This window comes from Shewanella sp. SG44-2, from assembly GCF_014164215.1.
Classification (GTDB): Bacteria; Pseudomonadota; Gammaproteobacteria; order Enterobacterales; family Shewanellaceae; genus Shewanella; species Shewanella frigidimarina.
In genome coordinates this window covers 1-115,343 of the sequence record NZ_JACJEU010000010.1, presented here as the reverse complement: position 1 = coordinate 115,343, position 115,343 = coordinate 1, and the positions used below count along the sequence as shown (strand labels likewise).

Below are 115,343 nucleotides of genomic sequence, written 5' to 3'. Positions count from 1 at the left end.
TACTTCTCGTTACCACCTAGTGATTGATATGGCATACAAGTTATTCCAACAAGGCGTAATTGATGAATCACAACATGTGACCATCACTACCGACATGTTACAACGCTTGGTAGACCATAAAAACTATATCAAAGCGAACGGCGTCGACCCTGAAGAGATCGAAAACTGGGTGTGGACTCGTTAACAACGACCACTGATGTAAAAATACGTCCTAATTGGGCGTATTTTTTTTTAATAGCTCAAAAAAAATAACTAGCTCCGTTACTTGAGTAACTCATTAAAAATATTAAGAATATTTTCAAAATAAATCCAATCATTTATATAGCCAAACAATTAACATTACCTTCTGTTTTTATTCACATTTTTAATAGCCTCCCTGTATGCTAATGAGTTGCTATGGTGAACCATTACAAAATATTAATCCTTTTTACTATGGAAAAACATCTAATTACCGACCATAATTGCGCCGCTGACTAAAATACAAAGAAACACCACATTAAGCGTCAGTAATGCATGACAATAACAACTCCGTTACATGCATATTTGGTGGAGTAAAATAACAATGGATGTATATATGATGAAGAACACATTAAAAGTAGTATTACTCACCTCTATGTTGCCTTTTGCTGCATCAGCTGCAGAAGAACTAACACCTTGGTATATCGGTGGTGGTGTAGGCGTCAATAACTATGAACCTAGCTGCGACCAAAAAACCATGAAAGTATGTGGTGAAGATGACCCATATGCTTGGGACTTGTTCGGCGGTTATTTATTCAACGAATACATTGGTATCGAATTAGGTTATCGTGATCTAGGACGTGCTGAATGGACTAATTACGATACTAAAAGCTACGATGTCGGAGCTACCGGCGTTAGTTTAGGTGTAGTTGGTTTTTACCCACTTGCAGACAAGTGGAGCTTATCATCAGAAGTAGGTACTTATAGCTACCTATTAGAAAACCAACAAACAGTTAATGGTCAGAAATTAAGTGATTCTGGCGTAGGATTATTTGCTGGCGCTGGTGTTGGTTATAACTTTACCGACAATCTTAAGTTAGAAGCGAAATATCGTCGTTACGAAAATTTAGACGCTGACGCATTAAACAACTTAAAAATGGAAAGTAACTATTGGGGTCTAGCTCTAAGCTACCGTTTTGGTACGATTACTCCAGCTCCAGTTGCTGCTCCAGTTGTTGTTGCACCAGTTGTTGTTCCACTTGGTGATGATGATAAAGATGGCGTAACAAACAACATCGACAAATGTCCAGACACACCATCAACTCACAAAGTTGATGCTACTGGTTGTAGCGTTTATGAAAACGTTACAACTAAGTATGACTTAGGTGGTATTTTATTTGCTAATGATTCAGCTGAAATCCGTGCTGGTTCGTTTGCTGATTTAGAAAAACTTGCTGACCACTTAACTAAATACCCACAACACACTGTATCTGTTCAAGGCCATGCGTCTAACGTAGGTAAAGCAGAATACAACATGAAGCTTTCTGAGCGTCGTGCGGTAGCAGTTGCAAGTGCACTAAACAAAAAATATGGCATTAGCATCAGCCGTATCAGTTCTGTTGGTTACGGTGTAACTAAACCAGTTATGCAGGGTAGCTCAGCTGAAGCTAACCGTGTTAACCGTCGTATCGAAGCTATCGTGACGGGTACTGAAAAGCGCGTAGTATTACGTTAATTGTAATATAGATACGCTATACTTTAGAAGTCGCTGCTTGCAGCGACTTTTTTATTTTAAGAACAACGTAAAAACCAGTACACCAGTGACTAACACTGACGTTGCGGTATTAGAATTGGAAGTATGTTCCGTATAATCTGACCGATTCTGTCTATTTAGCAACAATAATGGCTTTAAATAAGCGAAAATAACGGATAATTTCGTAATTTTTTTACAAATAAAGTTGGAATAATCCCTAAAATCGCTTCTAATAAAGGCATTGATCTATATTCATTGCTTAACGAGAGGAAATTTCCATGGCCAATGCACTCGCGCAACTCAAATCATTCACGACCATCGTTGCTGATACCGGCGACATCGAAGCTATTAAACGTTACCAGCCTGAAGATGCAACAACCAACCCATCACTCATTTTAAAAGCCTCGCAGATCCCTGAATATGCTTTTCTTATCGAGAATGCTATCGAATGGGCTAAAACTCAAAGCCACAGTATTGAACAACAGATTGAAGATGCCGGTGACAAACTTGCTGTGAATATTGGCGTAGAAATTTTAAAGCTAGTGCCAGGTCGTATCTCAACAGAAGTCGATGCTCGCTTATCATTTGACAAGCAACGCTCAATCGACAAAGCGCACAAGCTAATCAAATTATATAAAGATGCCGGAATTGATAAATCACGTATTTTGATCAAATTAGCTTCTACTTGGGAAGGCATTTGCGCAGCAAAAGAACTTGAACAAGAAGGCATCAACTGTAATCTAACATTGCTATTCAGCTTTGCTCAAGCAAGAGCTTGTGCAGAAGCTGGCGTATACCTTATTTCGCCTTTTGTGGGTCGCATCTTAGATTGGTATAAAAAAGACACAGGTCAAGATTACACTGCAGAAACCGATCCTGGTGTTGTCTCTGTTACTGAGATTTACAACTACTACAAGCAGAACGGTTATAACACAGTTGTTATGGGTGCAAGTTTCAGAAATATCGGTGAGATTATCGAATTAGCCGGTTGTGATCGTCTAACGATTGGACCAGCATTGTTAGAAGAATTAGCCAATACTGATGTAGAAATTATCCAGAAATTGGTTGCAACGCCAGCAACACAGTCTGCTCCAGCTGCGTTAACTGAAGAACAATTCCGCTGGGCATTTAACGAAGACCCAATGGCAGTTGACAAGTTAGCAGAAGGCATTCGTAATTTTGCCATCGATCAAGGCAAACTAGAAGTTATGCTAAAAACAAAATTAAGCTAGTTGGAGGCTTTACTCGTGACTACACTGACACAAAGAACGACTTGGAAGGCGCTACAAACCCATTCAAGTCAACTACCTCACATGCGCGAATTATTTGCCCAAAACCCACAACGTTTTGAGCAAATGAGCGTTGCGGCTTGTGGTCTGTTTTTAGATTACTCTAAAAACCGTGTGAACGATGAAACACTTAAGCTGCTATTCTCTCTCGCTAAAGAAGCAAAACTGAGTGAAAAAATTACTGCAATGTTTAATGGTGATGTGATTAACAACACCGAACAGCGCTCAGTATTGCACACTGCATTACGCAGTAAAGCAACTCAAACGATTATTGCTGAAGGAGCGAATATCGTTCCTGAAGTGCAACAAACATTAGCTAAAATGGCTAAGTTTGTTGGCTCAGTGCAATCAGGCGAGTGGAAAGGTTATACCGGTAAAGCGATTACAGATATCGTCAGTATCGGTATTGGAGGTTCATTTCTTGGACCTAAAATTGTTTCACAAGCGCTTAGACCATATTGGCAAGAAGGACTGAATTGCCATTTTGTTGCCAACGTAGATGCGACATCTATTTGTGAAAAATTAAAAAACCTCAATGCTGAGACCACATTGTTTGTGATGTCGTCAAAATCATTCAGTACTCAAGAGACTCTAACCAACACCCTTAGCGCTAAAGATTGGTTTTTAGGCCAGGGTGCAAGCCAACAAGATGTGGCTAAACACTTTGTTGCAGTAACATCTAATGTAACAAAAGCCACTGAGTTTGGTATGGACGCAAACAACATATTCCCAATGTGGGATTGGGTTGGCGGACGCTACTCATTATGGTCAGCCATTGGTTTACCTATTGCGCTACTTGTTGGTATGGATAACTTTACGGCCTTGTTAGATGGCGCGCATCAAATGGATCAACATTTTGCTGATACGCCTATCGAACAAAACATGCCAGTCATCATGGCTATGTTGTCAGTATTGTATGGTAATTTTCATGGTGCTCAATCACATGTCATTTTAACCTACGATCATTACTTACGTGGTCTTCCAGCTTATTTCCAACAACTCGACATGGAAAGTAATGGTAAATCAGTGACTCTCGATGGTACTGACGTTGATTACAGCACCGGTCCCGTTATTTGGGGCGGTGAAGGCACTAACGGTCAACATGCATACCACCAGTTACTACATCAAGGCACTGCACTTATTCCTGCTGACTTTATTATGCCGTTGCAAAGTCATAATCCGTTGGGTGAACATCATGACCAACTTGCATCAAACTGCTTTGGACAAACCCAAGCCTTAATGCAAGGTCGTACCTACGATGAAGCACTTGCTGAGCTAAGTAATAGCAAGCTTGATGAGCAACAAAAGCCGCTTATAGCCAAACATAAAGTAATGGTTGGTAATAAGCCAAGTAATACCTTATTGATGGATAAGCTAACGCCAACAACATTAGGTGCGTTAATCGCGCTATATGAGCACAGAACCTTTGTTCAGGGTGCTATATGGCAGATAAACTCATTTGATCAATGGGGTGTAGAGCTAGGTAAGCAATTAGGCAATGATGTGCTTGAACGAATTGGTGCAGACCACGATGCTACCGATTTAGATGGATCGAGCAATGCATTAGTGAACCTATACCGTAAAGGTAAGCTATAAAACAAAAACTAGCCTTGAATAAAAACCTCAGCTTGCTGAGGTTTTTTTATGCGTTTTTGATATCGAATTCACTAAACTGTGATTTATTAGTAACGTAAATGCAACACAACTATTGCACCCTATAGCTGAAATATGGTACTTATTTGTGCAGAGACATCATAATAACAAGGGAGGTTACCATGGATCGATTAGACTATGGTGGTGCGCTAGACGAAGTTGTTGAAAGACCAACCCGTTCAAAAAGCTCGTCAAAAAAACGCAAATGGCGTGAAATTGAAGCCATTAAGGATAAGCAGCGTTTACTCAAGGAATTGCAAGATATTGATGATTCATTCGATTTCGACGTTAATACACTAGTGCTTTAATTAGATCCCATCACACTTAACCGTAAAATCGATTAAAAGAGCGCATAATGCGCTCTTTTTGTTTGCCAAGATTTATAGCTTGCCTATTCAATGCACATCATTGCCCTCTAGCCCAAGGGCAATAACATCATTTATTATCTGCATGTTCAATATAGGTCCGTAAATCTTCAAAAATCGTTTTATCATTATCATTAAATAACGGATCTTCAATTAACCGATTTTGACATAATACGGTTATTTTTTGCCAATCGTTATTATCTAATGCCTTAACAAAATTCGGAAAGACTTCTCGTTCTTCATACTGCATATGCAATTGTTGTAGTTCAATATACTCTTTAAGATCATTAATCAGCTTGTCGCGCGAGATAACCACATCCGAAAGAATCATATTCAAGCTATAAACTAAAGCACCCGATGCCTCAGCCAAACGATGATGTTCATTATAAAGTTGGCCACAATTCGCTAAACCCGTTTTATTACTGTAATAATCGAAAATAATATCTTCCAACGGGTGATGACTATGCTCAGCATAGCCTTGCATATACTCAACGATATCCCTAACCAGATTAAAATTAACTCCGTTACCTTCAGCCAATCGAGTCAATTTATTCGAAAGGATATTCAACAAAATGGCAATATGCTTATGATCGCGCATTAAACGTTGCAACATAACCTTCTCCCGTCATCTATCTACAAAACACCAATGTATAAATAATAGCCAATAATGAGTCTTTTACTAATCTACACTGGGATAAGCATAATGAGGTATGACCAAGATCATAATATTGGAATATAAAAAAACACCTAATATCAATCCAATTGATATTAGGTGTTAGATATCTGAAACTAAGAGGTTACTTTAGCACAGCAAACATATGCGCTTTAAGCTGCTCAAAGTCAGCATCTAATTCTGCTGATAAAATCGTTTTTTGTGCCACCGCAGCTAATTCAGGAGGTAACGGTAAATTAATGTTCAACTCACGGTCAACCACATCTTTAAACTTAGCAGGATGCGCTGTACCAAGAAACACCCCAGTTTCTTTACTAGTTAACCCAAGCGTTAATGCATGAGCTGCAATCGCCGCATGGGGCTCTGATTGATAACCCAACTGATAAAGTTCTGCTAAGGCGCCAGCGGTGGCATCTTCAGAAAGAGCCACGCCAGTTACCAATGATAACGGCCAGCCCATTTGCTCACAAATCGCTTCTACACGAGGCCAATTGCTTGGCTCTGACACATCCATAGCATTAGACATGGTCGCCACGGTTTTATGTGGTTGCCATTCACCACCAGTGAGATAACGCGGTACCGTGTCATTGCTATTGGTTGCAGCAATAAAACGCTTAATTGGTAACCCCATGGCTTTAGCAAATAACCCAGCGGTTAAGTTACCAAAATTACCACTGGGTACAGACATCACAAGCTCATTATGTCCAGCTTGCTTTGCTTGCGCTACCGCTTCAAAGTAATAGCATATCTGAGCTAATAAACGACTAATATTAATCGAATTAGCAGAATTTAACGCTAAGCCGTCACGAACATCACTGTCATCAAAAGCTTGTTTAACCAGATGCTGACAAGCATCAAAGTCAGATGTTACTGCCACGGTATGAATATTTTTACCTAAGGTAGTAAACATCTTTTCTTGCAGTTCACTAATTTTACCTTTTGGGTATAACACCATTACATTGACGTTATCTAGGCCGTAAAATGCATCCGCTACTGCAGCGCCAGTATCACCCGATGTTGCGGTTAAAATAGTCAGTTTTTTATTGCCGGCAAGTAAATCAACGCATTGAGCCATAAACCGCGCGCCAAAATCTTTAAACGCTAATGTCGGACCATGAAAAAGTTCTAAACAAGCACGTTTATCATCAACCTTAACGAGTGGTACATCGAAGGTAAATGCTTTATCTACAAGCTTATCAACATTCTCCTGCCCGAGTTCATCTGCTAACCAAGCACCCAAGACTTTTTTGCTTCGCTCAGCAAAGGGTAGTGCCAGTAATGCATCAATATTGGATAGTACAGGAATGGACTTTGGGAAAAACAATCCTCTATCTTTACCTAAACCCAGTTGAACCGCTTGACTGAAGTTAACTACCTGCGATGGGTGTTTTAAGTTATATAATTCCATTGCGACTGCCTTTTAAATTTCAATATCAATAATGTGAAAGAGAGCGTTACACGCAGCGCGTGCCAAGTTTATCTAATTTACAAACGTGAGCAAAACCACCTTGCTCAGATATATAATGTTGCATTAGCCAGTTTTTAGCTTTTTCTGCGGTGGCTAAATCGTCAGTGACACTAAACAATGTGGGGCCGCTGCCAGAAATACCGCTAGTCAACATGCCTAATTCAGCTAATGCTGTTCGCGCTTCGATATAACCCGGAATCGCAGACGCTCGATAAGGTTCGGCCAAAACATCTTTCAGCATTTCAATTGCCAAAGCAGCGTCTTGCTGATAACTCGCGTGAACAAATGCACTTAAATAACGACCAAAATCAATCGCTACAGACTTATCATATTGCTGCGGCAGCAACTCGCGCATTTTGGCAGTAGATAATGAAATTCCCGGATAAGCGATAACCCAATACCAGTTATCAAAACTTGGAATAGCAGCGCATGCTTTGTTACTGGCATTAAGCATTAGCTGCATGCCGCCTAAATAGCATGGCGCTACATTGTCATAATGCACGCTGCCAGATATCTTCCCTTCAAACTCGCCCATCAATGCTAATAAGGCTTGCTGGTTAAAAGGCTGTCCAAAATGTTCATTTAAGGCATATAACGCAGCGACTACAGAGCTGGCACTAGAGCCTAACCCACTGCCTACTGGAAGGTTTTTCTCTAAACAAACAGTTACACCATCTTGGCGCTGTAATTTATCTAAAAAAAACTCAGCACATTGGTAAACAATATTGTCCTTACCATCACTTGGTAATTTATGTGCCCATTCACCTGTTTGGCTATATTCAACCCCGCTGGCAGCGACGCTAATCATCACTCTATCGCCCAATAATGAGCCGTCAATCGGCGCCAATGCAGCGCCTAGCAAATCAAAGCCAACACCAACATTGCCCATAGACGCTGGAGCATAAACAGTAAGCGTGTCTTGGCTTACTTTTAACGTTTGATTCATAACCCAACCTCACGAGTCCAGTTTAAGGTTCTTAATACGTCAGCAAAGGCCCCGGCAGCAGTAACATCGGTACCAGCACCATAGCCTCTTAATACAAAAGGAATTGGTTGATAATAACGGCTATAAAATGCCAGCGCATTCTCGCCACCTTTAACACTGTATAATGGATCAGTTGCATCGACTTCAACAATTCTGACATGGCATTGCCCGTCTTCAATTTGGCCAACATAACGCAGCACTTTACCTTCGGTTTTAGCCGCCGCGACTCGAGCAGAGATAAGGTCATCTAATGAAGCAAGATTCGCCATAAATTGATTAACATCGCCTGAGTCGTCAAAATCAGCAGGCAATACAGATTCAATATTAATGTCTTCAAGCTCTAATGGCAGGCCAACTTCACGAGCAAGAATGAGTACTTTACGAGCGACATCCATACCACTTAAATCATCACGAGGATCGGGTTCAGTAAAACACTTGTCACGCGCAATCGCAGTCGCTTGCGATAAGCTCATACCGTCATCTAACATACCAAAAATGTAGGATAATGACCCAGACAAAATACCATTAAACTTATGTAGCTTATCACCGGCATACATGAGTTTTTTCAAGTTATCGATAACCGGTAAACCAGCACCTACCGTCGTTTCATACAAAAATTGTCGACGCTGAGTTAAAGCCGTTTTACGCAATGCTTGATAGTAAGCATAATCACGAGTATTCGATTTTTTGTTTGGAGTAACAACATGGAAACCGGCATTCATCACATCAAGGTAACGGTCTGACACTAACTCGCTTGATGTACAATCAACCAGTACAGGATTAAGTAATTGCTGCTCTTGCCCCCACTCAAGTAGCTTAGCTAAATCATATGCTTGGCCCTTCTCGGCCAGTAATGACTGCCACTCGCCAAGTTCAATACCTTCACTATTCAACAACATTTGGCTCGAATTAGCGATCCCACATACACGAATACTAATGTGCTGTTCTTTTAACATCGCACTCTGCTGCTTGATTTGATCGAGTAATCCAGCACCCACATTACCGCTACCGACTAAAAACACATCTAAATACTGCTGAACATCGAAAAATGCTTGATGACATGCACCAATGGCATGCTTGGTTTTTTTCTGTTGAATAACGGTAGAAATTGATCGCTCTGATGAACCCTGAGCAATAGCAATGATATTGACACTGGCTTTAGCTAGTGCTGTAAAAAATTTAGCCGCTACGCCCTTATGGGTTTTCATACCATCACCAATCAAAGACACTATCGCCAAATCTTGACGCAATTCAATCGGCTCAAGTAATTCACTTTTTAATTCAAGCTCAAATTCTTGTTCTAGTGCCCATTTGGCTTTATTTGCTTGAGAAGTAGAGACACAAAAACTGATACTGTATTCAGATGAGCTTTGGGTAATAAGAGAAACCGAGATGCCACTGCGAGAGATAACCGCTAAAGTCCTGCTTGCCATGCCGACCATGCCTTTCATTCCTGGGCCGGAGACGTTAAACATGGTTTGATTGTCTAAATTTGAAATCGCTTTAACTTGTAGACCTGTTTTATCATCATCATTAGACACCAATGTACCGGGAGCTGACGGATTAAAACTGTTTTTGATATAACAAGGGATTTGATATTGAGCAATTGGCGCAATCGTTTTAGGGTGCAATACTTTGGCGCCAAAATATGAGAGTTCCATCGCTTCTTGATAGCTTAATTGTGACAATAATTTAGCGTCGGCCACAACACGTGGATCAGTGTTATAAACTCCATCCACATCAGTCCAAATTTCACAACTTGAGGCATCTAAACATGCCGCCAGTACCGCAGCTGAATAATCAGAACCATTGCGGCCTAATGTGACGATCTTGCCCTGAGCATCTGCAGCAGTAAAACCAGGCATCACCCAGACTCGGTATTGATCAAGCGGCAATAAGGTAAAGCGAGGCTTGCTAACCGCAATATCGACTACAGACTCCAACGGCTGACCATGAGCTAAAAATAACGCGACTGGATCTAATTGTGCTGAAGTAATGTCTTTCGCCAACATTACTTGTTCCATTAATGCTGCTGATAAGCGCTCTCCGGTCACCACTAATTCAGCACGAACACTATCAGGGCATTCTCCCAATAACCTGATGCCATACAACTTATCTTTCCAAACCTGCATTTGCGCAGCTAATTTCTCGACCAATAATTTATGTTGAACGGCTGTAATAAGTGAAGTGGCATCAGAAAACAAACCACTAAATACACCATTGATATGGTCTAACACTGGCTGATAGTCTTGTTGATTAACAGCGATATCAACCATTTCTAACAGTGCATTGGTTACTGTTGCAGGAGCAGAAAGTACCGTAGCAACAGATTCTGTCGAAGCCGTATCAGCAATAATGTCTGCCGCCATCGAAAAACGAGACCAGTTCGCCAACGATGTTCCACCAAATTTCATTACTTTCATGTTGCTCTCCTTGCCACTTTAAAGTGACAACATTAAATTAAAATCAAATATCAGAATTAAAAACAAAAAAGCCCGCTTCAGGTGTTAGAAGCGGGCTTTTCATGCAAAATCTTTTAGGGTGTAATCAGCCCGCCCCCACTATGGTAATAGTGGTGGTTGTAATGGTTGTAATTACAACGAGCATGAGGGTAAACATTTGATGATTCTCTTCGTTAGGATAAATGTTAACTGCCGATAATATTTAATTAGATTAAATAGCTGATCCACGTTGGCTAACAGAATTGCTTTTTTAACCTAATGTTGTCAACCCCTCATTACAGTTTATTTACTAGTTATTTTTCAAGTAGAGTTGATTTTTTTAACAATCAAGTTGTTAAAAATCTAAAATCGGTCGCCATAACCATTATTGACTGCCCAATCTAACGTTGACGTAAACGGTGAAACAATAAGTAAAGCCAAGTAAGTTCAACAAATACAGAATGATACAAGAAGTAGTTTAATACGTACTCATAAAAAGATTACCAATAGATGTACTACCAAGATGATTTATCCGCCTTATCCATTTTCATCACTAATTAGATGATTTATTTTCAACATGAACTCAATAAAACATGCAGCATAAGACAAAATAAAAAAAGCTGTGATTCAATAACCAAAAACTGATGTTAGCCATCGCAGCCTGATATCAAAATACGGTATGATACTCACATCACAATTGGAGGCGATATGAAAATTACAAAACATGCGGCGGTCACTATTCATTACCGCTTATCTGATGAGCAAGGTCTATTAGTAGAAAGTTCATTTGAAAGTGAACCAATGGTTTACTTACATGGCACTGAAAATTTAATTCCTGGACTTGAATCAGTTTTAGAAGGTAAAACTGTTGGTGAGAATATCGAGGCAAAGATCCCTGCGGAACAAGCCTATGGCGAATATCACCCAGGTTTAAAGCAAGAAGTTCCTGTCAGTGCATTTGGTGATGTCGAAGATATCGTTCCAGGTATGCGTTTTATCGCTGAAACTGAAATGGGTCAACGCCCTGTTCAAGTCATTGAAGTGAAAGATGATGTCATCGTTGTTGATGGCAATCACCCTCTAGCGGGTCAGTCACTGCATTTTAGTGTCGAAGTTATCGCTGTAAGAGAAGCTACAGCAGAAGAACTATCTCATGGACATATCCATGCAGAAGGCGGCTGTGGTAGCCATGGACATGATCACGGACACGACCATGAATCATGTGGCACAGAAAAACCTGGCTGTGATGGAAATGGCGGCTGTGGCTGTCGTTAATTCATTATTGATTAAATAGATAAGTTACTCATTCTATCTTTAATGTCTATTTGTCAGTAAAAAGGTTGAAACATCGTAAGGCATTGTCTAGTTACTAGGCAGTGCCTTTTTGTTTAGGTTATAGTTAGCTCGTTAATCACATCAATTAGTCAGATTTATTGTATCGACCGTTAAGGATAACTTGGGGGTACAATCCTTACTAATTGACTCCCAATATAATAATTAATACCTAGCGACGGAGTGCTTATGTTAATTAAACCGCTGTATGAATTACTGCCGTTCACTTACATGCTTGTAGGTAGTGTTAGTATTTTTTTACTCGAACCAAATTATGCACTTATTGCTTCAATTGTAGTGTATTTATATGGTGCACATATTTACAACTTACGCTCCAAGAACCGTAGAACCGACCCCAAACGTAAACGCAAATCAGGATTCATTCCCGAAACAATTTATGGTTTATTACCCTTTATTTACGTGTTGGGTGCTGTGAGCCTTTATCGGTTTTACCCTAGAGATTCCAGCACACTTTTTGCACTGTGTTTAACCACCTATGGTGGATACCTATTTTTAAGACGTTTAAGTTATCGTCACCACAGATTACCGCGAGGAATTAACCAATAGTCAGATTAACTATTGCGGTGAGGATCAAAAAGATTAACTGAACAAAAAACATGAACATTTGATTAGCAGGAATTAATGCTGAAACTAATGTCATTAACATTGATGAATGCCTATTTGATTTTATGAGTAACACTTCAGGCTCGATAGGTAATAAAAACACCTATCGAGTCAGTTATATTGGCAATTTATTAGCATTGAATTATCAGCACTGAGGACTGGAATATTGTGTCGATGCACATCGATGGTTAATTGCTTAGCCTAAAATCAATTTTTTAACTAAGTCTCTTTGATGTATTGGCATATTTTTTAAATAATTTGAACACCGCGTAATCGTTGCAATACTCACTTGATGTTCTGCAGCAATTTGTCTCTGGCTCAACTCCCCTGCTAATAACGTTTGAAACACCTGTAAACGTCCAGAAACCGCACTACGTTCTTCTTCAGTTAATAACAAATGAAACAACACCGACAAATCATCTTCATTTGCATGGGTTAATATTTTTTCTACTACTAAATTCCAATTGGCACGCATTGTTTTTCTCTTTTTAGTAATGCCCAGACATTACAAGTGTACCAAGGAACGACGCCGATTAGCAAAATTGCTAGCGATAAACTTGTAATGAAAAATGAAAAATAACTGCGGTATGCTATTGATGAAAGATATCGCAAAGTGCTTATAAAATTGTGTAGAATGATGTGTAATACCCTCATAACTAAGCGCTAAAAACTCGACTAATTATTAGGCTGAACATTTAATGGTTAGCACTTTAGTTAAAATTTAGCTTAATTATGTGGATATCTGTGCTTATGGAACCAGTACCACCCACAAAAAAGTGAAGGATGACGATGAAAAAAATATTACTAACGGTTGCGGCAACCGCAATGATAATCCCTGCTGTGTTTGCGAATAATTTTGAAGAACCTGCAGATGCCATTGAATACCGCCAAGCTGCTTTCGGCTTAATTGCTTATAACTTTGGTGATATGGGCGCGATGCTAAAAGGTAAAAAACCTTTTGATGCAGCAGTATTTAGTACTCGTGCAGACAATGTTGCAGCGCTATCAAAGATACCACATGAAGGTTTTATTGCCGGTTCAGATAAAGGCGATACCGAAGCACTAGCAAAAATTTGGCAGGATAAAGCCGATTTTGATAGCAAAATGACTGCATTTCAAGATAATGCTGCGGCATTAGCTGTTGCAGCTAAATCAAGCGATCAAAATAACATTAAACAAGCTTTTGCTAACACAGGTAAAAGCTGTAAAGGTTGCCACGACGTTTACAAAAAAGACTAATCTATTTTGCTACTGAGTGAATCAGTCTCTAATTTGATTGGTTAGCTATAGCAAGTAAAAGTAGCTCTGCTCAGTAGAAAAATGAAAAAAGCCCATCTTTATGGGCTTTTTTATTGGCTTTAGTTTGCCTGAAATTATAAAAAACTGACCACAGGCTCGAGAAGTAACCACCAAATAGCCGCAAATATGGCTAGCACGATAACTAACGCCATCCAAGGCGAACGCAATGTAGGTGAAGCGACCTGTTCGGTAACTTGTTTATAACCACTGAACATGGCTTTAAGTATATTGTCGCCCTTAAACACATGCACTAATACGGCAATGATATGCACCGCAGCCAAAGCCAGAATAAGATTGAAATTGGTTTTATGCAACCAGGTTAGCCACCCAGCTGTATCTGAGGAAACTAGATATATCAGCGGGCCTTCAGTAAAAATATCATCAGTTGCAAATAAACCCGTTGTTAACTGCAACACAAGTGTTCCCAGCAACACAATCACCATATAACCACCTAATGGGTTATGCCCAAGTGATACAGGTTTAGGTTGGGCTTTCGCGTAAGCGATAACTTTATTAGGTGCAACAAAAAAATGTGTAAACTTAGCGGTGTCACTTCCTATAAAGCCCCAAATTAATCTAAATGTAATCAGTGTCATCAATAGGTACGCCAATATTTGATGCCACTGCATTTCACCTATTTCAGCTGTCCACCACAATCCGCCAACTAAACACACCATAGCCCAATGAAAAAAACGTGTTGGAAAATCCCATACCTTTATTTTTTGTTGTTCTATACTCATTAATAACCTGCTTATTACTATTGTTTACTGACAAATTATAAACTCATCAGTAGTAAATAAAACAAGAAGGTTTACAAACTAATACAAATAAACATGGTTATGTAGCTAAAAGAGACAATGAAAGAACCTTTACTTTACAAAGAGAATAAAGGGGCATGTGTAGAGTATTTGAGAATAAGACCAATCCATACAAAATCGTGTTTTAAATTGTATAAAAAAACTTCAACAAAGCTAATTAAGTATTAACTTATCCATTCAAATATGGGCCTATATTCACAGCATTACAAGCATATTTTAAGCCTTTTTTACTCAAAACGTCTAAGAGATCAAATATGCAGCACTCGACATTTACAGTCAACAAAAGTGTGATGCAGATCACTATTTTTATGGTTAACCTTGGTAATCTGAAGTTAAGCAAACAACAAGAAGGTTCTAAATATGCTGAAAATCACTAGCAAACAACTTGAAGTCACTGCCCTTATCCGTGAACGTATTGAAGGACGATTAGAAAAATTAAGTCGACATGATATTCAATTAATTAACCCGCACATCATTATTACTCAAGAAAAGCAGTTATTTAAAATAGAGGCATCAGTTGGATTACCTAGTGGAGATTTATTCGCCCAGGCAAAAAGTGAAAACCTATACGCAGCAATTACTGCAATGGGACAAAAGCTGGAAAAACAGCTAAATCGCCTGACCCATAAACCCCAGGCTCAACGCCATGTATCATTACCAAATGATACTGAAAGCGAATTTGAGTATGTCTATAAGGAGGAAAACGCCGCTTGATATTATTTCTCTCTCACCAGCGCACCTTCGGGTGCGCTTTCTTTTGTCTATAATCCAGCACTCAAGCCTTGATGAGTAAATTTACATTGACAGTCGCCTGTCAGAGCTTTAGTTTTACTTCATGAACAAAAAAATATTCAGCCTTTTTATTTTCTTTTTTATTCAGCCCACCCCTGGAGGCGGATTTTCTGTGTAAAAACGAAAATGAAAATTCTAAAGCCTCCCAACTGGGAGGCTTTTTTGTCTTATAAACTCTGCCGTATCTAGTCATGCGCCAGTATGTAGCGTCACATTGAGGTCAATATGCAAAAACCACCTGAGTTAAGTCAAACTCGCGAACAGATAACTGCACTGGATAAATCCTTATTAGCGTTACTATCTCAGCGCCGCCAATTGAGCCTAAATGTTGCACGCAGCAAAGAAGTTGATGTTAGACCTATTCGAGATACACAACGAGAGAAAGAGCTACTTGAAAGACTCGTGCAGCAAGGGCGTGACCAAGGACTTGATGCGCACTTTGTGATATCGCTTTATCAAAGCATTATTGAAGACTCAGTGTTATTTCAGCAGACGTATCTTCATGGTAGAGCAAACCCAGACACTCAAAAGCAGCAATATACTGTGGCTTATTTAGGTGCAAGGGGTTCTTACTCTTACTTAGCGGCAAGCCGTTACTGCTCACGCCGTCAGGTGGAAATGCTAGATTTTGGGTGTAAAAGTTTTGATGAAATCGTTAATGCCGTCGAATCAGGTCATGCCGATTATGGCTTTTTACCAATTGAAAATACTTCTTCAGGATCTATCAATGAAGTGTATGACGTACTTCAACATACAACGCTATCGATTGTGGGCGAAACGACTATTGAAGTGAGCCATTGCTTACTCACTAAACCTAACAGTAAACTATCTGATATCAAGACTATTTACGCTCATCCACAACCAATCAGTCAGTGCAGCCGCTATTTGAGTCAGCACCCACATATCAAACTTGAATATTGTTCTAGTAGTGCTGAAGCTATGACAAAAGTTGTCGAGGCAGACAACAACACTGTCGCAGCAATAGGCAGTGCTGAAGGCGGAGCGTTATACCAATTAATTGCAATGGAACAAGGTTTGGCAAACCAAAAAATCAACCAGAGTCGTTTTATCGTTGTCGCTCGAAAAGCTTCTGCGGTGCCTTCTCAGCTGCCAGCAAAAACCACCTTGATCATGGCAACAGGACAGAAACCTGGAGCATTAGTGGAAGCACTACTGGTACTTAAAGCTCATAATTTGAATATGAGTAAGTTAGAATCTCGTCCGATACCAGGGACACCATGGGAGGAGATGTTTTACCTCGATATTGATGGCAACTTAGCGACTACCGAAGTACAACAAGCAATTAAAGAGTTAGAGCGCCTTACACGTTTTATCAAAGTATTAGGTTGTTATCCTTGTGAAACTGTTAAACCGACACAATTATCGCAAGCTCAGTTATTGATTGAACCCGGTAGCTCTAAACAAGAGCCAATCAAGACGGTACCCCATAGCCAAGCTAAGCATTCACGCGACTATAAATCACAAGATACTCAATTGTTTTGCCAGCACTTACAAATAGGTGCAGGACAATTTAGCGCATTACAACAAATTAACTTACCGATAGATAATACCGAACTGGCTACGCAAGCAAAGCACATCAAAGAATCAGGCTTTCAAGCTATTGTGCTCAATGATTTAAAACAACAACTCAATGAACAACAATTAAAGCAGCATGCACAGGTCATTGAACAAGCCGGTTTATTATGTGTAATGCAAATAGACCAAGAACAAGAATTTATCATTGCGAGCCAATTAGCAGATATGCTGATATTAAGTGGTAAACAAATGTATAACCCAGACATGTTAACCTTAATTGGTTCCGTCAATTTACCGGTAATATTAGAAAGAAATACCATGGCTAGTATTGATGATTGGCTACAAGCTGCCGATACAGTCCTTAGCCACGGAAATCAACAGCTCGGGCTATGCGAATCAGGTGTACGCAGTTTCACGCACCCAGAGCAGTTAAGCCTCGATTTGGCTGGATTGGTTGAGGTGAAATCTCGCAGCCATTTACCCGTCATCGTTAACACCAGCTTCAGCATTAATGCTGCACTTCTAAATACTCATGCAAATGCCGTTAAGCAACTTAATGCTGATGGAATTATATTGTTACATCAGGATGGAGTATCGCAAGCTGAAATTATTCATGGTTTATACCAAGCAAAGTAACGATTAAATAACCAAGAATGACACACATAAAAATGCCGAGAAAATTCTCGGCATTTTTATGACTCGCAATTGTAAAAGGTAATTAGTTACTCAAGTTTACTCAATAATTATACTGCTAGGCCATCATTTAAACTTATCCAGCCTTTAAAAATACGATAACTGAACCAGCTAACACCCAGTAAATACATAGGTAAACTCAGCCATAATGGGCTAAGCCAATATCCTGCAATAAAAAATGGGCAGAGGCCAATAATACTCATGCGTTGCCAACGTAGATGGCTACCCAATACAGAATCTGGATTGACGTTCTTTTGGATTAAATTAAGCCAAAAACTCAATAATACTGGCACAAAAAATAATGGAAAAGCGCTCATTAAACCGTAAAGAAAATGCCCTAAGGAATTATCTTCAACCTGTTGAACAGGTAGCATATTCGATGGCATCATCGACATGGGGTAACCTCCAAAGGTAACTAAGTTTATTGAGCTAACACTGCGTTATTTGGCGACGGTGTTAATTAAACATAAGCTTTGTGTCACTATTTGGCAATATTTAGTTCAATTAATAATGCTTCACTTAACGCTATCCAGCTTTCATATCATTAACAGATTGCAACATGGCGCGGCTTTCATGTTGGAACTGCGGCGCAAAATCACCAAACCATTTAGCGACACGCTGGAACTGCTCCACAAAGGCTTGCCTATTACCCGTTTGCAACATTGTTAATGCATCACGATAATTATCAAGATAATCACTAATAGCGTGTTGACTACCTGGTTGAGCAAAAATTATATCGGCATAAAGCTCCGGATCTTGAGCAAATAAACGACCGACCATGGCTAACTCTAAACGATAAATCGGTGAGCTAAACTGTAATAAGTTACCAATATCAGCTTCTTCTTTGCACAAGTTGACACCATACACGAATGTTGAAAAGTGACGCATAGCCTGCACTAGCTGCATCGCTTTATCATGACGCTCTGCTTCAGCTTCAACTATACGTGCCCCCCAAATTTCAATTTGTTGTAGTAACCATTGATACGCTTCTTGATGACGACCATGACACACTACCACCACCTGTTTAGCAAGACTGCCAACATCAGGGCCAAACATAGGATGCAGACCTACTACAGGGCCTTTGTGTGCCGCTAACATTGCCGTTAAAGGTGCTTCTTTAATCGAGGTGAGATCAGCTAAAATACAATTTTCAGGTAGCTGCGTTAACTTGTCGCGGATCACTTCGCACGTCACATTTATGGGTACGGTAACAATCACTAATCCTGCACCATCAAAAATGGCGGCGGCATCTTGCCAATCATTTTTATCTATACTTTTAACTTCATAACCAGAAAGAACCAACATTTGGCTAAATAACTGTCCCAGTTTGCCCTGACCACCCACAACGACCACATGGCCAAGATCTTGCTTAATCTGCTTAAACCCAACATCTTTTTCATTTAGATAAGATTCGCGCATAAGTCGACGTAAAATATCTTCAATTAACTGTGGTGAGACATTCATTTTTTGTGCTTCGTCTCGACGTTTAGCTAACATCGATGCTTCACGCTGTGGGGCATAAATAGGTACACCAGCCGCATGTTTTACGGCACCAACTTGCGCCACTAAATCGAGACGTTTACGTAATAAATGCAGTAATTGTTGATCAACGCCATCAATTAAATCACGAAGATGCTCTAAGCCTGCTGTGGTTTTTTCATTCATCTGTTTATCCATTAACCGTTAACAACCTGCAGCGTCTCAAAACGTGTTGGTAATACTGCAGACAACTGGTTAGCGCCTTGTCTTAAAATGGTTTCGGTAGTTTCCCAATCAATGCATGCGTCAGTGACAGAAACACCATACTTTAGCTCTGCTAACGGTTTATCTGAACTCTGATTACCTTCATTGAGGTTACTTTCAAGCATAACACCGATGATAGATTTATTGCCTGCTTCAATTTGGTTAAATACATCTTCGCAAACGTTTTTTTGACGTTGATGATCTTTTGATGAATTACCGTGACTGCAGTCAACGACTAAACGAGCACTGAGTTTGGCTTTATGAATTTGTGCTTCACTCTGAGCAACACTGTCAGCATCATAGTTAGGTGCTAAACCGCCACGCAAAATAATGTGCCCATCTGGGTTACCGGCTGTTTGCAACAGTGAAACTTGACCTTCTTGGTTAATGCCCATGAAGCGGTGGCTGCTGGCAGCTGATTTTAATGCATTAATAGCCACTTCCAACTTACCATCTGTGCCATTTTTAAAACCAACAGGCATCGACAAACCTGAAGCCATTTCTCGATGAGTTTGCGACTCAGTGGTTCTTGCGCCAATTGCAGACCAAGTAACTAGCTCGGACAAATATTGTGGACTGATCGGATCCAGCGCTTCTGTCGCGATAGGCAATTCAAGTTCAGCAAGCCAAATCATGAGTTCTCGAGCCATTCGGAGTCCTTTCTCGACATCAAATGACTCATCCATATCAGGGTCATTAATCAACCCTTTCCAGCCGACCGTTGTGCGAGGCTTTTCGAAATACACGCGCATTAAGATGTAGAAGTCATCACTGAGTTCATCATGTAACTTTTTCAGTTTTAATGCATACTCTTTTGCCGCTGCAATATCATGAATAGAACATGGCCCCGTCACCACAAGCACCCGATTATCACGTTTGTGGACAATATCTGAGACTTGCTTGCGAGCATTTAGAATATATTGATAAGCATGAGTTGATAATGGAAGTTCTTGCTTTAACTCTGCTGGAGTCACTAGCACTTGTTCTGAACTGATGTGCACATTATTAATGGTATCTTGTTGCATACTTATCACTCTCTTTTGACGACAGACCAAAGGTCACTAATAGATTTATTTTTTAGGTATTGGATAGTACAACCTGTATTTTTGTAACGCTACACCATTACACCTTAAAAGCAACTATGCCTGCGCAAAGGTCCTAGAGCAAGGCTTATTTACACAAAGTGTAAAAAATCATATAACCGATGATATATCGTACAAAAAACAACCCCAGTCATACATCTTGTACGCTATCCATTCGCTGTTACCGCTCTATTCGTTGTTACCGCTCTATTCGCTATTACCGCTCTATTCGCTGTTATCGCTCTATTCGTTGTTATCCCTTTATTATTTTTAAAAGCCGCACAAACAAAAACCCGCCTTTCGGCGGGTTGTTGTGCGAACACTGCATCTTTATTCTGTATCGGTAACTATTACTTAGTTGCCAATTTTTCACGGATACGTGCAGACTTACCTGAACGCTCACGTAAATAGTACAGTTTAGCACGACGTACACGACCGCGACGCTTAACTTCGATGCTAGCAATTAGCGGGCTGTGCGTCTGGAAAGCACGCTCAACACCTTCGCCATTAGAGATTTTACGTACTGTGAATGCTGAATGCAGACCACGGTTACGCTTAGCAATTACCAAACCTTCAAAAGCCTGAAGACGTTCTTTTTCGCCTTCTTTAACACGTACTTGAACTACTACTGTATCACCAGCACCAAAATCAGGCACATCTGTTTTCATTTGCTCATCGTTGAGCATTTTAATGATGTTGTTCATAATTACTCCATCCTAGTAATAACTGAGCGTTGACTATGCGGACTTGTCCGTTTCATTCACGAACTGCGCTAATAAAGTCGTTTGTTCGTCAGTCAGAGCTAGATTTTCAAATAATTCTGGTCGTCTCAAAAAAGTTCTTCCGATACTTTGTTGTAAACGCCAGAGTCTAATTTTTTCGTGGTCACCGCTTAGCAGCACTGCGGGTACGTCAAGACCATCCAATTGTTCAGGGCGTGTATAATGAGGACAATCCAGTAAACCATCAGAGAAAGAATCTTGCTCTGCTGACGCTTGCTTGCCTAGTACACCAGGTACTAAACGAGCCACTGAATCGATTAAAGTCATTGCCGGTAACTCACCACCCGAAAGTACGTAATCACCGATAGACCATTCTTCATCAACTTCTGTTTGAATTATGCGCTCATCAACACCTTCGTATCGACCACACACTAAAATCAAACACTCTGATTTAGCTAACTCAGTAACGCCATGCTGATCCAGCTTGCGTCCCTGAGGAGATAGATAAATCACTTTTGCCCTATCACCTGCAGCTGCTTTAGCTGCATGGATAGCATCACGCAGAGGTTGCACCATCATTAACATACCGGGCCCACCACCATAAGGTCGGTCGTCCACAGTATTATGTCTATCATGGGTGAAATCTCGAGGATTCCACGTTTGCACCTCTAGCAGGCCGTTTTTCACGGCTCGACCCGTAACCCCAAAGTCTGTAACAGCACGAAACATCTCTGGAAACAGGGTGATTACCCCTAACCACATATGCTGTACCTCGACTTAGAAGTCAGGATCCCAATCCACTAAAATCTGTTTCCCTTGCAAGTCCACCTGTTTGATGAACTGCTCAGGGACAAAGGGGATCATACGTTCCGCTTTGCCGAAGGCATCTTTGGCATTAGCTTTAATCAGCAGCACGTCGTTTGATCCTGTTTCCACGATCTGATCAACAATACCCATGTTATAGCCGTTTATATTGGTCACTTCGCAGCCGATAAGATCACGATGATAGAATTCACTATCATCCAAATCTTTCATTTGCTCAGGCATGATCGCAATTTCACAATTTGTGAGCATTTGCGCATGTTCTCTGGTAGCGACACCTTCTAGTTCAGCCACTACAGCTTTACCTTGAAAACGCCACTGAGCGACCTTAACTTCACGCCAAACGCCTTGTTCTTTTATAAGCCAAGGCGAATAATCGAAAATACCTTCAACAGAATCGGTATAGGAAGTGATTTTTAGCCAACCTTTAATACCATGACTGGAACCTAACTTACCCAGTACAACTAGCTCTTGGTTACTACTCATCTATCTATACCTTATACGCAATTAAGCAACAGCTTTACGCGCGTCTTTAATCAGTTTTGCAACACGCTCAGATGTTGCAGCGCCAGTAGCAACCCAGTGCTCAACACGATCAAGATCTAAACGTAAAGTTTCTTCTTGGCCACGAGCCAATGGATTGAAAAAACCTACACGTTCGATGAAACGACCGTCACGAGCATTGCGGCTATCAGCAACAACGATATTGTAAAATGGACGCTTTTTTGCGCCGCCACGAGCTAAACGAATGGTAACCATGCGTTTTATTCCTCTAATGATTTGCTAGAAGCAAAAATAAAAACTGGAACTCCGTGTTCGCGAAGAGTCCCAGAAAGAAAGCCGGAAGATTTTACCTGACTTTTGAACTATTGCAACCAAATCTGATGATTTTTAGCTCACCCATTTTGTTGCAATAAAGTCAAAAATATAACCTAACCAACTGATTGAATTTAAAAATTACTAGTTTTGCTCTTGAAAGATGCTGTTATTATCTACCAGGAAACTTCATTCCTGGTGGTAACATTCCGCCCATTCCGCGCATCATCTTCTTCATTCCACCCTTGCCAGACATCTTTTTCATCATTTTCTGCATTTGGGTAAATTGCTTCAATAAGCGGTTTACATCTTGAATTTGGGTACCAGAACCGCCAGCGATTCTACGTTTACGAGATCCTTTAATCAAATCTGGATTCTTACGTTCTTTAGACGTCATTGAATTAATAATGGCTTCCATTTGTCCGGTCATTTTACCGTCTTGAACCTGAGCCAATGCTTCTGGTGGTAATTGTCCCACACCAGGAAGCTTCTCAAGCATGTTCATCATTCCGCCCATGTTTTTCATTTGCTGTAATTGCTCACGAAAATCTTCTAGGTCGAAACTGCCGCCAGATTTAACTTTTGAAGCCAGCTTCATCGCTTTGTCTTTATCGACGCCACGTTCAACTTCTTCAATTAAAGACAACACATCACCCATTCCGAGAATGCGCGAAGCAATACGGTCTGGATGGAAAGGTTCTAGAGCATCGGTTTTCTCACCAACACCTAAAAATTTAATCGGTTTACCTGTGATACTGCGAATCGATAACGCAGCACCACCGCGAGCATCACCATCAACTTTGGTTAAGATAACACCCGTCAAAGGTAAAGCTTCATTGAATGCTTTAGCCGTATTGGCGGCGTCTTGCCCCGTCATCGCATCAACAACGAATAACGTTTCTACCGGATTGACAGTTGCATGCAGCTGTTTGATTTCATCCATCATGGCTTCATCAACGTGCAGGCGACCTGCTGTATCGACAATCACCACATCAATGAATTTTAATTTTGCATAGCTTATTGCTGCTTTAGCAATATCAACAGGCTTTTGGCTCACGTCAGACGGAAAGAATTCAACCTCGACTTCTGTTGCCAATGTCTCAAGTTGCTTAATCGCTGCTGGACGGTATACGTCAGCACTAACAACAAGGACTGATTTTTTATGACGAGTGCGTAAAAACTTACCTAATTTGGCTACCGAGGTTGTTTTACCCGCGCCTTGAAGACCCGCCATCATGATCACGGCTGGAGGTATTGCCGCTAGGTCGAGGGCTTCATTCGCCTCACCCATGGCTTTTTCAAGCTCATTTTGGACAATTTTAATAAACGCTTGCCCTGGGCTTAAGCTTTTTGACACCTCTTGACCCACAGCGCGTTCTTTTACGCTGTTAACAAAGTCTCTAACAACAGGTAAAGCTACATCCGCCTCAAGCAGCGCCATACGCACTTCACGCAGGGTTTCTTTAATGTTGTCTTCTGTTAAGCGACCACGGCCACTAATGTTTTTTAGTGTGCGTGAAAGTCTGTCAGATAAATTTTCAAACATTGAGCGGCTCTTTTAAGCATATCGATAATTGTGCCCATTATACCCAAGCCACTCTAAATTACGATACTTGCAACACGAAGAACTTAAACACTGGCTCATTTTGAGTAAATAAACTGTAGCTAAAGGCAGGAAACTGTTAAATTTTGGGTCTTAGGTCACTGCCATATTAGGCCCTGATCATGTTAATCTAATAAAATAATGAAAATGTGATGCTTTGATAGTATTGTTCAACACTCACAGCGCAGTTTTTCAGCATTAATTACTATGATAGGTTGAGTCTCAATGGTTATTTTTTCAGCGGCAGCCATGCTGTTTTATTGTTTAGCTTTGGTTTTAGTAACAAGCCGACTTTTTCATGTTGAAGGGCCTAACCGTAAGGCCGTTATGGTGGCTTCTGGTATTGCCGTCATCATGCACGGTTTTGCGCTTTCGAATGCAGTGTTTACCGTAGATGGACAAAACTTTAGTTTAACCAACGTGATTTCATTGGTTAACTGGATTATTGCATTAACGTTCACTATCACAATGCCTCGACTTAAAGTCATCATTGTTGTTCCCGTTGTGTATGCCTGCTCAATTTTATCAGTAGCACTTCTATGGTTAGTGCCACCGCAGTTTATTACTCACTTTGAAATACACCCTGAGCTCCTAGCGCATGTAGTATTATCACTTATGGCGTATAGCGCCTTGATGATAGCGGCTATGTATGCCATTCAGCTGTTGTTTATCCAGAATAAACTGAAGAAAAAACAGATGATGATGAGCCCTGCTATGCCACCATTAATGACGGTTGAAAAGCAACTTTATCACCTCATCATAATTGGTTTTATCTTACTTAGTTTATCGCTGGTAACAGGATTTGTATTTTTAGATGATATGTTTGGCGACGGTAAAGGCCATAAAGCAATATTGTCCATAATCGCTTGGGTGGTTTACGCCGTGATGTTGTGGCAGCAATATACAGTTGGCTGTAGAATCCGTACCGCAGTGATTTATAGCTTATCGGGTGCAGGCTTACTATCGCTAGCTTATTTTGGCGCTAGAGTTGTTAAAGAATTGATATTAAACTGATTTTAATATTTTTACACTGAATAAACTTTTCTATTCTGTTGAAAAATAACCAAGATTACTTGACACTAACGGCCAATAATAAATAATGGCCGTTAAATTTATGACAATTTGGCCAATAGGCCAATTTCACACCACTTCATGGGGCCCCTTTTTTGGACGCTATATCTACCAGCGCACTCCTTATTTTCCTTTTGGTTTTAATCGTGATTTCTGCTTATTTTTCTGGTTCAGAAACCGCAATGATGAGCCTCAACCGATACCGCTTACGACATCTTGCGTCCAATGACCACAAAGGTGCCCAGCGTGCCTTAAAGTTATTAGATCGCCCAGATCGACTCATTGGTTTGATTCTCATCGGCAATAACCTGGTTAACATTCTTGCCTCAGCAATTGCGACTATTATCGGTATGCGCTTATTTGGTGATATGGGTGTTGCTATTGCTACCGGTGTTCTGACTATTGTGGTGTTAGTGTTTGCAGAAGTCACACCAAAAACGTTTGCGGCTTTGCACCCTGAACGTATTGCATTCCCGTCGAGTATTTTATTAGGTTGGTTATTAATCTTGCTGTCGCCATTAGTGAAAGTAATCAACTTAATTACCTCCATGTTTTTACGTTTGATGGGTATTAAAACAGTTAAAACAAGTGATGCGTTAAGCCAAGAAGAACTGCGTACCGTTGTGCATGAAGCTGGAGCACTGATCCCACAGCGTCACCAAGAAATGTTATTGTCGATTTTAGATTTAGAAAAAGTCACCGTCGAAGACATTATGATTTCGCGTTCAGATATTTATGCGATCAACGTCAATGACGACTTTAAATTGATAAATAAGCAAGTAATTCAAAGTCCGCATACTCGAGTATTAGTCTATCGCGATAACATCGATGATGCAGTCGGGTTTATTCACTTGCGCGATGCATTACGCTTACAATCTAAAGAGCAATTCAGCAAGTCGTCATTATTACGGGCTGTGAAGGAGTTATACTTTATTCCTGAAGGCACACCACTAAACGTTCAATTGACTAATTTCCAGCAAAATAAAGAACGTATAGGCTTGGTTGTTGATGAGTATGGTGATATTCAGGGGTTAGTCACACTCGAAGATATTCTAGAAGAGATTGTCGGTGACTTCACTACCTCGATGCTGACCACAGCAAGTGAAGACATTAATATCCAACAAGATGGTAGTTTCTTAATTGATGCCACGATTAACATTCGTGACCTTAATAAAGAAATGAAATGGAATCTTCCGATTGATGGCCCTAAAACCTTAAATGGCCTTATCATTGAATTTCTGGAAGATATTCCTGCAGCAAACACCAGCTTACGCATTGTTGATTATCAAATAGAAGTTATCGATGTTGCGGATAATATGATTAAAACAGTCAGAGTTTTACCCAGTAATTTAACGTTAATTGATGATAACGAATAGATTTTTACACTTAAAAAAGGCGCTGCAAGCGCCTTTTTTATTGCCATGAATTCGTCATTCATTACAACGCACGACGTTTAGCCTCTAAAGCACGGCGTTTATCACGTGCGATTGGGGTAATTTCAGCGGCTAAGTCTTTCTCCAAACCCAATATAAAATACAACTCTGCCATCAAAAAGAATGGCCCAATCAGAAGCTGATTGAGATCATCCATAAAAGCAGGTTTAGCCTTTTCATATTTATGGCCAATAAACTGAATAACCCAGCCAATAACAAAAATACTAATGGCAATGATAAAGGGATGTGAAGTATGAACTACAAGCTCAGTGGTATATAACACCGGCAGAATGAACAATACTAATCCAAGTGCCAGGCGCATATGAAGTGCCATATAGTAGCCCAATACCACAACAGCTAATATCATCGCAGCACTCACTTGATAATCCTGCCATGCAAAGCGAAGTGTCCCCAGCATCAAAAAAGCCGACCAGATAATCATTGGAACACCGACAAAATGCGTCTTTATGTTTTGTGGGTTTAAATGCACACTTTTATAAGTTGAAAGTTGTTCTACTGCCGATTTCATTTTTGATTCTCTCTAGTTAACCTCAGATCAAAGGAAGGAATGAGGTAGCTAAACTGGCATCATGACATTCGATCTAATTTATATTTAACGGATCATTTTTGCTTACTATCCGTATTGATTTACCAATAATAATCTAGTGTGATGTCATCGTATTAGTGTAGAAAAAGACTGTTTGATGTCAGTTATCATCTCGTTCTGAGATGAGTTGTTGTTATCTTGTTAATCTACCCCACTTGCGGCAACTTTAAAAGCTCACAAAAAAAGGCGCTAATGCGCCTTTAGTACATAGCTTAATATGATTCACATTAACTTTCTAACACCACAGTGGCTACAGCATAATGTTTTTCATCTGCAATACTGATAAAACCTTGCTTGCCCGCTAATTGTTCCAGCCGTGCTAGCGCGCCATCGGTAAAACGTACCTGGGGTGCGCCATTATCATCATTGTCGATATGGATATGTTGAAACGACACACCTCGGCCAATTCCTGTGCCTAAGGCTTTTGCTGCTGCTTCTTTGGCGGCAAAACGTTTAGCTAAAAATCGCTCAGGCTGTTTTGATTGAAAGTAAGTAGCAAGCTCAGGTTCAGTCAGCACTCGCCTAGCTAATCTGTCTCCTAGGCGCTCTCGCTGCTCACTGATGCGGGCAATCTCAACAATGTCTGTTCCAATCCCTACAATCGCCATTATTCGCCTCTGCGGCCTTCAAGCATCAACTTCTTCATGTCTCGTACTGCAGTGTCTAAACCATCAATAGCGGCTCGAGCAATTACAGCATGACCAATATTAAGCTCATAAAGCTCAGGAATAGCCGCGATAGCCTTAACATTGTGATAATGCAATCCGTGGCCAGCATTAACCACTAAACCTTTACTGTGTGCATATTGTGCCATTTCAGTAATACGAGCTAATTCATCTGCCTGTTCAGCATCGGTGATGGCATCAGCATAACAACCCGTGTGGATCTCAATATATGGTGCGCCAGATAACACTGCGGCATCAATTTGAGTTTTATCAGCATCAATAAACAATGACACTTTAATACCTTCTGCAACCAAACGAGTGACGGCTGAGCGGATTTTTTCTAACTGACCTGCGACATCAAGACCGCCTTCCGTAGTTAGCTCTTCACGCTTCTCTGGGACTAGACACGCATACGCTGGTTTTATATCACAGGCGATAGCGATCATTTCTTCTGTTACAGCAAACTCGAAGTTCATTCTGGTCTTCAATGTTTTTGCCAATAAATACACATCACGATCTTGAATATGGCGACGGTCTTCCCGTAAATGTATCGTGATACCATCGGCACCAGCATGCTCTGCTACAGCGGCGGCGTGCACGGGATCAGGATAATGAGTACCGCGAGCCTGACGCAATGTCGCGATATGATCGATGTTAATGCCTAATAGTATTCCGCTCACATCGAGCTCCTTAAAATAATAAATAACACAATGAGGCACACGATAACCAAAGTTATGCACTAATTTACAAGTGTTTGGCCCATGTGTTGGGTTTAAAAAATATTATATGCTAATCCGCTTTGTTACTGAATAACTGCCTACTTAATAACGGCTTATTACCTAACAATGGTGTGAGTAAATAACGCATTAACCCTTTGGCTTGATTAAACTGTTCAGGTTGCAGGTTTTGTGATGCCAATGCTAGCAACATTGCTCCAGATAAGCAGCCTTTGCCATGAGAAAAAGGGCTTTCTTGAGTTGTTGCTACAGGGATAAAACCACTCTCGGCAATAAACCGATAGTGGCAACGGTTATCTAACGAGTCACCTTGGGTGTCATAAGCAAGAGACGGCAATGCACCTAACTCGAGTAACAATGCCATTTCAAAATAACGCAGGTGGCTTGAACAAAACTGTTTCGCTAACGCCAGTAGCGCACGATGATAATCGAGAAAGAGACCTTCAGCTTGGTGATCGACTGATAATAGGCGAACCAATATTTCGTTTAAGTAAAAACCAGAATAAAGACTATTACCGCTCAACGGCATAGCAGGTGCAGCGGATTCTATTTGGGTAATATTTTTTAACCCTAAATTTCTGGCTTCGGACTTGGCACTAAATTGGATAATTAGCGGTTGAAAAGGTTGTAAGATACTTTTAATTGACCGCTTACCAGAACCGACTCGAGTAATGGCATCAACACGTCCAACACCCTCTACCAGCAAATTAACGATCACGCTCGATTCACGAAATTGTCGATGATGAAGCACATAGCCACGTTTCATAGTGGCCATGCCTATAAATACATAATCAGTAACGCTAAAGTCAATTTAGCTTTCGCCATAGCCTAAACTTCTCAATGCACGTTCATCATCAGCCCAACCGGATTTCACTTTCACCCACACTTCAAGAAATACTTTATTCTCAAATAAGGTTTCCATGTCTAGACGAGATTGCGTTGCAATAGTTCGAATTCGCTCACCTTTATTGCCAATTACCATACGTTTTTGGCCTTCACGTTCAACCAGAATTAACGCATTAATTTGATAAACGCCATTTTCCATCATTTTAAACTGTTCAATCTCAACCGTTGCGTCGTAAGGAAGTTCATCCCCAAGGAAGCGCATCAGTTTTTCACGGACAATTTCAGATGCCATAAAGCGTTGTGAGCGATCGGTCACGTAATCTTCAGGGAAATAAAATGAGGCTTCAGGTAATGATTCACGTGCCATATCCAAAATGCGCTGCACATTGGTGCCTTTACTGGCTGATATTGGCAAAATCTCATCAAAATCAAACTTTTTAGCCAATTCAGTTAAATAAGGGAACAATGATTCCTTATCTTTAATGTTATCAACTTTGTTAATGGCTAAAATGATTTTTCGATCATCATTACGATGTTGAATTTTTTGGAGCACCATCTCATCATCGGCAGTCCACGTCATACCATCAACAACAAAAATAACCATAGCAACATCAGCTAATGAACTGGCAGCTGCACGGTTCATCAAACGGTTTATCGCACGCTTTTCTTCAATGTGCAGACCTGGGGTATCAATAAATATAATCTGACTTGGGCCATCTGTATGAATACCCATGATACGGTGACGAGTTGTTTGCGGTTTTTTTGAGGTAATACTCACCTTTTGACCAAGTAACTTGTTCAAAAGTGTTGATTTACCCACGTTGGGACGACCGACAATAGCCACCATGCCACAATAAGTTACATCGTATTTGGCTGTGGCGGTTGGTGCTGCTTGGTTCATCCTTGCCAGCAGTTCATCTAAGCTAGGCTCTTGGTTATCACCTGCTGGCAAGTCTGTTTTTTTGGTCATTTATTCAGTAGCTCCAATACCTGAGCAGCGGCAAGCTGTTCAGCTTTTCTTCTTGAACTTGCCACACCGGTGACAACTTTATCTAATTCACTAATTTTACATTCTACGGTGAAGGTTTGATCATGGGCTTCACCTTCTACCGCAACAACTTGGTAATCAGGCAATGGCTTTTTAAAACCTTGCAGGTATTCTTGCAAAATTGTCTTCGGATCTTTTTGATTAATACCCGGTTTAATCTCAGCTAAACGCTCTTGATACCATGATAATAATAGCTTGCGGCACACTTCAATATCAGCATCAAGATAGACAGCACCAATAATAGCCTCTACAGCATCAGCTAAAATAGATTCGCGTCTAAAGCCACCACTTTTGAGTTCACCAGGGCCTAAATACAAATAATCACCTAGCTTGAACTCTTTAGCGATGATTGTCAGCGTGTCACCTTTGACTAAAGTGGCGCGCATACGGCTTAAATCACCTTCAGTCGCCTTTGGGAACTGATGATATAAGGCATCTGAAATGGCTATCGATAAAATCGAATCACCTAAAAACTCTAAACGCTCATTATGTTTATTTGCTGCGCTACGATGTGTTAAGGCCTGAATAAGTAATTCAATATTATTGAACTCATAACCTAAAGTACGGCACAAACGCGGCAAATTTTTAATGGGTTCCATCAATGTATTCCACCTACTCTATCAAAACGTACACCGGTCGGTATCCATGTTGGTAACATATCACTCGGCTTACGATCAAATTCAAAACTAATCCAAATTGCAACGGCTTTACCGACAAGATTCTCTTCCGGTACAAAACCCCAAAAACGACTGTCGGTACTGTTATCGCGATTATCACCCATGGCAAAGTACATACCTTTTGGCACGACAAACTCACCAGCAGGAAGACCTGCTTGAGGATAAAAATGCTGTCTAAAATCAGGGCGCGTTGGATTAATTAAAATATCGTGCTCAACATCGCCTAATTGCTCACTCAAACGAATTAATGGCACGTCATTTTGGCTAAACTCACCGCGATTAATCTCTACATGTTCAATAGTATGAGCAGCAGGACAGTCAGTTTCATTAGTACACGCTTCTTGGATCATCAGTTGTTTATTACGATAAAATATCTTGTCACCTGGTAAACCAACTACTCGCTTTATGTAGTCAATTTTTGGATTTTCAGGATATTTAAATACAAATACATCTCCGCGCTCAGGTTCACCGGTTTCAACCAGCTTGCTGCGCCATACAGGATCGCGTAATCCGTAACTGAATTTTTCAACTAATATGAAATCACCAACCAAGAGTGTCGGCATCATCGAACCTGATGGGATTTGAAATGGTTCGTAAATAAACGAGCGTAAAATCATCACAAAGGCGATAACCGGAAAAATTGAATGTGCAGTTTCAACTAACACAGGCTCACGGATGATTTTATCTATCGCATCTGCACTTAACTTGGCTGAGTTAGCTTGTGCTGCTAATAAGCTTTCGCGGCGTTTAGGCGCAAAAAATACCACATCAATTAACCAAATAAGCCCACTGACTAAGGTTACGAGCACTAAAATGAGCGAAAAATAGGCTGCCATTACTGATTTATCTCCTGCTGGGTGTGTTGGATCCATATAGCTTGAGCAAAAGCTCAGAATAACTCAATCCAGTATGGTGATTAACGAATAAACATTCACCCAGTTGAGTGTTACAAAATATATAGTAAAAGTAACGATAACGCCGCAATACGCGGCGTTTAGTGTCTGTTGATCTTTCAAGGTTGTTTTTGCTGCGAATTGTTGGTCATTTATACAAGGCAGAGGCTTTGTAGTGTAGTTATTCTACATAAAAAGCCGATAACGCAGTAAAAATGGCCAACAAACGCTGCCCGAAGGGTTCGGCTAAAAACGTTTTACTCTTTGTTGAGTGATTCTTTGTGAATCAAGTGGTGCTTAGATTACTAGGCAGCAATCCACTCGCCTCGATTAAAACGTTTTTATCTCGAACAAAATTTAACCAGCAAAGATCAACAGGCACTAGCACATTAAAACAATTAATTATAATTAATCGTTAAGTTTCAATACCGCTAAGAATGCCTCTTGTGGCACTTCAACGTTACCGACTTGCTTCATGCGTTTTTTACCTTCTTTCTGCTTGTTAAGTAGTTTCTTCTTACGTGAAACGTCACCACCATAACACTTAGCGGTTACATCTTTACGTAATGCTTTAATACTTGAACGAGCAATAATCTGACTACCAACAGCAGCCTGAATAGCAATATCAAACATTTGGCGAGGGATCAGTTCTTTCATCTTTTCAACCAATGCCAAACCACGATGACGAATATTACTGCGGTGAATAATCATCGCTAATGCATCAACTCTGTCGCCATTGATTAGAATGTCCAATCGCACCATATCTGCAGGATCAAAACGGATAAAGTTATACTCTAATGATGCATAACCCCGACTCGTTGACTTAAGACGGTCAAAGAAATCCATTACAACTTCAGCCATCGGCAAATGATAAGTCACGGCCACTTGGTTACCGTGATAAACCATATTGGTTTGCGAGCCACGCTTTTCAATACACAAGGTAATCACGTTACCTAAGTATTCTTTTGGCACTAATATATTGGCTTCAACAATCGGTTCACGAATTTCTTCGATATTATTTAGCGCTGGTAAGCCCGATGGGTTATCAACGTAAATCGTTTCACCATTGTTCATGATAACTTCGTACACCACTGTGGGTGCCGTCGTAATCAAATCCAAATTATATTCGCGCTCTAAACGCTCCTGAACAATCTCCATGTGGAGAAGGCCGAGATAACCAATACGGAAACCAAAACCTAACGCTGATGACGTTTCAGGTTCGAAGAACAGTGATGCATCATTCAAACTTAATTTATTTAACGCATCACGGAAGCTTTCATATTCATCGGTAGAAATCGGGAATACACCAGCATAAACCTGAGGCTTAACACGTTTAAAACCTGGTAGCGGTTTGTCTGCGCCATGTTTTGCATGAGTTAAGGTATCGCCTACTGGCGCACCGTGAATTTCTTTAATACCAGAAATAACATAACCCACTTCACCAGCACGAAGCTCTGTTTTATCTTTTTCTTTTGGTGTAAAAATACCAACGCGATCCGCGTTATAGTTCTGTCCAGTGGACATCACTTTAAATTTTTCACCTTTTTTAAGAATACCATTCTTAATACGTACTAAAGACACAACACCAAGGTATGCATCAAACCACGAGTCAATAATCAACGCTTGTAAAGGCGCAGATTCATCACCCACTGGAGGAGGAATTTTCGCAATAATTTCCTCTAGTACTAAATCAACACCAACACCTGTCTTTGCTGAACAACGCACAGCATCCATGGCGTCAATGCCAACAATGTCTTCAATCTCTGCTGCAACACGGTCCGGTTCAGCCTGAGGTAGGTCAATTTTATTTAATACAGGAACTACGTCTAAATTCATTTCCAGTGCGGTATAGCAGTTTGCTAATGTCTGAGCTTCTACGCCTTGACCTGCATCAACTACTAATAGTGCACCTTCACATGCAGCCAAAGAACGTGATACTTCATAAGAGAAGTCAACGTGGCCGGGTGTATCAATGAAGTTGAGTAGATAAGTGTTACCATCTTTGGCATGGTAATCTAAGGTGACACTTTGGGCTTTAATCGTAATGCCACGCTCACGTTCTAGATCCATTGAATCTAAAACCTGTGCAGCCATTTCACGGTCAGTTAAGCCGCCACATACCTGAATCAGGCGATCGGATAAAGTTGATTTACCATGGTCGATATGGGCAATAATCGAGAAGTTTCTAATGTGTTTCATTATGCTGCAATGACTACTACTAAAATGATGAAAATTAAGGTGGCAAATTGTACCTGATTGGGGGGGTAATACCAATCAGATTAAACAATAGTATCCATTTTGGAGCGATTATTGACCATTACAGGAGGTTTTCGAGTGCATGAACACACATTTTGAGGTTCAAAGAGATGGTTCAACATGTTACACGGCATCATAATCCATCAGTATAAATGTGGAAAATACTCACTAATGACTCGCACTGATAATACCCACTTCTTGGCCTAAATAGGTAATGATAACGGGTGTGGCGTGAGCCTCAAGTTCAGTGGCAAAGTGTTTACCAATAAACCAAGCAACCAATGCGCCTAATGCACCAAAAGCCATAGCAAAACCATTCGTACTTAATCCTATTCCAGCGGCCAGCATATGCCCTATCATTGCAGATAAAAATAACCCTATTAACGGCAATAAATACACTAATGCCGCTGCTTTAATGATAACGCTTTCAGGTAAGCCGATTTTAAGCAAATCACCGCTATGGCAAGGTTTTTCACTCGGTAATGAAAACCGTTGTGTATGAACCGAAAAAGCTTTAGCTATCGTCGACGTGCCACAATTCTCACTGCTGGCACAATGGTTACATGCACTTTTTAATTCTACCTCAACGGTTACCCAGCCCTGTTGATAATCAACCACGCGGGCAATTTCTTCCATCATAGTGGATGTAGATGACTCGGACATGTGGCTCTTCATTTAATCAGCTCAAACCATAAAATTAGGAGGTAATTTTAGCACAATGCAACTCATTGGCTAAGCAAGTTTACCGCTAAGCTATATCATTTCTAATTTGCCACTAGAAACACGAAAGCCGTGACACAAAATATTGTTGTCACGGCTTTCGTGTTAATGAACACTGTTTATTTTAACACTAAACTATTGGCTATCTTGTCTAATGTTTCAGAAGGAACCTTACCAATAGCAACAACTTCAAGCGTACCTACCTTAACGACTACCATGGATAAACCATTACGAATAAGCAGTTCATTGGGCATTGGATTTTCTCCAGCTCGCGCGACATAAACAGAAATATTGGCTAATCCATCCGTTAACGCCACATATTCAACGGGCTCGTGAATGCCGATCAAACGGTGATGATCGCGAACAACCACATCAAATCCTTCTGGTAACCAAGTAAATTGCCAGTTTTTACCATCGGTGCGTTCCGCTTGGTTCATCACTGCAGGCCATTCTTGCTTTGCAGCTTCAATTAAAATGTTCGCAGGTTCGGTTAATTCAATCAGCTCAATTACCATGGTTTGTTCAAGTAATTGTTTTTCTTTATTGAGGGAGTCAAAACGTAATGGCAAATAAGTGTCCATATCAATCCACACTTGAGCGTCATAACGATTGTCATCATTGGCGAGTAAACGGATCATTTGACCTGGGCGTCCAGCAATACGTCCCCGACCGCCAATAACAAACTGATAGCCTTTTTCAAGCTGACTTAAATCTCCCGCTAAAGCTGCTGGCCAAATTCCCTGAATACGAGGAGCGACAACACTGTAAGCCGGTTGGTCATGTTCTATGAACGTAACTGTATTACCCACTCGCACTGCATTTTTAGGAGGGCCATTAAGGTATTCAAGTAATGCGACTTCTTTATTATCGACAATGCCATGAATGTAAACAAGCGGACGGATATGGTCGGCTTGTAGCTGAATAATAGAGGTTTTATATTGCTTATCGTGCATTGCTTGGCTCATATTCTTAAGCCAAGCTTTAGCAGATAAATCATCTTCAGCGTGTGTTGGAAAGGTTAACACTAACAGTGCTAGCAGGATAAGGCGCAAGCTAACTCCTAACATGGTAAGACAAGATTCTGCCGACGGATTATGGGTTTACCGCTGCATCTTGCACGCTATTATCATCAACAGCAACACCTGGATTTAAGCGTTGTTGTAACATGTGATCTTGGATATAAGCATTAATACGGCGACGCTGTTCTATAACTTGCTCATTAGAATAGCTTTGTTGATTTTGTACTGCACCAGTCTGATAGCTTACCGGAGACACACTGCCCACTAATGGACGAGTCATTAATACCGGTAACGGTGACTCAGCATCATTGGTTTGGTTGTAGTTTTGTACCCCAACAATAGCCACCATAGCAACTGTTGCAGCAATAGCATATTGGCCAAACTGTTTGAAAAATGGCACCACGTTTGAACCCACTGCAACTTGCTGTGGAGTGCTAACTTTCTCAGCTAACTCACTTTGTTTGGCTTGAGGCATAATAATTGTCGGTTCAAGCTCAATTGCTGCAGTGATGCTAGCGAAAAGGTCTAAGTCAATGGCTGCCGGCAGCTCGCCGCGCATTGCATCGCCTATCATGTGATAGCGTTGCCACTCATCATGTGAATCAACGTCGGCAGAAAGCTGCGCCAATGTTTTATCATCGGCTTCACCATCAACTGCTGCAGATACCCACTCTTGACTTGATTTAAGCATTATTCACCTATCTAAGGTTAAGACTGTTACTTTTCCAGCAAAGGCTGGAGCTGTTTGTCGATTGCTTCTCGAGCACGAAAGATACGCGATCTTACGGTGCCAACAGGGCAATCCATTATATTAGCAATATCTTCATAACTCATACCTTCTAGCTCTCTGAGTGATATTGCCATTTTTAACTCTTCAGGCAGAGTATCGAGCGTATCGAAGATCACTTTACTCATTTGATCTTTCATTAATAACCGCTCTGGTGATGCAAACTCTTTTAACGCATCACTGCCTTCATAATATTCTGCATCTTCTATATCGACATCGTTTGCAGGTGCTCTGCGCCCTTGCGACGTAAGATGGTTTTTTGCGGTGTTTACCGCAATACGATACAACCAAGTATAAAATGCACTTTCACCACGAAAATTTGCTAATGCTCTATACGCTTTAATAAAGGCTTCTTGTGTCACATCCGCAACATCCGCTTGATTGCGAACATATCTGGAAATCAAACTCATCACTTTATTTTGATACTTCAGCACTAACAGGTTAAATGCATTTTTATCGCCTTGCTGTACTCGTTCAACTAATTGTTGATCACTATATTGTCCACTCATCCGAGCCGACTACTCCTAAATCTGTAATGCTGATTTCTCAGTCGCTCGAATCCTGTTCATATAAGTAGACCTACTGATATGAAGAAAGTTCGATATTGAATTAAAAAAAATTAATTTATTTTACATATAAACAAAATATCTAAGCAAAATCACAATAAAATACGCTGTAAAAGTACCCTGTCTCGGTTATTTGATTTACTATGATCAAACCACAAAGCCACACCATGATACCTGATGAAACAAGCAGTTGAACACCAATCTGACATTTTGGTCATCGGCAGCGGTGCTGCAGGACTAACTTTAGCACTACATCTTGCTGAAAAATCAAAAGTAATTCTTCTTTCTAAAGGCCCATTATCAGAAGGGTCAACATTATATGCTCAAGGTGGAATCGCCTCTGTTTTTGATGAAGGCGACACAATTGAGTCCCACGTCAACGATACCTTAATCGCTGGCGCCGGATTATGCGATAAATCAGTTGTGACATACACCGCAGAAAATGCAAAAAGCGCAATGCAATGGTTAATTAATTGTGGTGTGGCATTTGATAAAGAAGAAACCTTAGCTGGAGTCGATAATAGTACAGCCCCCTATCACTTAACTCGTGAAGGTGGGCATAGCCATCGTCGTATTCTGCATTCTGCCGATGCAACTGGTAAAGCGGTGCAAACCACTTTGCAAGAACGTGCAATCGCTCACCCAAACATACAAGTACTTGAACGTTACAATGCGATTGATTTAATCACCACTCGTAAATTGCATCGACCGGGTAACCGTGTACTTGGTGCTTATGTGTGGAATCGCGATGAGGAACATGTAGAAACCGTAAGAGCCAAGTTTGTTGCACTAGCAACAGGTGGTAGCTCAAAAGTTTACCAATACACCTCTAATCCTGATATAGCCAGTGGCGATGGTATTGCAATGGCATGGCGTGCAGGTTGTCGTATTGCCAATATGGAATTTAATCAATTCCATCCAACGTGTTTATTTCACCCTAATGCCAGAAACTTCCTATTAACTGAAGCATTACGCGGTGAAGGTGCTTATTTACGTCGTCCAGATGGCAGCCGTTTTATGCCCGACTTCGACGAAAGAGCAGAACTCGCTCCTCGCGATATTGTTGCTCGCGCAATTGATTATGAGATGAAACGTTTGGGTGCCGATTGTGTCTATTTAGACATCAGCCATAAACCTGCTGATTTTATCATTAAACACTTTCCAACCATTTATCAGCGTTGTCTTGAGTTGGGCATTGATATCACCAAAGACCCAATTCCAGCGGTTCCAGCTGCGCACTACACATGTGGTGGTGTGATGACGGACCTTCATGGTCAAACCGATATTAATGGCTTATATGCTATTGGTGAAGTGGCTTACACAGGCTTACATGGCGCTAATAGACTCGCGAGCAATTCACTACTCGAGTGTTTAGTATTTGCCCGTGCTGCTTCACAAGATATCGAAGGTCTGTTGCATAAAATTCCGATGCCTTGCCCGATACCAGTATGGGATGAGAGTAAAGTCACTAACTCTGATGAAGAAGTCGTCATAGCCCATAATTGGCACGAACTACGACTCTTTATGTGGGATTATGTGGGCATTGTCAGAACAGATAAACGATTAGAGCGAGCACTTCGAAGATGCTTAATGCTTCAACAAGAGATTGAAGAATATTATTCAAACTTCCGTGTCAGCAATAATTTATTAGAGCTACGTAACTTGGTACAAGTTGCAGAATTGATTATTCGGTGTGCAATGGAACGTAAAGAAAGTCGAGGGCTTCATTATAATATTGATTATCCTGAACAAATTGACAATCCTAAACCAACCATTTTACAACCCAACCGTTAACCCCTGCTAATGTGACTCAGCTTCATACCATCAATGGCTTAATAACAGACGACACAGATTTCGATATGCTGTGTCGTCTAACATATCACTCCACACCAACAATACCCTGTTCTCACCCGTTTGAAGATGTTGTAAAAAAATAACGCACAGTAATGGACTAATAAACGCTCTTTTAGTGAGTATTATTTTATTGAGACTTCCATTTTCACCTTGCAATAACGTACCGGTTCCCTTGTCACCCAAAGTAAGCAAACAACGCCAATTAGATAAACTGCGCCAGCTGTAAACAAAAATGAAGATAATGCTAAGGAATAATGACATTTGCGTGATGCGGTATATCAAGGAAGGAAAATGAGGCCAAGCTAAAAAGCTTGTTAATACAACAGCAAATGATACGACTAAGGCAGCACGCTGCAAAAATGAGGCACTCAATGCAAATTGTTGCATATGAGTGCTAGTACTGACCAAGAAATCAACAGAAAGGTTAAGGTGCGGCTCTGCCACGGACTTTAACTATCATATTGGCGAACAATGGATCTGGGCATTGTTCATGGCCCATGAACCAAGCAAATAACTCCGGATCTTCACACTCCAATAACCGAATAAAAGTGTTTTTATCATTATCAGTCATGGCTTCGTATTGGGTTTCGACAAAGGGTTGAAACAACACATCTAATTCTAACATTCCACGACGGCATGCCCAGCGTACACGAGCTATATTCATTAATTCCAACACAAATCTCCTGATGTCTATATAACAAGCTAGCTTATACGATTTTCAAAATCTTGTACTTGTAGATCTCGTCCTGCAAATAAATCACTAAAATCCGTAGCCAGTAATGATTTTACCGCCGGATGCTGGATCATTCGCTCAGCGAACATCACATGATATTCTTCTTTAATATCGGTGGTTTCACCAAGTAATACCATACCTTGAGACAGTATATCATGACGATAAATAGACGGTGCGACAAAAATGCCTCGATTAAAATAACCGAACGCCTTCATCATTTCTGCATCGTCAAACTCCCCCAAAATACTGACATTAAGATTTTTTTCGGCAAACCAACCATGTAATTGTTGTCCTAATGACGTCCGTTTACCCGGTATGAGTAATTTACGCTGCTCAAGACACGCGGGGAAAGGGACCGGAATCGTTTCAGCCGAAAAGAAACTCACCCCACATTCACCCAGTTTTTTGGATAAAATTTCGGGAAACTTCAATGAACCACCGGCGCAATCAGATAAGATCATATCGAGCTTATGTTCACGTAAACGCTCAATTAAACTTTCATGTGTTGATTCATAACACGCCAAGTGAACTGAACTATCATCAGGGATAACGGTTAACAATACTCTACTAACCAAGGCCTTAGATAAGGCATCGGCAATCCCCACTTCAAATAATAGTGACTTATCTTTCTGATAATTGAGTAAATCGAGCATTTCGTAACTCAAGCTAAACATTTTATCGGCATAACGAAATACTAATTCGCCCAACTCGGTTGCGACTAAGTTACGGCCGACACGCTTAAATAACGTGCCTTTTAATCGCTCTTCTAATGCACGAATTTGCCCAGTTATGGTTTGCGGAGCCAAACACAATGCTTCAGCCGCTTTAGTTACTGAACCCTTTTTTTGTACCATCCAAAAATAATATAAATGGTTATAATTTAAATGCTGCATATCAATCACTAACCCAAGAAAAGCCACTCATACTACTATAGCAAATAAACCCAAAATTCCGCTGTTCATTAATCATCGGTACTCAACCACAATATTAATTAACCGATTTATTAGCCAAGATTAAGCATAAAAAAACGCAGCCAAACGGCTGCGTTAATTAATGTTGCAGTTTACTTACTCTGGCGGCAATCCATCAAACTAGTAATAACAGACTCTAGCTCAGCGCTATTACTGACATTGCTTAGTGACACTTGCTCAGTGAGTGCTGATACTATTTCAGATTTTACCGGTATATGACTAGCACAATAATTTACGTTTGCCGTTTGATAACGCTTTCCGGCTCGGTACTTTAGTGCTCTTGACTCATAATCATTTGGCTCGATTCTTTTCTTAGCCAGACCATCTCGGTACATCAAGGCGCCATCTACCACACCTTCTAGATAACTTTGGCAAGTGGGTGACTCAGATGATTTTAGACAAACATTGAACGATTCAGCCGATGCGGGAATAACAAACAACGTTAACAACATTCCCAAAGATAATTTAGTGAGTTTCATGTTTTTCTCCTGTTTCAGGCAGTACTTTGGCTAACCAAAAATAACCAATTAGTGCTGCTAATAACGATCCTGTTAAAATACCAAGTCTTGCATAATCACCATATGCCGCAGGTGAATGTTCAAACGCTAACGAAGCAATAAACACTGACATAGTAAATCCGATACCACACATCACTGCAACAGGAATAATGTGTCTCCAACCAATCCCTGGTGGTAGTTCTGCTAACTTAAGCTTCACGGCTAAATAACTGAATAACAGCACCCCAATCGGCTTACCGAGCAACAGACCCATAATGATGCCTAAGGTAATGGGTTCAGCAAATGAATCTAAAGTCATATTCGTTAATGACAAACCAGCATTAGCAAAAGCGAACACGGGCAGGATCATAAAGGTGCTCCAAGGATGTAACTTATGCTCTAAATGTTCCGATGGTGAAGTACCATCCTTTGCACGTAAAGGAATACAAAATGCAATAATTACACCTGCCAATGTCGCGTGTACACCAGACTTCAATACGGCGACCCATAAAATAAAACCAAGTAAACCGTAAGGTAAAATTGAACTGACCCCTTTTTTGTTCAATGCAACCATAAGCACAATCGATACCGCTGCAATGACCAAGCTTGTCATGGATAAATCAGTACTATAAAACAAGGCAATAATGACAATAACGCCCAAATCATCAATAATCGCTAAGGCTAATAAAAACACCTTCAATGCCACAGGTACACGATTACCGAGCAATGCCATAATACCTAAAGCAAAAGCGATGTCTGTAGCGGCAGGAATAGCCCATCCGACTTGAGTTTCGGGGGTTGCGTAGTTAAATGCTAAGTAAAACAACGCCGGAAACACCATGCCGCCAATAGCAGCAATACTGGGTAATGAAGCTTTGGCCACACTTGATAAGGCCCCTTCAAGTAATTCGCGCTTCACTTCCAAACCAATTAATAAAAAGAATAACGCCATTAGCCCATCATTAATCCACAGTAATAACGGCTTATCGATATCTAAATCGCCCACACGTAGCTGTACTTCTGTGGCTAAAAAACCTTGATATACTCCAGCTAACGGGGAATTGGCTAAAATCATCGCCAAAGCTACTGCGACCATTAATAAAATGCCACCTGCAGATTCTTGGCTTAAGAAGTTCTTAATTGCTCGTTCCATATAACACTCCTAAAAAACAATCGGATCAGTCTATCTTAAATTTTCAAACAATAATAATCGATTGTTTCTTGATATTAACTCGGTTTAACCGAGGCATTGAACGTAAAGTTAACGCTGAAAATAAATTAATTAATTGAATCTGCATTTCACTTTGGCAATGATTTGCCTGCCCTGATTAGGTATAATCGATAAAAGCAAAAAAGGAATTGGGACCAATGAAACAGTATTTAGACCTGTGTAAACGCATTGTCGATGAAGGCGAGTGGGTTAATAACGCACGAACAAACAAAAAATGCCTAACTGTCATTAATGCCGACTTAGTTTATGATGTTGGTAACAATCAATTTCCTTTAGTGACCACACGTAAAAGCTTCTGGAAGTCTGCCATAGCCGAGATCTTAGGATATTTACGTGGCTACCAAAATGCGGCCGATTTTAGAGCTTTAGGCACTAAAACATGGGACGCCAATGCCAATGAAAACCAAGCATGGCTAGATAACCCAAATCGTAAAGGTCCTGATGATATGGGGCTGATATACGGGGCGTTAGGGCGTGCATTTCCAAAGCCTGATGGTGGTCATGTCGATTTACTGCAACAAATCGTCGACGACCTCAGTAATGGTATAGATAACCGCGGTGAGATTTTAACCTTCTTTCATCCTGGAGCATTTGACTTAGGTTGCTTGCGACCATGTATGTACGAACACCATTTTTCATTACTCGGTGATACTTTGTACCTCAACAGCACACAGCGCAGTTGTGATGTTCCATTAGGGTTAAACTTCAACATGGTACAAGTATATGTATTACTTGCGTTAATGGCCCAGATTACTGGCCATAAACCTGGTAAGGCATACCATAAGATAGTCAACGCTCATATTTACGAAGACCAACTTGAACCCATGCGGGATGTCCAGCTCGCGCGCGAACCGTTTGCATCGCCTAAGCTAATCATCAATCCAAAAATTAAAACCCTAAAAGACATCGAAACTTGGGTAACCTTGGATGACTTTAGCGTTGAAGATTATCAACATCACGATGCGATTAAATACCCTTTCGCTGTGTAATATCAGATAGGTTAACTAACAAAAAAACGCCTTTGTTCAACTACTTGAACAAAGGCGTTTTTGTAACAGTTTAGTGCTAAAAAAATAGTAGTTTTAGTCCAACTACAACAAGCAAACAAGCAAATATTTTTTTCAATACTGGCGTAGGCCAAGTGCTAGCAGCTTTTACACCAAACGGCGCGCACAACATGGAACTAATGATAATGCCGATTAATGCCGGCAGGTAAATAAACCCAACTGAGCCCTCGGGTAAATTCGGTACATCGAAACCAGCGATGATATAACCTATCGTACCGGATACCGCAATAAGCATCCCTGTTGCCGATGAAAATCCAACAGCTTGACGCATTTGTAAGCCGCAATAACTTAAAAATGGCACCAGCAAAACCCCGCCACCAATGCCCATTAATCCAGCAATTAACGCTATCGCAGTCGATATCACCAGTAACACTGCAAAGCTTGGCATACTGCCACCCGTTTTGACTTTAAACGGAAAGGCCATTTGTACTGCCATTAATACGACAAAAATAGCAAAAGCCTGTTGTAAATCATCTGATGCAATTTGCTCAGACACAAATGCTGAAGCTAATGACCCGATTACAATACCCGGAAATATAGGCTTAAACAGCTCCCAGGGTATATTGCCGCGCTTGTGATGGGCGGTTGCTGATGACATAGAAGTTAAAATAATCGATGCCAGTGACGTCGCGATAGCAACATGAGTGATTTGAGTTGAACTGATACCCACTGAAGGTAAAATATACAATAGCGCAGGCACAATAATTAACCCACCACCAATCCCTAACAGCCCAGCCAAAAAACCCACGACAGAACCTAAAACAAGGCAAATTAAAAATACCTGCAGCAAACTATCCACGATGACATCCTTAATGTTGCACTTGATTATGTTACGAACCACTAGGGAAAATCATTTAAAACTTTCCTTAGCAGATTCAATCGTATTGCTAATCTATGTTGATTAAATCTAATAGGTTATGTTTTCGCAAGAAACTGGCTAATAAGCCTCGAACCTGGTTACCATTTGACTGTTGTAAAATAGATTCTAATAAATCCGTTAACTCTTGCTTTGATACACGTCTGAGTAAAAAATTGATTCTGGCTAAGCTGCCTTGGTTCATACTGAGTTTGTTATAGCCCATCGCTACTAGAAGCAATGCACCATAAGGTTCACCCGCAAGTTCGCCGCAAACACTCACATCTAAATCATACTGTTTACATTCATCGACAGCCCTTTTAAGTGCTCGAAGAATACCTGGGTGGTAACTATCAAATAATGAACTGACACTCGGATTATTACGATCGACAGCAAGCAAATATTGAGTCAAATCGTTACTGCCCACCGACACAAAGTCGACCCGTTTTGCCACATCTTGTAACTGATACAACAATGCAGGTACTTCAAGCATAACGCCGACTTTCGGCCTCACTAAAATAGTCTTTAATTCTTGGTTTAGTTCAGTAAACGCTTGCTCTAAATATTTTAATGTTTGATCAATTTCATCCAGATTACTCACCATTGGTAGTAATATTTGCAATTGATTGCCGTTACCAGCAGCTTGTAGCATCGCGCGCAATTGCACTAAAAATAGCTCAGGATGATCAAGCGATAAACGAATGCCGCGCCACCCTAAAAATGGGTTATCTTCTTTAATTGGAAAATACGGTAACGGTTTGTCGCCGCCAACATCCAATGTACGCATAACGACAGGCCTATCACCTGCGGCACTCAGTACTTGACGATATACATTTATTTGTTCGCTCTCGCTCGGAAAGCGTTGATGCAACATAAAGGGAATTTCAGTTCGATATAGCCCGATACCATCTGCACATTCAGCAATTTCAGACGCGATACCACTCAATAAACCTGCGTTTAAATATAAATGGATCCGCTGACCATCTGTAGTCACTGATGGTAGGTTTAATTCGGCAGAAAATTGCTTTTGTTTTTCAACATCGGCATCAATCAGTAATTGGTACTCTTCAATTACTGCAGGCGATGGCGATACCAATAGCTGGCCACGATTCGCATTCAGAACTAATAGTTTTTGATCGATGTCGATTGATAACACATCATCAACGCCAACAATGGCAGGTACACCCAAAGCACGCGCTAAAATAGCCGCATGGGCATTAACGCCACCACGTTCAGTGACAATACCAGCGAGTTTTTGCCGTGGAAACTCAGCCAATAAAGTGGCATCCACTTCTTTAGCGACTAAAATAACCGGTTTATCCGGCTCTAACTCTAATCGACCGGGCTCAATAAGCTGTCGAAGTAGTTTTTGCCCAAGCTCACGAATATCACTGGCGCGCTCTTTTAGATATGGATCTTCCATTTCCAAAAACTGTTTGATATAGCGCAATGACACTCGGCTTACCGCAGACTCAGCCTGCCAGCCTAAAGCGACTTCGCGGGCATATTCGCCACCAAGGCTAGAATCGTCTAACAATAATTGAAATGCGGTAAAGATAGAGGCCACATCAGCAGACTTTTCACGCTCAAAACGTTGCGATATTGACGACAGCATGTCTTTACAACGCTGCATGGCCAACTTTAAACGCTGAATTTCAGCATCTATGTCAAAGCAGCTAACCTCGGGTTGTTCTAATGAAATTACACCGCCTAATACCAAACCGTGAGCAATTGCAATACCACTTGATGCATTAACACCACTGAAAACCACTTGCTGTTGCACATTAGTAATGGCCGCTTTGTGTTTCAAGCTGCGCACAACCACCGCAAGCTGAGCGGCTAAGGTCATTAAAAATGCTTCTTCACTTTCACTGAACTGACGGGCTTCTGGCTGTTGCACCACAATAACGCCCACCACCTGCTTTTGAAAAATGATCGGCACAGCTAAAAACGCACGATATTCTTCTTCTGCGGCTTCGGGAAATAATTTAAAACGAGGGTGAATACGAGCATCGGCAAGGTTAACGGCTTCTTCACGTTCAGCAACTAAGCCTACTAAACCTTGCGATAATGGCATGCTCACTCGGCCAACGGCAGATTGTTGTAAACCTTCAGTGGCGGATAACACTAGATGCTGTTGTTCAAGGATATAAATAGAACAGCAATGGGTAGCCATCGCTAATCGAGTTTGTGACACTAAGATGTTTAATGCACTTTCAAGGCTGCTGGCTCTGGCAACAGCTTGAGTGATATCCCTGAGCATATTTAACACTGTTTCAATCCTCTTTGAAATCAGTTAACTCCGTTGTTTGCTTCGTTTTTTACTAAACTCGCGCGTTTGCAGCGCTAATGTCGTCGATGCGAACTCTTTCATTACCTTTCTATATACGTCGCGTTTAAAAGACACAACCTGACGAACAGGATACCAATAACTCACCCAACGCCAATCATCAAACTCAGGATGACCAGAAGAATTCAAGTTAATAGTATTATCGTGACCTTTCAATTGTAGTAAAAACCATTTCTGTTTTTGGCCAATGCAAACAGGTTTGCTTTCTTGGCGTACCAAACGCTTGGGTAACCGATAACGTAACCAAGATCGAGTGGATGTTAAAATTTGAACATGCTCAGGTCTTAGTCCCACTTCTTCGTAAAGTTCGCGATACATGGCTTCTTCTACTGATTCGCCATCATCTAACCCACCTTGTGGAAACTGCCATGAATGTTGGCCAAAACGTCTAGCCCACATAACTTGTCCAAATTTATTACAGATAATGATGCCCACATTTGCGCGAAAGCCGTCGCTATCAATCACATGGACTCCAAAAATAACAAATTTTATATCGTCTGATTGTTTCACAAAGCATGCCTATCGGCAAACCTCTATTTACTGTGGATAATTGAATAACAATGTTAATAAATCAAAATTATCAACAATTAAACCAAGCGACCCTGTGGATTATCCACAAAATCTGTGGATATCTCTGTTCGAAACTTTGGCAAAGCTTGATAACAGGCTAAAAACTAGCTGCCCTCCGTCTAAGGGAAACCACTTTTTACTACAACATATGTCAACAAAATCAATATTTTAAAAATAATTACAAACTAATATTATAGCAGAACGCCAATATTGTACAAAAAACAAACAGGCTTAATTAAGATAGCCAATCACTCATTTAGCAATTTAAGTTATACACAAATAACAAGGCTTATTTTAAATTAAACCCGTTAAAAAGCCGTTTTATTGCGTTGACTTGGTGTTTTTAATCAGTTAAAGACAGGTTTTATTACACTTATCCATTAAATCTGTGGATAAGTATGTGTGAAATGTAGGGGAAAAACGAGTGTAACTCGGGACAAGTATAATATAAAAACAACCATCAACAAAAAAGTATCTTTAAAACAACCAATTACAAAGGAATTCAATCAAATAACTTTAACCAACCAAAACATGGTTGTTTTTCAATCACATCTTAAATAACTAACTAAACTTGTTCTCAATGAATATTACTTGATAGCATAGACTGTTGATTTTGATCGTCTACTTAATTCATTTCCCCAGAGGTTAATACTCATTCATGGCTAAATCATCGCCCTTAGATCTAAACGAATTAATGCAAAGAGCGCACAATATGGCTGGTATTCGTTTAGCTGATATTGCGGCAGATAATCACATCATGGTGCCTGCAGATTTACGCCGAGACAAAGGCTGGGTAGGCCAACTTATTGAATCTGAATTAGGGGCTCTGGCAGGATCAAGACCAGAACAGGACTTTTTACATTTAGGGGTTGAGCTCAAAACGATCCCGATCGATCACAATGGCAAACCGCTTGAGACCACTTATGTCACAGTAGCGCCGCTGACAAACATTCAGGGTATGACTTGGGAAAACAGTTTGGTTTACCATAAATTACAGAGAGTGTTATGGGTACCCGTTGAAGGCGAACGGAGCATCCCTGTCGGTGAGCGTCGTATAGGCACGCCCATATTATGGCAACCAAACTCAACACAAGCCAGACAGTTACAACAAGATTGGGAAGAGATAATGGAGTTAATTGCACTAGGTAAAGTTGATAAAATTACTGCACGTCATGGTGAGGTACTGCAATTACGTCCAAAAGCAGCTAATAGCAAAACGCTTACTGAAAGCATCGCCGAAGACGGTAGCATCCAACTATCAAATCCCAGAGGTTTTTACCTTAAAATTGATTTTACTCAGCAGATATTAACCAATGCATTTTCATAACCTGTTGTTACATTACTTGGTATCTTGGGCCTGTAGATCATTAAGAGCAATTTTTAAGCAGTGCGTGGCAATGTTTTACAAGACAGAGCTTACGACATCCCGTGATACAACATGAGTAAGCAATAAGCAGGAGAAAGAAGCCACAGATATTGCCGAAGGATTCTGTTAACCGTAGTTTTGAATCTTTATTGAATAAATTGGTTACAAGCCATTAGCCTAACTGGAACTTCGTCTCTAACATTTATGCCACCTTGTTATATAAATAAAGAACCGTTTATCTCGAACAAACTTCAGCCACAAAAGTTCAACAAGCCCTACTAATGTTGAAAAAACTTTGCGTTAGTGCACATATTTCTTCACTTCTATTGATCTAAATCACAAATAAACTATCACAAGTAAGCAAATTTTCTATAGACTAGCCACCCTATATAATAAGTCATTTGGGCAACCACATCCTCCGTGAAAGCACGCCGTCAAACTCAAAAATTATTGTTCGCTATTTTTGCCTGGTGTGTAGCAATGGCTTCTTTCGTTTTTTTCCGCTACTCACAATCATCGCAACTACCTGAATGGGCAGTTGGCAATGCCGATCTCGCCACGCTTGCCATAATGATGGGGGTTGTATTTGGCGGCTTGCATTGGATGTCCAATCTCATTGCCGATTTTAGCGCCATCAGTCGTTTACCTTATTTATTTTCTGTGGTGTTTAAAGGATTGTTTTTGCTACTTGGGGCAACAACCCTGGCGTACGTGACACAATTTTTAAACATGTGGGCCATTGAGAACCACATGGTGACATTACGACAAATGCTCACAGTGCAGATTATTTATAGCCCATCGTTTCAAGCGCTAGTGGTTTATCTTGTTGTGGTCCGGGTAAGCTTAGCTTTTATTGAACAAATGTCGTTGTTGGTTGGTCCTAAAGTCTTGCTCAATATTGGCCTTGGCAAATATCACAAACCACGTTATGAGCAACAATTGTTCTTATTTATAGATATGGTCTCATCTACAGCTCATGCCGAAACCTTAGGCGATTATCGCTTTAGCCGCCTAATTCAAGACAGCTTTAGCATGTTAGCCGACACAGTGACCGATAATGAAGCAGAAATTTATCGTTACATGGGTGATGCCGTACTTATCCACTGGCCATTAGAGCAAGGTATTAAACAAGACCGTTGTATGAATATCTATTTCGAATTTTGCCAGCAATTGCAGTGGCAAAGGCAATATTTTGAACAACAATATGGTTTTGTACCAAAATTTAAAGCTGCGGCGCATTGTGGCCAAGTTGTAGCCGCGGTAGTCGGCGTACATAAGCAAGAGATTAGTTTCTTCAGTGATGTATTAAATACCTTGGCACGGCTACAAGACCAATGTAATCCGCTCGGTCAACGAATGTTGCTATCTGGAGATGTTGTGCATCGACTTGAGCAACAAAATAGTCAGTATGACCTGACTGACTTAGGCCCCATAATGCTTAAAGGTAAGAAACACCCAACTGAAGTGTATGGTGTTGCCCCAAGAAAATTGAATAACAGTTAAAACTGAGTTTAATTGAGGTTAGTTAAGCTCAATTTCAAACATAAACATGCCTGAAACTGCCAGTGTTACTCTACAGATAACAATAAGGCTATTGATACTTCAATAGCCTTATTAACGACAAAAATCGCACGTTTGATATTGTTGACCTGAAATAAACCATTCTATCGATCCATCCCACCTCTTATATCCCGAGCTGAGGCTAACTTGGTAACGATTGTGCTAGCAGCTTTTGTTGAATCGCTAAGCCTAAGGTTCTAAACGTTGAAATACGGCTGGTAGTTTGACGCCAAACTAAACCAATATCACGATAAGGAGCTTCACCAGGAGGATCCATTGCGACAAGATCGGTATCAGTTAAAATACCAGTATCGATCGCCATTTGGGGTAAAAATGTGGTGCCTAACTTGCTGTTAACCATCTGCACCAAGGTATGCAAACTGGTTGCCGCAAAAGGATTAATTTTGGCGCTATCACCCAGTTGACATGCGGTTATCGCGTGGCCGGTAATGCAATGTTCAGCTTGCAGTAAAAAGATACTTTCGTCTGGCATTTTTTGGTAGTCAATGGGCTGCAAGAATTGTTGCGATACCTCTTTATGCATCACCATTTTAAACGGATCAATGCCAACTTTCATGCTATGAAAACCACTTGTGTCGACAGGTAACGCTAATATCAATAAATCCAACTCACCTTTTGCTAAAGCATCCAATAGACGCTCAGTCGTGTCTTCTTTTAATAACAAACTGAGCTTGGGGTAGTCTTGCTGGCATAACTTAACCACTCTACTGAGTAAGAAAGGCGCAATAGTGGGAATGCAACCTAAACGAATTTCTCCGGTCATCGGTTCGCCTTGATTTTTAACCAATTCAACTAAGTCATCGACATTGGTTAAAATATTTCGAGCTCGCTCAACCACTTCTTCACCGATGGCAGTAAACATAAACGATTTATGATCACGTTCAATCAACTGATAGCCTAGTTGTTCTTCGAGATTTTGGATACCACTAGATAAAGTCGATTGACTCACAAAGCACATCTTAGCGGCACGATTGAAATTTTGCTCTTGATGTAAATGAACCAAATAATAAAGGTTCTTAAGGCTGGGAAGATTTTTCATATAAACGATTGCCCTTATCTAATTTAATTCAAATAGTGAATTAAATTAGTCAAAATAACAAGACATCGATAACCAATATTGAACAAACGACCATAAAAAATGCCTCTTTAATAAAGAGGCATTTCAACAAACCGATTGTAGGCATTAATCTAGTTGCTAATCTAACTGATCATGCAGCTAACGCTACACTCTACTCTACTGGTAATTAAGCTTTCGCTTCTAAGTAAACTTTCAGTTGTTGTAAATCTTGTGCAGCATGCTCAACGATTTCAGCAAGCCATACCTTATGTTCTGTTTCCCATTTAGCTTCTTCACCATGTTGTAATAACTGGGAAAATTGTTGAATGCGTTTAAGGCCAACAGATCCTGCTGCACCTTTAAATTTATGAGCTTCTGCACATAACGTTTCTTTATCATTTGCATCGCCAGCTTTCACTAAGCTACTGACATACTCAGGCATTAACTGCTCGAATAACACTACGCTTTTCAATAACGTTCCAGCACCAATGGCACTGATATATTGCTCAAGCGTATTGAGATCCAATATTGAGTCTAACTGCGTTGTGGCCATAAAGGCACCTCTATCAAAATCTAACTCTATAAAAATTATAAATATGATACCGAGTAAAATACCCTATGCAAGGCTTGCCAATATTTAGACGCTATTTAATGGTAAAAAGTCACATATTTACAACATAACTACTCAGCTGGTATTACCAATGTTTAAAAAATACTCATATTGGCAATGTTTCGCCCAATAAATAATGAATAGTCGTTATCAGCCTTATACTTCTTCGCAAAATCGTCCTTGACCATATTTAGTCAAATTATAATATGCCTACCCAAATACACTGCACTAGGCTGTTTTACTTTGGCTAAACATTAACGCACTGCCTTGCCCACCGTATTCTTTAAGTTCATCCACAATGGCTACTAAACCATCCCATCTATACGCACACCAATTAGGGGCGAGTAACATTGGTTTTTTGGCATAGGCAGTCACGCGATGAAAGATAATCTCTTTTGGGGTGTGACGAATAAGTTTTGCGGCCTCGGAGGCATACTCTTCAAGGCTCATTAACGGCATAGGATGATAGCGCCACTGTTTCGCCATAATACTGCCTTCTACAATATGCAAAGGGTGCAGTTTTAGTCCATCAACACCGATTCCTAATACGGTTTGTAAGCTATTAAAATAGTCAGCAGATGTTTCACCTGGCAAACCTAATATCAAATGGGTACACACCTTAATGCCTTTAGCGCGAGCTTTTTTAACGGTCTGGCGATATTCACACAATTGGTGACCACGATTAATCCGCTTTAACGTGTGATTATTGGCAGTTTGTAGGCCTAGTTCTAGCCACACCTCAATGCCTCGCTGTTGATACTCAACGAGTAAATCAAGTACTTCATCAGGCACACAGTCAGGACGAGTGCCTATATGAAGCCCAACAATATCGGCATCTTCAAGTGCTTGATCATACTTTTGCTTTAGCACTTTATACTCATCGTAGGTACTGGTGTAAGCTTGAAAATAAGCAATATATTTTGCAGTAGGAGTAGAGTTAACATTCACAGATGTTGTGCATTTTTTTGCAGATAGGGCGCGTACTTTCCCTTCAGTCAATTGCAGCGCAATAGGTTGTTCTCTGCCTTGTTCGCCACTAAATGAAGCGACATTACAAAAAGTACAACCGCCCACCCCTAACGTGCCATCTCGATTAGGGCAGGTAAATTGGGCATCTATAGTTAATTTTTTTATTCTTTGGCCATATAAACGTTTGCAATGCACCCCAAACGTATTAACGTAATCATCTAAACCCACAAGTTGCTCTCATCATCACCCCAAAGTCCGGCAGTGTAGTCAGGAGATAAGCACCTGTCTTGGTCCTAAATCAATAAAACGGGCTATCAATTCAAGCTAACGCTAAAGTTGTGCACAAACTCAAAAAACGTTTAAAACAATTTAAGTAATTTATACATTACTTAAAATGAATATTTAATCATTTAGAATAATTTTTTACCCAAAGACTGTATTTGAAATAAAATTCACTATTTTTATTTCAAAAATAATTCCTTGCTGTTGTTGCAAAAAGGTAAACAATTGTTTGAATATTTTCTAAAATTCTTTTTATTCAGAACGTTATAGGTGAAATACAACAGTTGACGTTAACGTCAAGTTGGTAGCTTATAACGTTTTTTTAGTAATAATATTTCAGTTTGTTGCATTTTTTTGGTTTGACCTTTATTCAATCTCAGTTTAATTTGAATGGTTCGGGTGCATATCTATGGATATTCTTCAAATTTACCCCGAGTCGTATCTAGTAGAGGTTTAGGGGGTTTTTTGTATGAGCTTGTATCATCCCAGTTTTGAGCGTGACAATTGCGGATTTGGTTTGATTGCACAAATGGACGGCGACGCAAGTCACCGCATTGTGCGTACCGCGATTCATGGTCTCGATCGAATGAAGCATCGTGGTGGTATTGCAGCTGACGGACGCACAGGTGATGGCTGTGGTCTATTAATGCAAATGCCTACAGATTTTTTTGAAGCTATTGCGGCAGAAAACGATTGGCATTTAAGCCGAAAATTTGCCGTAGGTATGCTATTTCTCAGCCAAGATGAACAACGCGCTGATGAAGCGAAGTTTATCTTAGAAAAAGAACTACAACGAGAAACACTCAGTGTCGCTGGCTGGCGTAAAGTACCTATTAATCCGGATGTCTTGGGGGAGATTGGTCGGGAAAGCTTGCCACAAATTTATCAAGTATTGATCAACGCGCCAGTAGGCTGGCGAGAAAAAGATCTCGAGCGTCGCCTATATATGGCTCGCCGCCGCCTTGAACAACAAATCACCGATGACAAAGACTTTTATGTCGCCAGTCTTTCTGGACAAGTCATTGTGTATAAAGGCTTAATGATGCCAGCAGATCTGCCATCATTTTACACTGACCTTGCAGACATTCGCTTGAAAAGTGCTATTTGTTTATTTCATCAGCGCTTTTCAACTAACACATCGCCAAAATGGCCATTAGCTCAACCGTTTCGTTACCTCGCTCATAACGGCGAAATCAATACCATTACCGGTAACCGCCAATGGGCAAGAGCGCGCGCCTATAAGTTTAATTCGCCTTTGCTACCAGATTTACAACAAGCGGCCCCTTTTGTTAACGAAACAGGTTCAGACTCGTCTTCTTTAGACAATATGCTCGAAATGTTGTTATCAGGCGGGATGGATTTATATCGAGCCATGCGATTGCTTATTCCACCAGCATGGCAATCAAATCCTGAAATGGATGACGAGTTAAAGGCCTTTTACGATTTTAACTCAATGCACATGGAGCCGTGGGACGGCCCTGCAGGCATTGTAATGACCAATGGCCGCCATGCTGCCTGTGCGGTAGATCGTAACGGTCTACGCCCTTCTCGTTACGTTATAACCAAGGATCGTATCCTCACCTTAGCGTCTGAAGTCGGTATTTGGGATTATTCCGCCGATGAAGTGATTGAAAAAGGCCGCGTTGGGCCCGGTGAGTTACTAGTACTCGATACCTTGAATGGTCGTTTGTATCATTCATTTGAAATTGATAATGACTTAAAGCGTCGCCATCCTTACAAAGAGTGGATGGCTAAAAACAGTCAGACATTGATCCCTGCTGAGGATATGGCTCCAACCAAACAAGGTTCAAGTGGTTTTGATAGTAAAACATTACTGCAATATCAAAAACAGTTTGGTTTTACCCGTGAAGAATTAGAACAAGTTATTTGGGTACTTGCGAGCAAAGGTGAAGAAGCCATTGGCTCAATGGGTGATGATACGCCTATGGCAGTATTGTCGAAAAAGTCGCGTTCACTATACGACTATTTCCGTCAAAAATTTGCTCAGGTAACCAACCCGCCTATTGATCCATTACGTGAAAAACACGTGATGTCGTTAGCCACTTGCGTCGGTCGCGAGCAAAATCTATTTAGCGAAACTACCGGTAATGCTTACCGAGTGATGTTCAATTCACCGATTTTGTTATTCAGTGATTTTAATCAGTTACTGGGATTAGACAGCACTAACTATCGCGCCAACACAGTTGATTTAAACTATGATGCCAATGAAACACTAGAGCAGGCTATTCGCCGTATTACCGACGAAGCTGAACGCTTAGCTCGCAGCGGCACAACATTGTTAGTATTGTCTGATCGTGCTGTAGCGAAAAGTGCTCAAGTTATCCCTGCCGCTATGGCTGTGGGTTCTGTGCAAACTCGATTAGTCGATAAAAGCCTACGTTGCGACACTAACATTATTGTTGAAACCGCTTCAGCACGCGATCCGCATCATTTTGCGGTATTAATTGGTTTTGGTGCCACGGCTATCTACCCTTACCTCGCCTATGAATCTATTTCAGCGATGGCAAAACTGCATCAAGTCGATGATGTAACCCATTTAATGCTTAACTTCCGTTACGGCATTGAAAAAGGCTTACGTAAAATCATGTCTAAAATGGGCATTAGTACCGTAGGTTCATATCGTTGTAGCCAACAATTTGAAGCTGTGGGTTTAGCCAGTGATGTGATTGAGTTATGTTTTAAAGGTGTGATAAGCCGTATTGAAGGTGTCAGTTTTAACCATATTGCCGATGACCAGAAAATACTCCATACCGCCGCCTATCGAGCCCATGTACCGTTACCACAAGGTGGTTTATTAAAGTATGTTGAAGGTGGTGAATATCACTGCTTTAATCCAGACGTGGTGAATACCTTACAAGCATCATTAAAAGACAAAAACTACGCTGAATACAAAAAGTTTACTCACTTAGTTGATGATCGCCCAGTGGCCACGTTACGTGATTTAATCGGCATTAAAGGTCAACTAAATGCCATTGAAATAGACACGGTCGAAGGCGCTGAAAAGCTTTACCCTCGCTTTGATAGCGCAGCCATGAGCATTGGTGCTTTAAGCCCTGAAGCTCATGAAGCGTTAGCGGTTGCGATGAACCGTCTTGGTGGACGTTCAAACTCAGGTGAAGGTGGCGAAGATGCACGTCGTTTCAATAGCGAACGTAACTCGGCCATCAAACAAATTGCATCGGGTCGCTTTGGCGTTACCGCGCATTACTTAGTTAACGCTGATGTGCTGCAAATTAAGGTAGCTCAAGGTGCAAAACCGGGTGAAGGTGGGCAATTACCTGGCCATAAAGTCAGTGTTGAAATCGCAGGACTTCGTCATGCTCGTCCAGGTGTGACCTTGATTTCACCGCCGCCGCACCACGATATTTACTCGATTGAAGATTTAGCTCAGCTGATTTTCGATTTAAAACAAATCAATCCAAAAGCCTTAGTGTCGGTCAAGCTAGTATCAGAACCCGGTGTTGGCACCATTGCAACCGGTGTTGCAAAAGCCTATGCCGATATGATCACCATATCAGGTTACGACGGCGGCACTGGCGCAAGCCCTATCACCTCGGTGAAATACGCCGGTTCTCCTTGGGAGCTTGGTTTAGCGGAAGTGCATCAGTCGCTAGTAGAAAATGGTTTACGTCATAAAATCCGCCTGCAAGTGGATGGCGGCTTAAAAACCGGTACCGACGTGATTAAAGCAGCGTTACTGGGCGCCGAAAGCTTTGGCTTTGGTACAGTGCCGATGATTGCACTTGGGTGTAAATACTTACGTATTTGTCATCTTAATAACTGCGCTACCGGTGTGGCAACTCAAGATAAAAACTTACGCGAAAACCATTATCACGGTTTACCTGAACGTGTCATGACCTACTTTGAATTTGTGGCTCAAGAAGTGCGTGAATGGATGGCTGCATTAGGGGTTACTCAATTCGAAGATTTAGTCGGACGGAGCGACTGGTTACATGCGCTTGAAGGTCAAACAGACAAGCAGCGTGGCTTAGATTTAGCACCAATTTTATATAAACCAAAAGTACAGGCAAACTCATCTCTGACTTGGAAAGAAATCAATCCGCCTTCAGATGTTGGCCAACTGAATCAAACCTTGTTAGCGGATTGTCGTAAAGCAGTTGAAACTGGCGAACCGTTTTCTTATCAATATCAAATCAATAATACCGATCGCTCGGTAGGCGCGACATTGTCAGGTTTTATCGCTACGACTGTTGGTGTAACGGGTGCAAAACAGCCGTTAACACTTGGTTTTAATGGCAGCGCGGGCCAAAGCTTTGGCGTATGGAACAGCCCAGGCCTTGAACTTAAGCTGTGCGGTGATGCTAATGATTATGTCGGCAAAGGCATGTCTGGCGGTAAGATCGTTATTCACCCACCTATTGGTAGCCCGTTCCAGAGTGAACGTAGTGCCATTATGGGTAATACCTGTTTATACGGTGCTACTGGCGGTAAGTTGTTTGCTGCAGGCCAAGCGGGCGAGCGATTTGCTGTGCGTAACTCTGGCGCTATCGCGGTCGTTGAAGGCAGTGGTGATAATTGTTGCGAATACATGACAAGCGGTATCGTGGTTATCCTAGGGAAAACTGGAGTCAACTTCGGTGCAGGCATGACGGGCGGATTTGCCTATGTATTTGACCAATTTGGTCGCTTTAATCGCCGAGTAAACACCGAAATGGTCGACACTCAAAAATTAGAATCTACCATCCACCAGCAACACTTAAAAGGCCTAATTGAAACTCACTATGCTGAAACCGGCAGTGAACATGCACATATGATTTTAAGTGACTTTGAAAACTGGTTGGATTGTTTCGTATTAGTTAAACCAAAGAATATTGCCGTTGCTGACCTGCTAAAAATTGAGCAGAAGAGTCCGGAATTAGTGGTAAAGGCGGGGTAATCATTATGAGCAATGACTTTCAATTTATAGAAGTGGGTCGAGCTGACCCCATTAAACATGAAGCGAAAAAACGTGCTACACAATTTATTGAAATTTATCAGCCGTTTACACAACCAGAAGTAAAGGAGCAAGCTGACCGCTGTCTTGACTGTGGTAACCCGTATTGCGAATGGAAATGCCCACTGCATAACTACATTCCAAACTGGTTAAAATTGGCTGAACAAGGTCGCATTATGGAAGCGGCGGACTTGGTACATGAAACCAACACTCTGCCAGAAATTTGTGGCCGAGTATGTCCTCAAGACCGTTTATGTGAAGGTGCTTGTACCTTAAATGATGACTTTGGTGCGGTCACTATTGGTAATGTTGAAAAATACATTACCGATACTGCGATTGCCCAAGGCTGGCGCCCAAACATGAAGGATGTGACGCCACGTAAGGAACGTGTTGCCATTATTGGAGCGGGTCCTGCGGGTCTTGGCTGTGCTGATGTGTTGGCTCGTAATGGTGTGCAAGCCGTGGTGTATGATAAATACCCACAAATTGGTGGTTTGCTTACTTACGGCATCCCATCATTCAAACTTGATAAAGATGTTATGGCAACCCGCCGTTCTGTGCTTGAAGGCATGGGCATTCAATTCAAAATGGGTGTCACTGTCGGCAAGGATGTGAGTTTTCAAAGCCTGTTAGACGAGTACGATTCAGTCTTCCTTGGTATGGGTACTTACACGGCCATGAAAGCTAAACTGCCTAATGAAGACGCTGAAGGCGTTATTCAAGCGCTGCCGTATCTTATTGGCAATACTCATCACATTATGGGTACTCAAGACGACGCTACCCCTTATCTAAGCCTTGAGGGTAAAGATGTGGTGGTATTAGGCGGCGGTGATACGGCAATGGATTGTGTGCGCACAGCCATTCGTCAAGGTGCTAAGAGTGTGACATGTGCTTATCGTCGTGACGAAGCCAACATGCCGGGCTCTCGCCGTGAAGTGCAAAATGCGCGCGAAGAAGGCGTTAACTTCTTATTTAATCGTCAACCCGTGGCAATTAAAGCTGAAAACGGTCAAATCGTTGGGATTGAATGCGTTGAAACCAAAATGGGAGAAGCTGATGCCAGTGGACGTCAACGCGCTGAAATCATTGCTGGTAGTGAGCAAGTGTTAGCAACCGATGCGCTGATTATAGCCTTTGGTTTCCAAGCTAGTCCTGCTGCTTGGTTTAGTGATTTTGGTATTGAAACCAACGAATGGGGATTAGTTAAAGCCAAGAAAACCGACGACAATCCATTCCAAACCACTAACCCGAAAGTGTTTGCTGGTGGTGATATGGTGCGAGGTTCTGACCTAGTGGTAACGGCTATAGCAGAAGGTAGAGATGCAGCATTAGGCATTTTAAACTATTTAGACTAACAGCTAGCCATAATAACGCTAAAAGCAGGCTAAAGGTAAGCAGACCTTTAGCCTGCCTATAGTCTAATAATAAAAGCTGGAATACCGAGTTTGCTTGTGAATTTTCGCGTATCTTTTGATGCGCATTTTTTTATCTTTTTTTCGCACGATGAGTCACAATCAAAAACCACTACTAGGATTATCTTTTGGTCACGGCTTTTTAGTTGAACTCACTAAAAAATAGCTGAAAATATTATCTTTTAATTGTGGATGCTCATCTGAAAACTTCACCCCAATATTCAATACACCTTCAATGTTTTGAACTTTAACCATGCTACCCGTTAAAATCCCTGAAAGATCAGTGTTAATCGAGATAGCCACATGTATCTCTTCGCCTTGTTCAATACTCACCGTTTTGGCGTCTACCGTAAGCAAACAGCCAGTAGAAGAAAAGTCGAGCATTTTTGCACTGATTTTATTGTCATTGTGCATAATAAACACATCTTGCTCGATATTAACTCGCAACTGATCTCTGACTTTTTTCTTGATGATAGTTTTAGGCACGCTAATGCACAGCATTCTAATAGGTTGATTAACCACAGAAAATATGGTTGTTTTAAAAGCAACAATGTCTTTAAAACCGCTATTCGTCATCGCCCTTACCACAATTTCAGCGTTCACCAGCATATGCTGATAAGCCTCAGAAAAACCTTTATTGGGATACTCAATCAAGATAAACCGCCCAACCTGATAACCAATTAAGCTCGAACGTGACTGCACTGTTTTACCATTGGCAAAATGAATTTCAACGAACAATTCCATACCAATGTCAATTAGGCGAAGATCAGCATACAACGAAGCACTTACTGGCGTTGTCATTGGTTATTTACCATCGTGTTACTCATCATAATGGACCTCATTTCTATTAATCTATCGACTCCAATAACACTTAATAACATTAACATATCAGGTTTAGTTTAGTAGTCACTAGCGTAGTGCTAATCCTACCTAACCTCAATCCTGAATAATCGATGCAAAAATAATTAGCGGCCAGCTTATTTCAAGACTGGCTTATTTCGAGACTGCAATTGCAAATTTGGCATGTGTTTTATTAACATCACATATTGGCACATCAATCGTTAATCTACGGTAAGTCCATACAACGCAGGTAACAACACGAAGGGTTATTTGAGAGGCGTTTGTCATTCCGAGTATCGGTTACTTATACCAAACAGTGATATTTAATACTGACTATTGTATATCAACAAGGCACCAGGCTCATATCTTTAGCATTAAAGTATAATTCTAACCTGCTGTTATAAAACTGAATAACCTATTTTGATACTGCCTCTAAATATTTTTCTATGACAAAAGTTTCACCTTAAATCACTTTTATACTGATAGCATTATCTAACAAGCCTTCAGAGTGATTGATTAGCCTCATGCAAGAAAGTAGAATGATAACGATTATCATTTATTTTTATTTAGTTTAAAGAATAATTCCTTCATTCCTATTAAGGCAATACCTTGAATACTTTCTTAAGCAGCTTCACGTTATGGCGACAACAGCTCACATCTTCGGTGTTCAACAGATGTCTGTTGGTTGTCATTGCCTCGGTGTTTTCAACGTCTTTATGGGCACAAAGCCCGGCAGTCACGTCACAAGAGATATCACACGAGACATCACCAGATCTTTTAAAACAAACACGACAAATTCTTCAATTAGCTGAATACATTGGTGTTGATTATTCAGAAGCCGTAACCGAAGGTAGTATCTCTAATCCAGATGAATTTGCTGAAATGCAGCAATTCGCTAGCATCATTATCGAAAAAACAAACCTGCTCGCCAATGATGTGCCAAATTCATTAACGGCCGATGCATTACAATTACAGCAAGCCATTGTAGACAAATCATCACTGGATGTTATTCAAGGGCTTAGCCAAAAAATACGTAACCAGTTATTAAGCCAGTCTCCAGCATTAGTGTTACCAACACAGCTTTTGGCTAAAGAGAATGTTAAACAGCTGTTTATCGAAAATTGTTCAACATGTCATGGTGATTTAGGCCAAGGCGATGGACCACTGGCTAAATCATTGTCACCAGAGCCAACCAACTTTACTGACCAAGAACGTGCATTAAACCGTTCATTATTGGGGCTTTATGATGCGATTTCAGATGGTTTAGATGGCAGTGCGATGCGTGCTTTTAGTGAGTTAAATGATCAACAGCGTTGGTCATTGGCTTTCTATGTTGGTAGTTTAGCTTTTGAGCCAACAGCAACGACAACGAAGCACATCGAGAATGATGCGAATATTGAATTACAACAGTGGGTCAATAGCAATCCAACCCAGTTAATTGAGCAAAATGTCGAAATTGATAAAGCCCAATTAGCATTACTCCGCTCACAACCTGAGTTACTGTTTCAATATGCTGACTCGCCTATTTCGGTAGCCCGCACTAACTTACAGGCTGCTGTAAAAGCATATCAAGCCAATGAGTTAGCGCAAGCGCAAACCTTAGCCGTTAGCGCCTATCTCGACGGTTTTGAATTAATTGAGAACAATTTAGATGCTCACGACAGTAGTTTGCGTAAATCGATTGAAAGCCAGCTGCTTAATTTTAGAAATATCCTAAAAACAACAGGACAGGATAACCAGGTAAATCAACAGTTAACCAGTATTCTGGCTCAACTGGACCAAGCGGACACACTACTAACGGAGCAATCACTATCCAATAATGCCATGTTTTCGGCTGCATTAATCATCTTGCTACGCGAAGGATTAGAAGCACTGCTCGTTATCATTGCCTTAATGACAGTGTTAATTAAAACCGAACGTCAGGATGCGATTAAATTTGTTCACTTTGGTTGGATATCAGCACTTGCTGCTGGTGTATTAACCTGGTGGGCTGCAGATAACCTGATTAGCATTAGCGGAGCCTCAAGGGAGTTAATGGAGGGTGGTGCTGCATTGCTGGCCGCATTGGTATTGTTCTATGTTGGTTATTGGATGCACAGTAAAACCCAAGGTTCTAAATGGCAAAGTTACATTAAAAATAATGTCGACCGCCATTTAAACACTGGCACGTTATGGGGTCTCACTGGGCTGGCGTTTATTTCGGTCTATCGTGAAGTCTTTGAAACCATTTTGTTCTATCAGTCATTACTAACACAAGCCATAGGCTCTGCCAGCAGTAATGAGCAAGTTAGTTACTTGGTTTACGGCTTGCTAGCAGGTATGGCTATTTTAGCGGTAATTGCGTGGTTAATGATGCGCTATTCAGTTAAATTGCCATTAGCCCGCTTTTTTGCGGTGAGTTCTTACTTCATGCTTATTTTAGCGTTTATTCTGGCAGGAAAAGGGATTTCAGCGTTACAAGAAGCTGCAGTAATTAGCCTTACGCCCTTCCCTCTAGATGTGTCGATTAGCTGGTTAGGAATAGCGTCTACATGGCAAGGTTTGGGCACACAAATGGTGATAGTAGTATTGTTTAGTTTGCTGGTTATCCGTAATCGTGACGCAAAGTAATACTACTCACTAATGGAATCATCGTTAGAATTTGATTAGCGCTTGGTTTTGTTGTTTAACATTAGGCGTTCAATAAAAAAGGCCGACTAAATATATTTAGTTGGCCTTTTTATGTCGGAAAATCGCTTAGTAATTTACTTCACAGTAAACTTGGTATCTTCATTTCTTAACATGTACAACGCAAAACACGCGGCCCACATTGGCCATGCAGCAAAAAACAATAGGTTATTAAATGCATCAAAATATTGATTAAATGCCGATAACGTTGAAGCACCGTGCATTAGAAAGATAACCCCGTAAGTGATACGCTTTTTAATACCCAATACAAACGCAAATACTAAGGCTAATTGCAGTGCACCCATAACATATGCAGCAACCTCACTCATTCCGCCGATGCCATAGAACTTCTCGAAAATTTTCATACTGTGGCCAGGATTGACGAACTTATCTAATGTCCATACCAGCATCACCACAAACACGCCTAAGCGTAAAGAAAGTAACGACCACTGCAGTTTTTTCTGAGTATCATGGCTAATTGATGTTTGCATCTTAATTCCTTAAAAAATATATAAAAATAACATCATCTAGGGTCTGTTGACCGTCTAAATAAGCTAAACTGATCATTACTGAAATTCATCAGCCGCTAATTGACCGAGTAAAGCGCAACTATGTTGCACTAGTAGTTATGCCATTTAGATCTAACGCAATGAAAATTGGCATAACATGATTGAAATAAACTTGTTAACAACAAGGTCCCTTTCACCAAGTTCATTACAGCAGAAAAAATTATGCCTATTTATCGTTATCCTAGCCGTTCACTTACCGCACTAGCTATTAGCGTAGCCTTGTATTCATCAATAGCTTCATCAATGGCTGCTGCAGCCGAAGACACCTCGTCTATCGAAGTCATTCAGGTATCAGGTAAAGCGATTAACGATAAAGGCATGTCACCTAAAAACAGCACTGTTGATGGCCCATTTGGTGACGGAATAGCATTAAAAGATATTGCCCGTTCAGTGACGCCTATTACCAGTGAAATGATTGAACAGCTTAATATCATTGATTTATCTGACATTCAAAAAGTCAGCCCTAACAGTTACTCCGCTAGCGGCTTTGGTGCATCAAGCCTACCCACTATTCGTGGCCAACTAGGCGAGCTATATCAAGACGGTGTACGTCGCCAAGCGGGCAACAATGGTTTTGGTGTACCCATGTCGTTTAACGCAGTCGAACAAATAGATGTGGTAAAAGGCGCACCGCCAGTGCTATTAGGCACCAGCCAACGTAATGGTGGGTTTGTTAACATACATTCTAAAGTCGCGCCTACTGACGACCAGTTTACTCATCTCACCTTATCGGGCGGTAGCTGGGATCATTACCGTGCACAAATAGATGTTGGCACCGACATCGTGCCCAATGAAAGCGGTATTCGCTTAAGTGCAGAACATATCGATAATGGCAGCTATTACGATTACTCAGGCTTTAAAAGCGACAGCGTTTTTGTGGCATTTCGTTTACTGCCAGACGATGCCAGCACTTGGGACATTAATGTCGAATACTATGATGTTGAGTTTACCGACAACGCGGGGATCAACCGCCCGACTCAAGCGTTAATCGACAACGGTTTGTACGTTACAGGTCAAGGTGTGCAGCCTAATGGCAGCACTATAGCTGGCGCCAATGCCATCGTATCGCCAACTGGGTTGGTTGAGATAGATCGTAGCCAAGTATTAACCGACCCCGACAATATCAATAACGCCCAAACCTTTTTACTTCACAGCACCTATGTGCGTGAGCTAAGCGATAAAGCGACCTTTAAAAATATTACCTATTATCAGCATCTAGAACGTGAAGAAATTGCTCAAAACAGTTTTGTTGAAATTATTGATGGCGCAGATACCGCCCAAAACAGAGTTGAATTAGCCTATAAATGGAGCGATGCTCAAAGCACTATTAGTGCGGTGGATATCCGCTACAACAAAGTGTTAGGTTACAGTCAATTTACCACCGAAGCTGACTTACCTATCGACTTAACAGGTCCCATTGAAGACCGCCGTATTCCGCTTACTGCAGCACAACAAGGTCGATTAGTTGAACTGCGCCCTGGTGTGTTTGTGTCACCCGGTGCGCAATACGATACCAATGCCGATGGCAGCGGCGATTTTTCATTGTCAGACACCACTGACTCAACCAGCTGGCAAACCGGTCTAGCCATTCAACATAACAGCCAATGGACAGATAAGTTTTCCACCAGCGTAGGTTATCGTGCCGATTTTTATAATGTAGATGCGCGCGATGCCATTGCCCCGCAAGGGCAAGTTGCAGCCAGCGATTCAATAAGTGAAATGCTTGAATCTGGCCAAATCAGTTTGAGTTACCGCCTTAGTGACGACATCACTACCTATGCCAGTGCCAGTTATAACGAGTCAACCTCAAACAGCATGGCTGGCGGCACCACATTAGGCGCCAACAACCAAATTAGTAGCCAAAACTTTGCCACCGAAAATACCCTGACTGAAGTGGGCATTAAGTACTCACCCACGGACAGTGCTTGGTATGTTGATGCGGCAGTGTTTGACCAAAAACGCAGTCTACGAAATCGTGATGGCAGCAATACCGGCATTCGCACTAAAGGCTTTGAAGCCCAAGCCTTTTATGATGCTGACCCGTTTTGGTTAAGCGCGGGCTACAGTTATTTAGACGCCCGTTATGATGACTCAGCCAGTAGCCAAGATACGGTACAAGTTGCCGATACATTTGATAATTCACGCCCAGACATTATTGCTGGCACAGGTATTGGCGCACCAAACTTCGCTTCATTTGCAGCGTCTGACCGCCGTGTACAAGGCCTTCCTGAACAAACGTTCACAATTAATGGCGGAATGTCGATTACTGAGAAATGGAAAGCAGGTTTCTCCGGTCTATATACCAAGAGTTACCCATTAGACTATTTAGCGACTGTGTATATTCGCGATCAATACACGCTTAATGTTAACACTCGCTATGATTTTACCGAGCAAACAAGTTTAAGGCTGGATGTGAATAACGTGACTAACCAAAAGAACTGGCGTCCGGTGTTTGAAGGCGGTTATTTCGGATCAACATTGGTTTTTCCTGAACTACCTGTTAACGCTACCCTTACCTTACAGCATTCATTTTAAGGCTATAAATTATGTTTAAAAAAATTGTGTTATTACTGATTGCTGCATCATTAGTGGGGTTATTTTTCCACTTTGATTTGCATCAATTACTGACCTTAGAGGGCCTAAAAGGCTCAATGAATGACTTTAGTCAATTACGTGAACAGTCACCTCTGTTAGTTATTGGCGGATTCTTTTTATTGTATGTGGCAGTGACCGCATTGTCTTTACCTGGTGCCGCGATTCTTACCATCGCCTCGGGTGCCTTATTTGGCATCGTCGAAGGATTAATTATTGCGTCGTTTGCCTCGAGTATCGGCGCAACAATGGCATTTTTAGTGTCGCGTTATCTGTTGCGTGATTCAATTAAACAACGTTTTCCAGAGCGCTTAGCGGCCATTGATGCCGGAATTGAAAAAGAAGGTGGCTTTTACTTATTTACCTTACGTTTGGTACCAATATTTCCGTTCTTTTTAATCAACATGCTAATGGGTGTGACCGCCTTTAAATCGTGGACTTTCTATTGGGTAAGCCAAATCGGTATGTTTTTGGGTACCTTTGTATACGTTAATGCCGGTACTCAGCTGGCACAAATTGACAGCTTATCGAACATTTTATCGGTTAACCTTATCCTGTCGTTTGCACTATTAGGTTTATTCCCGCTTATCGCTAAGGCAATAGTCAATATGATAAAAAAACGTCGCGTATACAGCAACTGGACCAAACCAGCCAAATTTGATCGCAATATGATTGTGATTGGCGCAGGTGCCGGTGGACTCGTCACCAGTTATATTGCTGCCGCAGTAAAAGCTAAAGTGACCTTAATTGAAGCCGGCGAAATGGGCGGCGACTGCTTAAACTATGGCTGTGTGCCAAGTAAAGCGATTATTAAAAGCGCTAAAATTGCTCAGCAAATACGAAACGCCCATCATTACGGCTTAGAAGACAGCACTCCTGAATTTTCATTTAAAAAAGTCATGGCGCGTGTGCATCAAGTGGTTGCCGATATAGCTCCCCACGACAGTGTTGAGCGTTACACCAACTTAGGTGTCGACGTAGTCAAAGGCTATGCAAAATTAGTCGACCCATGGACAGTTGAAATTAGCCATCCAGACGGTAACACCAGCCGCTTAACCGCGCGCAGCATTGTTATTGCTACAGGTGCTCGCCCGTTTGTGCCACCGTTACCAGGCATAGAAGAAGTCGGTTATGTTACCAGTGATACCTTGTGGGACGAGTTTGCAAAACTCGACACCGCACCACAAAAATTAGTGGTACTTGGCGGCGGCCCAATTGGTTCTGAACTGGCACAAAGCTTTGCCCGTTTAGGCTCACAAGTGACTCAAGTTGAAATGGCTGAGCGCATCATGATCAAAGAAGATCTTGAAGTGTCTGAGTTTGCCACCCAAGCCTTGCAAAAAAGTGGCGTGAATATTTTAACCTCACACCAAGCGCTGCGCTGCGAACTGCGTGACGGTAAAAAATACCTTATCGTTAAACATCAAGAGCAAGAGTTAGCGTTAGAATACGACCAACTTTTATGTGCAGTCGGTCGTAGTGCCCGCTTAAGCGGTTACGGCTTAGAAGAGTTAGGTATTGAAACCAACCGAACTATCGTCACCAATGAATACCTAGAAACCTTATACCCAAATATCTATGCGGCAGGTGACATTGTTGGGCCTTATCAATTTACTCACGTAGCGGCACATCAAGGCTGGTACGCGGCAGTCAATGGACTGTTTGGGCACTTGAAAAAGTTCAAAGTGGATTACCGAGTTATTCCATGGACTACGTTTATCGATCCAGAAGTGGCTCGTGTAGGTATTAATGAATATGAAGCCAAACAGCAAGGTATTGATTACGAGGTGACTCGCTTTGATTTTGCCGAGCTTGATCGCGCCATTACCGACAGTGCTACCGAAGGGTTTATTAAAGTGATTACCCCTAAAGGTAAAGATAAAATCTTAGGTGTGACCGTGGTGTCTGAACACGCTGGTGATTTAATTGCTGAATTTGTGCTGGCAATGAAACACGGCTTAGGCCTTAACAAGATTCTAGGCACGATTCACAGCTACCCAACATGGGCAGAAGGCAACAAATACGCAGCGGGTGAATGGAAGCGTAACCATGCACCAGAAACTGTATTGCGCTGGTTAGAAAAATACCACACTTGGCGCCGTGGCTAACCATACAGAGTAATCGCTAAGGCTCGTAAAAATGGGCCTTAGCTTATAGATTCTAAATAATGTCGCTTAGGAAGTAGTTCTGGATAGCGAGTATTAGAAAATAACTCGAGATAACGGTTCTTAGAAACTTAAAGTAGGTCTCAGACAATGAAGAAATTAACGCGATGTGCTCAATCGTTTGTGCTGACTTTAGGTCTATTGCTGAGCTTGTTTGGCATTAATACGGCTATTGCGGCGGTTGAAGAGTCTGAGGCTCTTTCTGATGCTAATCATCTTGTGCAGAGCCAGACAAAAATGGCACTACATGATGAGTGGAATTCCTTACTCAGCCGTCATGTAAAACCGATTAACCAAGGTCACAGTAGCGCGGTAGATTACGCCGCGATACAACAAGATCGAACCATATTGACCGACTATCTCAACCAATTAAGTCTGATAACCCAAGCAGAGTTTGATGCTTGGGACAAAGCATCGCAATTAGCATTGTTAATCAATGCTTACAACGCGTGGACAGTTGAGCTTATCTTAACTAAATACCCTGACCTCGACTCAATCAAAGATCTAGGCGGATTTTTTAGTTCTCCATGGGATAAAAGCTTTATTCCGTTATTAGGTAAAACTCGCAGCCTCAATGATATTGAGCACAAACTAATTCGTGGTAGTGATCGTTACAACGACCCCAGAATCCACTTCGCGGTAAACTGTGCCAGCATTGGTTGCCCTGCACTGCGTGAAGAAGCCTACACAGGCACTAAACTCGAGCTGCAATTAACCGAGCAAACTGAACGTTTTCTTGCCGATAGCAGCAGAAATTATGCCAAGGGAGACAGCCTGTATTTGTCTTCTATCTTTAAATGGTATGGCGATGACTTTACTAAAGGGTTTCGTAACACCCATTCGATTGAAGCGTTTTTACTGCTTTATTCCAATACTGATAAAGGTGTTCTGACATTAACCCCAAAACAGCGCCAAGCAGCAGAGAAACAACAACTCGATATTGAATTTTTAGATTATGACTGGTCACTTAATGTTGCTGGCTAACTTACGCTGGCAGCATATCGTTGGCACAGCCTTTTACAGCAACCTTATAAAATCTAAGGTTGTGATTAGCTTGGGGCTTAGTGCTTTGTTGCTTGCAGCTGGCCTTTGGGCTGGTATAGCTCATGCTTCTGTAAACGATGTTGTAGATGTTGTAGACAAGCCGGTAACTCAAACATCAAAGTCAACATGGCCAGAGGTTGAATCTCGAGGCGCTAATCAAGATGTGTACTTTCATGCTTGGGGTGGCGATCCGCAAATAAATCGTTATATTCAATGGGCCGCGAAACAAGTTAAGCAGCAATATAAGATCAATTTACACCATGTAAAACTCACCGACACCAGCGAAGCAGTCAGCCGAGTATTAGCGGAAAAATCAGCAAGCAATGATCATCAAGGCCAAGTCGATTTAGTGTGGATTAACGGTGAAAACTTTGCCGCCATGGCCAAACATCAGCTACTAGCACCAAATTGGGTTGATCGATTACCCAACTTTGGCTTAACCGACCCAGACAATAATCCTGCGATGACCCGCGACTTTGGTGTGCCAACACAAGGGATGGAAGCACCATGGGGTAAAGCTGCGCTGACCTTTTACTACGACAGCCTAGTGACCACATCACCACCACAAACCTTGCAACAATTAAGTCTATGGGCCAAACAACATCCAGGCCGATTTACCTACCCTAAACCGCCTGACTTTTTAGCCACCAGCTTTTTAAAGTACGCCTTAATTGTACTGAACAACTCACAGCCTGAAGCGATTAAAAATCTTCTTTATCAACCCGCTACAACACAAAGCCAAGCTTTGCTATTACCAGTGCTTTGGCAATATTTAGATGAACTACATCCGCATTTATGGCGCAAAGGTCTACACTTTATGTCTAGCGGCATGGAGCTTCGCCGCTTAATCGGCGATGGAGAACTTGCTCTAGCGTTTACCTTTTCAGCCGCTGAAATTCCCGCGGCCGTTGCACGTTTTGAATTACCCGACAGCAGCCGTAGTTATCGTATGCAAGATGGCAGTTTGAGTAATATTCACTTTATCGCCATTCCCTATAATGCCGCTCACCTAGACAGCGCTAAATTGGTAGTCAATTTTTTACTGAGCCCACAAGCTCAAGCACACAAACAGCAAGCGAATATATGGGGCGACACCAGCGTGTTAGCACGATCAAAGCTGACTGCCGAACAGCAGACTTGGTTTGAGCCACCCGCTCAGTCACATGCCAGTGCCACTATTGCTAACCAAGCAATCAGCCCAGCGTTAAGCGAGCCAGATCCAAGTTGGAGTAAGGTTATTACAAAGCTATGGTTACAACGCTATGGAGTGATGCAATGAACACGGTAGCCAAGCTGTTCAATCCAATTGTGCGCTTCAGTCCATTTATGATGATGGCTTTGTTACTGATCCCTGTATTGGGTGGGTTAATTGGCGTTATTCTGCCTGCGTTTGGTTGGATCCCAGCACTGGATCAAACCCATTTTAGCCTGAATGGTTTTCAGCAATTATGGCAAACGCCGGGCATTGGCCACATGGCGTTATTGAGTATCACCACCAGCTTGGTTAGTACCTTGTTGGCCTTTTTAATCACCATATTGATCTTAGCAAGTTACTTTACCAGTCCGTGGCTGGGTTATATTCAACGTCTTTTAGGACCTATTTTGGTTATCCCTCATGCTGCTGCAGCTATTGCTATTGGATTTCTTATCACCCCGTCTGGCATGTTGTCTCGCTTAGTGTCGCCTTGGTTAAGTGGTTGGGATGCTCCACCAGATTGGCTATATCCACACGATGCGATGGGGCTGAGTATTATTCTAGGCGTGACCTTAAAAGAACTGCCTTTTTTATTGCTAATGGCGCTAGGCGTATTAGCACAACCCGACCTTGGGCAAACATTGCGGGCACAACATAAAGTGGCATTGAGCTTAGGTTATTGCCCAATGACGGCTTTTTTCAAAGTAGTGTTACCCAGCTTGTATCCCCATTTGCGCTTACCAATATTAGCAGTATTGGCTTACGCCAGCGCCAGTGTCGAAATTCCCTTAATTTTAGGCCCTAACAATCCACCGACATTGGCTGTGGCAATTATGCAGTGGTTTCATGACGTGGACTTAAGCCTACGCATTAAAGCGTCTGCTGGGGCAATATTACAAATTCAACTGACGTTATTAGTATTAGCCTGTTGGTGGTTACTCGAACGCTTAGTGAGTCAATTTGCTAAGCCGATGTTAACCAATGGCGAGCGCGAATACGGCGGCGCTATCATCCAAAAGATAACCCATGTCATCACCGCATTAATGTTAACCATCATTGGTTTGGCATTAGTGGGAATGCTGTTGTGGTCTTTTGCTGGCTTTTGGCATTTCCCTGATGCCTTACCGCAACAATTTGTAATGCTGCACTGGCAAACGGCATTACAACAAATGCACACACCACTTATCGACACGGTACTGATTGCCCTCTGCGCCACCGTTCTGGCGATAACTTTAACCTTGCTCACCTTAGAAGCGGAGCAGCATAGCGGAAAATCGCTATCGCTTCTGGGCAGTGTATTAATTTATCTGCCCTTGCTTATTCCAAGTATCGCGTTTTTATTTGGTTTGGTCTGGTTACTTGAGCAAATAAACAGTCAACATACTTTTATCAATGTGGTACTGGCCCATGTGTTGTTTGTATTACCTTATGTGTTTTTATCGCTGGCCAGTAGCTATCGTCGTTTAGACCCACGCTTTAGTATTGTTGCGGCCAGTCTTGGGGCCACCAAAGCAAAAATATTTTTCCGGATTAAACTGCCCATGTTAATTGGGCCGATATTCATTGCTTGCGCATTAGGTTTAGCCATTAGCTTTAGCCAATACTTACCAACCTTACTCACTGGTGGTGGACGCATCAATACCATTACCACTGAAGCTGTTTCGCTAGCCAATGGAGGAAGCCGTAGGATCAGTGCCGTATATGCATTAATGCAAATGATCCTTCCTGCTTTAGGTTTTTTACTGGCCTGGCTAATACCAAAGATCATTGTCAAAAATCATCGCCAAAAATGATGACCAAAATGATTACCTAATATTAGTTAAGCGTCAGCAACAAGGATAATAATGCAAACATTCGCGAGTACTGCCAATACAACCTCAACATCAGAACTCACCATTGATGGGTTGATTTTGAGTCGCCAGCAACAACACTTACTATCATTAAGTGCGACTATTCGTGGCGGTGAAATCTTAACCATTATGGGGCCGTCTGGCAGCGGAAAATCAACGTTATTAAATTGGTTAACGGGCATGTTGCCAGCGGGATTTAGTGCTGAAGGTCAATTGCATTTAAACGGCCAAAATATCACCACAACGGCCAGTCATTTGCGCCACATAGGTTTGCTCTATCAAGACCCATTATTGTTTCCGCATTTATCTGTGGCTGGCAACATCGGCTTTGCCATGCCGCCAAGCTCCAAAGTACAGCGACAAGCGGCAATTAGTGAAGCATTAACCCAAGTGGGTCTTGGCGGATTAGAGCAACGTGACCCACAGAGTTTATCTGGCGGTCAGCAAGCCAGAGTGGCATTACTGCGAGTATTGCTTAGCCAACCCAAAGCCATATTATTAGATGAACCCTTTAGTAAGCTCGACAGTCAATTACGTCAAGAGACCAGACAGCTCGTTTTTGATCAAATACGCCAACACCAGCTACCCGCCATTATGGTCACTCACGATCAAACTGATGCCGATGCAGCCGAAGGTAAGATCATCTCACTTGATAAAATAAATTGAATAAATAACCAATCGATTAATTGGAATAACCTTATGCTAGATAGATTTATCACCCCAGTAATAAAGCCACTGTTAGCGCCCGTTGTGCTGCTACTAGACAAAAAGAATGTCCATCCCGATCAGCTCACATTAGTCGGTTTCGGTTTAGGCATGCTGGCAGTGCCGTTACTGGCATTACAACTTTGGTATGGCGCCTTGTTTTTTATCGCACTGAATCGGATTATCGACGGACTCGATGGCGCCCTTGCTCGCCATCAGAAACACACCAGTGCTGCGGGTGGCTATTTAGATATTTGTGTCGACTTTCTGTTTTATGCGGCCATTCCGCTCGGGTTCGCCTTAGCCAACCCTACTGAAAACGCCTTAGCCGCGGCAGTGTTGTTAACCGTGTTTATCGGCACTGGCTCGAGCTTTTTGGCCTTTGCCATACCGGCCGAAAAGCTACATTTACCTCGACCACAATTTGCCAATAAGAGCTTTTATTTTTTAAACGGCCTAACCGAAGGCACCGAAACCATCGCCTTCTTTGTCACATTTTGTTTGTGGCCGGCTTATTTTCCTGAGCTTGCCTATAGCTTTGCTTTTTTAGGCGCAATTACTATCTTCACCCGTATACACGGCGGCTATCACACTCTGAAAAATCATACCTTGGAAAAAAACACTTCAGTTAATCCATCTCAACGAGGTAAATCAACATGATGGACGATATTTCATCCATTCGACTCGGGGCATTTTTAACGATATTGATAGTAATGCTGCTACTGGAGTTTTGGTTGCCAGCTAGGCATTTACCCAACAGAGCCAACGCACCGAAACCAGCTACGCGCTGGATAGGCAATATCGGTTTATTGGTGATTTCAGCAATAGCAGCCAGATTAGTGTTACCAATAGGATTAGCAGGTATTGCACTGTACTGTCAGCAGCAACAATGGGGGCTGTTCAATTATATTGCATTACCTGATTGGGCTAGCATCACCATAAGCTTATTGTTATTAGACCTAGTAATTTATTGGCAACACAGGCTGTTTCATCGTGTACCTTTATTGTGGCGATTACATAAAGTTCATCATGCTGACGTTCATGTCGACAGTACTACTGCATTGCGGTTTCACCCATTAGAAATCATCGCCAGTATTGGGATTAAAGCATTAGCGATCATCCTACTTGGGGTACCAGCCAGTGCAGTGATCTTATTTGAGATTTTATTAAATGGTTTAGCCATATTTAACCATGCCAATATCCGGTTATCACCAAAGCTAGAACGCATCGTTAGAACCGTATTAGTGACTCAAATATTGCACCGAATTCATCACAGCCAAATAATGCGCGAGAGCAACAGCAACTTTGGTTTTAGTATTGTGTGGTGGGATCGGTTATTTGGTACTTATTCTGCTAAGGCGAGTAAAGCAGACGAGGACCTCGATATAGGGTTAATCGAATACCCAAACGCGAAACAAAACGCTTGGCTAACAGGGTTATTATGGATGCCGTTTACCCATAAAAAATAACGGTTTGATTTGGTTTTAATTAACACTGGTTTTACACCATACGCGCAATTAAGCCCAACTCACTGTATTTACGCCATAAATAGAACGCTGTACTGTCAGGTGTGAATTTATAGAAGTATTTATTATACATTTTTGTGATATGTGACTGCCGAAGCACTTGATTAATCGATGATACTTTACCACTATATTATTAATATATTGCTAAAGGATAGAGATACTATGATCGGTTTCACCCAAAGTTTGAAAACTAAAATAGCCGATTTAGAACACCAATTAGTCACTCATAAACAGCAACATTCAGATGACTTAAATCAATTACAACTGACAATTTCGCAGTTAAGTCAGCAATTAAATTACTCTAATAGCCAATCGGAATATGATTCCGCACGCGCCAATTTACAATTACTGGGCGCAACGATGCTCAACGATATTCGCGACACCACCTTGGCAAACTCAATTAAGTTAGATGAAGAAAAAAAAATGCTATCTGAATTAGATAAGTTATTTAATCAGACACATGTAGCGATTGGTAACTTAAAAAAACGAGCTGGGCATCTAAATGAGCATGCTGAAAAAAGCATGGCTACTGCAGCAGACTTAAATCATTCGGCCAATGGAATAAGTAGTTTAGTTTCATCTATCCAGCAAATTTCTGAACAAACCAATCTACTTGCTCTTAATGCAGCCATTGAAGCTGCAAGAGCAGGCGATGCAGGTCGTGGCTTTGCTGTGGTGGCAAGCGAAGTGCGCCAACTGGCCAGTAATGCTCATGATGCCAGCGCTAATATTGAAAAATTGGTCGCCACTGTCATTGAACAAACAGAACAAATTAAGAGTGTGGTCATTACCAACCAAACTTGCTCTAGGGATATTGCAGTATCGTCAGAACAAATTGATCAAGTGGTGACTGATGTATTAGAAAGCTCAGGCGTGATGAAACGAGTCATTGGTGAAGCCTCCATGACCGCTTTCTTAACAACGGTAAAACTAGATCACAGCGTATGGAAAAGTAATGTATACAGCGTGTTGGCAAATAAAGATCTAAATGCCTGTGTTAATAGCCACACGGAATGCAGACTTGGCAAATGGTATTACAAAGGCGAAGGTCAAAATTTTGCCAGTTTATCCAGTTTTAAAACTATTGAACAACCGCATACAACCGTACACAGTGCAGGCAAAGCAGCTGTTATAGCCATGCAATCGGGTGATGAATCGACTATTTTGACTCATCTTGAAACCATGGAACAGGCCAGTATCGATGTGGTTCGAGCAATCGATCACTTGCTCATGCAAAGCCAGCAATAAAATAACTTAAACCATTACAGTCCCTAAATATAAACCATTAAAAATCATTACTTAATCAACGGTTATGTGACGATTAGTTGTATTTAAAGTAATTTGCACTTTTTCAAGGTTAATAAACATCCAATACATTGATTTAAAAAAAGTATTACGGTCTAATAACATCATGGTAATTAGCACATAGTATTGTATGAGTTTTCTGAATGATTTTTTCCTGCTAAGCGATGATAGCAATACAAATGAGTTGATAGACAATTGGCGAATAAGTGCACTAAGGATAATATTATCCTCGGGCTTATTACTGTGCCTTGCGATCGCGTTTGACACCTTTAGCTCAGCCCTACAACTCAATTATTTATGGGTTATAGCGAATACTATTGGTTTTACTTCGATATTATTTTTACTGCTACTTGCCAGTAAGCGATTTTATCATGCTTGTGCTCATCTACTGCTTGTAGCCATAGTGTTGGCAAGTTTTGTAATGAACTTAACTCTAACTGACTTAACCTTAGCGAAAATTGGCAGTATGCTGATATTTGTTTGTCCAGCGATTGCACTTATATTGTTAGGTCGTAGAGTGGCAATCTGTTATGCCTTATTAAACATCGTGCCCTTTTATATCATTTTGCATGATATCAACCTGTCTCAATACACCAATATAAATAAGCAACTCCCTGATGCAAGTTGGTATATTACTGGAGTGGTTTTTCTATTTTTTAATATCTGTGTGCCTTTAGCAGTAGCAAGAACCATTGTCGCAGCCAAACGTCTCAATGAAGCAACATTAAATTCAAACGCTTATCTAAAAAGTAAAAATGAGCTTTACCACACTTTTTTTGCAGAATCGACTACCCCGAAGATCATTGTCGATGATATGGGGAAAATCACTGATGCTAACCAACAAGCTATTGATTTACTCAAATTACCTAAAACATTAAATAGCGAAACGTTATTGCTTTCGTCTGTCATGCCAAACTTAAAAACTTGTGACGCAGCTAAGCAAGAACAAATATTGCACTTCAATAATACCTATCAGCGAGTTGTCCATCAGCAACTAACCGATGCTAACTTTTGTGTTTATGAATTTCATGATTGCAGCGCAGAACAGAGCATTAAAGCTAATTTGGCCGCCATGGAACAAGAGAACAGACGTCTACGTTATCGCGATGCACAAACACAGTTGCCGAACCGAGATTGGTTTGAACTGCAATGTGACCGCCTAATAGCAAAATATCGAAAAGGCTTTTATGTGGTTGTGGCTCAAAGCGCCAATAACGACTATTTAAATATAAAATTTGGTAACCATAATTCCCAAACCATCACTAAAACAGCCTTTAAACGGCTGCGTAACGATATTGAAGGACCTTTATTATGTGCTCATATTGGACCAGGGAAAATTGCCTTTATTCTTGGTAGCCTTAACGAAACGGATCTTTATAGTGCCTTGCCTAAAATCAAACATATTTTAGATGAAGATTATAATTTACTAGGAGTTAAGTCTTCGCAATCATTTCTATTTGGTATTGCCCATTGCCCAGAACACGGAGATGCAAGCGGTAAAGTTGTCGCTCATGCTATCGAGGCGCTTAAATTAGCCAATACCCACGATGTATTTAGCTTATATGACCAAACCAATTCACAAAGCTTTTTAGAGAAATATGAAATATCGATGTTGCTCGATGAAGCACTACAACAAGGTGAGCTTACCGTTCATTATCAACCTAAAGTCACTGCATCAGGACAATGTATCGGCCTTGAAGCGTTGGCTCGATGGCACAGTCCCATTTTAGGTACTGTATCACCAGCGGTATTTATCCCTATTGCAGAAGAGTACCGAATGATCAGCCGTTTAACGGATTTGGTAGTACAAAAAGTTTGCTCGCAAATCAACCAATGGACCCAGCAAGGGCTTAACTGTGTACCGGTAGCGATTAATATCTCATTAATTGACTTCAGCCAAACTGACTTTATGTCTAAGTTAGTCAAGCATTTGGCAGACTTTACTGTCAGCCCGAAACAAATTGAGCTGGAGTTAACCGAAACTTCATTAGAAGCCAATCAAGCTCACTCGTTAATATTAATGAAAACCTTACAATCATGGGGATTCACTATCTCGGTGGATGATTTTGGCGTGGGTTATTCCAATATAGCGCGCTTAGCTGACTACCCTATCAATAAACTTAAGTTAGACCGTTCACTAATAAGCCAAGTTACCACTTCAGCTCGTCAGCAAAGCCTTGTCCGAGCCATTCATAACATGTGTGAAGAACTCAGTATAAAATGTGTTTCAGAAGGCGTAGAAACAGCTGAGCAGGTAAAGATTATGGCTGATATGGGCTGTAAGGAATTTCAAGGGTTTTATTTTTCAAAACCCATTACGCCAAAGCAATTTTTTGCTCACGTCAGTCAAAAGGGACTGGTATTTGAGCATCAAGACACTTTAATAAAAGCTTAGCAATAAGTACAAAAATAATGAGGAAACTAATCATATGAAACGTGACATACATAATAATAAAATGAGTCGGCTTTTTTACTAACTTAAAGCGACCATGGTATATTAGCGCCCATTCGTATTTGCTCATTCTGTTAAGGTTCACTCATGAAAATCGGTATTATTGGCGCAATGGAGCCAGAAGTTGTTCATTTAGTTCAAGCTATTGTACAACCAGTACATACAACAATTGCTGGCATCGAATTTATTAGCGGCAGCATTGCCGGTAAAGACGTGGTAGTAACCCGTTCAGGTATCGGTAAAGTGGCAGCCAGTATTGCGACCACATTGTTAATCGAAAAGTTTACCGCTACCCATGTAATTAACACCGGTTCTGCTGGCGGTTTTGTTGATTCATTGGCGATTGGCGATATTGTTATTTCATCAGAAGTGCGTCATCACGATGTAGACGTGACAGCGTTTGGTTATGAAATTGGCCAAATGGCTCAGCAACCTGCTGCATTTATGCCTGATAGCACCTTAGTTAATGCGGCCAAAAGTGCTGTCGCTGAATTAGGTGAAGTTAAGGCAATTGAAGGGTTAATTTGTACTGGCGACAGCTTTATTTGCGATCCTGTTCGCACAAAAGTCATGCGTGAAAACTTTCCAACAATGGCAGCTTGTGAGATGGAAGGCGCAGCGATTGCACAAGTATGTCACCAGTTTAACGTGCCATTTGTAGTTATTCGCTCGCTATCAGACAATGCAAATAATGACTCACCAGTTGATTTTGACTCGTACATAATCAAAGCAGGTATGCATTCAGCAATGATGGTTATTGCTCTATTACAACAGCTGTAATCGGTCTACACTTAGCTCGGACTCGCTATGGGCCGAGCTAAGCTCGCTTCATAAACAATACAACAGCACATTATTGAGTATCTATGGTCAATCAATTATTCAATCCTCAATTACTGAGCCAAGACGGCGGATTGCTTCAGAGCTGTTGTATTTTATTTTGTGCATTAATATTAGCTCGCTTCGCGCCAATTCCCCGAGATTTACAACCCCTATTATGGTTCAATCGTTTAGCGGTATTAATTTCCAGTAAAGTTAACCACCCAGAGCGAGCGGTGAGCCAGCAACTTATCGCTGGGATTTTAGCCACACTTATTTTGATAGTACCTAGCGGGATTATCGTCAGTTTCTTACTCAGCCTTGCCGCCTACCCATGGTTTTTCGAACTCATTATCTTGTATTTTTGTTTATGTGATTCAGCTTTTAAACCAGTAGCAGAAAAGGTCGTTACAGCAATAAAAAAGGGTAATAAGCAGGACGCAAAACAACTACTCACCCCATGGGTAAGCCAAAATACTCAAGTGTTGTCTGAAGTCGGTTTAAGTAAAACCACCATTGAGAAGTTATTCACCACTCCCATTTACGGCACCTTAGCAACCATATTGTTTTTTAGTTTAGGCGGCGCCACCATGGCATTAGTGGTGCGGATGTTAAGGCAATTAGAACATTGCTGGCCACCGTATCATCCAAACTTTCATATTTTTTCAAGTTTTGTTGGTCAATTCAATCGGGTGATTTTTTTCATTCCAACCTTGTTATGGCATTGCTCGTTAGCTATTCAGTTTGGACAACTGGGTATGAGGTCTATTTTTTCGCAGCCAATATCAGCTCAAGCCAATAAAAATCAGTTAAATAATCATTACAGCAGTTATGCGTTAGCGGCTAAGTTATTGAAAATAGAGCTTGGTGGCCCCCAGCAATTTATCGAAAATGGTAAGACAATTCGGGTCGATTTACCAAAAGTAAAAGCGGGTCCCTTGCCAGATCATCGTTACATAAGCCAAGCAATCACAGTGACACAAACCGCTAACCTATTCTGGATAAGCTTAACGTTATTATTGCCATTAATATGGACAGGATTAAGATTACTTTAAACGTATAAATCTTGTTTTAAACAGGCTATTATTTAGCAATTATGAATCAATATTTGTCTATTTTGTCTGTGCGACTTATTCGCTTGTTAATATAAGAATATTACATGACAAGGTAATTTCATTTTTACAACATATTAACCTTTTAAATAACAAAAAATTGATTATTGTCTGCTTAAAAACCTGTTTAGGAATATAGCTTTGTTCAACAACTTACATGTATCGTTAACGACTCCGGCATTATTATTCCCAGCAATTTCTTTATTGCTATTGGCCTACACTAATCGTTTTTTTTCGTTAGCGGCATTAATCCGACAATTAAGTAACGACAAAAAACCGGTGCAAGGCGAGCAAATTAAAAACTTACGCCAACGTATTATTATCATCCGAAAAATGCAAGAAGCCGGTGTCAGCAGCTTTGCCCTATGTGTGTTTTGCATGATTTTGATTTATGTTGGTTTTAACCAAATTGGTTCGGTAGTCTTTGGGTTAAGTTTATTACTGTTATTGTATTCGTTAATTTTATCTGTAATCGAGATCCGTATTTCAGTCGATGCTCTCACGATTCACCTTGAAGAGTTAAGTAAATGAGTCAGTGGATCTATTTTTTTGATTTATGTGGTACCGCGGTATTTGCCCTTTCGGGAGCGTTAGCTGCGGGCAAGCATCGTATGGACCCCTTTGGCGTTATCGTGTTGGCTTCTGTTACTGCAATTGGTGGCGGCAGTATTCGCGATGCGTTAATAGGTGCCACGCCAGTTTTTTGGATCCGCGATCCTAATTATATGCTCGTCATTCTTGCGACCGTAATAACCTGCTTAGTGTTAGTGCGTAAACCGCATAAATTACCCCCTCGCTCATTATCTATTGCCGATGCACTCGGTTTAGCACTATTTACAGTAATTGGTGCAGAAAAAGCCTTATTGCTTGAATTATCTGGTATGGTCGCGGTAGTAATGGGATTAATAACCGGTGTCGGTGGTGGTATTATCCGAGATTTGTTATGTAGGCAAATTCCAATGGTGTTGCGAACGGAAATTTACGCAACCGCTTCCATCGTTGGAGGGATCTGTTATACCTTAAGCATATTTGTCGGCATGGATAGCATGACATCGATGTTGATCGCTATGTTCAGCACGCTAATCATCCGTCTGAGTGCTATCCGCTGGCACTTATCTTTACCGGCTTTTGATTTGAAAACAAAGAGAATTTAATGTGCGAATAATCTTCATATTATGCTGTTTGCTATTGAGCTTTCCGAGCAAAGCCAATATTGGCGATATGCCACGAGAACAACAACTTGCGATGCAATACATGGAAGCGCTCACGGATCATGACTATACCGTCCTGCGTCGTTTCTACTCTCGCGACACAGTATTTTACGATAAAACAGCCAATACGACTTACACTGGTGGTCGGCATATTATTGCGTTTTTACAACGGGCTCACGAAGGCGTATTAGAATACCGTTTAAACGTAGAACACATGTTTAATACCGGCTCTCTCGTGGTGATTATCGGCAGTTACCGATTACGAGGTCCCGGCGATCAATATGGTAAACCCGGTAAAATTATCGACCTTGCAGTACCAGGCGTCACCACACTAAAATTTGATAACAATACTGAGCGCTTAATTGAACAAATGGACTTAATGGATTATCAGACCATGTCTGACCAACTTGAATCTCAGTAATGTTGCCCGCATCGATTGACCATGTATCAGACATAAAAAAACGGCTTAGTGATAAGCCGTTTTTTATTCGTTAACATTCGTGATTACTTTAAAATCACTTTAGCAAATTTGCGTTTACCCACTTGGAATACCGCTTCAAGACCTGCATTAAAAATTTGGCGACTGTCTTCAATCTTCTCGCCATCCATTTTAACTGCGCCTTGCTTAATCATACGCATACCGTCAGAGGTTGAACCCACAAGGCCTGCATCTTTAAGTAAGTTAGCAATTGCTATGCCTTCTCCCGCTTCTAATACCACTTCTTCGATGTCATCAGGGATGGCACCTTTTTGAAAACGGTCGATAAAAGCTTGATGTGCCGCTTGTGCTTGCTCTTCATCATGAAAACGAGCAATGATTTCTTTGGCTAACAAAATCTTGATGTCGCGTGGGTTTGTGCCATTTTCAACGTCTAACTTGAATTGGGCTAATTCAGTTAACGGACGGAATGACAACAGTTCAAGATAACGCCACATTAAGTCATCAGAAATCGACATCAGTTTGCCAAACATTTCGTTGGCAGGCTCGCTCACACCAATATAATTATGCGCCGATTTAGACATTTTCTTAACGCCATCTAACCCTTCAAGCAATGGCATCATGATGACAGTCTGCGGCTTTTGGCCTTCAGATTTTTGCAGTTCACGGCCCATAAGCAGGTTAAACTTTTGATCTGTTCCGCCTAATTCAACATCGGCTTTCAATGCAACTGAATCGTAACCTTGTAATAAAGGGTACATAAATTCATGGATCGCAATAGATTGACCTGATGCATAACGCTTTTTAAAGTCGTCGCGCTCCATCATTCGGGCAACGGTTTGCTGTGATGCTAAGCGGATCATGCCAGCAGCGCCTAATGGCTCTAACCAGCTAGAATTAAATTCGATGCGGGTTTTTGCTGGGTCTAAAATTTTATAGACCTGCTCTTTATAGGTTTCTGCGTTAGCAAGCACTTGTTCACGAGTCAGTGGCGGACGGGTGCTGTTTTTACCACTAGGATCACCGACCATACCGGTAAAGTCACCAATCAAGAAAATCACTTCGTGACCAAGCTCTTGAAAAGTACGCATTTTATTCAAGATGACCGTGTGACCTAAATGAATATCTGGAGCGGTAGGATCTGCACCTAACTTGATGCGTAATGGACGCCCTTCTTTGAGTTTCTCAAGCAAATCCGCTTCAAGTAATATCTCATCGGTACCGCGCTTAATCTCTGCCAATACTTGATCTAAATTCGCCATCTCTACTGCAACTCCCAGGGCTTGCACAAAAAATAAAGAGGTCTATGTTACTTGTTAGCCACAGCAAATGAAAGAGTGTACACTTAGCGGATAATAACGAAAGAGAGAAATTGGTAACAGAGTCAATGGCAAAGCTTCTTACTTTATTCACATTGCTGCCAAAAGCACATCAAATCACATTATCTTTACTGGTGATTCTAACGACATTTATTCTGATGTTTCCATCGGAAGACGCTCAAGCATCTAAACAAACCCGATTGGTAAGTCAATCTGCTGACAAATCAGATATAGAAACCAATGAACGTTATGCTATTCCCTTAGCCTTTCGCACCCCAACTGCACCGAGTCATAATGACCGTATCGTTGATGATGAATCGACTGATTTCATATCAAATGATGCCCTTGCATCAAGTGATAATAGTGAAGAAGTAAGCAGTGGCGAAACTCCTGACGATGAAGCATTTTCCCAACATCTTGCCATGTTGCAAACCAGTACTTCTGATATCGATGGCATGATTAATGATCTCGATCAGCAAGTTGCCACTCAAAAAGCCAAAATAAAACAACAAGCGGCTAACGATGATTATAGTGTTGAATACTATGAAGTCGCTAAAGGCGATACCTTAGGCGGCTTATTTAGCCGTGCAGGACTCAGCGCTAAAGATGTCTATGACATTACCCAATTACCCTTAGCGAAAAAGAATCTGCTAAAAATTATGCCGGGCGAAGAAATCGCCATCAGTAAAAATGCCCAAGGTGAATTACAAGAATTAACCTACCGCATGGATAAAGTGTCGACCTTAATTATCAGTCAACACAATGAACAATACAAAGAAACGGTGAACACTAAAGAAGTCGTTAATCGCACCTCGTTTATTAGCGCCAATATTAAAAGCAACTTTTGGAATGCCGCTGCCGATGCAGGCTTGTCTGGTAACCACATTATGGAGTTGGCCAATATTTTTGGTTGGGATGTCGACTTTGCCCTCGATATTCGCAAAGGCGATCACTTTTCGTTGTTATTTGAACAAGAATACGCCGACGGTCAATTTTTACGTAATGGCAATATTCTTGCGGCAGAGTTTATTAACCAAGGGGAACGTTACACCGCAGTACGTTATACCGACGGTGAATACTATTCAGAGAATGGCAGTAGCATGCGTAAAGCCTTTTTACGTTCGCCAGTAGACTTTAAATATGTCAGTTCTAACTTTAACCCGCGTCGCTTGCACCCAGTAACAGGGCAAATTAAAGCCCACCGCGGTGTTGATTATGTCGCCGCCATTGGCACGCCGATTAAAGCGGCTGGTAAAGGTAAAGTGGTTGAGGCTGGTTATAACCAGTTTAATGGCAACTATGTCTTCATTAAGCACAACGAAACCTACACCACTAAGTATTTACATTTAACTAAGCGCAAAGTAAATCGTGGTGAAACGGTTAAACAAGGCCAAATAATCGGTACTCTGGGTAAAACAGGCCGAGTCACTGGCGCTCATTTACATTATGAATTTATTGTAAATGGGGTTCATCGCAATCCACGAACTATCGATTTACCTAAATCAATGCCAATTGATCGCAGAGAGAAGAACAAATTCGCTGCACTCAGCAAGCAATTGATGACAAAACTAAAATCAAATCAACAACAGCAATTGGCAAGTAATTAATAAACGGTTTAATTGCTGCTTACAGAGAGTCACTTCATGTCTAAGCCAGAATATTTTATCGGTCTAATGTCAGGCACAAGCATGGATGGTGTGGATGCGGTGTTGGTTGATTTTTCGGCCGAACACCCCGTGCTAATCGCCAGCCATACAGAAGCTATTCCTGCGCATTTATTAAAAGGTTTACAGCGTTTATGTCAACCCGAGACAGATGAAATAAACCGCTTAGGTAGGCTCGACCGCAGTGTCGGCAAATTGTTTGCTCAAGCCGTTAATCACTTATTAGCGAAAACAACAGTGACTGCCGCGGAGGTTATCGCGATTGGTTCTCATGGACAAACCGTGCGTCACATGCCCAATTTAGAAATGGGCTTTACCTTGCAAATTGGCGACCCAAACACCATTGCCATTGAAACCAATATCGATGTTATTGCTGATTTTAGACGTAAAGATATCGCCCTTGGTGGCCAAGGCGCACCGTTAGTTCCGGCGTTTCATCAACAAGTGTTTGCTCAACCTGGCCACTCAAGAGTTATTTTAAACATTGGCGGCATTGCCAATATCACTTATTTACCCGGCAATAGTGAACAAGTGTTAGGTTTTGATACAGGCCCAGGTAACAACTTAATTGATGCCTTTATTCAACAAAACTTAAACCAACCTTTTGATGAAGATGGTGCTTGGGCAGATTCTGGTACTACTCATCCAGACTTACTCAAGCAGTTATTATCACACTCTTATTTTTCACTAGCCTACCCCAAAAGCACTGGCCGAGAGCTATTTAATCGAGCTTGGCTTGAGCAACAACTCGCTGACTATAGTCATTTGGATCAACAAGATATTCAATCCACATTACTTGACCTTACTTGTCATAGTATTGCCAATGACATTAATAAATTGTCACCCAATGGGGAACTGTTTATTTGCGGCGGTGGCGCGTTAAATAAAACCTTAATGCAGCGACTAGCCACTTTGGTTCCCGGCTATAAAGTCGATACTACTAGCGCTTTAGGTGTTGATGCTAAATGGGTTGAAGGGATTGCTTTTGCATGGTTAGCAATGCGTTATCACCATGATTTACCCGCCAACTTACCGGCCGTCACAGGTGCGTCACGCACTGCTATATTAGGTGGCCGCTTTAAAGCAAGATAAATACACCAATATGTGCGGTTTACTTTTGCAATTGTGGCCTCAATGTTATGATGCCCACAAATTTGCCCAATCGTTTGAAATTGGGCAAAGCCGTAACTTAAGATGAGAGTCAATATGAGCAACAAAACCAAAAGTGTGTCTGAACTGATGAATTTAACGCCAGAAGGCCGTTACGATTATATGGTTGAACAAATTAAATCAGAAAAAATCATTTGGACACTTCAAGATCAAGATGGTTGCGTAATGTTAACCACTGAAGATGAAGATTGTATTCCAATGTGGCCATCTGAAGAAACGGCTGCACTTTGGGCTGTTGATGAATGGAAAGACTGTGAACCATTAGCTATTCCACTAGACGAGTTTCAAGAACGTTGGGTGAGCGGCATGGAAGATGATGATTTATTTATTGCAGTGTTCCCAGTACAAGAAGACTTAGGTGTCGTTGTGCCGCCGTTTGAAATGAACGAACGCATTTCACCAAAGAAACAACAAAAGCATTAATGTGTTATGACAATAATCAGCTCTGAATCAAACGAAGTAGATAAGGTAACCGTCAAATCACGTTTACCTAAACGACTTATTGGCTTAATGGTTATCTATACATTATCGTCCATCAGTGGATTAATGGCCGCCAGTTCACTATCAGAGTTAAGTGCAATGTTATGCATTTTGACCTTGATGATGGTATTAGCAATTATCGGTCGCCAAAAAGCGGGCTTATATCTACTGCGGGTTTACTGTCTCTTGCAACTGCTGTTGTATAGCCTGCTACCGATTATAATGTATGACCCTGATAATTTGGTTGCCGGACCAACGACATTTGATTTTGGTTTATTTCAAGCCGTAGTGCCTGATTGGCTTATATACTCGGTGCTGATTACGTTAGGTATTGTGCAAGTGTGGATTAGCTTTAATACTAAAGTGAAAGCGTGGTTTAAACCGCGAATGAACCTCAACATTATGAGTAGCTGATAAGCGGTTGTATTATACCATTTCCATTAATTATGTGACCAATCAGAGTCGCTCAGACTGTTCAGTTTGAGGCGCATTGTTGAAACAATGGGTATTCTCTTTTAAAGCAATGCAACAAAGAAATGGACTGTCTGAGCGTCTCCTGCAAGGCGGGTTTCTGTGCCTTCTATGCTGCTTAATAGCATTTTGACGTAGAGCAACTATGCCTACAATCCTATTATTTGCCTAGAAGGCACAGAACTCCCGCTGAATGACCAGATAATTAGTGGAATTGGTATTATTCAAAGATGTTGTCCAGAAATCAAAAAAGCCGTCGAAAGACGGCTTTTTATTATATAAATCCATTCTAAAGTGAGGGAGTTATCTCGTCTATAGCGTGGTTTATTGCTGCAGTGAAACTCATTACACTGAGAAACTAGCCCCGCAGCCACATGTCGTGGTCGCATTAGGATTTTTAACAAAAAAGCGTGAACCTTCAAGACCCGATGTATAATCCACTTCACCACCAACAAGGTACTGAAGACTCATTGGATCAACAACCAACTGCACACCTTGCTTTTCAATGGTGAAATCACCTTCGTTGACTTTTTCATCGAATGTAAAGCCATACTGAAAACCAGAGCAACCGCCACCTGTTACATATACACGAAGCTTTAATTCAGGATTCTGTTCTTCTTCTAACAGACCTTTTACTTTTATCGCCGCCGCATCGGTAAATTGGATCGGCATTGTTGCATCAACTTGTTCAGTCATTACTACCTCTTACTTCGGTTTCTACTGAGAATTATCCTTTACCTGACTATTTTGTTCAAGTATTACCCGCAGTTCTTTTTCACCCATCAATAGCTCTGGCACATTAAACACTTGTTCAATCTCACCGCCTTTTACCCCACGACTCGCAGCGACCTTCACTTTGACCATAATTCGTTGTAAATTAAAACCACTTGGCAGCACAAAATCGCTGTCCATAATTTGAAAGTAATTGAACTCAAATTCCAGTTTTTTATTAATTAACTCGCTCAAAGACAGTTCGGCTGGCTCGCCATTTAGTGTGCCGAGCAACAATATTGTGGCGTTGGTTTTCACTTTCACTTTGCGTTTTTGCAACTGGGTTAAGATTAATCGTAACTGATATTGCTCGGGAGCTACACCTTGAGATAATTCCACCCCATGAATTGCCACCCCTTCAACATCAGCATCGGTAACCATAACACTGCGATAAAATGCTAATTCTTTTTCTAACGCTTTCTGTTCAGATAATTGCTGACTAAACATTTCTTGCATTTCTTTATTGGCATTATCAGCAATACTTAACGCTAAATTTCGACTTGCAAGCGCTTGCGCTTGCGTCTCGAGTTCTTGCAATAATTTACGCTTACCACTGGCGCTATTAGGTGTAGCCTCTGGTGCAAATGAAAGCCATAGGTTAAAACTTATAGCTCCCAGCAAAAAACATACGATCATTAACCCTATTAAGTATATGCTTGATGTCCGGTTTTTACGTTCTAAAACTTGCAGTCTGTCTAACCAGCGGTGATAATTTAACATTACGTTACAACCTTTTAATAAAATACAGTATGCTTAATGAAGCTTATTTGCTTAGGGCTTATATTTCTGTAAAGCTTAACATCTTGTTCAAATCCTATGCATTGTAGATAAGGTGCTAATGATAATAATTTGCTTGCCAAATAAAGCTTTGCCAGCCAACGTAAAGAGCTAAAAAAACATGCGCAGGCAGTACTTTGACCTGTTAAAAGGCGTTAGTGCAAATTGATGGAGAGTAATAACATGACACATACGCGTTATCGGCCAATCAATAAACAACTGCCAAAGACAACCCTAAAATATCCACAGACCTTAGAGTCAAACCGTGCAATTTAAGATAAATAAAGCCGCTATTATTCACGCAAAAAGAGCTACGCGCAAATATCTACGTAACGAATTTAGAGATAAGTTATCTCAGGCTAAAATTAGTGTGCAACTTTGTGCACTCGCACTGTTGTTTGCCATCATTGCCTCACTAGTGATCATCTTATTCCGGTTAAGCTTGGTGTGGGCAGAACAATACCTGCATGCAGATTCCATGAGCTTTAGCTCAACCTTAAGCGATTGGCGATCTTACTTACCTTTAATTGGTGCATTGCTTATTTGGTTGCTGTCATTGTTGGGATCAAAGCGATACAGGCGCATGGGCATTGCTTATGTATTGCATCGATTTAAATTGCACTACGGTAAGGTACCGCTTCAATCAGCTGCTGGACAGTTTTTCCAAGCATTAATCGCGCTGATGACCAATTTCTCTGTCGGAAAAGAAGGCCCTGCAATTCACTTAGGCGCGGTGAGCGCCAGTGTTATGGCTGAGAAGTTTTCATTACCAGACAATAGCGTACGCATTATGTGTGCTAGCGGTATTGCCGCCGGTATTGCCGCCACCTTTAACGCACCACTTGCTGCGGTTTTGTTTGTATTTGAAGTCATTGTACGAGAGTACAAAATTCATTACTTCTTCCCTATCATGCTATCTGCCATTTGCGGCGCGGTATCAAGCCAACTTGTGTTTGGTAATATTCACGAATACGATTTGATCAATGTGATCCATATTCCGCTCGATCATTATCCCATTTTACTCATTGGCGGGCTTGCGCTGGGATGTGTCGCTGCCCTATTTAACTTTTCACTGATGAAAGTTACTGCGACAGGCCAGCACTGGCCATTAATTTATCGACTACTCATTGCTGCAGTAGTCACAACGCTAGTTGGTTTAGTCATGCCACAGGCATTAGGCTCAGGCGATTTCGCCATTAATGAAGCCATTAGTGAGCATCCTAGTTTACTGTTTTTAATCGCGCTGTTATTAGCAAAAATGTTGGCGACCATTGCGGCTATTGGCTTTGGCGTACCTGGCGGACTCATCGGCCCTCTCTATGGTATTGGCGCATTAATCGGAGCAATTCTAGCTCTAGTCAGTAGCTTAATATTTCCGTCAATTGCGCCTTATGTTGGGTTATATACCGTGATTGGGATGACGGCGATGATGGGGGTTTGCTTGAGTGCCCCCCTAGCAGCATTAGTAGCACTTCTTGAATTAACCAACGATGCTTCGATTATTTTACCGGCCATGTTTGTCACCATTCCAGCATTTTTGGTCGCGTATCAAGGATTTAACACTAACTCTATCTTACTAAAACAACTAGATATTATGGGGCTTGGTTACAAAGTCGCTCCGCTTAATCAAGGGTTGCAAAAGAAAGGTGTTAGAGTGTTAATGGATAAGCGATTTGTCATTGTGAATGATGATGATGAACTGCTACTTGAAGTACTAAAACGGGCAGCAGGTCGCCCAGTACTAGTGCGTAATGCTGAGGGAGAAATTGAAATGCTGCGCCTTGAAATGCAGTCCTTTGAAGATTCGACCACGCTATCACGTCTTCCTATGCCGGGGTTACCTGACACTGCCACCTTAAATGAAGCCTATGAAGCACTGGTCGCGAAACGCTCCGGCGAAGTGTATATCTATCGAGGCACGAATCAAAAAGTGGTTGGGGTAATAAGTTGGGCTAATTTACTTCAAGAAATTCGCTCAGGTCAGGTATAGTCCCAACCGATCCTCGGTATAACCTCTCACTGAGATACCGAATGGAATAAACCAATTCAATCTATCTATTTATAAAATAGGCCTATTGGCTAGCAAGACACATTAACACCTTGATAGCAGGTTATTTTACAAGAAAACTAGAATGCTTAAATATTGGGATAATAAGCGTGTCAAGAAACGTTAAGTTACCCAAAAAGAGGCTACATTAGCGCTATGAAGCTTGAGAGGTCTGTAAGTATGCTGCTCATTCAGCTGCTAAATTAATCATAAAGTCGAGCAACTCAATTCAGTTAAAATATAAACTAAAACCCTCTGAATGTTCTTCATAGCAGCAAGTGAATCTCAAAGTTCAGCACGGTTATTATATTTATCTGGTGGTTATTTTCTGCTACAATTTTGCCTCAGCCACCCTACACATAATCTCTATAACACTCTATATAATAATACGGTAAAATAGCATGCTGTTCTGGTGAATATTTTGCCCCCAAACTTTGGAAATCAGGCTGATGACACAGTTCGAAGGTTCACATATCCTTTCAGTAAACCAGTTAGATCTGGATTCGATTAACACTATTTTCAACGTCGCTAACAAAATGACCCCTTATGCTTTGCGTGAAAAACGCACCAAAGTGTTGGAAGGTGCCATTTTAGGCAATCTGTTTTTTGAACCCAGCACCCGAACTCGTGTCAGCTTTGGCTGTGCCTTCAATTTACTTGGCGGACATGTAAGAGAAACCACAGGAATGGCATCATCGTCATTATCTAAAGGCGAGTCGCTTTACGATACCGCCCGAGTGCTCTCGACCTATTCTGATGTGATTGCTATGCGTCATCCAGATGCCTACTCCGTCAAAGAGTTTGCTGAAGGCAGTCGAGTGCCAGTGATCAACGGCGGTGATGGGCCAAATGAACATCCAACTCAAGCCTTGCTGGACTTGTTTACCATCAAAAAAGAATTAAGCCATTCAGGTATGGGTATCGATGGTATGCATATTGCCATGGTGGGTGACTTAAAATATGGTCGCACTGTGCATTCACTTTCTCGCTTACTTTGTATGCATAAGGACATTAAGTTCACATTGATATCGCCAAGTGAGCTAGCAATGCCTGACTATGTGATCGCCGACATTGAAAATGCTGGCCATAAGATCACAATAACCGAACAACTTGAAGGTAATTTACATAATGCGGATATTTTATATCTTACCCGTATTCAAGAAGAGCGCTTTCCGTCACAGGAAGAAGCCAATAAATACCGTGGTAAGTTTCGCTTAAATCACAATATTTATACGCAGCATTGCAAATCAAATACGGTGATTATGCATCCATTACCTCGTGATTCACGCGCACAAGCAAATGAACTCGACAATGATTTAAACAGCCATCCAAGTTTGGCTATTTTTAGACAAGCCGACAACGGCTTACTTATACGTATGGCACTTTTTGCATTAACACTTGGAGTTGCAAACCAACTCGAAAAGTATGAGTGCCCAGTAAACTGGTATTCACGTAAAGCCGATAGATAATTGGCACATAATATTAAGGATTAGACATGACCCGTTCCGAAGTTTTATTTGAACAGGCTAAAAAAACCATTCCTGGTGGCGTTAATTCACCTGTACGCGCCTTTAATGGTGTCGGTGGTTCACCTTTGTTCATTGAAAAAGCTGATGGCGCTTATATTTTTGATGCCGATGGTAAAAAGTACATCGATTATGTAGGTTCATGGGGACCGATGATTTTAGGCCATAACCACCCTAAAATTCGCCAAGCGGTATTAGACGCGGTTGATAATGGCTTGTCATTTGGTGCGCCGACTGAACTTGAAGTGAAAATGGCTGAAAAAGTCATTTCGATGGTGCCATCAATAGAACAAGTTCGTATGGTCAGTTCAGGCACTGAAGCCACCATGAGTGCAATTCGTTTAGCCCGTGGTTTTACTAACCGTGACAACATTTTAAAATTTGAAGGTTGCTACCATGGTCATGCTGACTGCTTATTAGTAAAAGCAGGTTCTGGTGCACTAACGTTAGGACAACCAAGCTCTCCTGGCATTCCTGAAGATTTTGCTAAACACACCTTAACTGCAACCTATAACGACCTTGATTCTGTCCGCGCTATATTTGAACAGAATCCTGAAAGTATCGCTTGTATCATCCTTGAGCCTGTTGCCGGCAACATGAACTGTATTCCACCAGTGGAAGGGTTTTTACAAGGTTTACGTACAATTTGTGATGAATTCGGTGCGTTACTGATTATTGATGAAGTGATGACCGGCTTCCGTGTATCTATGAGCGGCGCACAAGGTCACTACGGTGTAACGCCAGACTTAACCACACTAGGTAAAGTGATTGGCGGCGGCATGCCTGTGGGCGCATTTGGTGGCCGTAAAGATGTTATGCAATTTATCGCACCGACAGGTCCTGTCTATCAAGCGGGTACGTTATCTGGTAATCCTATTGCGATGTCGGCAGGCTTAGCGCAAATGGATGCATTGTGTGAACCCGGTTTATATGAAGCACTAGCTGACAAAACAAAGCGAGTTGCAGAAGGCTTTAAAGCCGCAGCAGACAAACATGGTATTCCATTAAATATTACTTATGTGGGTGGCATGTTTGGTTTCTTCTTTACTGAAGATAACACGCCAATGACCTCGTTTGCCCAAGTCACAAAATGCAACATGGAGCATTTCCGTCATTTCTACCATGCCATGTTAGATGAAGGTATTTATTTAGCGCCAAGTGCTTATGAAGCAGGCTTCATGTCTATGGCTCATGGTGATGCTGAAATTGAATATACTTTAGCTGCTGTTGATCGCATTTTTGCGGCAATGAAATAAATCAACTTCATCGCTTAACCTCATTTTAGGTTAAGCAAACTGTTGGTAACAAAAATAGGATAAATAACTAAGTTGTTTATCCTATTTTTATTTGTGTTAACAAATTTCTATCCCCTTTCTCCGAGTTCATTATTTTATCCACGACTTTGGTCGATAATTAACGAAAAAAACTGTGATCTATATTGCGAAAACGCCCGTGGTGTGATGTGATCGCCCCGCCAAACGGAAAGCTTAATTCAACCTTAAAATAAAGACTGAATTAGGTTAGCAAAAATTCATGGTAATGATGTTGATTACCTACAACACAAAGTTGGAATTGCAGTCATGCTACATACCTTTCTCATCTCACTTGCAGTGCTTGCGCTGTTAAGTATCGTGCTCGAAGAAGTTACCCATATTAATAAAGCCAAAACCACCTTGTTCCTTGGCTGTATAGCTTGGATCACCTTGTTTATTGCTTCTGGCAGCCCAGAAAAAAGTAAACTCGTGGGTGAAAATCTTAATGAAAACTTATTAGAAATTGCCACGTTATGGCTGTTTTTAATGTCAACTATGACCTTTGTTGCTTACCTAAATGCTAAAGGCATGATCCAAGTATTGGTGCAAAAAATATTTCCACAGCAAGTGTCGGTTCGCATGTTGATGATCCAAGTGGGGATGTTTTCGTTAGTGCTGTCGACTTTTTGTGACAACGTGACTGCCACCCTCGTGTCATTAGGTTTACTAACAACCTTTAATTTAGACAAACAAATGCGTCGCCGTATGGCAGTGTTAATTATCTTTGCGGTGAACTCTGGCGGGGTTGCTTTAATCACAGGCGATGTCACTACTTTGATGATTTTCCTTGCCGGTAAAGTGCATATTTCTGAGTTGTTAATCCTGTTTATTCCTGCAGGCATTAGCGTCATGCTCCTAGCAATATTGTTTTCTCTCAAAGCTGAAGGTCATGTGAGTACGACTCCAATTGAGCAAAATTACAATACCGTTGATATTGTCATCGGAGTAATTTTCTTCACCACCATCGTATTAACCATGGTACTTAACGTGCTATTTGGCGTTCCTCCTGTATTAACTTTCTTATTTGGCTTATCGGTAATGTTCTTGGTGGGTCGCACTAACAAGAGTAAAACCGAAGAAGTTCAGGTATTAGAATACATTCGCCAAGTTGAGTTCGACACCCTACTGTTCTTCTTAGGTATCTTGTTACTGGTTGGTATGCTTAAAGAGATTGGTACGCTTAACCTATTAACTGAAGTCTATGGCATGTATAACCCAAGCATTTCTAACTTCTTTACCGGTGTCGGTTCTGCATTATTAGACAACGTGCCACTAACCGCAGCATTATTAAAAGCAGATCCCGTACTGACAACAGCACAATGGTTAGGCTTAACTTATTCGGTTGGTGTAGGCGGATCGTTATTAATCATCGGCTCGGCGTCAGGCATCATCGCGATGAGTAAAGTTGAAGAACTAACATTTGTAAGCTACTTAAAATATGTTCCAGCGTTATTATTATGCTACTGCATAGGCTATGGATTAACGCTGTTTTTAGCCAATAACATTCACGGCTAATATTACGATTTTTCAAATAAAACAAAGGCGCTAATAGCGCCTTTGTTTTGTCTGTTACATGCCAACATAGACTTAACGTTAAACCGCTCTAAATTGCTGGCACTCTAAATTGCTCGCCGTCAATTTCTAGTACGATATCTCGTGGTCGAATTTCTACAATCGTCAGCTTATTCTTAATCATATCGCCCTGCTGTAATTCAACCCCATCGACACTTAACCAACGGTTACTTGGTTCTGTCGAATATACATGGGCATTAATATTAAACTCGGGTACTTGTAACTGCACGCTCGCGGGTAAGTCACCATACTTAGGGATTTGCTGATTGGAAGGTCGAGGAATAGGATCCAATTTTGTTGACGTCACTTGTTGATTAGCCGACTGTTCATATTCAACGTCTTTAAGCGCAGTTTCAAACGCAGCAATCAAATTACTCTGCTCTTTAATTGATGGTGCTTTAACAGAGGCGAAATCGACGTCTTCTGCGGCAGCATTCACTTGCAAGCGCAATGCTTCAAGCTCAGCTAAACCTCGGCGATTAGCTTTAGCACCCAATACAATCGCTTCTCGCAGCTGTGCCTGTTGACGATTGTTCTCTTGTGTTTGATATTCATCAACTCTGCTATCTTGCTCACTTTGATAATTAACCTGTTCAGAACCGGTTTGCTGAGAGTTGAATTGTTGAGAGTTAGCTTGTTGAAAACTGCGCTGTCCATCATTTTCTTGCAGGTATAATTCATTCACACCAGAAGACTCAGCGTAACCATTGTTATTATAACTTGCTGCTTGCGTGTTCATTACATTCGTATTGAACGGTTTGGCAATAGGCAATGCCACCTTACCCGCTAAACGAATATCATCGTTACTTTGCACTGCGGGTTCATATTTTTTAACGGTCGATGCTTCAGCTGCTTTATTTGACGTAACAGTGACAGGGGCCGTGACAGCTTGCAGTGCATTAGAGCCACTGGATTGGACTGTCGTTAACGATGTTGATGGTGACTGTAATAGCACACTCATACCCCATGCAGCGCCAATACCCAAGGCAATGGCTACGGCCAATAGACTATACTTATTCAACTTATTTGAGCTGTTAGATTGCGATGTATATTGAGGCGGCTGCGTCGACATAATATCGACAACATCACCTTGTTGCTGCTTTTTACGGTTAACCGCATCTAATAAAATTGACATTAACTGCGCACCTCAGAGGCACTTAAACGTGGGCCTTGCTGGCTCAAATATAAGTTAAGTTGCACCAAAGTCTGATTGCCTGCTATACCGTCTGGTTTTAAACCATGTTGACGTTGAAAAGTCATTAATTGTTGCTCTAATTCACTATCAAACTGTGTCAGTAGTCGTGCACGTCTTTTGTTAACTAACGCTAAGCTATTTTCAAGCCATTGTACTTGCGCCACACTAGAAGACTGGCCAATTTCTCGCGGTAAGATACTGTCTGGTTGCCACAAAATTTCGAAGGTGCCGCTAAAGTGGCGATCAAACCAATCTTTATTCACCCAAAACTGTTGCTCGCCTAATTGCAGTAGGATCTGCTCGGCTTGACGCTCAACAATTACACCATAAAATACGTTCGCTTGTGCGTCTTGCAAGTAAGCAACCGCAGGGTAATTAAGGCGCATAATACTGTGCCAATTACCTTGTTGCTGGTAACAGGCTAAATCTTGTTGTTGTGCCGCCTGACAAGCAGACAAGCCGATAATAGGTTGTTTATTCCACAAGCCGAATAATCCGGCAAAGGCATTGTCAATGCTACTACTTTGTAGCATGGCTTGACGCATAATTTGTTGTTGTGCATTGGCAACTGGAGTTGCTACTTGAACTTGCTGAGGCTGAGTTTGTGCAGCTTGGTTTATCTGACTTGGAATAGATGCAGGCGTTTGATTGACTAGGCTAAATTGCGCTTGAACATCTGCTATCGCCGCATTGGCACTCATATTGTTTTCAATGGCTGAGCGATTAAACAGATAGAATGATAAACCAAAAGCGAGCACTAACGCTGTAGCGGCAATAAATGGCCAGCGTTTATCGCCAGGTACATCAATATCACCCAATACTTCGACAGCCGCTTGATTAACCATTTTATGATCGATCGGAACCTTAGCTTGCCCATAACCAGCCATTAATGCACGTTCACATAATAAGTTGGTTAAACGCGGAATACCGCCAGAATGTTTATGCAACGCGTTTATCGCTTTACGCGTAAATAAAGGCTCATGCCTACCAGCCACTTGCAAACGATGCAGCACATATAAAGCAATTTCATCTTTATTTAGCGGCAGTAAATGATAGCGAGCAGTGATCCGCTGCGCTAACTGACGTAAGTCTTGGCGCTTTAGCAGTTGTTGTAATTCGGGCTGGCCAATCAAAATCACTTGCAGCAGTTTTTTGGTATTAGTTTCTAAATTGGTCAACAAACGCAGCTGTTCTAATACTTCAGAACGCAGATGCTGTGCTTCATCAATAATCAGCACCGTATTACGACCATTTTTGTGATTATTCAGTAAGTACATGCTGATTAAATCTGTCAGCTGCTTTAACGTCGGATTATCACCATACTTAATTTCTAGCTCATCACATAGCGTGGCCAAGAGTTCAAGCTCAGTCAATGATGGATTAAGAATAAACGCGGTATCGGTATTATCGGGGATTTGTTGTAATAAACAGCGAGAAACAGTGGTTTTTCCAGTGCCGACTTCACCCGTTAATAATACAAAACCACCGGTTTCACCAAGGCCGTAGGTTAAATGAGCCAACGCCTCACGATGACGGTCACTTAAGAACATATAATGAGGGTTAGGCGCGATAGAAAATGGGTTATCGTTTAATCCATAGAAGGCTTTATACATTCGACCAAAAATCCTTATTTGAAACTGACGGCTCACGTTAATGCTTGTATGACAGCTTGTCAAAAGTTAGCCGTAAAAATCTAACTCTGATAAGATTTAAGCTACTTATTATTACACGTTGTGATACGCCATGAAGATTTATTTAGTAGGTGGGGCCGTACGCGATACCCTTCTTAAACAAACTGTCGTTGATAAAGATTATGTGGTTGTTGGCAGCAGCGTAGAAGAAATGCTCGCATTGGGTTATCAGCAAGTCGGTAAAGACTTCCCTGTTTTTTTACACCCTAAAACTCAGCAAGAATATGCACTAGCTAGAACAGAACGGAAAACCGGTTATGGCTATCAAGGTTTTAGTTGTGATGCCAACAAAGATGTCACCCTCACCGAAGACTTATTACGCCGTGATTTAACCATTAATGCCATCGCACAAGATGAGCACGGCACATTGACGGACCCGTTCCACGGTATCGCAGATATTAACGCTAAAATACTTCGCCATGTGTCAGATGCCTTTACTGAAGATCCTTTACGCGTGTTACGTGTGGCCCGTTTTGCAGCTCGATTTCATCACTTAGGGTTTACTATTGCACCTGAAACCTTACAGTTAATGACCGACATAGCTAATAGTGGTGAATTGGATCACCTCACCCCAGAACGCGTATGGCAAGAATGTGATAAAGCATTAAGCAGCCAAAGTCCGCAGGTTTTCTTCGATGTGTTAAAGCAATGCCAAGCATTAATCGTATTATTTCCTGAAGTTGATGCGTTGTTTGGGGTGCCGCAACCTGAAAAATGGCATCCTGAAATAGACACTGGCATTCACACCCTCATGGTTCTCGAGCAAACTAGTCTGTTAAGTGACAATAAAGCGGTACGTTTTGCCGCGCTGGTTCACGACTTAGGGAAAGCGTTAACCCCAGAACAAGAGTGGCCTAAGCATCATGGTCACGGCCAAAAAGGCTTGCCGGTCATTAAAAAGCTTTGCGCACGAATTAGAGTGCCAAACGAATACCGTGATTTAGCTTTATTAGTCAGTGACCAACACCAAAATATTCATAATGCGTTTGAACTAAGAGCAGAGACCATCGTCAAACTATTTGATAAAGGTGATTTTTGGCGAAAACCACAACGCTTAACAGAGTTATTATTATGTTGTCATGGCGACTTAAGAGGGCGAACTGGATTTGAACAAGCACCCTATCCACAAGCCGAATATTTACAACATTGCTATGCGTTAGCCAGTAACGTCGATGTGCAATCGATTATTGCAGCGGGTTATCAAGGAGCACAAATTAAAAGCCAACTTCAGATAAAGCGAGCTGAAACGATTAATCACTATAAAATACAATACATTGACAGCAAATAGCTACATTAGACATTACCTATTTAGGCTTTTATGAAAAAAAGCGGAAAAAAGCAATTTTTAACAGGGAATTAGCAATAAATCACTAAGATTTATATAAATTCGGCAATTAATGATGCTTTTAGCCCAGTAGACTTGCAATTTTCATTTATTTCGCTATTTTAAATAAACATTCTTATATTTGCCTATAGCAAATAAAAAAATCTGTGACATAATTACGCCGTTGCAAAGGCACATGCCGTTGCACTATTTAACAACCTATATATTAAGGGATTTACCCATGAACAAGAAAGTACTGATGATTGCTGGTGTTGCGATGACTGCTTTATTAGGTGGTTGTGCTAACACTACTGCTTTAGAAGAAAGCGTAGCAAACCTAGGTAACAAAGTTGATCAACTATCAGCACAAGTTGGTTCTTTAAAGTCTGAGCAAAGCAAGCTATCTGCTGATGTTAAAGGCGCTAAAGCTGCTTCTATGGACGCACAAGCCGAAGCTAAACGTGCTAACGACCGTTTAGACAACATGGCTTCTTCTTACAAAAAGTAAGAATAGTTATTAAAAATTAGCTTATTTACATAGGTTGATTATTAGGGCTTGATTGTTGATGCAACTACTTTCAGTAGTACTTCAACATCAAGCCTTAATTATTTGTGCTAGTTTTACAAAACGGTATCAAGCGGTATCAAGCGGTATCAAGCGAAAAATCTAAACACCTACTGCTTATCCATACCAGCTTTTTCACTCTTTAATCTAAGCATTTTTCAACCATTTAATCTTTCTAAACAATCTCACAAAAATCTTAGCACCAGCTCTTATAGTATCTAGCCGCGAAGCGTCCTAGCTCTTAGGCTCTAACACTCTCACCGCATTGTCGTCCTTATCGCTTATCATCGCTTAACACCGCTCACAACCAATTTCAGCTCTTATAGCATCTAGCCGCGAAGCGCCCTAGCCCTTAGGCTCTAACGCTCTCACCGCATTGTCGTCCTTATCGCTAGTCATCGCTTAACACCGCTCGCAACCAATTTTAGCTTGTATATCATCTAGCCGCGAAGCGCCCTAGCCCTTAGGCTCTAACGCTCTCACCGCATTGTCGTCCTTATCGCTTTCCATCAGCTTTTACATTTTTATAAGCGTTTTTTGAGCGTTATGATCTGCCAATCAAACTCTAACTCACTAATTGCGGTCGATTTAACTTGATGCTTTAGCTGATCATTAGCACGCCAACCAAATACCGACATATCAAGGAGTGTTAATGCCTGCTCACCGGTCACAGATTGAGTAAATACCACTTGTTGCTGAGCATCAATTTCAACATCATTAGGTAAATTTAACTGTAACGGTTTTTCGACTAAGTCTGGATAAACTTGTTGTTTAATTTGCCATAAATGCCTAATACCAGGCTGCAACAATACAATTCGACCATCATCTTTTAAAATCCGAATGCATTCTTTCCCCTTTAACGGTGAATCAAGAACCGTCACGATATCGACTGATTGCGAGGCAAAGGGCAATTTTTTTAGTGCCAACAGCAATAAATTCGCCGGTGTTTCAGATTTTGCCGCTGCAAATATTGCATTTTCAGCATCAGTAATGCCCCAGTGCTGGCACGATACCTTTGCTTCAACTAGCGCAGGAACAAGCTGACGCAAATAATATCCATCAGCGCATTGGTAATCGATATGCTGTAATTCTGCATCACTATTAGAAGCACATAAGTCCAGCAGTACTGCTTGAAGTTGTTTAATTAACGGTGCAAACAAACCTGTTTCTAATAAAAAATGTCGCCCACGCATTTGCTGGCGAGACTCCACTTGCGGCTTACTCTTGCCTTTTACGTTGCTCAGCAGTGGCCAGTAACCATTAGGATGTTTATCAAAATGATGTTTGTTGTCGCAATAAAATCCCGCTGAAGCTTGATGTTGATTTAGTGGAGCTGAACACACTGGACATAATAAAGATAAAGTCATAATTACACTGATAGTTAATTGAAAGATGGTAAAACAAAAACGGGTAGAAATACCTAGTATGGTAAGCCTACCCGCTATGCAAACAAAAGTCGCTTAAATGCTTATCTTAAAGATAGAGCAATCCAAGCAATAACGCACCAAGAGCAAGGCGATATAATACAAACGGCGTCATGCCTATTTTGCTAATAAATTTTAAAAAGAAATGAATACATAAATACGCAGCAACGAATGAAACAACAATCCCTAAACCAAGTGCTTGGTAGTCAATAGGGGCAGGACTGCTAACCAAGTCTTTTGTCACCAGTAACGCAGCACCAAAGCTCACAGGAACAGACATAAGGAATGAAAAACGAGCAGCTGCATCACGTGTTAACCCTAACATCAGTGCTGCTGTCATCGTGGCGCCAGAGCGCGACGTGCCAGGTATTAATGCCATTGCCTGCGCTAAGCCGATAAGCAAAGCCTTTTTCCAACCCATTTGAAATTCAGTTAACTGTGCTTTTGACATTCTATCTGCTGCCCACAACAATAAACCAAAAACAATCGTGGTTATCGCTATCACTAAAGTATTTCTGAAATGGGTTTCAATAAAGTCTTTGGCAGTAAATCCTACAATTACAGCTGGGATAGTCGCTAAAATAATCCACCAGGCGAGTTTACTTTCTTGAGTTTGTTGCTTGCTAGCTAAGCTGGTGAACCAGGCTTTAGCCAGTACCACAATCTCATGACGAAAATAAATGACCACGGCAAATAAAGAGCCTGTATTAACTGCCACATCAAATGATAAACCTTGATCTGCCCAACCTAATATTTGTGATGGTAAAATTAAATGTGCCGAGCTAGAAATAGGCAAAAACTCCGTAAGCCCTTGGATTAATGCCAGCAGAATAACTTGAAACGTTTCCATATTTGTCCTTGTTAGAGTTTAACTTATCAATTGGTTATAACGTGTTGGTAGGTAATAGTTCTGGTGGGAACTCAAATACAATAGGCCACAATTGTTGACACTGTTTGTCATAATTCTGCCAAAGTGTTTGATAGGTTTGTAACGTCACCGGATGAGACAGATTAGGGACTAATTCTGCCAAAGGCCACAATACAAACGCATTAAACAAAATTTCGCCACGAGGCAATTCAACGGGGATGTCACAAATAACATCGTCATACAGCAACAAATCAATATCAAGGCTCCTTGGGCTGAATTTCTTCTCACCTCTAATACGGCCATTGTCTTGTTCAATTTGTTTAAATGTCGTCACAACCTGTGCAATTGACAAATCGGTATCAGCCGCGGCCACCATATTTAAAAAATTAGTGCCTTTAAACCCTACAGATTCACTCTCAAAAACCCGTGATAATTGTAATGGGCCAAAACATTGCTGTAAATCAACCAAACCGGCTTTAAGATGTTTCTCTGGTGAAATATTAGTGCCCAAACTTATGTAAATACGTGCCATTGACTGACCTAATGCTAAACAGTAAAAAAATAACAGTTAAATGCTACCGCGTTCGATCTCGACACCGACAGAAACAGCATGAGGTATTGCACCTGGTTTCATCACAACCACTTTAACCCAAGGCACATTAAATTCGTCTTGCAAACAATGCGCAATCATTTCAGCGACCGTTTCAATCAATTCAATCGGATTCTCAGTAATTAAAGCCGTTAAACGATTTGATACCGTTTCATAACACAATGCATTTTCGTAACTATCACTGGCGGCCGCAAGACGATTATCCCAGGCCATATCTAAATCGATAAGCAATGTTTGATGAAGTTTTTTTTCCCACTCATAGATACCAATAATGGTCTCTATCGCTAACTGGCGGATGAGTACTTTATCCATAAAAATCCCTACCTTAATCGATGTAAAAAGACGTCAAATTCATCTTAATCAAACTTTATTACCGATTATATGCCTAATAAACACATTTAAGCTTCTTCCTAATGAATTAAAACAGTAGGATAGGCGTTGTTGTTCAATTAACATCAACAAAATGGTTAATGTTAACGCGAAGACAGCTTCAGTGGATACTGAAAATGACTTGTCTCACAAATGAATGCGCGATGATACCCTAAGAAGAGTAAGGAAACCAATTTGAACGCCGTTACAGTCACCATTTTGATGATCATTGCCGCCTACCTAGCGGGTTCGATCTCAAGTGCCGTACTGGTCTGTAAATTAAGAGGTTTACCTGATCCAAGAACCAACGGCTCCGGCAATCCCGGTGCCACTAATGTGTTACGCATTGGTGGAGTCAGTTCTGCAGCTCTTGTGTTATTTTTTGACATGCTCAAAGGCGCCCTGCCTTCTTATTTGGGCTATAAAATGGGACTTGATGCAGCATCATTAGGTTTTATCGCTGTCAGCGCCTGCCTAGGGCATATATTCCCAATATTTTTTGGCTTTAAAGGCGGAAAAGGTGTTGCTACAGCCTTTGGTGCAATGGCCCCCATTGGCGGTGATTTAGCGCTATGCCTCATCCTCACTTGGATTGTATTTTTACTATTAACGCGTTATTCCTCTGTAGCCGCTATGGCAACCGCAACTTTAGCGCCCTTTTTTACTTGGTGGTTAGACGAACGTTTTATTCTTCCTGTTGCGATGTTATCAACCCTTATTTTAATCCGCCACAAAGACAATATTGGCCGTTTGCGTCATGGCGAAGAAAGTAAAGTCACACGAAAAAAATCCATAAAAAAACCCAATACCAAATAGTATTAGGTTTTCTTGGTGGCTTGAAAGTAAGTCATCACTTAAAGCAATCATGCCAACTCAAACACGCTAACTCATCAATTAATCTACTGCGGGCAGCGTATCCAAGGGCCATCTAGGCTGCCCCTTAACTTCTAGCCCCTCAATATGTCCTGCACGTAAACGTTGTAAACCAGCATAAGCAATCATGGCACCATTGTCGGTACAAAACTCTCCGCGAGGATAATACACTTGACCACCTAACTTGGTCATCATCTCAGCCAAAGACTCACGTAAACGGGTATTAGCGCTTACACCACCGGCAATCACCAAACGTGTGTAACCAGTTTGCTTTAAGGCTCGTTTGCATTTTATCGCAAGAGTATCAACAACAGCTTCTTCAAATGCACGGGCAATATTGGCACGAGTCTGATCATCATTGGGTTCTGCAGCGATAGTATTTGCTGTAAATGTTTTCAATCCTGAAAAACTAAAGTCTAATCCTGGTCTATCAGTCATTGGCCGCGGAAATTTATATCCTGCAGGCACGCCTTTTTGAGCTAATTTGGCTAAACGAGGGCCACCAGGATAATCTAAGCCCATGAGCTTGGCGGTCTTATCAAAAGCTTCGCCAGCAGCATCATCAACAGATTCACCTAACACTTGATATCGTCCAATGCCTTCAACTTGCACTAACATTGAATGGCCGCCAGACACTAACAAGGCTAAAAAAGGAAATTCAGGCGCATTTTCTTCCAGCATGGGTGCCAATAAATGCCCTTCCATATGATGCACACCGATTGCCGGTTTATTCCATGCATACGCTAAAGAACGTCCCACACAAGCACCAACAAGCAATGCACCAATTAGCCCAGGGCCTTTGGTATACGCGACACCATCGATATCATTTAGGCTTGAATTAGCTTCTGATAAAGCCTGCTTAATCAATGGCACAATTTTGCGAACATGATCACGAGAGGCAAGCTCAGGCACAACACCACCATAATCGGCGTGCAATTTAACTTGGCTATATAGCACATGCGACAATAAGCCTAACTTATCGTCATATACTGCTACTCCAGTCTCGTCACAGGATGTCTCAATACCAATAACCCGCATAATCTCTCGTCTTCATTAAAAATAAGGCCGCCAATTCTACCCGTCTCAGCGAAAATACTCCAATGTTTAACGATTAAATACCTATCGATATAAGTAAGTAATCAATTCAAGAGCTTGAATCTGCCAAACACGAATTAAAGATAGATTCTAATCAGTTACTATGCATTTAAAATATACATATCAAGGAGTAATCGTAATACGGCCCTTGCGTTTTCTTGAATGAGACTGGCTCATTAGCACAGTAGTTTGTTACTTAAGCGATGAGGTATATAGCGGCTAGTTTTTTATTAAATTTAAAAAAATGAAACTGTGAGCTATTTCCCCGAAGAGAAAATCAATCAGGGGTTTACAAATGGTCGCCGCTCGGTGTAAAATTCCGCACCATTTTAAATAGCCTTTGGTTTGAGTGAAGTCACTAAAAATGTTTAGTCGATTTAATCATCCAACATAACTACACCTAAGGGGTGATGGCGTATGCCAATTATTAAAGTACGTGAAAACGAACCATTCGACGTAGCTCTTCGTCGTTTCAAGCGCTCTTGTGAAAAAGCTGGTATTTTAGCTGACGTGCGTGCTCGTGAATTTTACGAGAAGCCAACTACTGCCCGTAAGCGTGCAAAAGCAGCTGCAGTTAAGCGTCTAGCTAAGAAGCTTTCTCGCGAAAACGCACGTCGCGTACGTTTATATTAATCTCATTATGAACTTAACCGATCAGCTAAAAGACCAAATGAAAGATGCCATGCGCGCTAAAGATAAAGTGCGCTTAGGAACAATTCGTATGGCACTTTCTGCCATCAAACAGATTGAAGTGGATACCCGCGAAACTCTGACTGATGAACAGACAATAGCTGTATTAACCAAAATGGTTAAACAACGCCGTGATTCGATTGCTCAATATGAAGCAGCGAATCGTCCGGAGTTGGCAGCTGTAGAAGCAGATGAAATTCGAGTTATCGAAAATTTTCTGCCTACGCCGCTAACAGAAGATGAAGTAGCAGCGATTATCGATGCTACTATTATTGATGTTGGTGCTGCATCCATGGCGGATATGGGTAAAGTAATGGGAGCATTAAAAGCTAAAGTTCAAGGCCGTGCAGATATGAGTGCCATTGGTACAATGATCCGCGCTAAGTTGAAGTAATCAATTTTTAATGTTGAATAAGCCGTGCACTTGCACGGCTTGTTTGTTTACATCAGTTGATAAAGTAAATTCGAGAACAACAGCAATCAATGGCGATACCTCGTGATTTTATCAATGAGCTAATAGCTCGAATAGACATAGTCGATCTAATTGACCGTAAAGTGCCGTTGAAAAAAGCCGGTAAGAACCATTCGGCTTGTTGTCCTTTTCATAGCGAAAAATCACCCTCTTTTACAGTCAGCAGAGACAAACAGTTTTACCACTGTTTTGGTTGCGGTGCCCATGGCAATGCTATTGATTTTGTCATGGAATATGATCGCCTTGAATTTGTTGATGCCATTGAAGAACTTGCAGGTCAACTTGGTCTTGCCGTACCACGAGAGCAAGGCACTGGAAAAAGACCAGATCAAGGATTAAGTCGAGACTTATACGAACTGATGGAAGAAGCGAACCTCTTCTATCAAAGCCAACTTAGGCAGCATACAGACAAACAAAAAGTTGTCGATTATCTTGAGTTTCGCGGATTATCGAGTGACGTTGTTGAGCAGTTCGGTATTGGGTTTGCCCCCGATGGTTGGGATGGTTTACTGGGTCGTTACAGGCAAAATTTGCCCGCCCAAGATAAATTACTAACCGCAGGCATGTTGATTGCCAATGATAGCGGTAAACGGTACGACCGTTTTCGCGACAGATTAATGTTCCCAATACGCGACCGTCGTGGTCGTGTGGTTGGATTTGGTGGTAGAGTTTTGGGTGACGGCACCCCAAAGTACTTGAATTCTCCAGAAACGCCCATATTTCATAAGGGTAATGAACTTTATGGTTTATATGAGCTAAAACAAAAACACCGTGATCCACAACATGTGTTAATTGTTGAAGGGTATATGGATGTCGTCGCACTCGCCCAATTTGGGATTGATTATGCGGTTGCATCGCTAGGTACATCGACTACAGCTGAACAATTTCAGCTTTTAGTGCGTAGTGCAAAACAAGTGGTTTGTTGTTATGACGGTGACCGCGCAGGCCGCGAAGCAGCTTGGCGTGCACTAGAAACAGCGCTACCACTGTTAAAACCGGGTGACCAAGTCAAGTTTATGTTTCTGCCGCAAGGTGAAGACCCTGACACTATGGTCCGCAAAATTGGCAAAGAAGCATTCGAAGCCTTAATGCAAAAAGCCATGTTACTGCCCGAGTTTTTGTTTGACACATTAAGTGCTAACCACGGTACCGATAAAGGGGCATTAGCCAAGCAAGCAATTGCGCTAATCGAAAAGGTACAAGATACCGTCCTACAGAATTTACTGTTAGAAAATTTAGCACATAAATTAGGCATGAACAGTAGCGAAGATTTAAAGAAAAAATTAGGTTTTACTGTAAAACAGGCAAAACCATTAAATGCGAAAGGCTTACAAGGTCGTGGTACGCCATTAAGATTGGCCATTGCCCTGCTGGTCCAAAACCCAAGTTTAGGCTTTGGTTTGGCCAAACAGCCTGCACTAGATCGATTACAGATGACCGGCATAGAATTGCTCAATCATTTGTTAGATATAACTCGAGAGCAGACGTTAAACAGCGCACAACTACTTGAAATGCATAGAGAGCATAATCAAAAAAGCACTCTAATAAAGCTAGCCCAATGGGAACATCAAGTGGCGGATGAAAACGTATTGCCAGAGTTCAAGCAAACCCTGATTTGGTTAAACAACCAATATATTGAACAACGATATCAGGAATTAAGCCTAAAACAGGCTTTAACGAAAGTTGAAAAAATGCAGCTAACAAAGCTGATTTCTATAATGAAAGGCATAGCGAAGTAATACGCAATTTATTCGTGAAGAATGTGCGTACAAACATTGCCATGGACTAGCTAAGGTTAGCCCACACAGCTATAATTGACGATTTGCGCGCCACTTAGCACAGCTAACTGGCCTATCGTTTTATCAGTTACCCAAAATTGGATGATATCTATGGATCACACTCCGCAGTCGCAACTCAAACTGTTGCTCGCTAAAGGTAAAGAGCAAGGTTACTTAACCTATGCAGAAGTGAACGACCACTTACCTGCAGACATGGTCGATTCCGATCAGATTGAAGATATTATCCAGATGATAAATGACATGGGTATCCGCGTTTTTGAAGAAGCGCCAGATGCCGATGACATGATGATGTCGGAAGACAACACAGACGAAGATGCTGCAGAAGAAGCAGCGGCAGCTCTCGCAACCGTAGAAAGTGAGTTAGGCCGAACCACAGACCCTGTCCGCATGTATATGCGCGAAATGGGCACGGTAGAGCTACTTACTCGCGAAGGCGAAATTGTTATTGCTAAACGTATCGAAGAAGGTATCAACACTGTACAGAGTTCTGTCAGTGAATACCCTCAAGCGATCGCAATGATCTTAGAGCAATTCGATAAGTATGAAGCTGAAGAATTGCGCTTGTCTGATATTATCTCTGGATTTATCAATCCTGACGACGATGACGTCGCACCAACAGCCACCAACGTTGGTTCAGAATTAGCAGACTCTAAAAACGATGATGACGATGATGACGACGATGATGACGATGAGGAAGAGGAAGAAGGCAACAAAGGACCAGATCCTGAAGAAGCCAAAGAAAAATTCACTCAACTCAGAGAAGCCTACGAAAAAAGTTTAGGAATTATTGCCGAAAAAGGCCGTGATCACCCTGAAGCGATTGGCTCATTATTTGTTATTGGCGAATTATTCAAAGAATTCCGTTTAGTACCTAAACAGTTTGACCGTTTAGTGAAAAGCATGCGCAACATGATGGACCGCGTACGAATTCAAGAACGTCTAGTCATTAAGCTTTGTGTTGAACACGCTAAGATGCCAAAGAAAAACTTTATTAAAGCTTTCACTGGCAACGAAACAAACTTAGATTGGTTTAACAAAGAAAAAGAAAGCACTAAGCCTTACGCTGAAGGTTTGCGTATGATCACCGATGACGTAACGCGTTGTGTGACCAAACTTGGTGCTATTGAAGTTGAAACAGATTTAACCATCGCAGGCATTAAAGACATTAACCGTCGTATGTCTATCGGTGAAGCGAAAGCTCGTCGTGCGAAAAAAGAAATGGTTGAAGCTAACTTACGTTTGGTTATTTCTATTGCCAAAAAGTACACCAACCGTGGTTTACAGTTCTTGGATTTAATCCAAGAAGGTAACATTGGTTTGATGAAAGCAGTAGATAAGTTTGAATACCGCCGTGGTTACAAGTTCTCGACTTATGCAACGTGGTGGATCCGTCAGGCAATCACTCGTTCAATCGCCGACCAAGCACGTACGATCCGTATTCCAGTACACATGATCGAAACGATTAACAAGTTGAACCGTATTTCTCGTCAAATGCTTCAAGAAATGGGCCGTGAGCCGTCTCCTGAAGAATTAGCAGAACGTATGATGATGCCTGAAGATAAAATTCGTAAGGTACTGAAAATCGCTAAAGAGCCAATCTCAATGGAAACCCCAATCGGTGACGATGAAGATTCGCATTTAGGTGATTTTATCGAGGATACTACCCTCGAGCTACCACTTGATTCAGCAACTAGCGAAAGTCTAAAGAACGCCACACACGAAGTCTTAGCTGGCTTAACAGCCCGCGAAGCAAAAGTACTGCGTATGCGTTTTGGTATCGACATGAATACTGACCACACGTTAGAAGAAGTGGGTAAGCAATTTGATGTAACACGTGAACGTATTCGTCAAATTGAAGCCAAAGCGTTACGTAAATTACGTCACCCTTCTCGTTCAGAAATCTTAAAGTCGTTCTTAGACGAGTAAGCTCACTGAAAAAATAGTATAAAAACCTGCTTCGGCAGGTTTTTTTATGTCCAAAAACCCAATAATTGCTTAACAGATAACCAATTGAAACAAGATAAGTAAATACAATTAAAAACACGGGTGACAAGTGCCAACAAACTTCGTATACTTTCCCCGCTTTCGATAGTGACGACTATCTTAAGTCGGCCCCTTAGCTCAGTTGGTTAGAGCATACGACTCATAATCGTCAGGTCCCCAGTTCGAGTCTGGGAGGGGCCACCAATTCAACGAATCAAGACGCTCTTTAGCGTCTTTTTTTGTGCCTAAAATTCACAAGATCCATACATATCAGATAAACAACTGTAGATTAATACCTACTACAGCATTTTAGTTTTTAACATTTACTCATTCCATATTGATATCATCAAGAATCAACATCTACTTTCTGCTCGGCTTTATATTGACGTAAATATTTCTAACAGCTTAAAACTCACCCAACAAATGTTTAATAAATGTAAATAAAAGGCTATCCTTGACGTACAACACTTTCAGAAACTGTTTATGCAAATTCATTCTACCCGCTCTAAATTAATGCTTTTGTTAGTCACCATCGGGTATTTACTTTTTTCGTTTGTGATTATTGAATATTTACACAGTAACTATTTACGCAATGCTGAAGCAGACAACTATCAACATCTATCCGGTAGATTATCTTTACTGCGCGCCAAAATTGAAGCTTTGGTAAATTCAGAAGTATTTTTATCTGACAGTTTATCGACCTTAATTACTTTCGCCCCCGAAAGTACTTTAGCCCAATGGGAGCAGGTCGCGATGCAGCTTAAAAATAAAGGACCACACATACTGAATATAGGTGTTGCACCTAATGATGTCCTGTCCTTTATTTATCCGTTAGAAGGCAATGAGCGCGCCATGGGACTGGATTTTAGAGACAATCCAGCACAATGGGATAGTGTGCAACAAGCGCGAGTAATGCAAAAAATATTTATCCAAGGTCCGTTTAAACTGATTCAAGGCAACAAAGCCATAATTGGTCGTATGCCCATTTTTTCTGATCCACCTTTTAATCATCAATATTGGGGCCATTGTAGCGTGGTTATTAATATTGAATCGCTACTACTCGATGCCGGTATAAAAGACATAGACAGTAATCTTGAACTGGCTATCAGAGGTGTTGATGGCAAAGGCACCCATGGCGACATTTTCTATGGTAAAGATATCGTTTTCGATAAGCCATTAATGACTGAAGAAGTGCATATTTTAAATGGCAGTTGGATCATTGGATTAAAGCAAGCGAAGCAAAACTCAACGAGTGAAATAACGTCTTGGACAAAGCATAATATGATCCGCTTGATTGGCTTTGCAGTCTCCATTTCATTTTTACTGAGTTTTATTGCTATTTTACAAGCTTATCGATTAGCGAATCGAGCGTCTTTGCATGACGCATTAACCCATTTACCCAATCGCCGTTTTGCCATGAGTATTTTAGAGCAGTTGCAGCAAGGTTCATTTAGTATCATTAGTATCGATCTTAATCGATTTAAAATTATTAATGACACATATGGCCACGCTGTTGGTGATGCACTTTTAATTGAAGTGGCCAAACGCATACTCAGCACTTTACGTAGTTCCGATACAATTGCACGCTTAGGTGGCGATGAGTTTTTAATTATTTTGCCGAGAGTCACTGAGCGCGATAGTATCAATAGGGTCATCAATAAGCTCGAAAAACACGTGTGTGAATTACCGTTTCGATACCAAGATACTACATTAGATGTTTGCATGAGTATGGGGGTTGCCCGCTACCCCCAAGATGCTAGTACACTATCTGACTTACTCCATTTTGCAGATGAAGCGATGTACCTGAACAAACAGCAAAAACGAGAAGAATAATGTTCATACCTTATCTGTTAACTGGTTGCTCATGGTTTTCTTGTCAATTGATAAAGTTTAGCCTACTGACCTTTACACTCACGATGAGCACATTGATATACAGTGCCGAGCAGCCACAAATAGTCACTTATGTGGAGGGCACTAAAGTCGTCACTGATCCATATAATAATTACTTTATTGAATTATTATTATTAGCACTAGATCAGTCTGTTGATAAATTTGGTCCATATCAGCTACAACCTATTGAAATCGATATTTCACAGAAACGACAAGTACGTGAGATACAAAAAGGCAGAATAGATGTGTTTTGGACCATGACATCTTATAGTCGTGAAGCCAGTTTATTACCTGTCAAATTCCCCCTGGCAAAAGGCATGTACGGTCTGCGTTTACTCGCAATCAATGCCAACGATACCGATTTATTTAGCGATATAGCTGGCTTACCAAGTGTAAAAGCAATGAAAGCTTTAGCTGCGATACCGGCATTATCGGGCAGAGATTGGCCCGACACGCCAATATTGAGGTTAAACAGATTTACAGTTGTAAGTGATGTCGCCGAAAATAAAATGTATCCCTATTTGTCTCAAAAGACAGGCTATTATTTTCCTCGCGGAATAGTCGAGCTATTTTCTGAGCTACAAAGTCGTGAAGAAAAGACGTTAATTAATGAACCTAGACTAGCGCTGATGTACCCTGCCGTTATATATTTTTTTGTTTCTAAACAAAATCCTCAACTGGCAGAACGATTGGAGTATGGTCTCAATAAAGCTAAAAATGATGGCTCATTTGACCGCTTGTTTTATGGCCATCCTAGGCATGATATGGCATTTAAACGAGCAAACTTAAGTCAGCGAATTTTTTTCAAACTCAAAAACCCATTATTCCCAAAGTCAGCCACAGCTGAGAGTATCACCTTAATGCAAGAGCAAATGATTAAACGTCTTAGTGAGAAATAAAGTAAGCGTCTGGGCAACTACACCTACTTTTTAAAATTCCATGGTAACAGGCTGTCGATATCCGGTGCTGGTTGGCACAGTTCATTAAGGCAAGCCATGATGTAATCAAATGGGATTAAACCATTTACCTTTGCGGTTTCGACAATGCTGTAAAGTGTGGCGCTGGCATGTGCACCGTTAGCCGTTTGACTAAATAACCAATTCTTTCGGCCTATCACAAACGGTTTTACCGCCCGCTCTGCACTCACATCCCGCGTCTACAGGTATGTTGTCACCTGAGCAGAGTCAAAACAGAGCTCTATTTTAGGCAGGTTCTAGGTAGAGTATTGCGTAAAAATAGAAGCAAAAACCAAGAAGCCTCTTTGCCGCACCGAAGCTTGTCGAGTTTGCAAACCGCATAGCTGAAGAGATACCTGACATTCCAGTGATATTTAGGCAATCTATAGAAGCTGACGTTACACAAGACCTTGTTAAGCTCCTTTCTTTGCTATCGAAAGACATTCCACTAACTACAATAAGTGAACTTAAATTAGGAAGCACCTACTTCGATGAGCAAATTCCATCACATCTGACAGAGTTGGTATCGATAGAACGCTCATGCCCTACGGCAACACTGTCATTTGAGTTACTCGGTGGTTTCAGGGAAAAGTAGTTTCAACTTTTAGTTCCCCGTTTTGAATTCACGTATCAAAGTATGGTGATACCCTTTAATCTAATTCTTTGTCCTAAGTTTTATCAAAGATATAAAACTGTGAAGTGACTGAATCGCCACTGATTTCCTAGACACCTTTTAGTTAGATATGGACTGCCCCGAGTCTTATGGACAAATTTCACCTAAGCTTTTTGCATAGAAGATATGTTTATGAGTGGACAACGATATACCCCAGAATTTAAAGAAGAAGCCGTTAAGCAAGTTACTGTTGCCGGTCATTCCGTTGCTGACGTTGCTCAGCGTTTAGGGACTACCACTCATAGTCTTTATGCTTGGATTAAACGCTACGGCCCCGACAAGGTGAATGAGTTGAAGAAGCTCCCACGCAAGAACAAGCTGGCCATCCGTTACGAATACCTGAAGGCCAGTATCCAAGCCAAGGTTGAACATCCATTTAGGATAGTTAAATGTCAGTTTGGTTTCGTCAAAGTCAGGTACAAGGAACTGGCTAAAAACGACAGTCAGCTGGTGATGTTATTCAACTTGGCGAACCTAGTGGGAGTCGACCAATTAATAAGCGCACAGGCGAGATCTACCTAAAATGGGGAAATTGACCTAAAAAAGTTCCAAAAATCAGCCTCATAGAGACGATTTTAGCTGAAAATAGGAAAATAGAGCCACAGGACGTCGATAATGATGGCCTTGGGGCTCATGTAAGGAGAATCTGACTACTTAATCGCAGCTTCCCTAGTTCTAATGACCTCAATAGCCTTTTCCACTAACTCATCCCTACCTTCTTTCACTCCTTCTATGGTTTGCTTCACCTCTAAATCAGGAATAATACCTACTCTTTGAGTTTCTCCACCGTCAGGATAATAAACTCCAAGACCGGAAAAAGTCGTCCTTAATAGACCCGGCAGAGCAAAGCTCACAATGTTGCCATCTGCACCTGACGTTTTACTCCCTATTATCGCAGTGTCTCCACCCGCCCTAAATGCCATCGCAGTAAACTCAGCTTGACTTTGCGTGTTTTCATTCACTAAGACAACTTGACGTGGTTTAATTGATACGACTAACCCAGTTAAGACATAATTGATTTAACTGGAGATTGAAATGACTAAACGTAAAACCTATTCAAAAGAGTTTAAGCTTGATGCCATTGCGCTGGTAAGA

101 protein-coding genes, 1 tRNA gene, 2 pseudogenes and 1 other annotated feature (1 of these 105 running past the window's edge) are annotated in these 115,343 nt (G+C 41.2%); of the genes and pseudogenes, 53 read left to right on the top strand and 51 right to left on the bottom strand.

The genetic code is table 11. From position 1 onward, the window contains the following. From H5181_RS10265 to H5181_RS10245, 5 genes are all read left to right on the top strand, one after another. Nucleotides 1-184 carry the end of a phosphoketolase family protein gene (locus H5181_RS10265; protein ID WP_182750951.1) on the top strand. It extends 2,183 nt beyond the left edge of the window, so only the last 184 of its 2,367 coding nucleotides appear in the window; the start codon falls outside the window, past its left edge; its stop codon occupies nucleotides 182-184. Nucleotides 185-574: 390 nt separating this feature from the next. Next, nucleotides 575-1,693: an OmpA family protein gene (locus H5181_RS10260; protein ID WP_123881814.1), complete on the top strand. Its 1,119-nt coding sequence runs from the start codon at nucleotides 575-577 to the stop codon at nucleotides 1,691-1,693. A gap of 296 nt (nucleotides 1,694-1,989) precedes the next feature. Next, complete coding sequence (gene tal / locus H5181_RS10255) at nucleotides 1,990-2,943, top strand: transaldolase (protein ID WP_059744070.1); 954 nt, start codon at nucleotides 1,990-1,992, stop codon at nucleotides 2,941-2,943. A gap of 15 nt (nucleotides 2,944-2,958) precedes the next feature. After that, nucleotides 2,959-4,596 carry a glucose-6-phosphate isomerase gene (gene pgi / locus H5181_RS10250; RefSeq protein WP_182750949.1) on the top strand — a complete coding sequence of 546 codons (1,638 nt, stop codon included), beginning with the start codon at nucleotides 2,959-2,961 and terminating at the stop codon, nucleotides 4,594-4,596. A 179-nt stretch (nucleotides 4,597-4,775) separates the two neighbouring features. Next, on the top strand, nucleotides 4,776-4,961 hold the full coding sequence (locus H5181_RS10245) for a DUF3545 family protein (protein ID WP_011638350.1): 186 nt from the start codon (nucleotides 4,776-4,778) through the stop codon (nucleotides 4,959-4,961). A gap of 127 nt (nucleotides 4,962-5,088) precedes the next feature. Here H5181_RS10245 and H5181_RS10240 read toward each other — a convergent pair whose 3' ends face one another. The 4 genes from H5181_RS10240 to thrA all read right to left on the bottom strand — a co-directional run bounded on the left by H5181_RS10240 (nucleotide 5,089) and on the right by thrA (nucleotide 10,567). Further along, nucleotides 5,089-5,631 (bottom strand): hemerythrin domain-containing protein, encoded by a 543-nt coding sequence (locus H5181_RS10240; RefSeq protein WP_011638351.1) that lies wholly within the window; start codon nucleotides 5,629-5,631, stop codon nucleotides 5,089-5,091. A 184-nt stretch (nucleotides 5,632-5,815) separates the two neighbouring features. After that, the gene (thrC, locus tag H5181_RS10235; RefSeq protein WP_182750948.1) at nucleotides 5,816-7,099 is read right to left on the bottom strand and encodes a threonine synthase; all 1,284 of its coding nucleotides are present in this window, start codon (nucleotides 7,097-7,099) and stop codon (nucleotides 5,816-5,818) included. 46 nt (nucleotides 7,100-7,145) lie between these two features. Then, nucleotides 7,146-8,105: a homoserine kinase gene (gene thrB / locus H5181_RS10230; protein WP_182750947.1), complete on the bottom strand. Its 960-nt coding sequence runs from the start codon at nucleotides 8,103-8,105 to the stop codon at nucleotides 7,146-7,148. Beyond that, nucleotides 8,102-10,567, bottom strand: coding sequence for a bifunctional aspartate kinase/homoserine dehydrogenase I (gene thrA, locus H5181_RS10225; RefSeq protein ID WP_182750946.1), 2,466 nt, complete (start codon nucleotides 10,565-10,567; stop codon nucleotides 8,102-8,104). Before thrA ends, thrB begins: the two co-directional genes overlap by 4 nt. Before the next feature lie 726 nt (nucleotides 10,568-11,293). Between thrA and slyD the strand changes: the two genes are divergently transcribed. Further along, nucleotides 11,294-11,860, top strand: coding sequence for a peptidylprolyl isomerase (gene slyD / locus H5181_RS10220; protein ID WP_011638355.1), 567 nt, complete (start codon nucleotides 11,294-11,296; stop codon nucleotides 11,858-11,860). Between the two features lie 246 nt (nucleotides 11,861-12,106). After that, a complete protein-coding gene (locus H5181_RS10215) occupies nucleotides 12,107-12,484 on the top strand; it encodes a hypothetical protein (protein ID WP_011638356.1) in 378 nt (125 codons plus the stop codon). 253 nt (nucleotides 12,485-12,737) lie between these two features. Here H5181_RS10215 and trpR read toward each other — a convergent pair whose 3' ends face one another. Next, nucleotides 12,738-13,016, bottom strand: a complete 279-nt coding sequence (gene trpR, locus H5181_RS10210; protein WP_011638357.1) for a trp operon repressor — start codon at nucleotides 13,014-13,016, stop codon at nucleotides 12,738-12,740. 314 nt (nucleotides 13,017-13,330) lie between these two features. On the opposite strand from trpR, the gene H5181_RS10205 reads away from it, so the two are divergent. Further along, nucleotides 13,331-13,780 (top strand): cytochrome c, encoded by a 450-nt coding sequence (locus H5181_RS10205; RefSeq protein ID WP_011638358.1) that lies wholly within the window; start codon nucleotides 13,331-13,333, stop codon nucleotides 13,778-13,780. A gap of 134 nt (nucleotides 13,781-13,914) precedes the next feature. Here H5181_RS10205 and H5181_RS10200 read toward each other — a convergent pair whose 3' ends face one another. Continuing rightward, nucleotides 13,915-14,580, bottom strand: a complete 666-nt coding sequence (locus H5181_RS10200) for a cytochrome b/b6 domain-containing protein (RefSeq protein WP_011638359.1) — start codon at nucleotides 14,578-14,580, stop codon at nucleotides 13,915-13,917. Between the two features lie 438 nt (nucleotides 14,581-15,018). On the opposite strand from H5181_RS10200, the gene hpf reads away from it, so the two are divergent. Together hpf and pheA are read left to right on the top strand one after the other, a co-directional pair. After that, a complete protein-coding gene (gene hpf, locus H5181_RS10195) occupies nucleotides 15,019-15,372 on the top strand; it encodes a ribosome hibernation-promoting factor, HPF/YfiA family (RefSeq protein WP_011638360.1) in 354 nt (117 codons plus the stop codon). A 123-nt stretch (nucleotides 15,373-15,495) separates the two neighbouring features. Then, nucleotides 15,496-15,617 (top strand) — a sequence feature (Phe leader region). Nucleotides 15,618-15,675: 58 nt separating this feature from the next. Next, nucleotides 15,676-17,622 carry a prephenate dehydratase gene (pheA, locus tag H5181_RS10190; RefSeq protein WP_011638361.1) on the top strand — a complete coding sequence of 649 codons (1,947 nt, stop codon included), beginning with the start codon at nucleotides 15,676-15,678 and terminating at the stop codon, nucleotides 17,620-17,622. A 107-nt stretch (nucleotides 17,623-17,729) separates the two neighbouring features. Here the strand turns inward: pheA and H5181_RS10185 are convergent, their stop codons facing one another. From H5181_RS10185 to ffh, 8 genes are all read right to left on the bottom strand, one after another. Further along, complete coding sequence (locus H5181_RS10185) at nucleotides 17,730-18,074, bottom strand: hypothetical protein (protein ID WP_011638362.1); 345 nt, start codon at nucleotides 18,072-18,074, stop codon at nucleotides 17,730-17,732. A 130-nt stretch (nucleotides 18,075-18,204) separates the two neighbouring features. Beyond that, the gene (tyrA, locus tag H5181_RS10180) at nucleotides 18,205-19,344 is read right to left on the bottom strand and encodes a bifunctional chorismate mutase/prephenate dehydrogenase (protein ID WP_041413153.1); all 1,140 of its coding nucleotides are present in this window, start codon (nucleotides 19,342-19,344) and stop codon (nucleotides 18,205-18,207) included. A gap of 11 nt (nucleotides 19,345-19,355) precedes the next feature. After that, nucleotides 19,356-20,447, bottom strand: a complete 1,092-nt coding sequence (locus tag H5181_RS10175) for a 3-deoxy-7-phosphoheptulonate synthase (RefSeq protein ID WP_011638364.1) — start codon at nucleotides 20,445-20,447, stop codon at nucleotides 19,356-19,358. A 407-nt stretch (nucleotides 20,448-20,854) separates the two neighbouring features. After that, nucleotides 20,855-21,208 (bottom strand): 50S ribosomal protein L19, encoded by a 354-nt coding sequence (gene rplS / locus H5181_RS10170; RefSeq protein WP_011638365.1) that lies wholly within the window; start codon nucleotides 21,206-21,208, stop codon nucleotides 20,855-20,857. Nucleotides 21,209-21,241: 33 nt separating this feature from the next. Continuing rightward, complete coding sequence (trmD, locus tag H5181_RS10165; protein ID WP_011638366.1) at nucleotides 21,242-21,988, bottom strand: tRNA (guanosine(37)-N1)-methyltransferase TrmD; 747 nt, start codon at nucleotides 21,986-21,988, stop codon at nucleotides 21,242-21,244. Nucleotides 21,989-22,003: 15 nt separating this feature from the next. Further along, nucleotides 22,004-22,534, bottom strand: a complete 531-nt coding sequence (gene rimM, locus H5181_RS10160) for a ribosome maturation factor RimM (protein ID WP_011638367.1) — start codon at nucleotides 22,532-22,534, stop codon at nucleotides 22,004-22,006. A gap of 21 nt (nucleotides 22,535-22,555) precedes the next feature. Continuing rightward, a complete protein-coding gene (gene rpsP, locus H5181_RS10155; RefSeq protein WP_011638368.1) occupies nucleotides 22,556-22,807 on the bottom strand; it encodes a 30S ribosomal protein S16 in 252 nt (83 codons plus the stop codon). Nucleotides 22,808-23,036: 229 nt separating this feature from the next. Next, nucleotides 23,037-24,410, bottom strand: a complete 1,374-nt coding sequence (gene ffh / locus H5181_RS10150) for a signal recognition particle protein (RefSeq protein WP_123776381.1) — start codon at nucleotides 24,408-24,410, stop codon at nucleotides 23,037-23,039. A 282-nt stretch (nucleotides 24,411-24,692) separates the two neighbouring features. Here ffh and H5181_RS10145 point away from each other — a divergent pair, with 282 nt between their 5' ends. Beyond that, complete coding sequence (locus tag H5181_RS10145) at nucleotides 24,693-25,481, top strand: inner membrane protein YpjD (protein WP_011638370.1); 789 nt, start codon at nucleotides 24,693-24,695, stop codon at nucleotides 25,479-25,481. Between the two features lie 152 nt (nucleotides 25,482-25,633). After that, nucleotides 25,634-26,914 carry an HlyC/CorC family transporter gene (locus H5181_RS10140; protein ID WP_182750945.1) on the top strand — a complete coding sequence of 427 codons (1,281 nt, stop codon included), beginning with the start codon at nucleotides 25,634-25,636 and terminating at the stop codon, nucleotides 26,912-26,914. A gap of 61 nt (nucleotides 26,915-26,975) precedes the next feature. Here the strand turns inward: H5181_RS10140 and H5181_RS10135 are convergent, their stop codons facing one another. The 12 genes from H5181_RS10135 to rpoE all read right to left on the bottom strand — a co-directional run bounded on the left by H5181_RS10135 (nucleotide 26,976) and on the right by rpoE (nucleotide 37,735). Then, nucleotides 26,976-27,500 (bottom strand): DUF962 domain-containing protein, encoded by a 525-nt coding sequence (locus H5181_RS10135; RefSeq protein WP_011638372.1) that lies wholly within the window; start codon nucleotides 27,498-27,500, stop codon nucleotides 26,976-26,978. Between the two features lie 305 nt (nucleotides 27,501-27,805). Beyond that, on the bottom strand, nucleotides 27,806-28,186 hold the full coding sequence (acpS, locus tag H5181_RS10130) for a holo-ACP synthase (protein WP_182750944.1): 381 nt from the start codon (nucleotides 28,184-28,186) through the stop codon (nucleotides 27,806-27,808). Continuing rightward, nucleotides 28,186-28,923: a pyridoxine 5'-phosphate synthase gene (gene pdxJ / locus H5181_RS10125; protein WP_182750943.1), complete on the bottom strand. Its 738-nt coding sequence runs from the start codon at nucleotides 28,921-28,923 to the stop codon at nucleotides 28,186-28,188. Before pdxJ ends, acpS begins: the two co-directional genes overlap by 1 nt. A gap of 109 nt (nucleotides 28,924-29,032) precedes the next feature. Continuing rightward, nucleotides 29,033-29,746 carry a DNA repair protein RecO gene (gene recO, locus H5181_RS10120; RefSeq protein ID WP_041413156.1) on the bottom strand — a complete coding sequence of 238 codons (714 nt, stop codon included), beginning with the start codon at nucleotides 29,744-29,746 and terminating at the stop codon, nucleotides 29,033-29,035. A 45-nt stretch (nucleotides 29,747-29,791) separates the two neighbouring features. After that, entirely contained in the window at nucleotides 29,792-30,796 is a 1,005-nt protein-coding gene (gene era / locus H5181_RS10115) for a GTPase Era (protein WP_182750942.1), read from the bottom strand. Further along, a complete protein-coding gene (gene rnc / locus H5181_RS10110) occupies nucleotides 30,793-31,473 on the bottom strand; it encodes a ribonuclease III (RefSeq protein WP_011638377.1) in 681 nt (226 codons plus the stop codon). The genes era and rnc overlap by 4 nt, the downstream gene beginning before the upstream one ends. Further along, nucleotides 31,473-32,387 carry a signal peptidase I gene (lepB, locus tag H5181_RS10105; protein ID WP_182750941.1) on the bottom strand — a complete coding sequence of 305 codons (915 nt, stop codon included), beginning with the start codon at nucleotides 32,385-32,387 and terminating at the stop codon, nucleotides 31,473-31,475. The genes rnc and lepB overlap by 1 nt, the downstream gene beginning before the upstream one ends. 465 nt (nucleotides 32,388-32,852) lie before the next feature. After that, nucleotides 32,853-34,643 carry a translation elongation factor 4 gene (lepA, locus tag H5181_RS10100; RefSeq protein WP_011638379.1) on the bottom strand — a complete coding sequence of 597 codons (1,791 nt, stop codon included), beginning with the start codon at nucleotides 34,641-34,643 and terminating at the stop codon, nucleotides 32,853-32,855. 225 nt (nucleotides 34,644-34,868) lie between these two features. Next, nucleotides 34,869-35,339, bottom strand: a complete 471-nt coding sequence (locus tag H5181_RS10095; RefSeq protein ID WP_180957035.1) for a SoxR reducing system RseC family protein — start codon at nucleotides 35,337-35,339, stop codon at nucleotides 34,869-34,871. A 200-nt stretch (nucleotides 35,340-35,539) separates the two neighbouring features. Next, nucleotides 35,540-36,472, bottom strand: coding sequence for a MucB/RseB C-terminal domain-containing protein (locus H5181_RS10090; protein ID WP_102035928.1), 933 nt, complete (start codon nucleotides 36,470-36,472; stop codon nucleotides 35,540-35,542). A gap of 40 nt (nucleotides 36,473-36,512) precedes the next feature. Further along, a complete protein-coding gene (locus H5181_RS10085) occupies nucleotides 36,513-37,130 on the bottom strand; it encodes a sigma-E factor negative regulatory protein (RefSeq protein ID WP_011638382.1) in 618 nt (205 codons plus the stop codon). Nucleotides 37,131-37,156: 26 nt separating this feature from the next. Beyond that, complete coding sequence (rpoE, locus tag H5181_RS10080; protein WP_011638383.1) at nucleotides 37,157-37,735, bottom strand: RNA polymerase sigma factor RpoE; 579 nt, start codon at nucleotides 37,733-37,735, stop codon at nucleotides 37,157-37,159. Between the two features lie 234 nt (nucleotides 37,736-37,969). Here rpoE and nadB point away from each other — a divergent pair, with 234 nt between their 5' ends. Next, nucleotides 37,970-39,586 (top strand): L-aspartate oxidase, encoded by a 1,617-nt coding sequence (gene nadB / locus H5181_RS10075; RefSeq protein ID WP_011638384.1) that lies wholly within the window; start codon nucleotides 37,970-37,972, stop codon nucleotides 39,584-39,586. Nucleotides 39,587-39,616: 30 nt separating this feature from the next. Here the strand turns inward: nadB and H5181_RS10070 are convergent, their stop codons facing one another. The 5 genes from H5181_RS10070 to nhaA form a co-directional block, all read right to left on the bottom strand. Beyond that, nucleotides 39,617-40,090, bottom strand: a complete 474-nt coding sequence (locus tag H5181_RS10070) for a protein YgfX (RefSeq protein WP_182750940.1) — start codon at nucleotides 40,088-40,090, stop codon at nucleotides 39,617-39,619. After that, nucleotides 40,071-40,319, bottom strand: a complete 249-nt coding sequence (locus H5181_RS10065; protein ID WP_086019766.1) for a succinate dehydrogenase assembly factor 2 — start codon at nucleotides 40,317-40,319, stop codon at nucleotides 40,071-40,073. Before H5181_RS10065 ends, H5181_RS10070 begins: the two co-directional genes overlap by 20 nt. Before the next feature lie 29 nt (nucleotides 40,320-40,348). Next, complete coding sequence (gene nhaR / locus H5181_RS10060) at nucleotides 40,349-41,272, bottom strand: transcriptional activator NhaR (RefSeq protein WP_123776388.1); 924 nt, start codon at nucleotides 41,270-41,272, stop codon at nucleotides 40,349-40,351. Nucleotides 41,273-41,442: 170 nt separating this feature from the next. Beyond that, nucleotides 41,443-41,829 (bottom strand): hypothetical protein, encoded by a 387-nt coding sequence (locus H5181_RS10055; RefSeq protein ID WP_011638388.1) that lies wholly within the window; start codon nucleotides 41,827-41,829, stop codon nucleotides 41,443-41,445. Then, nucleotides 41,816-43,000 (bottom strand): Na+/H+ antiporter NhaA, encoded by a 1,185-nt coding sequence (gene nhaA, locus H5181_RS10050; protein ID WP_011638389.1) that lies wholly within the window; start codon nucleotides 42,998-43,000, stop codon nucleotides 41,816-41,818. The genes H5181_RS10055 and nhaA overlap by 14 nt, the downstream gene beginning before the upstream one ends. A 215-nt stretch (nucleotides 43,001-43,215) precedes the next feature. Between nhaA and H5181_RS10045 the strand changes: the two genes are divergently transcribed. Continuing rightward, complete coding sequence (locus H5181_RS10045; RefSeq protein ID WP_123776389.1) at nucleotides 43,216-44,067, top strand: thymidylate synthase; 852 nt, start codon at nucleotides 43,216-43,218, stop codon at nucleotides 44,065-44,067. 76 nt (nucleotides 44,068-44,143) lie between these two features. On the opposite strand, the gene H5181_RS10040 is transcribed toward H5181_RS10045, so the two are convergent. The 3 genes from H5181_RS10040 to rppH form a co-directional block, all read right to left on the bottom strand. Continuing rightward, on the bottom strand, nucleotides 44,144-44,944 hold the full coding sequence (locus H5181_RS10040; protein WP_011638391.1) for a sulfite exporter TauE/SafE family protein: 801 nt from the start codon (nucleotides 44,942-44,944) through the stop codon (nucleotides 44,144-44,146). A gap of 88 nt (nucleotides 44,945-45,032) precedes the next feature. Next, nucleotides 45,033-47,273 (bottom strand): phosphoenolpyruvate--protein phosphotransferase, encoded by a 2,241-nt coding sequence (gene ptsP, locus H5181_RS10035; protein ID WP_011638392.1) that lies wholly within the window; start codon nucleotides 47,271-47,273, stop codon nucleotides 45,033-45,035. Nucleotides 47,274-47,297: 24 nt separating this feature from the next. Further along, complete coding sequence (gene rppH / locus H5181_RS10030) at nucleotides 47,298-47,816, bottom strand: RNA pyrophosphohydrolase (RefSeq protein WP_011638393.1); 519 nt, start codon at nucleotides 47,814-47,816, stop codon at nucleotides 47,298-47,300. Between the two features lie 763 nt (nucleotides 47,817-48,579). Between rppH and mutH the strand changes: the two genes are divergently transcribed. Then, the gene (gene mutH / locus H5181_RS10025) at nucleotides 48,580-49,248 is read left to right on the top strand and encodes a DNA mismatch repair endonuclease MutH (RefSeq protein WP_182750939.1); all 669 of its coding nucleotides are present in this window, start codon (nucleotides 48,580-48,582) and stop codon (nucleotides 49,246-49,248) included. A gap of 519 nt (nucleotides 49,249-49,767) precedes the next feature. After that, nucleotides 49,768-50,790 (top strand): adenylate/guanylate cyclase domain-containing protein, encoded by a 1,023-nt coding sequence (locus H5181_RS10020; RefSeq protein ID WP_220491689.1) that lies wholly within the window; start codon nucleotides 49,768-49,770, stop codon nucleotides 50,788-50,790. A gap of 199 nt (nucleotides 50,791-50,989) precedes the next feature. On the opposite strand, the gene oxyR is transcribed toward H5181_RS10020, so the two are convergent. The 3 genes from oxyR to H5181_RS10005 form a co-directional block, all read right to left on the bottom strand. Beyond that, nucleotides 50,990-51,907 (bottom strand): hydrogen peroxide-inducible genes transcriptional activator OxyR, encoded by a 918-nt coding sequence (oxyR, locus tag H5181_RS10015; RefSeq protein ID WP_011638396.1) that lies wholly within the window; start codon nucleotides 51,905-51,907, stop codon nucleotides 50,990-50,992. Nucleotides 51,908-52,112: 205 nt separating this feature from the next. After that, entirely contained in the window at nucleotides 52,113-52,478 is a 366-nt protein-coding gene (locus H5181_RS10010; protein WP_011638397.1) for an Hpt domain-containing protein, read from the bottom strand. Nucleotides 52,479-52,763: 285 nt separating this feature from the next. Next, complete coding sequence (locus H5181_RS10005; RefSeq protein ID WP_011638398.1) at nucleotides 52,764-53,732, bottom strand: TIGR01212 family radical SAM protein; 969 nt, start codon at nucleotides 53,730-53,732, stop codon at nucleotides 52,764-52,766. A gap of 523 nt (nucleotides 53,733-54,255) precedes the next feature. On the opposite strand from H5181_RS10005, the gene gltB reads away from it, so the two are divergent. Then, a complete protein-coding gene (gltB, locus tag H5181_RS10000) occupies nucleotides 54,256-58,704 on the top strand; it encodes a glutamate synthase large subunit (protein ID WP_182750938.1) in 4,449 nt (1,482 codons plus the stop codon). A 5-nt stretch (nucleotides 58,705-58,709) separates the two neighbouring features. Beyond that, on the top strand, nucleotides 58,710-60,116 hold the full coding sequence (locus H5181_RS09995; protein ID WP_182750937.1) for an FAD-dependent oxidoreductase: 1,407 nt from the start codon (nucleotides 58,710-58,712) through the stop codon (nucleotides 60,114-60,116). Nucleotides 60,117-60,305: 189 nt separating this feature from the next. On the opposite strand, the gene H5181_RS09990 is transcribed toward H5181_RS09995, so the two are convergent. Then, nucleotides 60,306-60,974: a flagellar brake protein gene (locus H5181_RS09990; RefSeq protein ID WP_182750936.1), complete on the bottom strand. Its 669-nt coding sequence runs from the start codon at nucleotides 60,972-60,974 to the stop codon at nucleotides 60,306-60,308. Nucleotides 60,975-61,622: 648 nt separating this feature from the next. Here H5181_RS09990 and H5181_RS09985 point away from each other — a divergent pair. Next, nucleotides 61,623-63,623 carry a cytochrome c/FTR1 family iron permease gene (locus H5181_RS09985; protein WP_259397023.1) on the top strand — a complete coding sequence of 667 codons (2,001 nt, stop codon included), beginning with the start codon at nucleotides 61,623-61,625 and terminating at the stop codon, nucleotides 63,621-63,623. Between the two features lie 134 nt (nucleotides 63,624-63,757). Here the strand turns inward: H5181_RS09985 and H5181_RS09980 are convergent, their stop codons facing one another. Beyond that, a complete protein-coding gene (locus H5181_RS09980; protein ID WP_182750935.1) occupies nucleotides 63,758-64,171 on the bottom strand; it encodes a hypothetical protein in 414 nt (137 codons plus the stop codon). Between the two features lie 240 nt (nucleotides 64,172-64,411). Between H5181_RS09980 and H5181_RS09975 the strand changes: the two genes are divergently transcribed. The 15 genes from H5181_RS09975 to H5181_RS09905 all read left to right on the top strand — a co-directional run bounded on the left by H5181_RS09975 (nucleotide 64,412) and on the right by H5181_RS09905 (nucleotide 82,643). Then, nucleotides 64,412-66,784, top strand: coding sequence for a TonB-dependent receptor domain-containing protein (locus H5181_RS09975; RefSeq protein WP_182750934.1), 2,373 nt, complete (start codon nucleotides 64,412-64,414; stop codon nucleotides 66,782-66,784). An 11-nt stretch (nucleotides 66,785-66,795) separates the two neighbouring features. Then, nucleotides 66,796-68,949 (top strand): FAD-dependent oxidoreductase, encoded by a 2,154-nt coding sequence (locus H5181_RS09970; protein WP_182750933.1) that lies wholly within the window; start codon nucleotides 66,796-66,798, stop codon nucleotides 68,947-68,949. A 147-nt stretch (nucleotides 68,950-69,096) separates the two neighbouring features. Continuing rightward, nucleotides 69,097-69,990 carry a DUF547 domain-containing protein gene (locus H5181_RS09965; protein WP_182750932.1) on the top strand — a complete coding sequence of 298 codons (894 nt, stop codon included), beginning with the start codon at nucleotides 69,097-69,099 and terminating at the stop codon, nucleotides 69,988-69,990. A gap of 115 nt (nucleotides 69,991-70,105) precedes the next feature. Then, entirely contained in the window at nucleotides 70,106-71,329 is a 1,224-nt protein-coding gene (locus H5181_RS09960; RefSeq protein WP_182750956.1) for an ABC transporter substrate-binding protein, read from the top strand. Then, complete coding sequence (locus tag H5181_RS09955) at nucleotides 71,326-73,038, top strand: ABC transporter permease (RefSeq protein ID WP_182750931.1); 1,713 nt, start codon at nucleotides 71,326-71,328, stop codon at nucleotides 73,036-73,038. Before H5181_RS09960 ends, H5181_RS09955 begins: the two co-directional genes overlap by 4 nt. A 51-nt stretch (nucleotides 73,039-73,089) precedes the next feature. Next, nucleotides 73,090-73,761: an ATP-binding cassette domain-containing protein gene (locus H5181_RS09950; protein ID WP_259397021.1), complete on the top strand. Its 672-nt coding sequence runs from the start codon at nucleotides 73,090-73,092 to the stop codon at nucleotides 73,759-73,761. 33 nt (nucleotides 73,762-73,794) lie between these two features. Further along, complete coding sequence (locus H5181_RS09945) at nucleotides 73,795-74,460, top strand: CDP-alcohol phosphatidyltransferase family protein (protein ID WP_182750930.1); 666 nt, start codon at nucleotides 73,795-73,797, stop codon at nucleotides 74,458-74,460. Further along, the gene (locus tag H5181_RS09940) at nucleotides 74,457-75,269 is read left to right on the top strand and encodes a sterol desaturase family protein (RefSeq protein WP_182750929.1); all 813 of its coding nucleotides are present in this window, start codon (nucleotides 74,457-74,459) and stop codon (nucleotides 75,267-75,269) included. Before H5181_RS09945 ends, H5181_RS09940 begins: the two co-directional genes overlap by 4 nt. 219 nt (nucleotides 75,270-75,488) lie before the next feature. Continuing rightward, nucleotides 75,489-76,574 carry a methyl-accepting chemotaxis protein gene (locus tag H5181_RS09935; protein WP_182750928.1) on the top strand — a complete coding sequence of 362 codons (1,086 nt, stop codon included), beginning with the start codon at nucleotides 75,489-75,491 and terminating at the stop codon, nucleotides 76,572-76,574. Between the two features lie 187 nt (nucleotides 76,575-76,761). Next, entirely contained in the window at nucleotides 76,762-79,026 is a 2,265-nt protein-coding gene (locus H5181_RS09930; protein ID WP_182750927.1) for a bifunctional diguanylate cyclase/phosphodiesterase, read from the top strand. A 144-nt stretch (nucleotides 79,027-79,170) separates the two neighbouring features. Further along, nucleotides 79,171-79,863 (top strand): 5'-methylthioadenosine/adenosylhomocysteine nucleosidase, encoded by a 693-nt coding sequence (locus H5181_RS09925; protein ID WP_182750926.1) that lies wholly within the window; start codon nucleotides 79,171-79,173, stop codon nucleotides 79,861-79,863. Between the two features lie 83 nt (nucleotides 79,864-79,946). Beyond that, nucleotides 79,947-80,954: a cobalamin biosynthesis protein gene (locus H5181_RS09920; RefSeq protein WP_182750925.1), complete on the top strand. Its 1,008-nt coding sequence runs from the start codon at nucleotides 79,947-79,949 to the stop codon at nucleotides 80,952-80,954. 198 nt (nucleotides 80,955-81,152) lie between these two features. Next, nucleotides 81,153-81,542: a DUF2721 domain-containing protein gene (locus H5181_RS09915; RefSeq protein ID WP_011638416.1), complete on the top strand. Its 390-nt coding sequence runs from the start codon at nucleotides 81,153-81,155 to the stop codon at nucleotides 81,540-81,542. Continuing rightward, nucleotides 81,539-82,165: a trimeric intracellular cation channel family protein gene (locus H5181_RS09910; protein WP_011638417.1), complete on the top strand. Its 627-nt coding sequence runs from the start codon at nucleotides 81,539-81,541 to the stop codon at nucleotides 82,163-82,165. The genes H5181_RS09915 and H5181_RS09910 overlap by 4 nt, the downstream gene beginning before the upstream one ends. A gap of 67 nt (nucleotides 82,166-82,232) precedes the next feature. Next, entirely contained in the window at nucleotides 82,233-82,643 is a 411-nt protein-coding gene (locus H5181_RS09905; protein WP_081430168.1) for a nuclear transport factor 2 family protein, read from the top strand. A gap of 83 nt (nucleotides 82,644-82,726) precedes the next feature. On the opposite strand, the gene tyrS is transcribed toward H5181_RS09905, so the two are convergent. After that, nucleotides 82,727-83,923 carry a tyrosine--tRNA ligase gene (tyrS, locus tag H5181_RS09900; protein ID WP_102035989.1) on the bottom strand — a complete coding sequence of 399 codons (1,197 nt, stop codon included), beginning with the start codon at nucleotides 83,921-83,923 and terminating at the stop codon, nucleotides 82,727-82,729. 125 nt (nucleotides 83,924-84,048) lie between these two features. Between tyrS and H5181_RS09895 the strand changes: the two genes are divergently transcribed. From H5181_RS09895 to H5181_RS09880, 4 genes are all read left to right on the top strand, one after another. Further along, nucleotides 84,049-85,587 (top strand): peptidoglycan DD-metalloendopeptidase family protein, encoded by a 1,539-nt coding sequence (locus tag H5181_RS09895; protein ID WP_011638420.1) that lies wholly within the window; start codon nucleotides 84,049-84,051, stop codon nucleotides 85,585-85,587. Nucleotides 85,588-85,623: 36 nt separating this feature from the next. Next, nucleotides 85,624-86,736, top strand: a complete 1,113-nt coding sequence (locus H5181_RS09890) for an anhydro-N-acetylmuramic acid kinase (protein ID WP_182750924.1) — start codon at nucleotides 85,624-85,626, stop codon at nucleotides 86,734-86,736. A 114-nt stretch (nucleotides 86,737-86,850) separates the two neighbouring features. Then, complete coding sequence (locus H5181_RS09885; RefSeq protein ID WP_041413166.1) at nucleotides 86,851-87,237, top strand: DUF2750 domain-containing protein; 387 nt, start codon at nucleotides 86,851-86,853, stop codon at nucleotides 87,235-87,237. A gap of 6 nt (nucleotides 87,238-87,243) precedes the next feature. After that, nucleotides 87,244-87,708, top strand: a complete 465-nt coding sequence (locus H5181_RS09880; RefSeq protein WP_182750923.1) for a hypothetical protein — start codon at nucleotides 87,244-87,246, stop codon at nucleotides 87,706-87,708. Between the two features lie 402 nt (nucleotides 87,709-88,110). Here H5181_RS09880 and erpA read toward each other — a convergent pair whose 3' ends face one another. Both erpA and H5181_RS09870 read right to left on the bottom strand, forming a co-directional pair. Then, a complete protein-coding gene (erpA, locus tag H5181_RS09875; protein WP_011638424.1) occupies nucleotides 88,111-88,461 on the bottom strand; it encodes an iron-sulfur cluster insertion protein ErpA in 351 nt (116 codons plus the stop codon). Between the two features lie 21 nt (nucleotides 88,462-88,482). Further along, nucleotides 88,483-89,256: a DUF6776 family protein gene (locus H5181_RS09870; RefSeq protein ID WP_182750922.1), complete on the bottom strand. Its 774-nt coding sequence runs from the start codon at nucleotides 89,254-89,256 to the stop codon at nucleotides 88,483-88,485. 322 nt (nucleotides 89,257-89,578) lie between these two features. On the opposite strand from H5181_RS09870, the gene H5181_RS09865 reads away from it, so the two are divergent. The 4 genes from H5181_RS09865 to nhaD all read left to right on the top strand — a co-directional run bounded on the left by H5181_RS09865 (nucleotide 89,579) and on the right by nhaD (nucleotide 95,714). Further along, nucleotides 89,579-91,303: a chloride channel protein gene (locus H5181_RS09865; RefSeq protein WP_182750921.1), complete on the top strand. Its 1,725-nt coding sequence runs from the start codon at nucleotides 89,579-89,581 to the stop codon at nucleotides 91,301-91,303. Nucleotides 91,304-91,809: 506 nt separating this feature from the next. Further along, nucleotides 91,810-92,829, top strand: a complete 1,020-nt coding sequence (locus H5181_RS09860) for an aspartate carbamoyltransferase (RefSeq protein ID WP_011638427.1) — start codon at nucleotides 91,810-91,812, stop codon at nucleotides 92,827-92,829. A 26-nt stretch (nucleotides 92,830-92,855) separates the two neighbouring features. After that, on the top strand, nucleotides 92,856-94,142 hold the full coding sequence (hemL, locus tag H5181_RS09855; RefSeq protein ID WP_011638428.1) for a glutamate-1-semialdehyde 2,1-aminomutase: 1,287 nt from the start codon (nucleotides 92,856-92,858) through the stop codon (nucleotides 94,140-94,142). A 324-nt stretch (nucleotides 94,143-94,466) separates the two neighbouring features. Further along, nucleotides 94,467-95,714: a sodium:proton antiporter NhaD gene (gene nhaD, locus H5181_RS09850; RefSeq protein WP_123776408.1), complete on the top strand. Its 1,248-nt coding sequence runs from the start codon at nucleotides 94,467-94,469 to the stop codon at nucleotides 95,712-95,714. Nucleotides 95,715-95,802: 88 nt separating this feature from the next. Here the strand turns inward: nhaD and H5181_RS09845 are convergent, their stop codons facing one another. Next, nucleotides 95,803-96,906 carry a general secretion pathway protein GspB gene (locus tag H5181_RS09845; RefSeq protein WP_182750920.1) on the bottom strand — a complete coding sequence of 368 codons (1,104 nt, stop codon included), beginning with the start codon at nucleotides 96,904-96,906 and terminating at the stop codon, nucleotides 95,803-95,805. Then, nucleotides 96,906-98,579 carry an ExeA family protein gene (locus H5181_RS09840; RefSeq protein ID WP_182750919.1) on the bottom strand — a complete coding sequence of 558 codons (1,674 nt, stop codon included), beginning with the start codon at nucleotides 98,577-98,579 and terminating at the stop codon, nucleotides 96,906-96,908. The genes H5181_RS09845 and H5181_RS09840 overlap by 1 nt, the downstream gene beginning before the upstream one ends. Nucleotides 98,580-98,709: 130 nt before the next feature. Here H5181_RS09840 and H5181_RS09835 point away from each other — a divergent pair, with 130 nt between their 5' ends. Together H5181_RS09835 and H5181_RS09830 are read left to right on the top strand one after the other, a co-directional pair. Then, nucleotides 98,710-99,945, top strand: a complete 1,236-nt coding sequence (locus H5181_RS09835; RefSeq protein WP_102036949.1) for a multifunctional CCA addition/repair protein — start codon at nucleotides 98,710-98,712, stop codon at nucleotides 99,943-99,945. Between the two features lie 277 nt (nucleotides 99,946-100,222). Then, a complete protein-coding gene (locus tag H5181_RS09830) occupies nucleotides 100,223-100,489 on the top strand; it encodes an Lpp/OprI family alanine-zipper lipoprotein (protein ID WP_011638433.1) in 267 nt (88 codons plus the stop codon). 581 nt (nucleotides 100,490-101,070) lie between these two features. Here H5181_RS09830 and H5181_RS09825 read toward each other — a convergent pair. From H5181_RS09825 to folB, 4 genes are all read right to left on the bottom strand, one after another. Continuing rightward, nucleotides 101,071-101,913, bottom strand: a complete 843-nt coding sequence (locus H5181_RS09825) for a putative RNA methyltransferase (RefSeq protein WP_182750918.1) — start codon at nucleotides 101,911-101,913, stop codon at nucleotides 101,071-101,073. Between the two features lie 106 nt (nucleotides 101,914-102,019). Further along, the gene (locus tag H5181_RS09820; RefSeq protein WP_123881918.1) at nucleotides 102,020-102,820 is read right to left on the bottom strand and encodes an undecaprenyl-diphosphate phosphatase; all 801 of its coding nucleotides are present in this window, start codon (nucleotides 102,818-102,820) and stop codon (nucleotides 102,020-102,022) included. 34 nt (nucleotides 102,821-102,854) lie between these two features. Beyond that, nucleotides 102,855-103,370 (bottom strand): 2-amino-4-hydroxy-6-hydroxymethyldihydropteridine diphosphokinase, encoded by a 516-nt coding sequence (gene folK / locus H5181_RS09815; RefSeq protein ID WP_011638437.1) that lies wholly within the window; start codon nucleotides 103,368-103,370, stop codon nucleotides 102,855-102,857. 36 nt (nucleotides 103,371-103,406) lie between these two features. Continuing rightward, on the bottom strand, nucleotides 103,407-103,760 hold the full coding sequence (gene folB / locus H5181_RS09810) for a dihydroneopterin aldolase (protein WP_011638438.1): 354 nt from the start codon (nucleotides 103,758-103,760) through the stop codon (nucleotides 103,407-103,409). A gap of 279 nt (nucleotides 103,761-104,039) precedes the next feature. Between folB and plsY the strand changes: the two genes are divergently transcribed. After that, complete coding sequence (gene plsY / locus H5181_RS09805) at nucleotides 104,040-104,633, top strand: glycerol-3-phosphate 1-O-acyltransferase PlsY (RefSeq protein ID WP_404948501.1); 594 nt, start codon at nucleotides 104,040-104,042, stop codon at nucleotides 104,631-104,633. 78 nt (nucleotides 104,634-104,711) lie between these two features. Here plsY and tsaD read toward each other — a convergent pair whose 3' ends face one another. Next, nucleotides 104,712-105,728 carry a tRNA (adenosine(37)-N6)-threonylcarbamoyltransferase complex transferase subunit TsaD gene (gene tsaD, locus H5181_RS09800; RefSeq protein ID WP_011638440.1) on the bottom strand — a complete coding sequence of 339 codons (1,017 nt, stop codon included), beginning with the start codon at nucleotides 105,726-105,728 and terminating at the stop codon, nucleotides 104,712-104,714. Nucleotides 105,729-106,202: 474 nt separating this feature from the next. Between tsaD and rpsU the strand changes: the two genes are divergently transcribed. From rpsU to H5181_RS09765, 7 genes are all read left to right on the top strand, one after another. Next, entirely contained in the window at nucleotides 106,203-106,418 is a 216-nt protein-coding gene (rpsU, locus tag H5181_RS09795; protein WP_006080725.1) for a 30S ribosomal protein S21, read from the top strand. 7 nt (nucleotides 106,419-106,425) lie between these two features. Continuing rightward, nucleotides 106,426-106,869, top strand: coding sequence for a GatB/YqeY domain-containing protein (locus H5181_RS09790; RefSeq protein ID WP_123881926.1), 444 nt, complete (start codon nucleotides 106,426-106,428; stop codon nucleotides 106,867-106,869). Nucleotides 106,870-106,958: 89 nt separating this feature from the next. After that, nucleotides 106,959-108,686 (top strand): DNA primase, encoded by a 1,728-nt coding sequence (dnaG, locus tag H5181_RS09785; protein WP_011638442.1) that lies wholly within the window; start codon nucleotides 106,959-106,961, stop codon nucleotides 108,684-108,686. A 150-nt stretch (nucleotides 108,687-108,836) separates the two neighbouring features. Next, nucleotides 108,837-110,672, top strand: a complete 1,836-nt coding sequence (rpoD, locus tag H5181_RS09780) for an RNA polymerase sigma factor RpoD (protein ID WP_101088819.1) — start codon at nucleotides 108,837-108,839, stop codon at nucleotides 110,670-110,672. A gap of 184 nt (nucleotides 110,673-110,856) precedes the next feature. Continuing rightward, nucleotides 110,857-110,933, top strand: a tRNA-Ile gene (locus tag H5181_RS09775). Between the two features lie 279 nt (nucleotides 110,934-111,212). Further along, nucleotides 111,213-112,562: a diguanylate cyclase domain-containing protein gene (locus H5181_RS09770; RefSeq protein ID WP_182750917.1), complete on the top strand. Its 1,350-nt coding sequence runs from the start codon at nucleotides 111,213-111,215 to the stop codon at nucleotides 112,560-112,562. 92 nt (nucleotides 112,563-112,654) lie between these two features. Further along, complete coding sequence (locus H5181_RS09765; RefSeq protein ID WP_220491688.1) at nucleotides 112,655-113,518, top strand: hypothetical protein; 864 nt, start codon at nucleotides 112,655-112,657, stop codon at nucleotides 113,516-113,518. Nucleotides 113,519-113,541: 23 nt separating this feature from the next. Here H5181_RS09765 and H5181_RS09760 read toward each other — a convergent pair. Continuing rightward, nucleotides 113,542-113,760 (bottom strand): annotated as a pseudogene (locus tag H5181_RS09760) (transposase domain-containing protein); the annotation flags it as partial. 680 nt (nucleotides 113,761-114,440) lie between these two features. Here H5181_RS09760 and H5181_RS20765 point away from each other — a divergent pair. Further along, nucleotides 114,441-114,770: pseudogene (locus tag H5181_RS20765) on the top strand (terminase gpP N-terminus-related DNA-binding protein); the annotation flags it as partial. Nucleotides 114,771-114,898: 128 nt separating this feature from the next. On the opposite strand, the gene H5181_RS09745 reads toward H5181_RS20765, so the two are convergent. Beyond that, complete coding sequence (locus H5181_RS09745) at nucleotides 114,899-115,234, bottom strand: S41 family peptidase (RefSeq protein ID WP_310734278.1); 336 nt, start codon at nucleotides 115,232-115,234, stop codon at nucleotides 114,899-114,901. Nucleotides 115,235-115,343 lie beyond the last annotated feature (109 nt).

Coding starts and splice junctions, on each gene's coding strand:
- H5181_RS10260 (WP_123881814.1), top strand. CDS start 575: ATGATGAAGAACACATTAAAAGTAGTATTACTCACCTCTATGTTGCCT.
- tal (WP_059744070.1), top strand. CDS start 1,990: ATGGCCAATGCACTCGCGCAACTCAAATCATTCACGACCATCGTTGCT.
- H5181_RS10245 (WP_011638350.1), top strand. CDS start 4,776: ATGGATCGATTAGACTATGGTGGTGCGCTAGACGAAGTTGTTGAAAGA.
- H5181_RS10240 (WP_011638351.1), bottom strand. CDS start 5,631: ATGTTGCAACGTTTAATGCGCGATCATAAGCATATTGCCATTTTGTTG.
- thrC (WP_182750948.1), bottom strand. CDS start 7,099: ATGGAATTATATAACTTAAAACACCCATCGCAGGTAGTTAACTTCAGT.
- thrB (WP_182750947.1), bottom strand. CDS start 8,105: ATGAATCAAACGTTAAAAGTAAGCCAAGACACGCTTACTGTTTATGCT.
- thrA (WP_182750946.1), bottom strand. CDS start 10,567: ATGAAAGTAATGAAATTTGGTGGAACATCGTTGGCGAACTGGTCTCGT.
- slyD (WP_011638355.1), top strand. CDS start 11,294: ATGAAAATTACAAAACATGCGGCGGTCACTATTCATTACCGCTTATCT.
- H5181_RS10215 (WP_011638356.1), top strand. CDS start 12,107: ATGTTAATTAAACCGCTGTATGAATTACTGCCGTTCACTTACATGCTT.
- trpR (WP_011638357.1), bottom strand. CDS start 13,016: ATGCGTGCCAATTGGAATTTAGTAGTAGAAAAAATATTAACCCATGCA.
- H5181_RS10205 (WP_011638358.1), top strand. CDS start 13,331: ATGAAAAAAATATTACTAACGGTTGCGGCAACCGCAATGATAATCCCT.
- H5181_RS10200 (WP_011638359.1), bottom strand. CDS start 14,580: ATGAGTATAGAACAACAAAAAATAAAGGTATGGGATTTTCCAACACGT.
- hpf (WP_011638360.1), top strand. CDS start 15,019: ATGCTGAAAATCACTAGCAAACAACTTGAAGTCACTGCCCTTATCCGT.
- pheA (WP_011638361.1), top strand. CDS start 15,676: ATGCAAAAACCACCTGAGTTAAGTCAAACTCGCGAACAGATAACTGCA.
- H5181_RS10185 (WP_011638362.1), bottom strand. CDS start 18,074: ATGTCGATGATGCCATCGAATATGCTACCTGTTCAACAGGTTGAAGAT.
- tyrA (WP_041413153.1), bottom strand. CDS start 19,344: ATGAATGAAAAAACCACAGCAGGCTTAGAGCATCTTCGTGATTTAATT.
- H5181_RS10175 (WP_011638364.1), bottom strand. CDS start 20,447: ATGCAACAAGATACCATTAATAATGTGCACATCAGTTCAGAACAAGTG.
- rplS (WP_011638365.1), bottom strand. CDS start 21,208: ATGAACAACATCATTAAAATGCTCAACGATGAGCAAATGAAAACAGAT.
- trmD (WP_011638366.1), bottom strand. CDS start 21,988: ATGTGGTTAGGGGTAATCACCCTGTTTCCAGAGATGTTTCGTGCTGTT.
- rimM (WP_011638367.1), bottom strand. CDS start 22,534: ATGAGTAGTAACCAAGAGCTAGTTGTACTGGGTAAGTTAGGTTCCAGT.
- rpsP (WP_011638368.1), bottom strand. CDS start 22,807: ATGGTTACCATTCGTTTAGCTCGTGGCGGCGCAAAAAAGCGTCCATTT.
- ffh (WP_123776381.1), bottom strand. CDS start 24,410: ATGTTTGAAAATTTATCTGACAGACTTTCACGCACACTAAAAAACATT.
- H5181_RS10145 (WP_011638370.1), top strand. CDS start 24,693: ATGGTTATTTTTTCAGCGGCAGCCATGCTGTTTTATTGTTTAGCTTTG.
- H5181_RS10135 (WP_011638372.1), bottom strand. CDS start 27,500: ATGAAATCGGCAGTAGAACAACTTTCAACTTATAAAAGTGTGCATTTA.
- acpS (WP_182750944.1), bottom strand. CDS start 28,186: ATGGCGATTGTAGGGATTGGAACAGACATTGTTGAGATTGCCCGCATC.
- recO (WP_041413156.1), bottom strand. CDS start 29,746: ATGAAACGTGGCTATGTGCTTCATCATCGACAATTTCGTGAATCGAGC.
- era (WP_182750942.1), bottom strand. CDS start 30,796: ATGACCAAAAAAACAGACTTGCCAGCAGGTGATAACCAAGAGCCTAGC.
- rnc (WP_011638377.1), bottom strand. CDS start 31,473: ATGGAACCCATTAAAAATTTGCCGCGTTTGTGCCGTACTTTAGGTTAT.
- lepB (WP_182750941.1), bottom strand. CDS start 32,387: ATGGCAGCCTATTTTTCGCTCATTTTAGTGCTCGTAACCTTAGTCAGT.
- lepA (WP_011638379.1), bottom strand. CDS start 34,643: ATGAAACACATTAGAAACTTCTCGATTATTGCCCATATCGACCATGGT.
- H5181_RS10095 (WP_180957035.1), bottom strand. CDS start 35,339: ATGATGGAAGAAATTGCCCGCGTGGTTGATTATCAACAGGGCTGGGTA.
- H5181_RS10085 (WP_011638382.1), bottom strand. CDS start 37,130: ATGCTTAAATCAAGTCAAGAGTGGGTATCTGCAGCAGTTGATGGTGAA.
- rpoE (WP_011638383.1), bottom strand. CDS start 37,735: ATGAGTGGACAATATAGTGATCAACAATTAGTTGAACGAGTACAGCAA.
- nadB (WP_011638384.1), top strand. CDS start 37,970: ATGAAACAAGCAGTTGAACACCAATCTGACATTTTGGTCATCGGCAGC.
- nhaR (WP_123776388.1), bottom strand. CDS start 41,272: ATGCAGCATTTAAATTATAACCATTTATATTATTTTTGGATGGTACAA.
- H5181_RS10055 (WP_011638388.1), bottom strand. CDS start 41,829: ATGAAACTCACTAAATTATCTTTGGGAATGTTGTTAACGTTGTTTGTT.
- nhaA (WP_011638389.1), bottom strand. CDS start 43,000: ATGGAACGAGCAATTAAGAACTTCTTAAGCCAAGAATCTGCAGGTGGC.
- H5181_RS10045 (WP_123776389.1), top strand. CDS start 43,216: ATGAAACAGTATTTAGACCTGTGTAAACGCATTGTCGATGAAGGCGAG.
- mutH (WP_182750939.1), top strand. CDS start 48,580: ATGGCTAAATCATCGCCCTTAGATCTAAACGAATTAATGCAAAGAGCG.
- H5181_RS10020 (WP_220491689.1), top strand. CDS start 49,768: ATGGCTTCTTTCGTTTTTTTCCGCTACTCACAATCATCGCAACTACCT.
- oxyR (WP_011638396.1), bottom strand. CDS start 51,907: ATGAAAAATCTTCCCAGCCTTAAGAACCTTTATTATTTGGTTCATTTA.
- H5181_RS10010 (WP_011638397.1), bottom strand. CDS start 52,478: ATGGCCACAACGCAGTTAGACTCAATATTGGATCTCAATACGCTTGAG.
- gltB (WP_182750938.1), top strand. CDS start 54,256: ATGAGCTTGTATCATCCCAGTTTTGAGCGTGACAATTGCGGATTTGGT.
- H5181_RS09995 (WP_182750937.1), top strand. CDS start 58,710: ATGAGCAATGACTTTCAATTTATAGAAGTGGGTCGAGCTGACCCCATT.
- H5181_RS09990 (WP_182750936.1), bottom strand. CDS start 60,974: ATGACAACGCCAGTAAGTGCTTCGTTGTATGCTGATCTTCGCCTAATT.
- H5181_RS09980 (WP_182750935.1), bottom strand. CDS start 64,171: ATGCAAACATCAATTAGCCATGATACTCAGAAAAAACTGCAGTGGTCG.
- H5181_RS09975 (WP_182750934.1), top strand. CDS start 64,412: ATGCCTATTTATCGTTATCCTAGCCGTTCACTTACCGCACTAGCTATT.
- H5181_RS09970 (WP_182750933.1), top strand. CDS start 66,796: ATGTTTAAAAAAATTGTGTTATTACTGATTGCTGCATCATTAGTGGGG.
- H5181_RS09965 (WP_182750932.1), top strand. CDS start 69,097: ATGAAGAAATTAACGCGATGTGCTCAATCGTTTGTGCTGACTTTAGGT.
- H5181_RS09955 (WP_182750931.1), top strand. CDS start 71,326: ATGAACACGGTAGCCAAGCTGTTCAATCCAATTGTGCGCTTCAGTCCA.
- H5181_RS09950 (WP_259397021.1), top strand. CDS start 73,090: ATGCAAACATTCGCGAGTACTGCCAATACAACCTCAACATCAGAACTC.
- H5181_RS09945 (WP_182750930.1), top strand. CDS start 73,795: ATGCTAGATAGATTTATCACCCCAGTAATAAAGCCACTGTTAGCGCCC.
- H5181_RS09940 (WP_182750929.1), top strand. CDS start 74,457: ATGATGGACGATATTTCATCCATTCGACTCGGGGCATTTTTAACGATA.
- H5181_RS09935 (WP_182750928.1), top strand. CDS start 75,489: ATGATCGGTTTCACCCAAAGTTTGAAAACTAAAATAGCCGATTTAGAA.
- H5181_RS09930 (WP_182750927.1), top strand. CDS start 76,762: ATGAGTTTTCTGAATGATTTTTTCCTGCTAAGCGATGATAGCAATACA.
- H5181_RS09925 (WP_182750926.1), top strand. CDS start 79,171: ATGAAAATCGGTATTATTGGCGCAATGGAGCCAGAAGTTGTTCATTTA.
- H5181_RS09920 (WP_182750925.1), top strand. CDS start 79,947: ATGGTCAATCAATTATTCAATCCTCAATTACTGAGCCAAGACGGCGGA.
- H5181_RS09910 (WP_011638417.1), top strand. CDS start 81,539: ATGAGTCAGTGGATCTATTTTTTTGATTTATGTGGTACCGCGGTATTT.
- H5181_RS09905 (WP_081430168.1), top strand. CDS start 82,233: ATGCCACGAGAACAACAACTTGCGATGCAATACATGGAAGCGCTCACG.
- tyrS (WP_102035989.1), bottom strand. CDS start 83,923: ATGGCGAATTTAGATCAAGTATTGGCAGAGATTAAGCGCGGTACCGAT.
- H5181_RS09895 (WP_011638420.1), top strand. CDS start 84,049: ATGGCAAAGCTTCTTACTTTATTCACATTGCTGCCAAAAGCACATCAA.
- H5181_RS09890 (WP_182750924.1), top strand. CDS start 85,624: ATGTCTAAGCCAGAATATTTTATCGGTCTAATGTCAGGCACAAGCATG.
- H5181_RS09885 (WP_041413166.1), top strand. CDS start 86,851: ATGAGCAACAAAACCAAAAGTGTGTCTGAACTGATGAATTTAACGCCA.
- H5181_RS09880 (WP_182750923.1), top strand. CDS start 87,244: ATGACAATAATCAGCTCTGAATCAAACGAAGTAGATAAGGTAACCGTC.
- erpA (WP_011638424.1), bottom strand. CDS start 88,461: ATGACTGAACAAGTTGATGCAACAATGCCGATCCAATTTACCGATGCG.
- H5181_RS09870 (WP_182750922.1), bottom strand. CDS start 89,256: ATGTTAAATTATCACCGCTGGTTAGACAGACTGCAAGTTTTAGAACGT.
- H5181_RS09860 (WP_011638427.1), top strand. CDS start 91,810: ATGACACAGTTCGAAGGTTCACATATCCTTTCAGTAAACCAGTTAGAT.
- hemL (WP_011638428.1), top strand. CDS start 92,856: ATGACCCGTTCCGAAGTTTTATTTGAACAGGCTAAAAAAACCATTCCT.
- nhaD (WP_123776408.1), top strand. CDS start 94,467: ATGCTACATACCTTTCTCATCTCACTTGCAGTGCTTGCGCTGTTAAGT.
- H5181_RS09845 (WP_182750920.1), bottom strand. CDS start 96,906: ATGTCAATTTTATTAGATGCGGTTAACCGTAAAAAGCAGCAACAAGGT.
- H5181_RS09840 (WP_182750919.1), bottom strand. CDS start 98,579: ATGTATAAAGCCTTCTATGGATTAAACGATAACCCATTTTCTATCGCG.
- H5181_RS09835 (WP_102036949.1), top strand. CDS start 98,710: ATGAAGATTTATTTAGTAGGTGGGGCCGTACGCGATACCCTTCTTAAA.
- H5181_RS09830 (WP_011638433.1), top strand. CDS start 100,223: ATGAACAAGAAAGTACTGATGATTGCTGGTGTTGCGATGACTGCTTTA.
- H5181_RS09825 (WP_182750918.1), bottom strand. CDS start 101,913: ATGACTTTATCTTTATTATGTCCAGTGTGTTCAGCTCCACTAAATCAA.
- H5181_RS09820 (WP_123881918.1), bottom strand. CDS start 102,820: ATGGAAACGTTTCAAGTTATTCTGCTGGCATTAATCCAAGGGCTTACG.
- folK (WP_011638437.1), bottom strand. CDS start 103,370: ATGGCACGTATTTACATAAGTTTGGGCACTAATATTTCACCAGAGAAA.
- folB (WP_011638438.1), bottom strand. CDS start 103,760: ATGGATAAAGTACTCATCCGCCAGTTAGCGATAGAGACCATTATTGGT.
- plsY (WP_404948501.1), top strand. CDS start 104,040: ATGATCATTGCCGCCTACCTAGCGGGTTCGATCTCAAGTGCCGTACTG.
- tsaD (WP_011638440.1), bottom strand. CDS start 105,728: ATGCGGGTTATTGGTATTGAGACATCCTGTGACGAGACTGGAGTAGCA.
- rpsU (WP_006080725.1), top strand. CDS start 106,203: ATGCCAATTATTAAAGTACGTGAAAACGAACCATTCGACGTAGCTCTT.
- H5181_RS09790 (WP_123881926.1), top strand. CDS start 106,426: ATGAACTTAACCGATCAGCTAAAAGACCAAATGAAAGATGCCATGCGC.
- dnaG (WP_011638442.1), top strand. CDS start 106,959: ATGGCGATACCTCGTGATTTTATCAATGAGCTAATAGCTCGAATAGAC.
- rpoD (WP_101088819.1), top strand. CDS start 108,837: ATGGATCACACTCCGCAGTCGCAACTCAAACTGTTGCTCGCTAAAGGT.
- H5181_RS09770 (WP_182750917.1), top strand. CDS start 111,213: ATGCAAATTCATTCTACCCGCTCTAAATTAATGCTTTTGTTAGTCACC.